The following is a 101,884-nucleotide window of genomic DNA, read 5'->3' on the forward strand; positions in this document are numbered from 1 at the left end:
GTCTGGTAGGCGTCCGACAGCAGCTGCCGGGCCCGGGCGACCAGCCCGTCGGCGACGTCGGCGGGCAGCTTCGACGACCCCAGCACGTCCCGCGCGCGCTCCCACTGCCGCACGACATCCGCGGGCAGCGACCCGGCCGTCCCGGGGGGCAGCTGCCCGGTGCTCATCCCGCCGGCGTCGGCGATCGCCCCGTCTTCGGCGAGCACCATCCCATCACCAGCGATGCCCTGCACCGCCCCATCCGGGCCGGTTCCGTCGGCCGGTGCGGACGCTTCCGCCGGCCAGCCGGCGTGGAGCGCCGCATGGGTGAACCACTCGGCCATATTCACCGACGCGCCGGCGGGCTGATCCAGCCACGCCTGCCACGCCGCACGAACGTCCTGCCGCGCACCCGGCCCCGACCGCAACGAACCGAACTGATCCTCAAACCCCGCCCCACGACCGGCCACGAACTCGTCGCGGATCCGCTCCACATCCCGCCCCGGCAACACAACGCCCGGATTCGCCGCCCGCCACTGCGCCAGCTGCCCGGCGAAATCCCGCTCGGCGGCGTTCAGCGCTCCCGCCAGACCCTCGTGATAGGTGAGCTGGACCGGTTCGGCGTTCGGCCGGGCCGGGGGGCGGGTTTCCGGCCGGCCCTCGGCGATGCCGGTTCCGGTGTCGCGGCCGGCGGGCGGAGCGTTCGGCGACGCCGCGCCGAGATCGACGACCGGGTGCCCGGAATTCGGCTGCAACGGCGCCACCAAATCCCGCAACCGCTGTTCCGCGATGGCCAACGCCGGAGCGTCCTCCTCGGCCAACGCATCAGCGTACTTGATCACCACCTGCTGCACATCCGGGTGCCGCGACAGCTGGTAGATCTCGTCCTTCGGCGACGAGTAGTACACGACCTCGCCACCACCGCCGCTGCGGCCGGCCCGGTTCTCGGCCTGCACATCGATGTCCGCGGAGATCTCCGAGTGCGCGGTGACCCGCACCATCAGGTCGCCCCGCGCCTTCGCCTCCGGGCTGGTGGTGATGTCGACCCCGCGCGCACCCTGCATGTTGATCACCAGGACCTTGCCCGGTGCCCCGGCCGCGTCGATGATCGCCTTGAACGCCTCGTCGAGGTTCTTGCCCTGCTCCAGCTGCCACTTCGCGTCGATCGCCTCGTGCGCGACGCCCAGGTCGGACAGCAGGCCCGAGACCGCGGCCACCTGGTCGTTGCGGGTGGCGAGGATCAGCTGCGGTTGCCGGGTGCCTTCGGGCGACTGCATGGCCTGCACGTCGCGGGCCAGCTGCGCCAGCTTGGCGGCTTCATCCGCGGCGACGACGTCGGCGGACTTGTTTAGCCGCGATTCGTAGTAGCGCGGCATGTCCTCCACAACAGCGGACATGCCCTTGCCGGCGAACTGGTCGCCGTGGCCGTTGGCCGTGCCCGACGCCCCGGTCTTCTGCCCGTACTCCTCTTTGGACAGCAGCTCGTGGGCGGTGACGCTCTTGCTACTGGCCGAATCACTGCGGATCTCCAGACCGTGCTTGAACTCCACCGCCTGCGCGAGACCACCGTTCCACCGGCTCTCCGAACTCGTCTCCGGATTGAACAGCACGTTGTGAGTGGTCTGATCAATAATGTAGATCTTGCCTTCGTGCTGCACGTAGTGCACGTTCTCGCGGTATTCCCACTGCGCGGCCGCGGCCATGTCGATCCGCGAAACCTCTTCCCCGGTCAGGGGCCGGCCCAGCAGCAGCTCCACCTTTTCCCGGCCCGGCGGGATCAGCCGGGCCGGGCCGCCCGCCTGGCCTTCCCGGCGGCCGAAGTCCGCCTCGTCCAGCCAGCCGCTGTCCATGCCGTCGCGCACCAGGTCGTGCGCCCACTCCGCCTGCCCGCGGACCTCCGGCGAAGCCTCGCCCTGCACCCCTTCGCTCAGGATGTACGACGAGTTGGAGTAGACCAGCGCCTCGTCGATCTCGTCGATGCTGACCGTCAGCACCGTCGGATCGCCGGCGTTCTTCTGCCCCGGCAGGGTCTCGTGCCGCAGGTAGGTGAACCCCACGTCTTCGGCCGTGCCCAGGTACACCGTCGGGCGCCCGTCGCGCGGTCCCGGCGGCGGCTTGTCGGGATCCAGGCGGTGCACGTCGATCCCGAGCACCGACATCAGTTCCTGGTAGTGCGGCAGTTCCCGGTCGGCCAGGTTCCCCCGCGTGGTGGTGACCTGCACGCCGTCGACGTCCGGGCGCGCGGCGTTCACGGCCGCGTGGGCGAAGAACAGCCACGACTTCCCTTCGCCGGCGGCCATGTTCACCACCTGGCCCTTGCCGAAGGCGTGCACCGCCGACACCTGCGTCCACCGCAGGGCGATCCCCTTGGAGCGCCGGATCAGCTCGAACACCGCCGCGAACGCGTCCGCTTCCGAGCCCCGCGAGTACAGCCGCGCCAGTTCCGCGTCGCTGATGTTCGTCAGCTTCCGGTTCTCCGGGACCTCCGGGCCGGAGCGCGCCGCGATGTCCCACAGCGTCCGCGCCGCGTCGTGCGCCTGGTTCGCGCCCGCCAGCCACCCCTCATACGCCACCGCGCCGGTGCCGTGCTCGGTCCACCCGCCGCCTTCGCCCGGCACGAACACCCGTGGTTGCGGCAGCCACTTCCCGGCGTCGTCCTTGAGCTGCCGGTAAGCCACGACCTTCTCCGCGTCGCCGTGGCGGTCGGCCACCTTTTCGCTCTCCGGCGGCAGTTCCACCAGCAGCGACCCGTCCGGGCGGTACAGCGGCTCGGCCGCGTCGGTCTTGCGCGCCCGGACCTCCCCGGACTGCGTCCGCGGCGGCGACCAGCCGCCGTCGAGGCCGCGCTCGAAGCTGACCCCGTCCCCCAGCACCACGTGCCGCACGTCGCCGCCCGCGTCGAACACAGCCAGCGCGCCCTCGGGCACCACCGTCCGCTCACCGCCGCGCTCGAGCACCCCCGGCGCCTCGGCGCGGTACCACCCGTCGGCCCCGCGCGTCCACGCAGTCCCCAGCCCCGGCAGGCGCTTCGGCCACACCACGCCACCCGACGGGTCCGCGACCACGGTGGGCCGCTGCGGCGCCGGCGGCACCGGGTGGACCTCGGCGCGGGTGTCGCGGATCGCGGCGTCGATCGCCGCGAGGTCCGGGGCCCCCAGCCGTCCGCTCCCGTCTGCCCCGACGAGCGACAGCAGCTTGCCCACCGCAGCGTCGAGGTCGTCCGGGCGCCAGGTCAGCTGCCCGTCCCGCGCCGCTTCGTCCACCTCGACCGGCACCCGCCGGGAGCCGTCGTGCGCCCAGCCCGGCCGCGGTGGCCCGTTCGGGGTCGCGGCGTCGACGACGACGTGCAGACGAGCCCCGTCCCCGAACCGGTGGCGCCCGTTGACCCGCTCGTGCAGCAGCCGCTGCACGCCCTCGGCGAGCGCCCGGCGCGCCCCGGCGTCGACGCGACCCGAGGAGGAGACGAGGTCCACGGGCACGGACAGCTCACGCACCCACTGGTTCGGCGCGACCTGCCCCCGGCGCACGTCGAAGCGGAGCGGGGAGACGGCGGTGCCGCCGGAGGCGACCCGCTCACCCCGGTGCCGGGTCGCCGGAACGGAATCCCGCACGGCGGACCAGTCGGCGGCCGCGGGCGGAGCGGCGGGAGCGCGCCCGCCACCGTCGTGCCCCGGCTGGTCGGGACGGCTGGTGGCGAGCTGAGCGGCGACGACGGCGGCTTGGGCGTCGGCTGGATCGAAAAGGCTGTCGCGGCGGGGCTCAACTTCGTGCGCGGCGGGCGCCGACTGGCTCTCACCGGGACGGTGAGCCGCGTCGCTCCGGACGGAGCCGTCCCCGCGCGGGATCTGCTGGGCCGGGGGCCCCGCCTGCCGCCCGCCGGCGTCGTGGCCGCCGGGCCGTTCCGGCTGCGGCGCCGGCTGCCCGGAGCCGGGCCTGGCCGGGTCACCGGTGACCGGCCGGGCACCGTCGCCCCCACCGGGTCGGGCCGGGTCGCCGGCGGCCGTCCGCTCGGGCTGCGCGGGAGTACTACCCGGCCTGGCGCCCTCGCTGCCGGCCGGATGCCCGGTGTTCGGCCGCGGCCCGTCGCCACCCGGCTGCCCGGAGGTGGCCGGAGCCGGCTGCGCCGGGGTGGAACCCGGCCGAACGCCCTCACTACCGCCCGGGCGCGCGGTGTCGCCGCCGCTCGGCCGCGGACCGTCGCCCGACGCACCGGCCGTGACCGGTTGCGGCGGGGTGGTGTACCCGGGAGCCCGCCGGGCTGGCGGCTCCGCCGGTGCGCGGTTCGGCTGCGGGTCGGCTGCCGGGGCGGGGCGAGCGTCTCCACCCAACTGCCCCGGGCCGCCGCCCGGCGGCACCGGGCGCGCGACCGGCTGCGGCCCGGCACCACCGGCGGCCGGGCGCTCCGCCGGTGCCTGGCCGGCCGTGCTCGTGGCCGGACGGCCGTCCCCGCCACCAGCCGGAGCGGAGCCCGGGCGTTCCGCCGGCGAACCGGTGGCCGGCGCGGGCGAAGCCGGACGTCCTCCCGGCTCCGCCGTCGGCTGGCCCACCGCCGGTCCCGGCTGCCCGGAGGTGTTCGCACCCGTGCCCGCGGGATTCGTGCCCGGACGGGCCTCCACACTCGGGCTCCCTGCGGGCGCGGACGGCTGCCCCACCGCACCCGTGCCCGGGCGGGCATCCCCGCCCGACGAAGCCGGACGTCCCACCGCATCCCCCGACGGCTGGCCCACCGCCGGTCCCGGCTGCCCGGAGGTGTTCGTGGCCGGGTGGCCGTCTTGGCCCGGCGAACCGGCCCCGGCCGCGGACGGCTGGCCCGCCACCGAACCCGGCTGGGCGTTGGTCGACGGACGCGCATCCCCAGCTGGCGAAACCGACCCCGGACGCCCCACCCCGTCCACCGACGGCTGACCCGCCGCAGGACCGGGCTGCGCACTCGTGGCCGGACGACCATCCCCGCCCGCTGAAACCGGTCCGGACGGCTGACCCGTCGTGCTCGTGACCGGACGCGCCGCCGAGTCTGCCGACGGCTGGCCCGTCGCGCCCGGCTGCGTGCTCGTCGACGGACGCGCGTCTCCGGCCGCGCCCGGGGCGGCCTCCGTGGCCGGCTGCGCCGTCCCGGGGGTGAACAGCTGACCCAGCTGCGTTCCCCCGCTGGTGACTGGCTGCTGCGTGACCACGGGCTGCTCGCCCGTTCCGATCTGCGTCGCCGGAGACTGCGTTCCGGCGGTTCCGGTGGGCGGAGCCTGCCCGGTCCCGGAGGTCTCGGCACCTGAAGTCCCGCCGGCCGGAGCCCGGCCGGTCGTGTCCATCACCGGGGCCTGGTCGGCCGTCGTGGTCGGGGCGTGGCCGTTCAACGCCCCAGCCGCCGGAGTCCGGCTGCCCGAGGTGTCCGGGCTCTGGCCGCTCACCGTCGCCGGGGTCTGCGCAGCCGGAGCCGTCACCTGGTCCCCGCCCGGCGTTCCCTGGGTGTCACCGTCCGCCGGGATCACCAGCTTCGGCGGGTTCCCGTGCTCGCCCGCACCCGGCGACGCCGGCTTCTCCGCCCCGGGCGGCAGTGTCAGGTCGAGGTTGGGGACGTCGATCTTCATCCCGCCTTCGCCGCCGGAGCGGTCCGGCAGGTGGGGGCGGCCGAAGCTCGACAGCCCGCCCAGGACGCCGCCCCAGAACGCGTCCGGATTGTGGAGCACCTTGTTGATGATCGGGTTGCTCCACGCGACCGAAGCCGCCTGGCCCGCCGCGTACCCGACTTGCCCCAGCACGACCAGCCCGGGCGGAATCTTCTTCCCGAACTGCGCCGCCGCCGACTTCGCCGCGTACACCACGCCCCGGGCGCCGCTGGTCATGAGGCCCGAGGCCGCGCCGCCGATCGCGCCGCCCACCGCGGCCTGCCACACCGACCTCCCGTCGATGTGATCGCGCTGGTGGTTGTTGTGCTGCCCCAGCTGGGTGAAGTAGTCCGCCGCCGCCATCACGCCGGCGCCGACGCCCGCGGAGACGCCGAGGTCGATCACCGTCGACTGGACCCACGGCGCGATGCGGAGCAGCAGCTGCTTGACCGCTTCCATGGACAGCTTTTCCAGCGACAGCGACGCCAGCTTCGAGATCAGCTGCTGCATGATCATGCGCAGCGTCACCTGCGCCGCGGCCTCCACTGCCGGCGCCATCCACGCGAAGATCAACGACGCCAGCAGGATGATCACCTGGGTCAGCGCGAACGTCGCGGCCACGATGATGAGGATCTGCGCCTTCTCCACGTCGGCCGCGGAGTTGCGCAACGCGGCCGACAGCTGCTCGGCGTACCCCTCGACCTGGTCCAGCGCCGAAGCCACCGACCCGTTCAGCCACTGGGCCATCGCCTCGGCGTACTCGCCGTCCATCGCCCGGTCCAGGTCGCCGGCCCGTGCCCGCACGTTCTCCGCGAAGTCCGCCGCCACCGGACCGATGTCCGCCCACGCCTGTGACATCGCCCGCATGCTGCGGACGTTGCCCTCCGGCCACGCCATCCCCAGCGTGACCTTGAGGAACTTCTGCAGGTCAGCGGGCGGGTGTACCGGCCCGTCACCCGACTCGAACACCGCCCACCTCCCTTCCGAATAACGGCGGAAAAACCGTTACTTGTTTTCTTTGTCGTCCATGGATTCGGCGATCTGGTGGTCGTACTGCTTCGCGTTGTCCTCGTCGAGGCCCTGGAATTCGCCGACCGTGAAAGTGATGCCCTCGGTCAGCTTGTCCACGCTTCCGGGCACGTCGCGCAGGCCGTCACGGACTTGGCGCGCGTTTTCCACGTAGCCTTCCGCGAACTTCTTGCCCGCTTTGTCGTCGCCCCAGCAGCCGTCGTACCGGTCGAGGGTGCGTTCGAGCTCCGCCACCGCTTCCGAGAATCCGGAGCTCGCCGTGCCCAGCTTCGTCACCATGTCCTGCACGGCGGCGGGATCGAGGCGGAACCGGTCAGCCATTGCGCTGCCCCCGGTCGTCGAGCCGCACGCCGACGCTGCCGAGCATCGGCGAGATCAACGACTCCAGCAGCTCCTGCGGAGCCGCTTTCCCCGAAGCCACCGCGCCGTAGTCCAAACCGGACGCGCTGTTCGTCCCCATCACTTCCGCCGCCTTCGCCAGGGATTCCGCCTTGCCCCGCTGCAGCGTCTCCATGACCACGCTCGCCAGCTGCGCCGGCGCCAGGGAGCGGTACCTGCTTTCGTTGAACGCCTGCTCGACCAGCTCGCCGCGGCCGTCGAAGGTCATCGACAGCGACTGGTCCTTGGTGCGGACCGTCGTCCGGCCCTCCCGCCACAATGCGCTGAGCTTGCCCAGCTTTTCGCGCTCGCGCTGCAGCGCGGCCATCGCCTCGTCCACACCGGCGCCGTCGTCGAACAAACCGTCCGGGAACATCACTCACCAAGCCCTTCCGCTGAGTGCTTTCGCCACGCTTTCAAATCCCCGCCCGCCGCCTCAAGCGATGCGGGCAAGGAACGGCTGTTCGTCGAAGGTTCCTGCCCGGGTGCACCAGAGATTTCGGCGACGCGCGCGGGCTCGCCTTCTGATCCCTCGGTTCAGGCCGGCTGCGCCAGTTCCCGGACCGCGTCGGCGAAGAGCCGCATCGCCGCAGCCGAGCCCGGGTTCAGCAGGACGTCCACGCCGTGCGGGGGCAGGGCGGCGGCGAGTTGCTCGACCGTGACGTCCAGCCAGCGGACGGCGTCCCCGACGTGGGCGCGGTGGCCGTGGGAGGTGGCCACCTGGACCGACGGCACGCTGTCGGGAGCCGGCCGCACCAACGCGGTGCCGTCCTCAGCCGTGGCGATGCCGAGGACGGTGTCCCGCAGCACCACCGGCAGCCGGTCCGCGACGTCCTCGCCGGCGGCGAGGGCGCGCAGCACCGCGTCCACCGGGTCGAGCGGGGAGTCCGGCGAGCTGGGCCGGTAGTGCGGGTTGGGGTGGAAGCGGCTGGGCGTCCCCGCTTCGTCGACGAACCACGCGCCCAGCACGACGTGCTCCGGCACCGTTTCCTGCCCGTCCAGGGTAAATGCCGGGTCGAACAGCAGCAGCAGCTCGCCGGCCGGACCGGTCACGCTCACGCCTCCCCGTCCGGCGCGCCGTCGACGCCCGGCACCCGGACGAACCGATGCGCCTGCGCCGCCGGCAGCGGGGCCGAAGCCCTTGTCCCGCGGTCGGTGAACCCGCGCAGCGCAGCGCGGACGAGGTCGTCGCGGTCAGTGGCCGTCCCGGCTTCGGCGGGCGCCAGCTCGCGCAGCAGGATCCGGCCGCGCTCCGCTCCGTCCGGCTCGACGGCTTCGAGAACCTTGAAGCCGGTTCCGGGCGGGAACACGACGCGGTCGGCGACGCCGCCGGCTTCGGGCTCGAGTGACACCGTCAGGCGTCCGGTAAGCGACCAGACCACCAGGTCGGTCGAGCCGCCGCCGACCGGACCGAGGGCCGTGCGCGCGTGGAAGAACCCCCACTCTCTCAGCACGGTGCCCGCTTCGAGCAGCTGCCACACGCGCGGGCCCCGGTCGAGCACCGTCGCGGTCGCCTTGCGGTGCCCGGGGAGCTTTTGCAGGCCCGCGGCCACACACCGGCCGAAGTCGAGGTGCGGCCCGGCGGTTCCGGCCCGCAGCCCGGCGTCGACGTCTGGGTCGGCGGAGGCCAGGTAAAGCCCGGTGGCGACAGCCGCGGTCAGGGCGCTTTCGGACACCGGGCGATCGGGCGAGAACCGGCGCATGACGGCGCCGACGCGGTCCGACAACGCGTCGAAAGCGGCTTCGCGGCCGGTGCGGACCACGGCGCGGTCCGCGCGGAACGCCTCCGGCAGCGGCCAAGCGCGCAGCTCCGGCGCCGACGGCACGGCCACCGTCTCGGCGTGCGCGGGCCGCGGCGCGGGCAGGGACGCGACGGCGGGGTGGCGGATTTTCGTGGTGACGGCCACAGCGTCGTCCCCCGGGTGGAGGCGCGCGCTGACCGCGGACCTGCGCTCCGGCGCACCGGCCACGGACCCCGCGGTCTGCCGCTGCAGCAGCCGCGACAGCCGGGGCAGCGGCCGGGTCAGGTCGGCGCCGAAGGGCACTGGTGGCGAGCCGACCGGGGTGGTGACCGGCACCAGCCGGACCGCGCGCCGGTCGGCCGCGACGGCCGCCGCCAGGGTTTTCCAGTGCTCCAGCAGCGCATCGACGGGGAAGTCGACGACGACCAGTGTCCGGCCGGCTTCGGCGGCCAGGGCCGACGCCAGCCGGCCGGCCTGCGCCGTCATGCCCGCCGGGCCGTGGACGACCAGCGCCTCGCCGACCCGCCGGGTGGACACACCGGCCTTGCGCCGTCCGAGGCGCGGCACCTTGAGAAGCGACATCGGTTTCGCCTTCCTCTTCCGCCGCTCGCCTGCGGCTGACCACGTGGACCGGCCGCAGAGCGCGGCCCGGCGGGACACCGTCCACTGTGACCTGGCCGGTGGGCTTCCGGTGGGCCGGACACCCGCGGCGGACGTTCCTGCCGGGGATCCCTCACGAACTCCCGCCGGGCCAAGGGTTCCGGCGGGGTGTCAAGCTCTGATGGCGTCGGGGTGGCGGCCCAGCCCCGAGGTCGCCAAGCCGTAGCGGGTCCGGCACCCCGCCTTGGTGAAGAGGCGGGAAAGGTGCTCTCCACCGTTTTTTCGCTCATCCGGATGGTGCGGGCGATCTGCCGGTTGGTCTGGCCGGTGCGGATCAGCTGCAGGATTTCCCGCTCCGTCACCGACAACGCCGCGGCCCGGCCGGTCGCGGTCGTGGGCTCGGGTTCGCGGGTCGTGCGGGCGGCGCCGCCGGCGCGAGTGTTCTTGTAGGCCTCGCGCAGCCAGCCGGGGGGGCGCCGGACGGCCGGCTCGCTCAGCAGCACCAGCTCGTGGTCGCCGCGCCGCCGCACCAGCCGCTCGGCCGTGCGGATCTCCGTCTCGTCGCCGGCGGCCAAGCCGCGGACCGCGGCCAGCACGCCGAACGAGCGCGCGGAGTTGCGGTTCTCGTGGTAGTTCTCGGTCACGTCGACGACCGCGCGGCCGGGTCCCGCGTCCTCGACGCGGCCGGCGAGCCAGGGCAGGCGCAGCAGCCGGGACGCTCCGAGTTCGTCGCGGGTGAAGGGTGCGCCCGGAACGCGCGCCGCCCCACTGCTGTAGGTCTGGTAGTGACTGGTGTCGATGCCACCGAACGTCGTCCACGGGTGCAGCACCGCCCGCCGCTGCGGGTCGTACTGCCCGAAGTCGTCGTCCAGTGCGGTGTTCCAGCCGCCTTCATTCCCGTTGTCCCAGAACAGGATCGACGGGTGGTTGACGTCGCGCTCCACCATCGCCTTGACCAGCGGAGCCCCGGCGCCCTCGTCGAGTGGTGCTGCCAGCCGATCAGCTCGTCCAGGACGTAGAGCCCGAAGTCGCCGGGGCAGTCTCCAGAGCTGGCGACCACGAACGCGCCCGCACGCTCCTTCACCACGCCGAAGCGATCACCCGCTCCATCACCCGACCCCGTCCCGCAGGCATGGGCACTCGTTTCGCTGGCTGTGGCGGTGACCGGCGCGGGCGACCACGAACACGCCGAGGCAGTCGCCCGCTCCATCACCCAACCCGACCACCAGGCACAGGCGCTGACGTTCCTCGCCTGGGCAGCAGTCGGACGCAGAGACCACGAACGCTCCAAAAAGATCGCTTACTTTATCACCCAGCCCGAGGCGCCAGCGTTGTTGGCCAGGATTGCAGCGGGAGCCGGTGACCACGAGCGCGCCGACAATCGCCTACTCCATCACCCAACTCGACAAACAAGCCGAGGCGCTGGCGTTGCTGGCCGGGAGCGTGGCCAGGGCCGGCGATCAGGAGCACGCGCGCAGTCTGCTCAGTCACGCCGAGGCAATCATCACTTCCGTAATTCATCCTGATCGGCAGGCATCGGCGCTCGTGCGCCTAGCCGAGACAACCGCCGACCTTGGCGACCATGCGCATGCCGAGACGATCGCCCGCTCCATCACCCCATCGGACGAGCAGGCACAGCCGCTGGCGTCGCTGGCCGGCATGGTGGCCAGGGCCGGCGACTACGAGCACGCCGAGGCGATTATCCGCTCCATCACTCACCCCGATCAGCAGGCGTGGGCGTTGGTGTCGCTGGTCAGAACGGTGGCCGAGGCAGGCGACCAGGAGCGCGCCGAGGCGCTCACCAGCTCCATTACCCACCTTCAACGACGAGCAGAAGCGCTGCTGTTAGTGGCCAAGTACTGTACTCGCCAACGCGGCCTCCGCGCCGTTGCGGAGGTTTTGACGACTTCCAGCTGGCACTTCCCAGTCAGTGGAGCGTTGCGGCTCGAGCCGGACGTCGTCCCGGCGATCATGGCAGAGCTCGTGATTGCATGGAGACTTGAGCCTTCTGACACTACGACTCGGCCTGCCGAGCTGTGAAGCCGTCCCCCACTCCGGGAAAAATCCCACTGGCCGACGCGCAATAAGAGCGGCGCCGTAGTCGCCGCCGACGGCTTCGCAGTGAGCGGTCGAGAGCACTGGTTCGGCTATAGCCACTCAAGTTGGCCAGTGTCCGCAAAGCTCACTATCAATACGACTGACACAGGGTCAGGCCCAGCAGGCGGTTAACTACTGAAGACTAATTGCTGACTCGGCCCGTCGACGACTGACGTCGTCGACGTGAGCTGCGAATTATATGTGACTAACGTGGTGTCGATCCTCACCAAGTCACCTTCGATCGTGAACGACATCTCCTCGCTGCCATCGGCCGATTTAAGGAACTGTTGTCCCGAATCGGGCGGCGGAGCGTTCAAGCCCTGGCCGCGGTCGCCAACCACACTCGGATGCCGGCGATCCTCAGGCCAACTCCTTGATTGGCGGAGTTTTTGATTACCGTGGCATTGACACCCATCCGCAACTGACGATTCCCGGCTTGAAATGTGGGGCGGCCCGATTTGCGGGCAGCGCTGCAGTGTTGTGCGCGTGATACTTGGCGCACGTGTTGCAGCTTTGAGGATCCACTGGCCGAGAAAGTCCGCGGCCTGAGACATTATAACTTCTCTCGTCCGAGATGGCTCTCAACATCGTGCACCGCCTACGGACCGCTAAAGCTGTAGCGTTTGCGGCGTCAGCATTGTTACATGATCACAGTTCTTGCTTGCGCATTCTTGATCACTACGAATCTCCCTACAGTCCTCGTACGTTCTCGATGTACTCACGAGGGAAGACGGTGCCTGGTGACCACTTCTTCTCGAACAGTGCGATCAATTCAGATGGCGCGTCGCCGCTGGGCGTCACGCCCTTGTGGTTGATGTCGTCGAGCAAGGCAGCGACGAGAATGGCCAGCATAATCGGCCCGGCACCGCTGTATCCCCAGATCAGGCCGGCGGAGGTGTCGTGCGACGCCGGATAGAGCCTGCCGTCCTCGGTCTGGATCCAGACCGGGCCTTCGAGGATGACCTCGAGCAGGGGCGAGGTCGTCGGGAGGCGATCGAGCGCAAGGGCCGTGACGCGTTCGTAGTCGGCCGGCACGGCGACCGGAATGTCGGCGAGCGGGTCGATCATGGTCTTTCCGGTGCGGTCGGGGTCCAGCAGGACGTACTGCGCGACCCGTTTCGCCGGTTTGAGACGGAACAGGAACTCCTGCCCGCAGATGGTGTTGCGGGGGATCTCGATGACGTGGGCGTGGGCGAGGTCTTCCCGCCGTCCCACATGGCCAGGACTCGCATGCACTGTTCGGCCAGCAGGTCGTCGCGAGCCTGCACTTCACGCCAGCCGATCCGGCGGGTGGTCTCGTCGAGATCGTTCGCTGTGACGATCTCGTCGCGCGGTGCGCCGTCGGCGGCCAGGGCGATCTGGTCGGCGGTGATCGCTCCGGCGGCGAACTGCTCGGCCAGGATCGACAAATCGACCGATTCGTCGTCGCGGGAGGTGATGACCTGCGCGAAATGGATCATCGCGCGGTGAGCCGGATGTCCGGCGGGGTAGCGGATGGCCATCCGCAGCAGCGGGACGACATCGACCGCGGGGATGCCGGGATGATGGACGGTGTCCGCACCGGGGAACCAGGCGGTGATCAGAGCGGGGTCGCGGTAGAGGCTCGGCCAGTACGGCGCCGACTGTCCCAGCACCCGGGCCAGATGCCTCCACAACAGGCTTTGCGGGCGGGGCTGGGCCGCGTCACGGCCCGGGATTGTCTCCAGCGCGGGTCCGCGGGGGTCCCAGTCGTGCTCGACCCGGACATAGGCGGCCGCGCCCGGTAGCCACTTGACGATCTGCTCGAACCCGGTCCAATAGTCACCCAGCTGCCACACGGCGACGATCAGCCCGTGCGGCGTGGACCAGCGCTGCAGCACCGCGGCCGGCTGCTCGTCACGCGGATCGCTACGGACCGGCTCGGCACCGACGTATGTGGCCAGCTCGACGGCGTCCGGCCACCACTCTAGCGTCAGCTCGCCCGGATCCCGGTACCGGTGGTATAGATCCAGTCCCGTATCGCGGGGATCGGCCAATGGGTGCCGTCGGCGTCGTGCGCGGGTGCTGGGAAGCCGTCTCTGTGGCGCAGCCGTTGCAGGCGGCGCTCGCTGACCTGTAGTAATTCTCGGAGCTCGGACTCGTAGGTCTTGTGGACGTATCTGGTCGCGCCCATCGGCGAATCGGTCCCCTTCCGCGCCGCGGCCCACCCTCCGGTATACCGGCAACCGGCCACGGCCCCGAGGGGTGAACCGCGAATGCAGCCCAACGGAGCAGAGGCCGAACACCGGCGCGCGCGGGCAGAGTCGACAGTCCCGACCTCACGCAGGACGGATGTCCCAAAGATCAGGGCGATTGCCCCAAACGCACTGGGCGGTTCTTGCGGAGGCGGTCGGCGGGGCGCGACCGGGCTGTTAGCCGACTCCCATGGCGTCTCGCGCGGTGGCCATCTTCATGACCAGTCGGTTGAGTGTCAGCTTCACCGGCGTGAAGCCGTATTTGCGGTAGAAGGCCGCAGCGCCGTCGTCGATCGCGTCCACGACGATCAGGCGGCCGGCACTGACCTCCGCGGCGCCGACCAGGCGGCCGATCGCATCGACGAGCAGCTCGGTACCCAGTCCCTGTCCGCGCAGTGACTTGTCCAGCGCCAGCCGACCCAGCAGGAAGCCAGGAATCATGCCGGACTGACCCCCTGCCTGCCCGGAGCTCAGCTCGCCACGGATGAGGGCAGTGGGCGCGAACGCGAAGTAAGCCCGCACCTCCACCTCATCCGGACCGTCGGTCCAGACGTGAGTCCGCGCGGTGTAGGCCTTCTCGGCCTTGCGTGCCTCGTTGCGCAACCACGAGTTGAGGCTCTCGACCTCGCAGTCGAAAGCCTCAACGTCGTGCTCATCCTTCAACCTGGTCGAGTGGTAGGTCACCCGCGCTTGAACCGCCTCGGCGCAGCGAACGCCTTCGCCAGCTCCGGCGCCTCATCGGCGATGTCGAGCGAGGCGAACAGCGCGTCAAACTGCTCAGCCGGCATGAGCGTGACCTCAGCGCGAGCCAGGACGTGCTGGGCGCGATCGAGCGCGGCGTTGCGAGTGAAGTCGGTGACGCTTTCGTCTATGCGTTTGGCTGCGTCCTCGATGAGCGCTCGGTCAGTCTTGCTGAGGCGCATCTCCAGACGCTCGTCCTTCGTGGCCATGAGCGGTCAGTCCCCTGAGTGATGCATAAGTGGCGTGAGCAGGCGGCAGTGAGGCGGGTACGTGCAGCACCCGGCATGGTTCGACCCTCCGGCGAGAGGTGATCTGTCGAAGTCTGCTTCAGTCTGCACCGGTCTGCACACCACTGTACGGGCAATGTCCGTACAGTGGCCAGGCCAATGCCGCGATCGTCACATCTACGCAGGCCAGGAGACTCTCCCTGCAATCAGCGTCCCTCAGCACTACCCGCGCTGTCCAGCAGGTTGGGACCCGGCAGGTAGCTCATCGCAAGCCCTCGTCACTGGGATGGGACAGACACCGCAGCGGTCCACGAACTGGCATCACCTTCTCACCATCGACTTACCTCGCCGAGGTGATCCGCAGACGTTTCCGAAGGTCACTGCGGTGTTCGTTCCGCGAGATGCAGTGATCGTGCAGCTACCAACCAGCCCCAGGCTCGCCGAGGGCCCTGAAGACCTTGGCGCCGCCCACGACGCCAGCACAACCTTTATGGCTCAACTCTCAACCGCGTCAGCCTCTGAGGCACGATGTCGTGACAGCGCTGGGTCTGTCCCACAGCGCTGGCCGGGACGTAGCCGAGGGGATCTGGGATGGGGTTCGCGAAGTGGGGTCGCAGCCAGGCGAGGCGGCTCGTCGCGCATCGCAGCTCCATCGTCGCGTGTGTCGTGGTCGGGTCTGCCCAGACTTCGGTTGACACCGGAGCTGACTATTTCTCAGGCCGCTGACGCGGTCGTGTAGATGGTCTCAAACTCGACCGGGGTGAGCTTGCCCAGGGCGCGTTGGCGACGCTTGCGGTGGTACTTCGTCTCGATCCAGGACACGATCGCCAACCTCAGCTCCTCCCGAGTGCGCCACCGCCGGGTATCGAGAACGTTCTTCTGCAGCAACGAAAAGAACGATTCCATCGCGGCGTTGTCACCACACGCACCGACCCGCCCCATCGACCCGGCCAGCCCATGGCCGCGCAACAAGCGCTGGTAGGCCGCCGACCGGAACTGAGCGCCGCGATCGGAGTGGACCACGACATCGCTCGGGTCGCGCAACGCGATCGCGTTCCGCAGCGCCGAGACGGCGAGCGAGGCCCGCATGTGCGAGGCGATGGAGTATCCGACGATCCTGTTGGAGTAGCAGTCCTTGACCGCACACAGATACAGCTTGCCCTCACCAGTGGGATGCTCGGTGATATCGGTCAGCCACTTGGTGTTCGGCGCGTCGGCGGTGAAATCCCGGCGCACGAGATCGTCGTGCACCGGCGGCCCCGCCTTCTTGTACCGTCCTTTCTTCTTGGCGTGCAGCGAGAAGATCTGCTGCATCGAGCAGATCCGCCACACCCGGTTCTCCGAGGCGGTGAAACCCCGGCGGGCGAGTTCGTCGGCGATGAACCGGTACCCGTCGGCCGGGTCGTCGGCGTGGATCTCCAGTGCGGCGTTGATCAGATGCGCGTCGTCCCAGTCCCGCTGGCAGACCGGGGCTGCGCACCACTGGTAGTAGGCCTGCCGGGAGATGCCCAGCACCCTGCACGTCACCGCGGCCGGCACCCGCACGGGGGCGCCGGCCGCGGCCAGTTCACGGACGAGCGGGCAGGCTATTTTCCCGGCAGGTTGCCCTGCGCCAGGTAAGCCGCGGCTTTGCGCAGGACCTCGTTCTCCTGCTCCAGCAACCGGTTGCGCTTACGCAACTCGCGTAGCTCGGCGGACTCCTCCCGGGTCACGCCGGCCCGGGTGCCGTCCTCGACCTCGGCGGTGCGCAGCCAGTTGGCCAGGCACGATTCGGAGATCCCGAAATCTTTGGCGACCTGCTTGAGCGGTGTCTCGCCGCGGCGGGCGACGGCGACGACGTCGTCACGGAACTCGCGGGGGTAGGGCTTGGGCACGGTGACATCCTTCCAGGCGAGGCCGAAGCCTCACACGTGAGGTGTCAACCAAACCCTAGGCAGACCCGTCGTCCTCTTCGCGCTAGTGTCGGCCGCCTGGCTCGACGATAAGGACGCGTGGGGCGGCCTCGGGCAGCGGGCCGGTGCGTTCGGCGCGGCGCTCGCCGTGACCGTTGCCTTACGGATTTCGCAGCGCGAGGCAGAGCACGAAGTCGAGCAGCGGCACATCGAGAAGGCCGACCGTGAGCTCGAGCAGGCACGACTGGTGGTCGCCGTGATCGAGTACCCGAACATCCCGGAAAAGATTGAGATGAGGGGGTACGAACTGCCGGACACCGTGCGGATCACCAACTTCAGCGCCACGCACATATTTCATCCTCGTGTCGAGGGATTCTTGCACCAGAACGGCCGTACTGTCACCTGAGATGTCGAGTCCGAGCCGCCGGGGGCGTACTACACAGCGCCGGCGCTGCTGGGCGCGAACGTTGCTGACCTGGTTCCCGTTTACGTGAGGTTTGATCCGCCAATCACACCCGACATGTACCTGTTGCGCACGAAGGTCATCTTCGGTTTCACCGACGCCGACGAGCGACGCTGGCGAGGCCGCAACGCAGCGCGTGTCCGGCGACGACACCTTCAACACCAGCGATCCAGACTGGTACCGCGCCAACCAGTGATGCCACCGATCGCCGGACGCTGGAACAGATCTTCGCCGATCGGCTCAGAGCTGCGGGGGTCCGGGGTGAAGATCGACCGCTGTCACCGGCAAGGATTCGAGTCCGCGCACGGTGTTGTTCAAGTGTCGCGTAGGCGTTCCGATGTGGAACCGGTGGATTCGCTTGGCGAGAGCACCGATGATCGACTGAGCCTCCATCTTGGCGAGCGCCTGGCCAGCGCAGGCATGGGTGCCGTAGCCGAAGCTCAGGTGGTCCGCAGGGTTGCGACCCACGTCGAAGCGGTCGGGGTCGGGGTAGTGCCGCTCGTCGCGATTGCCAGAGCCGTAGAGCACGAGCACCTGGGCGCCCTCTTCAATGGTGACTCCGTCCCCGATCTCGACGTCCCGTGTGGCTCGTCGGCCGAAGACCTGGACCGGGGCGTCGTAGCGCAGCACCTCGTTGAGGGCGCTTGGGATTAAGCCAGGGTCGGAGCAGACACGGTCCCATTCGTCCGGGTGGGTGGCGAAGAGGTGAACGGCGTTGGCGATTGCGGTGATGGTGGTGTCGACCCCGGCCGCGGCGTAGGCAGCCAGCAAGGGGACGCACGACTCGGGGCGGATACGACCTTCATCGGCTGCGTCGAAGACAGCTCGGCCCATGCTGCCGTCCTTGAGATCGGTGGGACCGAGTGTGGCAAGCCACTGGAACATCTCTGCGATCGAGCCCATGCCCTCCGCGGCACGGGCGTTCATCGGGCCCATCACGGTGAAAGTGGCGTCGGCCCAGCGCAGAATGTTCGGCCGGGCCTCATCGGGCAGACCGATCATGTCGAAGACGACGGAGAAGGGGAAGACCGTCGCGAGGTCGGCGACGGCGTCGAAACCTCCTTTGTCGATGACCTCGTCGACGAGGTGGTCGGCGCGCTGGCTGATCTCTTTCGCAAGGCGGCGGACAGACCGGGGGCCGAGCCGTTCGGAGAGCACGGAGCGCAGCACGGTGTGCGCGGGCGGGTCGGTGGTCAGCACGGTTCCGACCACCATTTCGGCGACGGTCTCGTTCAGAACGACTCCGCTCGCGGAGAAGGTTTCCCAGTCGCCGAGTGCGCGTCGTGCCGACTCGTAGCGGGGAAGCGCCCAGGCTTCGAGGGCATCGAGCCGGACCGCTGCGCCTTGGTCGCGCAGGGCGCGGTAGGCCGGATATGGATCGCGGAGAGCCTCGTCTGAGAAGAGGTCGATGTCGGAGTGCGGAATGGGGGTGGTGAACGTCATTTCTGTTCCCTCCGTCTAGATGGTGGCCGGTGCCGGCCGGGTGAGTGCGCACAGCTTCGTGATCGGGATCCTCCGGTTGACCGCTGCGGCGGTGCCGGAGGCGCCGTTCCAACGCAGCAGCAGCCCGCCTTCCTCGATCACCCCGTTCCGCACCATTCCTTCGAGAACGGTCGGCTTATCGAGCGGCGGCATCGCGCCGCACATGCGGATCGTCATGCCGAACTGTTCGGTCCAGAAGTACGGGGACGGGGTGAGGGGGGGCGCGGAGTCTCCGTCCAGGAGCGTGGTGGCCGCGGTACGTGCCTGTTCGAAAGCGGCGGTCCACAGTGGAGTCCGCCGGGGCCCGTCCGTCGAGGGGAAGGCGGCGACGTCGCCGGCAGCGACGATGTCCGGGGTGACTCTGCACCGGGTGTCGATGTGGAGCCCGCCAGGGCCGGCGAGGCCCGATGTCCGCAGCCAGTCCACCTCGGGCAGGCAACCCACGGCGCTCAGGACGAGGTCGCCTTCAAGCCTCCGTCCGTCGGCAAGTTCGACGATCGGAGTACCGGATGTGCGGCCGCGGAGTCGGAGACCGTCGGGGGCGTGGACGAAGTGGACACCCCGTCGCTCGGCTGCCTTGACGACAAGTTCGGCGAGGAAGGGGCCGACCTGGGCGTGCAGCGGCGGTTGGCGGTCGATGACGGTGACCGAGGCGCCTCGATCGACGCAGGCGGACGCGAGTTCCATGCCGAGAATGCCCGCACCGACGATAACGGTCCGTGGACGGGCGGCGAGCAGCCAGGACAGTCGTTGCGCGTCGTCGAGGTCGCGGAAGGTGATCTCCTGCACGCCGGTGTCTGCTGCGTCGAGGTCCGCGAGACGACGCGCTCGTGCACCTGTCGTGATGGCGAGCTTGTCGTAGCGAATCCGCTCACCGTCGGCGAGTACGACCTCGCGCCGTTGTGTGTCCAGCGCGACGGCCGCGATCCCGATCAGCTGGTCGACCTCGCACGACAAGGGCGGCAACGCGATCTCGTCGAAACCGTCGTAGCCGGCGAGGACACCTTTCGACAGCGCAGGACGGTTGTAGGCGGAGCGGGGTTCCGCGCCGATCAGCGTCAGCGAACCGGTGAAGCCACGCCTGCGTAGCGTGTCGGCGACGGTCGAACCGGCCAGCGACGCACCGACCACGACGATGTGATCGTGTTGCCCCATTACTGCACCTTGAGCGCAGCGACAGGGCACACCCGCACCGCGGACTCCGCATCGACCGACGACTCGGGCGACACGTCATCTCGGTCGAGAACCAGTTCGCCGTCGTCGTCCAGGTGCATCAGATCCGGTGCCGCCTCGGCGCAGAGCCCGTAACCCTCGCAGCGGTCTCGATTCACAGTCAACTTCACGGCAGCTCCTCTGTGGGCGCCGGTCGGGGATCCGGGTGTCGCGCAGCCCAGCCCGGCGGCGTCCTCATCTACCGGACCGTGTTGCCGGTCCGCCTCAGTCCTTTGTCGTCGATGGCGCGCGGCCTCGCGCCCGTTCAGGCGTGGCCGCCGTCGGAGCCCGGCTGCCCGGTGGCAGGCATGGCGTCGGGCAGTAGGCCGCTGAGCAGCATCTGCGTTGTGAACGCGATGTGGTCGCGCAGCAGTTCTGCACCACGGTCGGCATCACGGTTGGTGACAGCCTCGGCCAGCGCCTTGTGTTCGGCGGCCGGGTCGCGCTCGTTCTCCTCGAGCAGCGGCGCGGCCCATCGGCGGTAGAGCTCCGTCTCCGCTCGTAGCTCCTGGGCCATCTCGGTCAGGCGACGGTTGCCGCATCCGACCAGCAGTACGGCGTGAAATGCCTCGTGGGCAGCGAACCAGGGATCACCGCGGGCGCCGGTTTCCGCTACCTCGCGTTCGCGGAGCCCCAGCAGGTGCTGCGCCGCAACGACATCGGACTCCCACTGCTCGTCACCGGCGAGGATCGCCCGCCGGAAGGCCAAGGACTCCAGTTCGACCCGAGCGGTGGTCAGATCCGTCAACTCATCCGCAGATAACGGCGCGACCATGAATCCAAGGTGCGCCTGCAACGTCACAAGCCGCTCGCCGGTGAGGCGTGTCAACGCCTCACGTACCGGGCCGACACTCGTGCCGTACGTGGCACATAACTCCGAGAACTTCAGACGACGCCCCGGCTCGAGACGCGCCATGAAGATGTCAGACCGCAGCCGCTCATAGAGCTCGTCGGTGCGCGTCCCGGAGCCAGCGCTTCTCTTCACCATGGTCGAAACTCTAACCATGAGAAGCATACCGACACAACTTTTGAAAGTTGCCTTGACATGAGAAAGTTACTCGGCGCAGACTCGGTAGCGTGACGAAGCTGCGCGATAACACCGTCCGAGGCGGGGCGTGCCCCTGCAACGCCGGAGATCCGGGGAATTTCCACGCCCGCGCGACCCGACTGCGGCGGGTCAGCGCTTCGGCATCGTGCTCCGGCGCGAACTCGGTGTCCTGTCGGCTCGACGATGGGCGCTGACGTGGATACGACGCTGCACTCGCTGTTGCGCGACGCGCTCGACCGCTTCGGGGATCGGCCGGCCATCCGTGTCGACGACCGGCAGATGTCCTACGCCGACCTCGTGGCGGCGGCGAATCATCTCGCCCGCACACTGGTCGATCTCGGTGTCAAACCGGGGGAACCGGTGGCCCTGATGATGTCCAACCGGCTGGAGTGGCTGATTGCCGACCAGGCCATCATCCGTGCCGGTGCGGCGAAGGTGCCGATCAACGTGATGCTCTCCGAGCCCGAGATGTCCTTCATCTTGCGTGACTGCGGCGCGCGGATCGCTCTCGCCGACGAACCCATGGCCTCGACCGCGCGCGCCACGTGCCTTGAGGCGGTACTCGTCCCGGGCCAACCCGGTTGGGATACCGATCCGACCATCGCTGCCCACGCCGGCCCACCCGATGTCACTGTGTCCGGAACGGACACGGCGCTGATTCTTTACACGGGCGGGACAACCGGCCGGCAGAAGGGCGTGGTCCACAACCAGGCCGGACTCGCGCTCAATCTACTCGCGCACGTCGTCGAGGTCGGGTTCCAAGACGACGAATGCCTGCTCCTGAACACCCCTCTGCCTCACTCGGCCGGGTTCCTCGCCCAGGCGGGGCTGCTCAAGGGCGCCCGGGTCGGCATCGCGACACGCTTCGACGCCGAACAGACCCTGAGACTGATCGAGCGTGACGCCGTCACCTTCCTGTTCCTGGTGCCGACGATGATCTACCGGCTACTCGACGCCGGTGAGGACGTGGACGTCGACGTCTCATCGCTGCGCACCATCCTGTACGGCGCCGCTCCGATCACCCCGGAACGCCTCGCTGCCGGCCTGAAACGGTTCGGCCCGGTCTTCATGCAGCTCTACGGGCAATCCGAGGCCCCGAACTTCCTGACCCGTCTCACTCGCGAGGATCACGACCCTGACCGCCCCGACCGGTTGCAAAGCTGCGGCCGGGCTGCCGCGATGGTCCACCTGCGGATCCTGGACGACGACGGTTCCCCTCTTCCCGCAGGAGCGGCGGGTGAGGTTTGCGCCCGCGCGCCGTATGTCATGGCCGGCTACCACGGACTGCCCGAGAAGACCGCCGCCACCGTCCGGGACGGATGGCTGCACACTGGCGACATCGGCGCGCTCGACGATTACGGCTACTTGCGCCTGCTCGACCGCAAGAACGACATGATCATCAGCGGCGGAATGAACGTCTACACCACTGAGGTGGAAAACGTTCTGGGCACGTGTACCGGCGTCGAGCAGGTCGCCGTCGTCGGCGTGCCGCACCCCGATTGGGGCGAAGCCGTCGTCGCTTTCGTGGTTCCCGGTGATGACTTCGATGCCGACAGCGCGGCCCTCCGCTGTCGGTCGGAGCTGGCGTCCTACAAGCGCCCGAAGGCCTACGAACAGGTTGCCGCAATTCCGACGACCCCGATCGGCAAGATCGACAAAAAGGCCCTCCGCGCGGGTTGGACGCGCTGGTGAGCGACCTCCGAAGTGCGCCGCTACGTGAGGTCGAGAACGATCTGATCCGTCTCGGATCAGTACCTGTACGAGAACGGAGTCACCCATGCGGGTAGCGACCATCCGAACCGATGCCGGGCTTCGAGGCGCACGTCTCGACGGAGACGAGCTGGTCCTCCTGCCGTTCACCGACGTCGGGCAGCTCCTCGCCTCCGGCGACGACTGGACAGAGCGGGCTGCCGCCGAGAGCGGTCAGCGCGTCGCAGCGGCTGACGCAGACTTCGCGCCGCTGACACCCGCGCCCGAGAAGGTGTTCTGCGTCGGCCTCAACTACGCCTCCCACGCGGCGGAGGCCGACCTGCCGCTGCCGCAGTACCCGACATTGTTCGCCAAGTTCGCTCGCAGCCTGATCGGTGCGAACGACGAGCTCCCGATCCCCGCCAACTCCGACAAGGTCGACTGGGAGATCGAGCTGGGCGTCGTGATCGGCAAGCCGGCCCGGCATGTAAGCGAGTCCGAGGCACTGGACCACGTAGCCGGCTACACCGTGGTCAACGACGTCTCGATGCGGGACTGGCAGCTACGGACCTCGCAGTTCCTGTCCGGCAAGACTTTCGAGCAGTCCACCCCGGTCGGCCCGTACCTCGTGACGCCAGACGAGGTCGACCACGCCCGGTCCCTGCAGATGGAGCTGTCGGTCGACGGAGAGGTCAAACAGTCCTCCAAGACCGACGACCTGGTCTTCACCGTCGCACAGATCGTCTCCTACATCAGCACGATCATCACCCTCGCGCCCGGCGACCTGATCGCCACCGGCACGCCCGCCGGAGTAGGCCACGTCGCCGATCCGCCCACTTATCTCACCCCTGGGAGCACCATGTCATGCACCATCGACGGACTCGGGATGCAGACCACACGATGCGTCGCCGCCCGCAACTCCCGTAAGACCGCCTGATGCTCGCCCCCGTCATCAGCGAGATCGGCCATGTCGCGATCCGCGTCCGAGACCTTGCCGCAGCCGAAGAATTCGCCATGGAGACGCTCGGCCTGCACCCCAGCGAGCGAGCGGACGGCCAGGTGTGGTTCACGCTCGGCACCGCGCACCACAGCCTCCAATACATCGAGTCGGACGAAGACGCACTCGACCACGTCGGACTGCTCGCAGCAGACGCGGAATCCCTCGCCGAGGCGCGCAAACGGGTCGAAGCCGCAGGGCTGCAGATCCTGGACGACGCCGCCCTGGGTGTCGGGCTGGAGGACGGCTTCAGCTTCGTCGACGAGTTCGGATTCGTGTTCCAGATCTACAGCCGGATGACGCAGGTCCCGGCGCCCGCCCCGACCGCAGTCCTGCGGCCGACCCGGTTGGGCCACTTCAACTTCTTCGTGCCCGAGCCGCGCCGGATGGAGCGGATGCTCGTCGAGCTGTTCGACTTCCGAGTGTCCGACCGTGCCGGCGAGGGCGTCTTTCTGCGTTGCAACGTCGACCACCACGGCATCGGCGTGTTCCCGGGCCCGGGGCAGATTCACCACGTCGCCTGGGAATACCCGACGATCGTCGAGATCGCCGCGATTGCCGACCTCGTCGACGCCCGTGGCGAGTCGGTGCTGTGGGGCCCCCTCCGACACGGCATGGGTCGCAACATCGCCACCTACGTGCTGGAGCCGAGTGGGCTCGTGCAGGAGTTCTACTGCGACATGGAACGGATCTACGACGACGCCCGGCACACGCCAGGAGAGTGGAGCCTCGATGGCCACAAGTGGGTGAGCCTGTGGGGGCCGCACCTCACGCCGGAAGGCTTCCCTGAGCTCGGGCTGCCGCCGGCCCCTCGAAAGGCCTGACGTGGGCAGCATGACCGCGGGCTCACGGCTGCTCGCCGACGACCTCGTCTGGGCCGAGTCGCCACGCTGGCGGGATGGCCGGCTGTGGGTGTCGGACACCCAGGGTTCGCGCCTGGTGATCCTGGGCGGTGAGGACGGCAGGCGCGACCACCACCTGGACCTCGCGGTCAACGGAACGGGTTTCCTGCCCTCAGGTGAGCTCGTCGGAGCCCGGATGACCGGGGCACGGCTCGACCGTTTCGACGGCCGGGACTGGTCGTTGCACGCGGAGTTCACCGACTGGGTTCAGGGCACTCTCGGTGACCTGATCGTGCTGCCGGACGGAACGGTCCTCGTGGACGAGGTCCGCGGTCCGGAAAAGCCGGGCCAGCTGCTCCGGGTTCCGCCGCCCGGCAGCGACGAGCCCGTGACCGCCGCTGCCGAGGATCTGTTGTTCCCCAACGGCTTGGTGACCGTGGACGGGGGCGCCACCCTCGTCGTGGCGGAGACGTTCGCCGGCCGGCTCACCGCCTTCACCATCGACCCCGCGGGGAAGCTCACCGACCGCCGCACCTGGTTCGACCTGCGGGCAGAGCTGGGCGAGACCTTCCTGCCCGATGGCGCATGCGCCGGCGCGGACGGATCGGTGTGGGTGGCCACCACCACTGGCGAGGCCTTCGTCCGTATCGCCGACGGGGTGCTCGTCGACCGCATCGACGTCGACGGGTTCGCCATCGCGTGCTGCTGCGGGCCGTCCGGCGAACTCGTGCTGACTACGGCGGTCAGCCTCGACCCCGAGCTGTCGATATTCGAGGCCGCGCACCGGCAGCGCACCCGCGCCAGCGTGACCTGCATCCACCCCTCGATCAACGACGATCACGAGTAGAGGTAGAACGACATGAGCGGACGCACCGGCGAACACGTCGACGTCGTCGTCATCGGCTGCGGGACCACCGGTCTTGCCCTTGCCCGGCTCCTCGAGCACGAGGGCCTGAGCGTGGCGGTGGTCGACCGCGGGCGGATGCCGATGGCCCGCCGCGCAACTCATCTCGACGACGAGACCATGCGCGCCTTCCAGACGCTCGGCCTCCACGAACTGGAGAAGACCTTCTCGCTCACCGGTACCTACCGTCATTACGACGCGCAGTGGCGCATGGTCATGGCGATGGACATGAACCGCGGGTTGACCGAGCAGGGCTGGCAGTCGGACTACATGTTCCACCAGCCGGACTTCGAGTCCGTCCTGCGCGGCCACGCCCACAACTACGCACGGGCGAGCACGTGGTTCGGCTGGGAGGTCACCGAGCTGGACGCGACCGACGACGAAGTCGTGCTGAGCATGCGCGAGATCGCCACCGACCTGCCCTCCCAGGTGACCGCGTCCTACGTGGTAGGCGCTGACGGGGCGAACTCTTGGGTCCGGCGCGCCATGGGGTTCACACAGACCGACCACCACGCGACCCACCGTTCGTTGATCATCGACATCATGCCGCTTGTGGAGGACGAGCGGCTGGCGGGGCGGGACTCGTGGATCCAGGCGGCCATCCGCAACCCGCTGACCATGATCCCGATCGCAGCCCCTCGGATGCGGTACGAGCTGATGCTGCGGCCTGACGACGACTCCGTCGAGTTCGAGCGCACGGAGAAGGCCTACGAGGTGGTCGCGCCCTGGTTCGCCCCGCACGAGTACCGGCTTCTGCGCTGCGACGTCTACGAATGGCGCTCGCTGACCGCCGACCAGTGGCGGGCCGGCCGGGTCCTGATCGCCGGGGATGCCGCACACACCATGCCGCCGCACCTGGGCCAGGGGATGTGCTCGGGCATCCGGGACGCCACGAACCTGGCCTGGAAGCTCGGGCGGGTCGTGCGCGGCGATTCGCCAGCCTCCCTTCTCGACACTTACCAGAGCGAGCGCCGACCGCACGTCCTGGCCTACACCACGTTGGCCGCTGAGCTGGCGAACCATATCGAGACTCTTGAAGCCCCGGAGGAGGAGCCTGTCGTGTTCCAGGCCCAGGCGCTGCGGCCGCCCCTTGGGCCCGGTGTCCGGGACGAGCAGGGTGAGCTGGCGGGCACCCTGAGCGCGCAACCGCGCACCCCGTCCGACGAACTGCTCGACGATGTCGTGGGCTATCGCTTCGCCCTCGTCGCCACGCCAGAGGCCCTGGCTGGCGCAGACCCGACCACGACGGAGTGGCTGGAGGCGTTGGACGTCCGGACCGTGCAGGCGGCGCCGGGCGAAGTCGCGAAGTGGCTCTCCGGTCTTCGTGTCGTGGCCGCTCTCGTGCGGCCGGATCGCTACCTGTTCGGTGCGGCCAGCGAGCCCGGCGAGCTGGATGCTCTCGTCGCGCGACTCGGCGCCGCCCTCGCTCCGGCTCCGGTCGCGGCTGCGGAGCCGGTCCGATGAAGCTGGTCACGTTCGCTGTCGCGCAGCCGGCCGGGCCGGTGCTGCGTGCCGGGGTGTTGAACGGTGGGAACGTTGTGGACATCGACCAAGCCCTGGCTGCCGCGGGGCGGCCGCTTCGCGGAGCGCGCGAACTGGACGGATCGTCGGAGCTCATCCGCGTCATCGCCGGGGGCGACCCGGCGATCGATGAGGTGCGGGAAGTTTGTGACGCGGCCACGCAGGCCGGACACGAGGCGCCGGTGGTACGCGCCGCGGCCAAGGTGCAGCTCGTCGCCCCGCTCCCGCGACCGAACAGCTTGCGGGACTACATGGTCGTCGAGGAGCACATGCGAGGGTGCGTGGCCGCCGGGGTGATCGGCGACGTGCCCGACGAGTGGTACCGGATCCCGGCGCACTACAAGGGCAACGTCGATGAGATCTACGGTCCCGAGGACACGGTCCCGTGGCCTGCCTACACGGACAAACTCGACTACGAGCTGGAAGTCTGTGCCGTGATCGGCAGCCGGGGTCGACGGATCTCGGCCGCGGACGCGGACCGGCACATCGTCGGCTACACGCTCTACAACGACTGGAGCGCCCGGGACATCCAGGAGCGAGAAATGAGCATCGGCATCGGGCCGGCCCTCGCCAAGGACTTCGGTAGCTCGGTCGGGCCCTGCATTGCCACCCCCGACGAGTTCGACCCGCTGACCGCACCCCTCAAGGCCAGCGTCGACGGCGAACTGTGGTCCACGGGCACACTTGGCGCGATGCACTTCTCCTTCGAGGAGATCATCGAATGGACCAGCCAGGAACAGACGCTGCAGCCCGGTGACCTGCTAGGCAGCGGCACCGTTGGAAAGGGCTGCGGCGTCGAACTCGATCGCTGGATCGGCCAGGGCAGCGTGGTCGAGCTCGAGGCCGAGGGGATCGGGGTCTTGCGCAATCGAGTGGGTCGCAAGGGCGAAGGACCGAGGCGCGCGGTCGACATTCCCCGAAGCTATCGATGACGGGCACCAGCGCCGGAGTCGAAGGTCTCGCCATCAGCCCGCAACGCAGACCGACGGCGCACGTTGCGACTGCCCAAGGCGACCCGCCGCCGCGACCGCTATTTGCGGTTCACTGACATCAGTAGTTGGCGCCTTCGGGGTCTTCGATCGCGCAGCCTGTCCGGGTGCCGCACGGCCATCGACTGCGCGATCATGCCGCCGCGGGTCTCGCCGACGACGTGTGCGCTCGGCCAACCCAGCGCGTCCAGCACCGCGACCGCGTCGTCAGCCAGATCGGTCAACTGATATTGGACCGCACGGCTGGGGCGTAGCAGCAAGGCCAGCTTGCTCGGCCGCCCAGCGTGGTGCAGGTGGGTGGAAAGCCCGGTGTCACGGTTGTCGAACCGGGCCACCTGGAAGCCACGCTCCACCAGCGCCGCGCAGAAGTCGTCGTGCCAGACGAGCATCTGCGAGATTCCGGAGACCAGCAGCAGCGGCTCGCCGCTGGGCGGTCTCATTGTCTCGTAGGCGAGTTCGATGTCTCCGTGCCGGGCCATCTTGACCGTCATGACTACCTCCTGGTTGACGAGCTATCTGCGTGTCGCGGTCGACGTCAGGCGTTCACCAGATGGATCACGGGAGCGGCATAGGGTTCGCAGGCCGCGATGGCGACCTGGTACCTGGCCCGCTGCAGCCGGACTCCGAGGCCGGTGAACGGTGCGACCTCCCTCTGGAGTCGAACGCAGCTATCAAAACCGTGCTCATGGTTTCCCCCGTGTTGCCAGATCGAAGATCGTGACTATTTCCTCGCAGTAGCCAGGCACGTCGAAGCCGGCGTCCCAGGATGAGTGAAGGACGGCACCGTCGATGGCCTGCCGTACCGCGATCACAATGGGCTGCACGGGAAACGTGCGGAACTCGCCCGTTCGCTGCCCGAGCTCGAGAATCGCCGCTGGGTCCAGGGTCGCGAGGTCCCCGTGGGGCGGCTGGTTCGCGGTCCCCCGTTCCGGTGACCGCGGCGAATACGGCGACCTGCTCCCCATCCGGCCCACCACCGGCATCCCCGCCCAGTGCCTGCGCGGAGACTACCTGGCCCACTACGGCATGATCCGCACCTTCAGCCACCGCTACCAGCTGCACGGAACCCTGCGCGAAACCTGCCGGCGCGTCGAAGCCTGCCACCCGAACAAGCGGCGCCTCTCCGAATGGGCCCACAGTCACTACGGAGCAGCTGGTGCGCGCCGCGGCGAACCGCGAGATCCGCGGCATGGTCGCCCGGCCCGGACTGATCCGGGGCCCGGGCGACCACGGGCACTTGTCGATGATCTACCGGTCGGTGGCCGGCACCGGCGCCGCCTGCTACGTCGGCGAAGGGTTCAACACCTACAGCCACGTGCACGTCGACTACGTGATCCGGCTCTTCGACCTCGTCCTGGACCGGCCGACCCGCAGCCTGTCCCCGGAAGAGCGGCCACGGTGTGGGGCGAGTTCGGCGCGCTCATCATGAGCGCCTCCAGCCGCATTCGCGCACCACGCACCCGCGAGGAACTGGGCTGGGTGCCCCGCGTCCGCGACCTGCTCACGATGGGTCGGGGGAGTCTCGTCTCCGCGAACTCGCCCGGGGGTGACGCCGGTGATCACCCCGCGGCGGCCGGAGCAGCCATCTCGACATGCCGGCGGCGACCGCTGAGCGCGAGAACGAGGTTCGCGCCCAACGCCGCGCCGACGATCGCGACAGCCGGGAGTACCAAACCGGTTCCGGCCAGCGCCGCGAGCCAAGCCCCCACCAACGCACCGGCGACCGTCGCCGCGGCACCGCCGAATCGGGATCCCGAGCGCGTCGTCGATCGGGCGAGGTACGCACCGAGGCCGATCAGCAGCCCGGCGCCGGGCACCACCACGGTGGGACCGGCGATGAACCAGCCGGGTGCCAGCGTCCAGGCGAACAGGACCCCGAGGAACCAGCCGGCCAGGCCCAGCGGTATCACGATCAGGGCCCGGATCCACCGGCTCGCCCGGCGGCCCGGCGCGCCGCGCCGCAGGCGCTTGCGGACGAGCAGGCCGAGCACGAGCAGGCCGAGCAGCGCTCCTCCGGTCGTGACGCCGACGAGCAGGCCGGCGATCGTGGGCATGCTGAGCGGCACCGCGTCGAAGTCGACCGGACGGCGGTCGAACTGCGAGCTGTCGACCCGGCCGGTGTCGAAGAAGGTGGTCAGCAGGTGCTCGCCGGCCTCGGGCCGGTGCTCCCAGAAGTCGTTGGTGTGGCCCAGTCCGGGCAGGATCACCTGCTGGCCGCGGGACAGCGCGGGCAGCAGTTCCTTCGTGGCGTTCACCGGCGGCGTGGAAAAGTCGAGTTCGCCGCCGACGAGCAGGGTCTCGACCGAACTCGGTCGGACCGTGCGGTATTCGGCGTTGTCCGGGCTGTCCGGCCACGCGGTGGAGAAGCCTGCCGGGCCGCCCCAGAGGAAGTCGGTCGAGGCGTTGCCGAGGATCGAGCCGGGATCGCCACCCTGGGCGTAGTACTGCTGCGTGGCGGGGGCGTCGATCATGGAGAAGGAGGCGAACTCGCCCCAGACGGTGGAGGTGGGCAGGGCGAGGTCGGCGAGGACGGACATCGCCCACATCGCGCCCGGCCCGCCGTCGAGGTAGGCATCGATCGCCGTGGGGGCGTTGCTCGGCGCCGACCCGCCGCCGTTGTAGTGCATCGCGTACTGGCTCAGGATCCGCACGTTGGTGTTCTTGATGGCCAGCGGCCCCCAGCTGGGCGGCATCGTGGCGACGGCGTCGCGGATGGCCGCCGCGAGGTCGGGCGTCTTCGCGGCACAGGCGGCGTCTGCCCGGCACAGCTCGGCGTACTGCGCGAACTGGGAGTCGGTGGTGCGCGGGTCCCAGAACAGGTGGCCGGGTGGGTTGACCGAAATCATCGCCGAGCGCAGCAGCGCCTCGGGGTGGCGCCACCCGTAGACCATCGCGGTCCGGGTTCCCGCGCTGGAGCTGACCAGGTCGATCCGCGGGTAGCCCAGGGCTTTGCGCGCCGATTCCATGTCCTCGACGCGCTGGACGACCGAATAGCCGGTCAGGTCCACACCGGAGCGTCGCAGCCGGTTCGCGCACTGGCCGAACGCCCGGCTGGTCACGGGCAGGGCGTCCGGGCCGGTCATGCCCTCGGACGACTGCAGGGCCGAGGTCACCTCGGGACAGTCCAGCCGTCGTGAGCCGTCGACTCCCCGGTAACCGACGAGGACCACGTCGTGGTGGTCGGTGAGCCGGGCGGCCTCGGGGAAGTCCATGTTCGACAGACCCGGTCCACCGCCGAGCCGGAAGATCGGTTCGCCCGTGGGTTGTGCGGTGGCACGGATCCGGATGACGGGCAGGGCGATCAGGTTCGACGCCGGGTTCGCGCGGTTTTCCGCGACCACGAGCGTTCCGCAGTCGGCGGGCCGGGCTCCGGCTTCCGTGTCGAAGGTGCAGGGCCGGACGGTCAGTGAGTCCGGCGTGGCGCCGGGCGGGACGCGGGGCGTGCCGTCCGGCCAGAAGATGACGGTGCTCAGCACGAGCAGGACAGCTGCGACGCCGGCGAAAGCGCCGGCTCGGCGGGAGAGGGACAAGCGCATGGCGGCACGTTATGAGCCGGGCCCACCGGCGGGCGTCATACCGCGCTGTGATCGTTTGTCCCTCTCGGGAGTGACTTCCGGCCGGTTCGCGCCAGGCAGAATGACCGGATGTTCAGCAGCACGCACGAGGGGGAACGCCCGCCGATCCGCCAGTGGCTCGCCCGCGCCGGCGTGCACGGGGCGGAGCGGTCGCTGGCGCGCCAGTCGGTCCTGGTGGGGGTCGTGTGCCTGGTCATCGATGTGGTGAGTTTCCTGGCGCGGGGGCCGGCGCCGGGACCGTGGAACGTGGTGCTGCTGGCCGGAATCGTCGTCGCGGACGCCGCTCTCGTGTCGTCGCCGAAGTTCTCCGGCTGGGTCGCGGTCGGGCACGCTTTGCTGGTTCCCGCGCTCGCCTTGGTGCTTCCCGGCCGGAGCGCGAGCACCGCCGGCCAGCTGGTCGGCGCGTACCGGGCCGGTGCCTGGCTGCGGGGCCTGCCGGCCAGTGCGGCGCTGGTCGCGCTGTGCGGCGGTGTTCTGTGCTCGTTACTGGTCAGCGGGCTGACCGCGCCAGCTTCCCTGGTGACTCTCGTGTCCGCCAACGCCCTGCTGCCGTGGCTGGTCGGGCGGTACACCACCGCGCGCAAGGCGCACGTGGACGAACTGCGCCACCAGCGGGAAGCGGCGCTGCGCGACGCGCGGGCGGAGGTGGCGGCGGCGGTGGTCAAGGAGCGCGAAACGATCGCCATCGATCTGCACGACGTCATCTCCCACCACGTCAGCGCGATCGGCGTCCACGCCACAGCGGCCCGGCTGAACCTCGCGGCCGTGCCGGTCGCGGACGGCGGCTCGGTGCGCACCTCGCTCACCGCCGTGGAGACATCCAGCCAGGCGGCGATGGTCGACCTGCGACGGCTGCTTTCCCTGCTGCACGAAGGTGACGATTCGCCGGAGCAGCCGGGAGCCGCGATGCTGCCGGACCTGTTCGAGGGCGTCCGGTCGTCCGGCCTGCAGGTGACGTACGTCGTCTACAACACCCCGCACCCGCTGCCGCGGGCCGTCGACACCACCCTGTACCGGGTCGCGCAGGAGATGATGACGAACGCCCTGCGCCACGGCGACGGGAAGGCGGCCCGGGTGGAACTCGACTACGGCGGCGACCACGTGGGTCTCACCACCCGCAACCGGATCGCGGCCTCGGGAGACTCCCCGGGTCTCGGGGTGGGTCTCGAAGGGATGCGCACACGCGCGGACGCACTTGGTGGGGCGGCGTCCTTCGGCACGGTCGGAGACGGGCACTATTGGGAGTCGAGCGTGACCATGCCCCTGGGAAGTGGATCGTGACCTTGCGGATCGTGATCGCCGACGACCACGCGATGTTCCGGTCCGGTTTCCGCGCGGTCCTCGACGCGCAGCCGGACATGGAATGCGTCGCCGACGTCGGTGACGGCTACAGCGCCATCGAGGCCATCAGTGCCCTGGACCCGGACCTGGCCGTCCTGGACGTGCGCATGCCCAAGCTCGACGGTCTCGCGGCTGCCCGCCAGCTGATGTCGTCGGGGCGGCGGGCGCTGAAGGTCGTCCTGCTGACCACGTTCGGCACCGACGACTACCTGCGCTCGGCGCTGGCCTCGGGGGTGAGCGCGTTCGTCCTGAAGAGCTTGCCACCCGAAGAACTCGTGACGGCGATCCGCGTCGCCGCCCGGGGTGACACCTACCTCGACCCGTCGATCACCCACCGGCTCGCTCCGCGCCTGGTCGACGCGCTGGCCCCGGCCATTCCGGACCGGGAGCGGGCGCCCGGCCTGGAGCGACTGACCGCGCGCGAGCGCGAAGTGTTCCTGTTGATGGCCACTGGCTTCTCGAACGCCGAAATCGGCGAGCAGCTGTACGTCGGCGAACAGACCGTCAAAACCCACGTCTCGCGTGTTCTGGCCAAGCTCGGCCTCCGAGATCGGGTGCACGCCGTGCGCTTCGCCCACCACCACGGCTTGATCGAGCCCCACGACACATCCGGCCTGTGAACGCGCCGCACTGCTCTGCGCGTGAGTGACATACCCGCGGCAGCGGCCATGTGCTCGTCACCATCGCCGAAACCGCGACCGGCCGGGTGCCGCACCAGGCCCGGCCGCGTCGCGGGTTCGGGGTGGTTGCTCCGGTGGACCCCGGGCACGGCGAACGGGCGGTGGAGATGCCACATGCGACCGCACCGGCCGGTGCTCGTGAGCTCGAGGTCGAGCGGCGATCCGGCGGCATTGTCCGCGCAGGCGATGGAGAATGCCGCCGAGGTGCGGGGTCGCCGCGATCCGGTCGGGCCCCACGATGCCGCGCACGTACGGGCCTGTCACCGTGACCGCGAGTTCGCGCAGCCGGGGCCCGCGGTTCAGCCGGCTGGCTTACCGATCGCTTCGGCCCGCGGAACGCCATGCTGGTCGTGCTGGTCGCGCTTGCCGTCTCCTTCGTTCCGCTATTCCCGGTCATCCACGCCGGCAACGTCGGGCTCATCGGGCTCTGCACCACTGGGGTCGTCGGGTCGGTGATCATCGCTCTCTCGGCACAGTCCTCTTTCTACGCCGACGCGTTCCCCGTGCGCATGCGGTACTCCGGGTCGTCGATCGCGTACACCGGAACCAACTCGGTCTTCGGCGGCACGGCCGCCGTGGTCGCCACGGCCCTGCTCAAACTGTCCGGGAGCTTCCTCGCCGTGACAGTCTACGGCGCCGTTGTCATCGCGGTTTCCATCGTGGCGGTCCTGTCGCGCCCGGCGCACCCGGCACCGGCTCCCGAGGCGGACCTGCCGTGACCGGCCCGGCGCCGGCCTCGCGCCGCAAGCAGCTCATGGAGAACGAGGTGCTCGAGCACGCCACTCGCCTGTTCGCGGAACGGGGATTCGCGGGCACCAGCCTGCAGGACGTCGCCGGGTCCATGGGATTGAAGCGTCCCGCGCTGTACTACTACTTCAAGAGCAAGGACGAGGTCCTCGACCGCCTGATCGTCGAGGAGACCAACGGCCCCGCGGAGGATCTCAAGGCCATCGGCGAGCGCGCCGACCCGGACGCGGCGGAGCGGCTGCACACCATGGCCCACTGGCTCGTCCACTGGATCGTGTCCCACCGCGAACGCATCCTCCTCCTGGTCAAGTCCGAGTCCGACCTTTCCCCAGACAGCACCGAAAAGTTCCGCAACGGCCGCCGGACCACGTTCGAAGCCGTCCGGCCAGTCATCGCGGACGGCATCGCGTCCGGCGAGTTCCAGCCCGTCGAGCCGCACATCGCGACTTTCGGTGTCCTGGGGATCTGCAACTGGGCAGCCTCGTGGCAGTCGAGGCCGGCCAGGCAGATTCATAGAAAGGGACTTAGGCGAGGGCGGCCGACACTCAGTGACCTCTCGCAGACAGCGCGCTTCCCGCACGTCATCGCGGGAAGCGCGCTTGCCTAGTTAACATAAGGATTCTTCGAGCATCCGCCGCACGTCGTGCGCGACGTTCCAGCGCGCAGAGAAACTGCGCGAGCAGAGCTATGTCAGCCAGGGTTAGTTCCGCCTGCCGCAACATCGTTCATGTGTTCAAGTATTTGTCGCAGCTGATCACCTACCCGAAATATCACGCCACGTCCAGTGTCCATACCCAGTCGCTGATTACGCCCGAGGCCGGTCCGCGCCGCAAGCTGCGGGCGACTGCTATGCCCTGCTGCCGCCACCACAGTCCTGACCTGCTCAGCCGATGCCGAGGACGGACTTGGCGGTGGTCCAGTCGGTGAGCATCGCATTCTGGGCGTTGGCGAGGGTGGCCTGGTCGGCGCAGACGGCTTTCTTGACGGCGTTCTCGACGGAGTCCTTGCTGGAGGAGTTCTCCGAGCCGGCGTGGGGTTCGGGCCACAGGTTGGTGGGGTCTTTCGGGGCGCCGCCGAGCTCGAGGGGCAGCATGTTGAGTCGGCCCGCAGCGCGGTGTCGGCGTTGCCGCCGGTCCGTTTCTGCGAGCCGCTCGCCGAACCGGACGTGCCTGTTGCCAGGCATCCGGCTCTCCACAAGTCCCTTCGCAGCGACAAATGTTTCTCACGCTGCGGTCGACCACGGAGTGGGGATCACGGTTCCTCGGTAGCGGTACCGGGTGGTCCGAACAGCTCCGGGGTTGAAGAGCACCACTCCTTGGTCAGCGGGCCACCATCCGCCGCCGCAGTAGCGGCGGCGGATATCCTTCCACCTGGTGTGCTGGTGTTTCTTCCGGAGCCATCCGCCGACCTGCTGCCAGGTAAAGGCACGCAGATATTGAAAGGCCCGGCTCGACACCCCTGGTCGGAAGTAGGCGGTCCAGCCTCGCAACAGGCTGTTGAGCCTGTGCAGCACAACCGATAGCGGCAGGTTCGTATTTGCCCGGCAGATCGCTTTGATCTTCGTCTTCACCGACTGCACCGACTTGGCGGCAGGGTACGTGTAGACGAAGTGCGTGCTGGCGGTTCCTCGCTTGCGGTGACGTTGGATGCGCCACCCCAGGAAGTCGAGGCCCTCGTCGATGTGGACCACCCTGGTCTTGTCCCACGCGAGCCGGAGCCCAAGCGTGGACAGCACCGTTGAGAGGTCGTCAAGCAACGCGTCAGCGTGCGATCTGCTGCCAGACACCATGATCGCAAAGTCGTCCGCGTACCGGATAATCCGGTAATTGGCCAGACCCTGACGACGCCGCTTCGCCCTGTCACCCTTGGTGGCTCGTGAACCGCCCGGAAGCTCGGCGACGTAGTCGTCGAGCGCGGACAGTGCCACGTTCGCGAGCAACGGTGACAGGATGCCTCCTTGCGGGGTTCCACTGGAGGTGTCTTTGAACCCGGTTTCTCCCATGATTCCGGCTTTCAAGAACGCCTTCACCAGCGTGAGCACGCGCTTGTCTCCGATGCGACGTCGAACCCGGTCCATCACGGCCGGGTGAGCGATCTCGTCGAAGCAGGCCGCGATGTCGGCTTCCAGCACCCATTCGTAGCTATGGGACGCCAGGAGCCGCATTTCGGCGATGGCGTCGTGCGCGCGCCGGTTCGGCCGGAAACCGTACGAGCACGGAAGAAAATCCGACTCGAAGATCGGTTCCAGCACCAGCTTCAGGGATGCCTGGACCACCCGATCCGACACCGTGGGGATGCCCGGTCGGCGAAGCTTCCCGCTCGCCTTTGGGACCATCCGCTCGCGCACCGGCAGCGGGCAGAAACTACGCTCCTTCAAGGAAGTTCGCAGCTGGTCGAGGTATGCCTCGACCCCACGCACGGTCTCTACGTAGTAGGCGGTCTCGCCGTCCACTCCAGCCGTGCGGGCACCCTTATTTCCCCGCACCCGCGCCCATGCAACCAACAGGAACGCGGGATCGGCAACGAGGTTGTACAGATCATCGAACCTGCGATGAGGGTCGCTCATCGCTCGTTGGTGCAGCTTGGCCTGGATCTCCAGTACCCGGCGCTCAGCCTTGATTAAGGCCCAGTCCAGCGCGTCGGTGTTCACCAACGTCCTCCCGGCATTCCCTTGCGTCCGCTGCTGACTTGCTGGCCCCTTCGCCATGTGGACGGCTTTCCCGCCCGCGGACTACTACGGGGCCTCCGTCCCACTTCCGGCCAACAGCCGACGGCGGGGCCTGTCCCTCGCTGGCCTGGTGGGCCGGGTGAGGGACGACCGAAGGTGGTTCCCACGTTCACTGCTTACCGATCGATGAGGGAAGCGCCCAGCTTTGCCCCGACAGCATCGCCACGGCTACGCCGCAGGCTTTCACCGTGACCTCCTCGCCGGCGACCATTCGCGGCTTCGGAGTTGAGCACCCGCAAGGGTGCCCACGCGCTGCAAACCAGCCCATATCCGCCAGATTTGAGCTAGTGCTGCATCAAGCAACGTTGGGTAGGTAATCCGGGCGGCGGATCTTGGAGTTGACGGCGAAGTGGCGTTTCGGGTGGCAGTGGCGGTTGCGCCAGCGGAGGTACCCGGCGATGGCGGCTTCCTGAGCGGCGTGGCTGGGGTAGTCGCTGCCGTCGAGGGTGAAGTAGCGGACCGCGGTGAACTCGCACTCGTCGGGTAGCGGGGACGCGTTGCCGCGTCCCCGCCCCCTCAGAACCGGCCATGCCCGATTTCCAGGCAACCGGCTCAAGCAAGCCCTGTAGGCTCACTGGCAGTCAGAAGTGCTGTGCCCGTGGTCATTGCCGGTGTGTCGGCGCTGGCAGTGGGCGTGTATGAGACGGTCTGCGACGCGTTCGTCCGGCGTGCCAGCACCCCACGCGGTGACCGTTTTTGCGGATCGCCTTGCGGGTCGCCGTGAGCCATTGTTCCCACTCCTGTGGGCTTTGTGGCTCATGGTCGGCGTGCAGCAGCGGCCCCTGACAGAGCGGGCAGCGACCGCGCTGGACCCGGAGGAGTCGTAGCGTGCTCGTGCCCATCGGGGGCGGGTTGCGGCGACGTCGGTGTGCCCAGTAGCCGGTCAGGGACGGATCGTCCGGGGACGCCGTTCCTGCGACCATCCGGTGCCGAACGATCGGTGTCCAGGCGAACTTTCGTAGGTAGAAACCGGTCTTCTGGCTTCCGAGTATCCACTTGTCTCGCCTGGCGGGGTTGAACATGCCGAAGTACCGGGCAATCACCCAGCGCGTCGACTTGTTCGGATGGGAGAACCTGGCCCACTTGTAGACCAATCTCCACATGTGCGCGTCCAAAGCGCCGAAGACTCGTTTGGACACCCCGATCCGGTAGTAGGCGGCCCATCCGGCGATGATCGGGTTGAACTTGCCGATCACCGCCTCAACGTTGGCCCCACGTAGAGCTTTCGCTTCGGAGGACAACCGTTTCCGGATCCGTCGCAACGCGTCGTTGCTCGGCTTGGTCAGCAGCTTTCCGTTGGGGTAACGGCGAATGGTGAACCCCAGGAAGTCCACCCCCCGATCAAGGTGCGTGATCTGGGTCTTGTCCTCGTTGAAGACCAACCCCCTTGGGGGCCAACCATTCCGCGAGCCGCGCCTTGACCTGCTCGGCCTGCTCACGGGAGTGACACAAGGCGATCAGGTCGTCGGCGTAGCGGATCACCGCCGGGCAGTTCGTCATCGTCTTGCCGGCACGAGTGCCGGTGACGTAGTAGCGAACCCCGGCGGCGGCCTCCATACCGTGCAGAGCAACGTTGAGCAGCAACGGACTGATCACCCCGCCCTGAGGAACCCCGTCCCCGGTCGGGCTGAACCGGCCATCCTCGTTTACACCGGCTTTCAGCCACCCGGACACCAAGCCCCGTGCGGGGAACGTGCCCAGCGACTCGTAGATGTGATCATGGTTGAGCCGGTCGAATGCCGCCTCCAGATCGGCGTCGAGTACCCACAGACGCTTCGCGTCAGGGCGACTCGACGTCGTGTGGATAGCCACGATCGCGTCGTGGCAACCACGACCCGGCCTGAACCCATAGGATTTCGGCTCGAACCGGGCCTCCCACTCAGGCTCCAACGCGTTCACCGCCAGGGCTTGAAGGCACCTGTCGGCGATCACAGGAATCCCGAGTTGACGGCAGCGCCCGTTGCTTTTCGGCACATACACCCGCTTGACCGGAAGAGGTGACCACGGTTCGGCCTGGTGCTGCACCCAGTCGGCCAGTTCGGCCTTCTGTTCCGGTGCCACCACGACTTTGCCGTCGACCCCGGCCGTCTTGCGGCCAGCGTTGACCTCCGTCACCCGTCGCACGCTCAGCAACACGTTGCTGCGGGAGCGAAGCATCAGCTTCTGGAGATTGCGGACCTTCTTCAGGTCCCCTGCCTGTGACGCCGCGAAGATCCGTTGCCGCAGCCGCCGTACCCCGTCCTCGACCGTCCGCCATTCCACAGCGTCCCAGTCGAAGGGAAGGTCCTCGGGTCCGTTCATCATGCCGTCGCTGTTGGCGACCACGGTCGTCTCCAGCATGGTCATGGCGTCCAACTTGCCCCTTCGGTTCCAGCGTTGTCGAGCACCTGAGTCGTCGCAGGCTCACCCGACCCGCGTCAGCACCCTTTCAGGTCAGAGCATCAGCCCCTATCCGGCCAGTTATGCAGGCACCGCCAGCGAAGGAGCCAGCTCGTGGTGCCCGGTTTCCTGCTGCCTTGCGGCTACCGGCATTCGCTTCTCGGGTCGTCCTGCGCCCACTGGGGAGTTCAGCCTTCCTCACGGTCGGCCTACCAAGCAGTGTTTCGCTTGGACCCCAACGGGGTTGTCACGTTCCGCATGAGATAGATACGACCGGGTTGGGCGCCCTCTGTACCCCGGGGACGGTGGTGCGCTCCCGCCCGGCCAAATCCCCCCGGGCGGCACCCGCCGTCTCGCAACGGCCGGCCCCTATCTCTCACTCCAACATCCCATCGGCGAGAGTGCTAATGACGAGGCGTCAACGAGGATTCACGCAATTCACCCGTCCTGTCTTCCCCAGCCTGTAGCCACCGGATGGAACAGCAGCCCTTGGGCCTTGAACCTCGGGCTCCGCACCCCGCGGTCACCCGCGACGCACGCCGAGGCGGGGACGGTCCTTGCGCACGGGACCGAGAACTACACCATCGACATCAGTCGACCCTCCTTCGATGAGTTCCACTCATCTCATGCGACCTCGTGTCGCACGATCCAGTTCAGCCATGACGCATTGGTGGGCGTGTAGACCAGCTCGATGTCGTGATCGGCACACCAGGCTCTGACCTCGGCCTTGCCATGCGGTCCGTAGTTGTCACAGACCAGGTAGAGCTTCCCGACCGGGAAGCGACGGCGCAGCTGCTTGCAGAAGTCCAGGAACTGCGGCCAGCGTTTGCGGTCACGGAACCGGTAGAACATCTGCCCGGACGTGAGGTCGAGCGCGGCGAGCATGTGCCGAATGCCTTTGGTGCGAGTGTAGGTGGCGCGCTGCCGGGCCGGGTGGCCGCGGCGGAACCAGCCGCGACCAGGTCGGGGTTGCAGGTTCAGCGGCCCGAACTCATCGACGCAGATCACGAGGACGCCGTGCGCGAGCACCGCGGAAAGTCGTCGACGAACGTGCGCAGCGCCCTGCGGTCACTGTTTCGCAGCCTGAAGCGCGAGCGGTGCATTTTCACCGACCCCGCCCAAGCCGTCACTGCACGCCAGCCACAACGACTCCCGCGGCCGCTGCCACTCAACCAGCTGCGTGGCGTACTCGACCGGCTCACCGACCCGCGCGCCCGGCTGATCACTGCGCTCGTCGCAGTGCACGCACTGGGTATCGAGGATCTGCGCGCGCTGAAACTGAGCCACTACGACGCCGCGTGCGGCACGTTCGCCGTCGAACGCGGCGGCCTGCCGTTCACGTTCGTTCTGGACGCACTTGTCGCCCGGTTAACGGCTGAGTGGCTACGAACTCGACGCGAGCGCTGGCCCCCTCAGTCTGAATGCGCACCTGCTCATCACCCGCCTCACCGCGCATGAGCAGGCCCCGATGAGCCGGTACGGCCTCGGCGCTCCGTTCCGGCAGCTCGGGGTCACCGCGCGGCAGTTGCGCACCGACCGCATCCTCGACGAGGCCCACCACACCGCCGACCCTGTCCAGCTCATCCGTGTATTCGGGCTCGGCGTCACCACCGCCGTGAGCTACGTCCGCGCAGCCCACCCCGACCGCTTCGCCACAGACCCCACCAGCGCATGACACGGCGCCGCCGACTCACGAACACGAAGAGAACACGTTCCAGATCCACGGTGCGGAACCGATCATGGCGACGAAGACTTAACGTCCGCCACTGCCGATGAGCGGGCGTCTGGCGCGACTGCGCGGCACCGTGGCTCGGGTCAGCACTCCACGGCTACGACGTCCTTGCCGCTCTCCCCAGTACACGGCCGGCGAGGCCGCGATAGCCGTGGAATTCGGCGATTCGCAGGGCCGCACCGAAGTAGTGGTCGGCCTCTGCCCGGGTACCGGCGGCGCGGTGGATGTGGGCTAACTGCAGGAGTGCCTCACACTCCTCGAAGCGGGTACCGAGCCGACGGGTGAGGTGGAGCGCGTGATGGGCGTTGAGCAGCGCGAGCCGGTACTGACTGCCCGCGAGGTGGCCTGCCGCCAAGGCGGCATACCCGGCTGCTTCGGCGGCGGGGTCGGCGGCGGACTCGATCGCGGTTTCAGCGAGTTGCACCGCACCTGCGTGGTTGCCGACGCCGGCATGGACCGTACTGAGCACCGCGAGTGCGCCCGCCTCGATGCTGCGGTCGTTGATGCGCCGGGCCTGTTCGGCAGCTTCTTCGGCGGCGTGACGCGCTGCGACGTAGTCACCGACACGGACGCCGACCCGGGCGAGCAAGACGAGGGCGCAAGGTTGGGGGTCATCAGCCACCTGCTGCGTGTAAATGGCCGCGGCCTTCGTCAGGTCTCCACGGTGTTCATGCAGGAGGCCGAGGTTGAGCTGACGCCATGGATGGGGCGCGGCCTCGAGCGCGATCGCCTCCGCGAAGGCGGTGGTCGCACGATCCAGGTCTCCGATGGTCAGGTGCAGCCCGGCGAGGTTGTTCAACACAGCGGTCATGCCGCGGCGGGACCGCAGTGCTCGGTAGAGGTGCAAGGCGGCTTCGAAGTGCCTGATGGCGGGCGGGACATCGCAGCGGAGTGCGTAGGATGCCGCGAGGTGGTTGTGCGCCACCGCGCACAGATCGGGCCGGCCGGTAGCGTTAGCCGATTCCAGCCCGATCCGGGCGAGTTCTGGCCCTTCGACAGACCAGTTGGTCATGCAGTACCCACGCAGGGCGTCGACGAGCCGGCACACCAACACGGGGTTATTGCGCGTGTGGGCGTGACGGATCGCAGCGACCAGATTGGGGAATCCAGTCCCAAGCCATGCCCGCGCGGCATCCCGGTCAGCGAACGCATCCGGATGCGAGCGTGGCCCGGGCAGGCGCAGCATGGGCGAGTACAAGAGATCTGCCGCCGCGTCGGCATAGGCGAGATAGTGCCCGAAAAGCGCTCCCGTCGCTGCCTCGCTGTCGTCCTCGGTCTGGGCGCGTTCGGCAGCGTACTGACGGAGCAAGTCGTGCAGCCGGTAGCGGTTCGGTGCGTGCTCTCGAACCAGGTGCGCGAAAGCCAGGCGCTCCAGCTGGCGGGTGATCACTGCGGTCGGCGCACCGGTCAGTGCACCGGCCGCATCCGGTGTGAAGTCGCCCCCGGGCACTAGGCCGAGCAGGCGAAACGTACGGCGGGTAGCGCCGTCGAGAGCCTGGTACGACAGATCGTAGGCAGCGCGGACCGCACTGGTGTCGCCGTCGACGGTCAGGCTGTTCAGCACGCCCTGGCTGCGCATGTCGGCGAGGTGGTCGGCCACCCGGCGCCCGGCGCGGTGCCGAATCTGTGCGCCGGCGATGCGCAGCGCGAGCGGCAGCCGCGCACACGTCTCGGCGAGTTCGGCGGTGGCCGTCGATTCTTCTGTCGGCCGTTCTGCGCCGATAGCAGCGGTGAGCACAGCGACAGCGTCGGCCGGCGGCAAGACGTCCAAGCTGATGCGGTGGGCACCCTCGAGGGCGACCAGTCCGTCCAGGCGGTTACGGCTGGTGACCACGACCGCGCAGCTCGAAGCCGCCGGCAGTAGCGGCCGTACCTCGGCGGCGTCGGTGACGTTGTCCACGAGGCAGAGCACGCTTTTCGCGGCCAGCACCGACCGGTACAGCGTTGCGGCCTCGATCACGTCGCGCGGAATCTGCTGAGCCGGGACACCGAGCGCCCGGAGGAACCGCGCAAGGACCGAGGCTGGACCGCACGTGTCGTGGAGGTCTGCGTAGAGCTGGCCGTCGGGGAACTTCTCGCGGACTCGGTGCGCCCACTGTGTCGCCAGCTCGGACTTGCCAGCTCCTGCAGTCCCGGCGATGACCACGAGGCGTGGACCGTCGCCGGAGAGCAAGAGCCGGTCGAGTGCGAGGAGTTCGGCGTGGCGCCCACGGAACCCGGTGGCAGCCCGGGGCAGCTGCGCGGGCGTCACGGGCAATGTGGCGGGAACGCCGCGTTGCTGCAGGACCGCCAAGTGAGCGTCGCGCAAGTCGGGTCCTGGCTCGGCGCCCAGCTCGCCGGCCAGCCGGTCGCGGATGACGCAGTAAGCGTCCAGCGCGGCCGCCTGCTGCCCAGCGCCGGCCAGCGCAAGCATCAGCAGTGACCACAGCCGTTCGTGGAGCGGGTGATCGGCGACCAGCCGGCGCAGCTCACCGGCAACGTCGGCGCACGCCCCGAGGTTCATCCGAGCCCGGCAGTCGTCCTCGACAACAGCCCACCGGGCCTCGAGCAGGCGCTGGGCCTCACCGTCGATCGCCGGGGTCGGGGGCAGACCGGACAGCGGTTGCCCTCGCCACAGACTCAACGCCTGCCCAAGCAGCTGTGCGGCCAATGCGTCGTCTCCAGCCACGAACGCACGATGCCCGTGACCGGCGATGCGGTGGAACCGTTCGACGTCGACCTCGTCCGGCCGGGTTTCGATCAGGTACCCGCCCGCCCGGGCCTGAATCCGCTGCCCGCTGTCCAACGCGGCGAGCTGCTGTCGCAGCCGCGAAACGTGCGTCCGCAGGTTCGCCATCGCCGACGCCGGCGCAGCTTCCCCCCAGACGACTTCCACCAACCGCTGCAGCGGCACCACCACGTTGGGTGTCATCAGCAAGGCCGCAAGGACAGCGCGTTGCCGCTGGGAGGTCAGCCGCAGATGCTCGGCGCCAGATCGCGCGTCGACCGACCCCAGGAGCAGGAACTCCACGAGACCCCCTCCGCTCGATCCCTCGTTATCCCTCAATGTTCGCCGGATGTGCTGATCGTGTACAGCCCGGGTGCAATCGTGAAACCGCGGATCGCTCGCAGCCGGCACACAGGGAGACGAGGGGGCTCGCCGTTCGACCCGCTGCGGGCGACCCGCGAAAGTAGCAATGACGATCCGGACCACCCGCCCTCCCCAGCGCGATCCGTGTCCGCCTCCGTCTTAGCAGTCCGACCAGGCCGATGCAGAAAACCGGCAAGCGGTTCACACGGATGGCCGTGCACTCTAGTGCTTTGGTGACCCGACGGGGCTAATTTTCGGGACCAGTTGGCGGGCGGAACGCTCGTGGCGTCCAAATGAAATGTTTCACTAGGGAGAAAAATGATGAAATTACTAGCATTTGTCCTTACCATGTGCATCGGAATGGTCGGACCAGTCGGCATAGCCAGAACTCATCCGAGTAATCACAGTGCGGCGCCGTCGGCACAGGCGAAAACCGCGGTCACGTCGGTGGCCCACACGACTGTCGCCGCTTCGGGAATTCCCGCTCCGGCGACCTGGGATGCCGAGACCGGCGCCGCACTCGCCCGTGGGACTGCAGCCTCGGCAATGTCTGCTTCTGGAACGGCTTCGGCGGTACCGGTGGGCGATGCATGTGGAGCGTCGCCGACCCGGACTGGACATCGGGTGCCATTCGGTGTTCCTGGGCAACCAACGCCGAAGTGAAGTCGGTCTACAACCGCGGCACCTCGTCCGGTTTCACCGGCGTCAGGTACTACCGGAACACCGGCTACAACAACTCGGTCGGATGCACGAGGCAGGGTCAGAAAGGTGACCTCGCCGGCACTTATCAGGTCCGTTCGCACCAGTGGGTGACTGGCAGCTGCGGCTGACCGGAACGGCAGGGCGCGCCCTGCCAGGGAATTCGTCCGTTGCGCGGCACGGTGGCGGACACAACCATCGCCACCGTGCCGTTGTTCTGAGACGGCGCAACATCCAAACGCTGATGGTGACCGCCACCCCCTTCGCGAGGTGGGCCAGCTCGGTGGGCGAGGCGAACTCTGTCGAACATCCGCTCATCAGCGTAAGGCGTTCTGTGTCAAGCAGATGGTCGGTGCCTCGTCCGTCGTCGGTCCCTGCATAGCGGTCATGGGGGTGATCCCAGCAGCGTGTAATCGGGTTGATTCGACGACGGACGGGGCTGCCCATGATGAGCGTCGAGATCACGAGGTGTCTCAATGCCGCGTGGGGCTCGCCCCGACCGTCTGCTCGGTGACCACCTCGTTCAGGCGGCGATGGCCGATGGTGGCGTGGTTCGGGTGCCGTGTGTTGCGGTCTGGGGATCCCACCGGCGGCCGGTGGTGATCACGGCGTGCAGGTGGCGCAGGATGCTCGCGGCGATCGCGGCTTGCGCCTGGGGCGGGGTGAGCTTGTTCTCGGCGCGGCTGGTCAGGTGCCGGTAGCGGGCGGCGTAGACGGGATTGGCGCGCTGGGCGCCCCAGACCGCGCGCCACGCGGCCAACCGCAGACCAGGCCGGCCCTGGCCGGTGAGTTTGGTCCGTCCGGTGAAGGTGCCGGAGAGCTTCTCGCGGGGTGCGAGGCCGGCGTGTTTGACCACCGCGCGAGCCGAGGTGAAGCGGGTGAGGTCACCGGTCTCGGCCAGGATCGCCGCGGCTCCGATCGCGGAGAGACCGACGATGGAGGTGACCAAATCGGTCAGCTGCAACTCGTCGAGAAACAAGGAGCATGCGGGTCTCGGTATCAGCCAATCGACGCTGGTCCTCGGCCCAGTCGGCCAGCAGCAGGTGTACCCGTTCCAGCGCGCCGACGCGGTGGGCGATCACCCCGCGCGGGTCCTCGAGCGCAGTGAACAGGTTGCGCACGATCCGCAGCGAAGGTTTCTGGCCACCTCGGCGGGTGATCTCGCGACGGACGACCTGCTCGAACCGGGCCGGGCCCAGGCGACGGGTTCGTGCCAGCTCGCCGTGATCGCGGTCGCAGATCACGCTGAGGGCTGCGGTCCAGGTGCGGGATCGGAAGGGTTGGCGGGCGGTGTCGAGGGCGGCGGGCCAGACGCATTCGAGCAGGGCACGGATCTGCTGGATCTGGCTGACCATGTCGACGATCAGCTGCTCGCGGCGGGCACCGAGGTGGCGCAGTCTGCCCCAGACTTCGTCGACGGGTTCGGGGATGTAGCAGCGAAGTTGCGCGGTCAGCCGAGCGATCAGCACGGCGTCCTTCTCGTCGGTCTTGTCGTGGATGAGGTCTTCGGCGCGCCGGGACCAGGAGGTCATCGCTGGTTGGACGCAGACGAACGGCATGCCCCGGTCGGCGGCGAGCTGGCCCAGCACCCGCCAGCGGTGCCCGGTCGGTTCGCAGGCCACCGTGATTGCGGTGTGGCCGGCCGTGCTCGCTCGCTGGGCTGCCCAGTCCAAGGCGGTCCCGAGATCCCAGGCACGGCAGCGGAACGTTCTACGTGCCAGTACTTTCGAGTCGTGGTCGGTGACGACGACCATCTGCTTGGTGTCGGCGAGGTCGATGCCCACGATCGCGTTCCGGGTAGGGACCAGGGCGCGGAGCCGGGTCAGTCGGGTGTTGCGGTTGCGGTCGCCTCTGGAGATCCCGCTACTGTTGGCCATGAACGTCCTCCTTGTGCGATGGGACACCAAGCCCAGCAAGCGCATCAGGGGACGTTCCTTCGTCGAGCACCGACACGCAGAACATCTGTCTATGCCGCGAGGCGCTTGGCCCTGCGCCTGGCCAGCAGACTTCGCTGCGACCGGGAAGAGCTGGCGCAGCGTGGTCTTCGTTCTTGCCGAGCGCTGGCGCGCACAGAACGTCTCGATTCTGCGATGGACTTGATGATCTCGCTCGTCAGGCAGGCGAACTTGCGTGCCGGTGCCAGAGTCCTTCGGTCATTGCGATCAGGTTCCGGAGGATTGCCCTCCAGGAATTCGTGAACCTACGAGGTTTCGTCCAGCTTGTACTCGTACGCCCACTCCTGCCCGGACGGCAGCCGGCCGCCGTCGGGTGTCGCGAGCATCGGCTCGACCCAGGCCGGCACCCCGCCGGCCGGGTCGCGTCGTGTCGCCATGACCACCTCCGTCCCGGCCACCGGCTCCCGACGATTGACAGGGTGTGCGTCTTCGCAGGTCATCACGGTAACCCGGATAGACCAGCCGCACCCTCGACTGCCGTAACCGGTTGCGCGACTTCGTCACCCAAGCGCCCTTCAGTTCACCTGCGGAAACTGGCGCCGGGCAGCGCTTGGCGCGGTGATCGAGCATCCCCCGACCGGGTGTTCATGATCTGCAATCTCGTCACCGACCACTCCGGTCCGGGTTTCACCGGCGTGCGCGGCTGTCGGGGCCGCGCACGGGGACCGGTGTCCTCGACGGCTGGGGAGCCGCCGGACGCCACCAGGGGAAACGGTGTGCCGGGCTCCCGTAGGGGGCGAGCCCGACACACCCGCCTAGCCTGCCGCCGGCGCCGCGGTCGCGGCGGCAATCCTGGTCCGGACCACGTGCTCGGGTCTCTCGGCGGCGCGTCGAGTACGTAACAGCGAGGAACGGCGGGTCGACATGGGCACTGCGGCACCAGCCACGGGCCCGAGACCGGCGGCAGCTTTCCTCCCCCAAACTGCTTCCGCCCCCGGCCCATTCACAGTCCCGCCACGACTGCACGGCACGCCTCGCGTCGCACGACGCCGCGTCTCCCCGAGCAGCCGGACGTTGAGCCCACAGCATCCGGTTCCCCTCCGCCCGCGGTACTGCCGCGCGCGCCCCATGCCACATCCGAAGGAGAAACCGTTGTCGATGACGCTCGAAGCGCGATGATCCCGTCGAAGACGAGCCGGAGGTGGGGCGAGTGAAGAGCGAACGGCGAGTGCGGCTGATCGCCGCCAGCCGCGAAGTCCGTGTCTCCGCCGAGTCAGGCAGCGAAGTGCTGCGATACCCCGGGATCAGCGTCGTGCGTGTCGGCGACGGGCAGCCGACGGAGGAGACCTGGGTGCCGCTCGGCGCCTCGCCCAGCTTCGCCGACGACGAGACCGTGATCGCGGCCTTGCGCGCGGCCGTGCAGTGGCGCCTGGCCTGCGCTTAAGTATCCCGGCTCCACACGGCGGCGCCAGAGGAACTGGATACCGACCTTCGCAATTCCCGATATAGGCCAGAAAAGCCCGACCACGCGACGACCTACACTCCGACGAACTGACTCCAAGACCACGACCTGACACCGGCAAGCAACGGGGGACGCGTGAACAACTTTCCCGACACGGCAGCTCCCGACGCGTTGAAGGCCGCTGTTCAGCGATGGCGGGAACGCGGCGAACCGCCGCAGCCGCCCTCAAGCTGGTCGCGTCCATCGTGGCTCCGGTCCTTCCCGCAGCATCACGCGTTCCTCAGCGCTCTGCCCGAGCCGATCGATCGCGCCGAAGCGGCCCGCCACGCGGCGCACGCCAGGACCCGCCGAGGGCGCTGAGCAGGCGTTCCTGGTCGCGATGATCTGGGGCTACGGACCGGTCGGGTACGGCCCCTGGCGAACAGCCCGCGTGCTGACCGACAACACCCGCGCCGCCGAACGACTGGCCGAGGTGGCACGCATCGCCCAAGATCACGGCGGGGCCGCGGCGTTCCGCGACCTCGCCGACCAGCGGCTGCGGTACCTGGGCGTGGCCTGCGGCACCAAGTACCTGCGGTTCGTCACCGCCGCCGAATCCTCCCAGCACGCCACTCCGATCCTCGACGCCGTCGTCCGCCGCTGGCTGATCACCCACGCACGTACGCGCCTGAACATCGACGACTGGCGGCCATCCACCTACGACCGGTACCTCGCGCTGCTGACGTCATGGGCGACGGAACTCGACCTGACCGCGGACGCAGTTGAGGAGCTGATCTTCCGCTCGGCCATCAGCCAGGCCGGATCCGCCTTGTGGGGCGAGGAATGGTTGAGAGCTGCCGAGCCCGCGCCGCCACAACAGGCCGCCAGCCAGGCGCACGCCACGCTCCTCGAACTCGACCGGCTCTTCGAGACCGCCGACCCTCAGGCCGCCGCCGACGCCCGAGCGCACCTGGACGAACTGGCCACCATCATCCGCGGCCGCTGGGACGCACCGACCACCCCGCACGGCACCGCGCAGCCATCTGTCGATCACGTGGGGTGGAGGGCACGGAACGGTGGTGACAGCCGACGCCGGACAGCACGACAGTGCAGGCACAGGAGTGGACGATGCGGGCGCAGGGCGGTGGCCGAGGCCACGCAAGCAGTGCACCGCCGACCTCGACGACACCGGAGCCCTGCTCCCCCGGCGGTCGCGGGCACCGTGCTGACCGACCAGGCGCCGGGCACCGACGTCGCCGTGCTGCCCGTCGACGACCAGGCGGACGAGGAGGTGGCACCAGCGTAGGCGCGGCCGCTGGTCGATGAGACCGCGACCTGGCTGCTCACCGGTTACACCAGCAAATCCTCCCGCCCCACCGCGGCGAACGCGCTCGGCGTCCCTCGCGCTGACCAGCGCTGGCGCGGCGCACCGACGCGCAACGCCCCCGCCGCACCGAACACGCTGACCTTCTTCCCGTGGTGCCAGCGGGCCGGGATCGACCCGCTGACCGAGATGAGCCGCGAACGGCTGTGAGACTGGCTCGGCACCCAGCGGCAAAGCGACCGCTGCCTCGGCGCCGCTAGTGCCGCATCAAGGAACGTTGACGTTGTAACCGTGTCGCGTGGACATCCGGGCCGGTGATCGCGAGGCTGGCCGTGGAGGTGAGGCCGATGGCGCGTCAGCCGGAGGTGTTCGCGCGGTCGTTGGAGCCGGAGGAAGCGCAGCGACTGGTCAAGATCACCAGGTCGGCCCGGGATCGGGTGCGGCTGCGGCGGTCCGGGATTGTGCTGGCCTCGGTGCAGGGCCGGTCCGCGGGGGAGATCGCGGCGATGTTCGCCGCGACCGAAGGCTATGTGCGGGAGGTGATCCACGCGTTCAACACCTCCGGGTTCGCGGCACTGTCCCCAAAATGGAGGGGCGGCCGACCTCGTAAGTTCGGGCCGGCCGCCCGGGATCAGATCTGCCGCATCGCCGCCTGCAAGCCCGCCGAGCTGGGGTTGCCGTTGACGACCTGGAGCCTGAGCAAGCTGGTCGATTACCTCGCCCTGCACGCGCGGCTGGTGGTGAGCACCGAGACCGTCCGGCAGATCCTGCGTAAGGAGGGCGTGTCCTGGCAGGCGACGAAGACCTGGAAAGCCAGCAAGGACCCGGACTTCGTGGCTAAGAAGACCCGCATCCTCGACCTCTACGACCACCCGCCCGCCGACGGTCGAGTGATCTGCGTCGACGAGTTCGGGCCACTGAACCTGCAACCCCGACCCGGCCGCGGCTGGTTTCCCCGCGCCCGGCCGGCCCGGCTACGCGCGACCTACACCCGCACCGCCGGGGTCCGGCAGATGTTCGCCGCGCTCGACCTCGCCACCGGTCAGATGTTCTACCGGTTCCGTGACCGCAAACGCTGGCCGCAGTTTCTGGACTTCTGCAAGCAACTACGCCGCCGCTTCCCGACCGGGAAGCTCTACCTGGTCTGTGACAACTACGGACCGCATGGCAAGGCCGAGGTCAGAGCCTGGTGTGCCGAGCACGGCATCGAGGTGGTCTACACGCCCACCAACGCGTCGTGGTTGAACTGGATCGAGTGCGAGTTCACCGCGGTCCGCTACTTCACCCTTGATGGCAGCGACTACCCGAGCCACGCTGCTCAGGAGGCCGCCATCGCCGGGTACCTCCGCTGGCGCAACCGCCACTGCCACCCGAAACGCCACTTCGCCGTCAACTCCAAGATCCGCCGCCCCGATTACCTACCCAACGTTGCTTGATACGGCACTAGTGACCCAGTCAACCTGGGCATTCCCATCATCATCGATCCCCGTTGAGGTGTGTCTGTGGTGGTCCGCGATAAGCTCCGCGGCGGCCTGGGAGGATCGATCCTTGGGGCGCCTATGACTTCTGTCTGGTCGTTGACGAAGCTGGAAGCCGTTCTCCGGCAATGTTGGGACGAACGAACCTGCGATCCAGCCGTCTCATGGGATGCCGGCAACCCAGCGGCCGGGCACTGCGGCGTCACGTCGATGGCGGTGGCAGAACTCCTCGGCGGCGTCCTGCTCTGGTCGGAGGTCTTTCGACGCGACGGCCAGCGCGACGGTTTGCACTACTGGAATCGCCTACCCAGCGGCATCGAGCTCGACCTGACCCGAGGTCAGTTCCGTGCTGGTGAGCAGTTTGGCCCAGCATCGGTGCAAGAGCCGATCCGACTCCCGACTGCACGGATGGCCACGCGCTACGACCTCTTCGCCTCCCGCGTGCGCGCCCGTCTGGGTGGGCCATTACCGGAGGGAATCCCGTCCCAGACTGCGGCACCGGATCTGGCAAGCGGGTAAAGGTAGGTTGGAGGGGTGGGGTGGAATCTGGGCGAGCTCATCGCGAAGTACGACGTGCCGGGCGCACAGGTCGCCGTACTGACTGACGGGAAGATTCACGACGAGGCCGCCGGCGTGTTGAGCCTGCACACCCGAGTCGAGACCACGACCGACTCAGTGTTCAAGATCGGCTCAATCGCCAAGATCTGGACAGCCACGCTGATCCAACAACTGGTGACCGACGGCGTCCTGGACCTCGACCGTCCCGTTCGCGACTACCTACCTGGCTTCCGGCTGAGCGACCCTGTTGCAACCGGGGCCCTGACCGCGCGGCACCTACTCACCCACACCGGCGGCATCGACGGCAACCACTTCACCGACACCGGCCGCAACGACGACGCGATCGAAAAGTTCGTCGCCACCCTCGCCGACGCCGATCACCTTCTCCCGCCGGGCACCCTCTTCTCCTACTCCAACAGCGGATACGTAGTGCTCGGCAGAATCGTGGAGGTGCTGCGCGGTAAGCCTTTCCACGACGTGCTCCGCGAGCGCATCGCGACACCCCTGGCCCTGCCCACCGTCGCCAGCACCACCTACGAGGCGATCCTGCACCGCGCCGCGGTCGGCCACGTCGAGACCGACGGAGAGCTCGAACCCACCAAGAGCTGGGCGGTCCGCTATTTCTCCACACCCAGCGGGTCCCACCTCGCAATGAGCGCACGCGACCTGCTGACGTTCGTACGCCTGCACCTCACCGACCCCGCGCTTGCGGCACTACGCGAACCCCAGCTTGAATCCATCCCAGACTTCGGCGGCGGCATCCTCGGCTGGGGACTCGGCTGGATGCTCTACCGGGACGGCGTCATCGGCCACACCGGTGTCTCCAAGGGACAGAAGGCCTTCTTACGCGCCGCCCCGGCAGCCGGCGTAGCGGTGGCCGTGTTGACCAACAGCTCGGGTGCCGAGCCGCTGGCCTACGAGATCTTCGGCACCGTGCTCAGGCAGCTCGCCGGCGTGCAGACGTCGCCACTGCCGATGCCGCCCGCGAATCCAACACCCATCGACGTTAACCGCATGTGCGGCACTTACCGCACCACCCTGTACGACTACACGCTCACCGTCGAGAGCGATCGCGCGTTCCTCATCCGCCGACCCCGCAACGAGCCCGCAAAGTCATTGCCTCGCAGGCCCGAGGAACGCATCGAGGTAGTCGGCCTCAACGAAAGCTCAATCATCACCGCCAAACCGAAGTTCGACGGCCACCAAGTCCTGTCCCTGATCGGCTCCGACGAGCACGGTCGCGCCCACTTCCTCCACAACGGCGCCGCCGCCTACAGGATTGTCTGATGGCCGCCACCGATATGCGCCCCACGGCGGATGCAAGCGATGGCTTCACTCGGGAGCCAGCGCGTCCTCAGCAGACGCATGCCAACCAACTATGATCACTGGCCAACGCGCCACGACTTGATGCCCACCCTCCGCCGCCCTCAGGATCGAGCTGACGGTCAGCTCGGTTTGCGGGCCAGCAGGTAAGCCTGTGGCGTCTTCTCTAGCGGTGACTGAGGTTCTCGAACCAACCGAGCTTCCACCTTCAGTCCTGCGGCACTGCACATATCGGCTACGAGATCCGGCTGCAGCCGATAGGCGTCCAAGGAGATCTCGTGGCCGTAGCCCTGGGAGATGCAGCCATGCTCGTCACCGACTTGAAACGCCGTCAACAACCGTCCCCCCGGGGCCAGCACCCGCGCCAGCTCCGACACCGTCGACGGCAGGAGCTCCGGCGGTGTGTGGATCAGCGAGTACCACGCCAGCGCGCCGGCAAGGCAACCGTCGTCCAGCGCTAATGCCCCGAGTGAGCCGACTTCGAAGCGCAGCTGGGGATGCGCCCGGCGGGCCGCGTCGACCATGCCGGGGGAGAGATCGACTCCGAAGACGTCTAGTCCGAGTGAGGCCAGGAATCCCGTCAACCGCCCCGGCCCGCATCCCAGGTCAGCAACAGGGCCGCTTGCGCCGACCAGCTCAGCGAACGTGCCCAACATCGCTCTGTCCCACGGACTGGCGTCCAGCGCGTCCTTCAGCATCTCAGCGTATGAGTCTGCAACGGTGTCGTAGGCAGTCCGTGTCTTGGTCACGTAGACGGGTTCGCTCACGAGCCGTGACACTATCGCGGTCACGAGCGGCACTGGTTGTTCTTCGCCTGGCGCACAATCGTGTCGTTCAGTCAGTGCTGTTGGCCTGTTTCGTCGGCATTGCGGGAACGGCGCGGCGCCGGAGACTGCTGCGTCGGGTTCTCGGCCATGCCGGGTTCACCAACGTTTCGCCGCCCGCCTCTGGCGTCGGCAGGAGCGGTCGAATCCGCAGCGAGTCGGCGGCTCGAAGTGGGATCCGCTGTCGAGCCTGTACAGGTCGGGTCGGGCTGGATGGCGGCGCACCATCACGCGCTCGGGTCTGTCTCCCAGATCGACACGTGTTTAGTGCTTTCAGCGGTGAGCTCCGAGCGGTCCCAGTCCGCCCAGCGGTACTTCAGGCTCATCCCGGCGATGCGCGCCATGAGGTCCATCTCAGCGGGCCAGGCGTACCGGAAGGGAATTCGACGGAACCGCCCCGTCCCGTCCGCTGACACGGTGACGTGGTTCGACGTCAACTGCTGCGTGACGACGTCATACTGGTCAAATCCGACATAGCCGCCGCCGTCGACGGTGGGCGCCACCGTGAACGGGACGGTGTCCTGCCCGGGCGGTAGGCGACGCAGGTTCGGCAGGCCCACCTCGACGAGGAACAGCCCGCCCGGCCGCAGGTGTGCGGCCGCATTGCGGAAGACGTTGACCTGGCCATCCTGTGTGGTCACGTTGTTAATGGTGTTGAACACCAGATAGACCATCGAAAACTGACCGACCACCCGCGTCGTCGTCATATCGCCGATCGTGACCTCGACGGCGTCGCCGCCCGGCTTGCCCGCGATCCGCGCCGCCATCGCCCGGCTCAGCTCGATGCCGTTCACCGGCACACCGCGAGCGGCCAGAGGCGCGGCAATCCGCCCGGTCCCGACGGCGAACTCAAGTACGGGGCCGTCGGCCAGATCTTCGAGGACGTCCACTGCGGGCGTCACCACCCCAGGCGCGTTTGCACCGCCCGGGGAGTCGTAGCCCGCAGCCACGCTCGCGGGGAACCAGCCGTCCGCCGGGTCATCTCCCGCATTCGCCTCACCGATCACGGTCGCCGACGCTACGCCCACGACCGGGCGCCCCACACCCCATTTTCGACGCCCAGTAAGGCCACGACACCCGGTCGCTCGTTATCGCCCCGATGACGAGGTCGACTCCAGCCGCCAGCCAACAGCAACATCCAGACCACCGAGCAGGCGATCGAACCAGCCCCACACGTGAGCACGTTCATCCGTCTACGGCTGCGCCTTGATCAGTACACCGAACAGATGGCTCTACACGTGACTTGACAGGGAACGTCATCGAGACCGGCACCGAGTCCTACCGGCCGCACCACCAAACGCCGCCGCCGCAGCAGCCGGCCCAGCGAGCCCGCCGGTTGTCTTGCCAGGCTGGCATCATGACGGGCATGAACGTTGGCGACAAGGTTCGTGTTCCTCGACGACGAACCCTCGCTCGACCGGCCCGAGGGCACGCCGGCGACAGTGACCGCCTGCTACGAACCCGACTACATCGAGTTCGAGGTCGCTGACGGCCGCGTTTTCACCACACTCGAGTCGTCGCTCGCCCTCGCGCCAGCCGCCTGACAACACCGCCAGCCCCAGGCCAGCTGAACCCGATCAGAACGGCGAGTCCCACCAGTTCACCTCCACCCGCCGCCCAGGCTGGCGCTCGACACCACGTTCGGTGACTGGCTACCCAGTAGTCGTACGTGAGGGAGACCGGGCGCTGGCTAAGGTCGGGATCCATGGACCAGAAGTCGCTCGAGTCATCCTCCCGACGCTGGATGCAAGCAGCCTTCGAAGCGTTCGGCCGGGGCGAGTCGCTCGACTTCGCCGTCCACCATGCCGGCGTCGGACTGGAGCACCTACTGAAGGCATACCTGAGCTCGCTGCACCCTGCCCTGGTCATCGAAGCAACGCACTGGGCGTCGCTTCTGCACGCGGTCGGGCACGGCGACCGCTCGAGCGTCCCGGCAAGCCGCACCAAATCCATCGGGCTGAAGCTGGCATTTGATCGCGCTCGAACGCTGCTCAAGCCCAAGATCACGGTCACCGACGCGGCCTTTGAGCTGGTCTTCGCAGCTCGGAACGGTGTTGCACATGTTGGTATGCACGACGCCGAAGTCGCGCGGGCCGTCCTCGGCACCTGCATCAAAATCGCCACACCAGTGTTGACCGAGCTCGACCTAGAGCCGGGGCCCTACTGGGGCCACTACGCCAATCTTGTCGCGCAACTGGCCGACGAACGAGCCACCGAACTACGTGTCACCTTCGAGGCCAAGATCGCGCGAGCGAAGCGCGCGTTTCAGCAGCGATTCGGCCACCTCCAGCCGCACGAACGGGACGGCATCGTCGCCGCGCTCGGCGCGACCCGGTCCATCTACTCCGAATACGACATGGCGATCGGCTGTCCCGCTTGCGAGAGCAGCGGATGGTTGCACGGTGGCACTGAGATCGACTGGAGCAGCGTCACCGATGCTACGACCGGAGAGCCGCTTCCCGCAGTGGTGTTCTACCCGACGTCGTTCAGCTGCTCCGTCTGCGGCCTGGGACTCGATGCCGACGAGCTTGACCTCGCCAGCATCGAGAAGGAGCACCACCTCGAGGTCGACAACATCAACGACTACTTCCCGGTTGACGAAGACCTCGCTTACGACAGCTGGCGCGACGACCGACTAACTGAGTCATAACGGACATTTCTTAGTCCGGAAAAGCTCGCTCAGGTGCGCGCGGCTGACCGCGGCCGTGTGCCCGACCTACGCCACGGCCGGCTCGCCGACCGCGATCTACGCCGTCCCCCGCCACGACCGTGTCGACCTGGTCGGCTGCGACCTCGCCAACGACGACGAATACGACATCGCCGGTCTCACCCCTGCCGCCGAGGTCGCCGTATGCCCTCGGTGAACGACACGGCGCAAGGCCTGGCCGCCGGCTCCGGACCCCACGCCGCCATCCTCGCGCCGTCGAAGCCAACAACGAAGACATTTCGGTGCCGGGACTGCCTCAGCGACCTGGTGCACGAGCCTGAGCTGGAGGACCAGCTCGTCTGCACCAACCGCCAGTGCGGCGCGGTCGGTCTGCCGGTGGCGCTGTGGCGGGCGCAGCGTGCCCGGGTACGCCGCGGCGAGGACGTCCCCGCCCCCGCCGCCGGCTGGCCACGCCACCTCCTCGACGGCCTCCCGCACCCCTGGGTGACGCCGGTATCGAACGGGACACCCTGGTGGCGGCTGCTGGACGGCGCCCGGCAGGCCCGTGCCCAGCACGCCTGGCTCTGCCAGGTCTGCGGCGAGCCGCTCCCCACAGCCGCCCTCGTCCTGCTGAAGGACGACAAAGTCGTCTCCGACACCGCGCTGCACCGACGCTGCCTCAACACCGCCGAGGTGATGTGCCCGCACCTGGCCCACTCCAGGCCCGGCTACGTGGTCGCCGAGGTCACCCGGCTCGACCTGCTCGCCGACGGCCGGCCGTTGCGCCCGGCACGCCCAGCCGCCGCCGAGGACGACGACGTCCTCTGGGTGCCGGCTTGGACCGTGCACGCCACGGCTGTCCCGAGCGGCGTGCGGCGCCTCGGCTCGCCGCCGAGCTGAGACGGCTTCTAGTTGGTTTTGGTGTTGGGCAGTTAGTTGGCCCTTTTCGCAGTCCAGTCAGCTCAGCACAAGAGAGCCAACTGACGCCGGAGTGCACCGCGATCAGAGACAGCGAAGGCCGCCGTTGACAAGGCGCGCGACAAGGACATCGCCGCCAGGCCTGTTTCGTCAGACTGGGACGTGAACCCGAGCGGCGAGATCACGGATTCCTGGAACGGCTGCTCGATTCTGTGCCAGCAGCGCATCGACGATGGTGCGGACTGCCGCGCGAGTGTGCACCTCGCCGGGTGCGCGGCGTTCGGCGGCCAGCAACGTGCTGTACGCCGGCCCGGGTTGACCGAGCTGTAGCTGAACCGCGGCGAGGTCGACCAAGTAGCGTCCCTCCCGCTCGACGTCAGGGAACCTCACCCCTCGGGCCATGCGAGCGTGCTGCAACGCAGCCGCCGGCTCACCGAGCAGCTGCTCCACCGAGACGCGATGGCTCAGCAGGTTCGCCTGGGCCCGCGCAGCCCCGGCGCCGTCGAGCCGGTTCGCGGTCGCGGCTGCCTCCGTCAGCAGGTCTCGGGCTCGGGCGCCGTCGCTGGCCCGGGCAGCGGAGTACCCGCCGGTGCACAGCAGGCTGGCGTGCAGTAGGAGGTGGCGCGGGTCCCGGCCGTCGAGCGCTAGCCGGTCGGCTGCCTGTACGACGAGGGTGCCGGCCCGGTCGTGGTCACCGGCGCGGCGGCATACTCCAGACAGCATGCGCTCCGCCTCGGCGAGAATGAGCGGCTGACCTGCTGCTTCCGCGGCCCGTACGGCGCGATCGGCGCTGATCCACTCCAGCCCTGCGGGGCGGAGCTTGATCAGCGCGCGGGTGACCAGTGTGTAGGCCTGGGCCGTGGCTCCGGTGTCCTGAACGGCCTCTGCGGCTCGGACCAGCGCCGGCAGCTGGTCGGCGAGCGCCAGGAAGTCGGACTTGCCGAACGACTCGCGCGCTGCCGCGAGGGCGCGGGTCAGCCCGGTGGTCGGCAGCGCCGGACCGGTGGTGGCCCGGCCGCCGATGAGGACGTCGGACAGCTGGGTGGTGAGCACGACGGCCGGGTCCGGTAGTGCCGCGGACGTGGACGTCGCGGCCTCCGCGGCCGGGGCGCCGGTGGCAGCGGCGCCGATGGCCAGGCCACCGGCCTTCAAGAAGCTGCGTCGGCGCACGTCGTCCTCCTCCGGGGCGGGCTTGCTGCCCACCCTAGAAGGGGTCGGGTCGATGCACCCGGTCGCCACGCCCTCGTAGCCCTCCAGCCCGAACGCCGACGCCGGCAGCTGCAGGGCCTCAGCCAGCCGCCGCAACGTCACCACGTTCTCCATCCGGCGGCGGCCCGCCTCCATCTTCGAGATCACGCTCGGGTGAAACCCCAGGCGCTGGGCAAGTTCGGTCTGGCTCCATCCGACTCGGTCCCGGGCATGCCGCAGGACGGCGGGGTAGTCGCCGCGCTCGATCGCATCAAGCAAAGGCGAGGACATGATCGGGAGCATCAGGCGCCCTCCACCGCCGGAAACGAAGACTAACCCAGGGTAGCGGTTCGGTGACCCTCTCAAGGGCGCTGTGCCCGTTCGGCACAACCGTGCCGAGCTGGCACAGAACCCACCTCGACTTTCCCCGGCTTCCTAGCGTCGAACTGTCGCCATGACGCGCCGATCTGGGAAGGAACGGGGATGGAATCACGAATCGAGTCGCTACCGATCTCCGGAGCGTGGAAGGTCACTCCCACGGCCTTCACCGACGACCGCGGATGCCTTCACGAGCCGTTCCACAGCGGGCACTTCGCGGCGGCCACCGGCATCGACCTGACCGTACGGCAAGCGACCTGCTCGATCGCGCAGAACAGCGCGCTACGGGGCATCCGAGTGACGACGGGAACCGAGCCGGCGAAGTACGCGACCTCCACCGCCGGCGCGGTGTTCGACGTCGTTGTCGACGTGCGGATCGGATCTGCCAAATTCGGCCGCTGGCACGTCGAGCGCCTCGACGACGAGAACCGAACAGCGCTGCTGCACCTGCTGCCCCGGCCACACCAAGACGAGTACGAACGCACCGTCAACCCGCTCGACCCCGACCTCGCGACCACGTGGCGCGCGGGTTTGCACGTGGCCGTGCGAGCGCGACTGCGTAGCCGCCTTCCGCAGCTCATGATCGTTTTGCAGCCGAGGTCACCTGGTGATCGCATCGGCTGTGTGAAGTTGTGTCGTGGGCATCGCGATCGCGATGCTCTTGTCGTCGTGACGTTTGGCACGCGGCAGGTCCACCCCTGCAGGGTCGTCCTGAGCTTCCCATTTCTCGCATCGGCGCAGGACCTGTTCGAGGACCTCAGGTTCAGCGGATGCCAGCTGCGGCCAGTCGTCCAGGTGAAGGTGCTGCATAGGCTTGTAGGCGCCGTCGGTGGCCAAGCCGACCCACGGGACTTCGGTGGTTCGGAAGCGGCGGACGAGGGCGTTCGCCGCTGCGGCAGGCTCCGCCTCAGCGATCCAGTATCCCCCCGGCCGGTTGCGACGAGCGGCCTGCTGCGTCTGCAGCTCGCGCAGGATGGCTCGGTGAGCCGCGTCGAACCCGGAGCCACCGGCGAGGCGCCGCCGGTACCGCCTGCTTGGCTCCAGATCGAGCCGGCTGAGTCGCGTGTCCGTAATGATCACCTGGGGCAGCACGACGAGATTGTCGCCCAACAGCAACAGATCGAGCCAGCCGTCGTGCTCACGCACGATCGTGACCGTACTCGAGGGCGACTCGCCCGGGCGAAGATCCAAGCGTGCAGCGATGTCGCGAATTGCCTCCGCGAGCACCTCGACAAGGTCTCCGCCGGGCGCGCGAGCGAGGTGGTCGTTGAGTTGTGCGCCGAGCTTCGCGGCATAGACCGCAGGAGGAACTGGCACAGGCACGAACGCCGAGGCCCCGTCGAGCATGATCACACCGTTGGCCATGGTGATGATCTTGTCATCGCTGGCGTGGATTGCCGGAAGCTGAGCGGATGCTGTCTCCACGCGGCTCACCACATGAAGGGGCCGGCGAGGAGTTCGCTGGCAGTGACGTGCCGCTCATCGACGAAGCAACGAATCACCATCGAGCAGGACGCGTCGCCGGTCATGGTGAACAGCGCCGCGAGATTGTTGGCCAGGAAATGAGCGGCGCCGAGGGAGCCGATCGTGTGAATTCCAGCGATGTGCACGACCACCCGCCCGTTCCGGATTTGTCGTGCAAGATAGGCAATGTCGCCAGATTGTGGCGTGGGTTCATCCGCCGGAGAGCCGTGCCGAACACCGGTGCCGATCTCCTCGACCCACCAGCGAGATCCGGACTGGACCATGCGCAGTGCTGGGTCGGCTTCGAGCAGATGCGCGCCAACCGGTGCAGATTTCGGTCCACAGACGACAACGGCGTCGCCGTCAGGGAGCGCTGCCTGCTCGGGTTCGATCTGACGGCGGGTGACGACGAAGGACAAGGAGTGGAGCAGCTCGGCCAGCTGGTCAGCAGCCTCGGCGTCTTCGGCTGCGATCAGAGGGCGTTCCCGATCGGTGGTTTGATAGCGGAACGGCACGCTGATGCTGACAGGACCATGGCCATAGAAGAGGCGTTCGGCGGCCGGCGCGGTCTTCATCAGCTGGGAGAGCCGACTCTTGGTCAGCCCCACCTCCGGGGCGATGTCCTTGTCTTTCATGGCGAGGTCGGTTCGAGCGCACTCGATCGCGTGGCGGCGGATGCGAGCGAGCTCAGCGGCCAGCTGGTTGTAGTAGGTCAGCAATTCGGTCGCCCGCCGCCCGCGACGCAGCGGATCGGGGTCGAGGCGCAGCTCGTCGAACTCGCGATCGATACTCACCCTCCCGAGTTTAGACCTCTTGACTGGCTCGCTCGCGGCACCCTAGCATCTAGTTAATACCACTAAACTAGGCAATCGAATCTCGATCAGACACACAGTTGAGGGGTATCAACCACGACATCAGGGCCGGACGGAAGACGCGATCGACGCCTACGCGGACAAGCCGACGACGGAGACCTGCGGAGCACGGACCAGAGCAACGGAGTCGTGGGAGAGCCGGTCTGCACACCGCAAGACTGCCGGCATACCGCCGCATCACCTGCGACCGCCGACCGATTCTCATCTCCCCAACCTGATCGAGTCCGATCGTGAAGGAGCCCATCTGATGACCGCACTCCTGACGACGGCTAGGCCCTCCCTGTCCGAACTCATCACCCGCATGAGGCGAGGGACTCGCCGCGTCGATCGCCATGCCGATGTGATCGCCGAGCTGCAGCGCTCGCGGCTGATTCCGGCATGCTTCGTGCCAGGCATCGAGCACCAAGCCGCGGCTGCGATCGTTCGCGCCGGCCTGCCCACTGTCGAGCACCGGCGCCGCACCCTGCAGCGGCGCATCGACGAGCACCACCGCCCGGGCGGCCGTGCGGGTCTTGGCCTGCTGGGACGACCGCACACACCGCGTCCGGATGCACGTCGCCGAAGTCGGCGAGCCAGGCCTGTGGGACCGCATCGTCGTCCACTTCACCCAATGGGAGATGACCGGACGACCGGTCCCACCCATGGCTGGGCCGAGCGGGTGGGCCTCGTGACTCTCGTGACCGCGGTCCCCATGACGACCTCGGCGGGAAGCACACCCTCGCCGCCGCTCGCGGCCGCGGTGGTTCGCGCCTTCGCCACCGCCCCGCCCGGCGGCTACCAGCACCCCGGTTCTGGCCGCGGCCTCCGCCCTGGCCGCCGAACATCGGGATGCGCGCGCAGGTCCACCGAGTTTCTCGTGATCCCGACGCCGACGCGCACGCCATGACCGCCGAGATCCGCGCCGAGCAGCGGGGAAACGCCGCGTGCGCGGTGCTGATCGACCGGTTCGGCCGGTGGGCCGCGGTCGGGCTGCCCGAGTGGGATTGGCGTGAACCGCGATGAAGGGTGCGAACATCCGGCCGATGGCCGGGTTGATGGTCGCGGCGGACAGTCCGGCCGGACGTGCTGCCGAGGCGATCAACGATCTGACCCGGCACCTGCCCCAGCCCGGCGCACCGGCGGTCTGCCCGACGTGCGCGGCCCGGTTCTGGCCGTGCACCTACTTCTACGACGCAGCGCACCGGATGCACAATGCGCGCCTGCGGGTCGGCGACGTCGTCCCATTGGAACTGCATCCGCGCCTGTGGCCTCCGCCCGCGGCGTCGGCTACGCCGCGCGATTCGCGAGCGTGGCCGCCCGAGGCCGGCACCTTCGGCGAGGAACACGACGATGGATGAAGTGCTGAGCTCCGCCCTCCGCGATGCGGTGTTCGGACGGCTGGATTACCTCGATCGCCTCGCCGAGGAGGGCGACCAGCACAGCAAAGCCGCCCTCGCGGACTCCGAGATCGTGCGGCTGACCGGCGCGTTCCGTGCGCTGCTGGCCGACCATGAGCCAGACGAGCACGGCCGCTGCCGCTCCTGTGCGGCGACGCCGTGGCGGCGCCGGGCGCGGTGCACGGTATGGAAAGCCGCCTACCGCGATCTCGTCGGCGACACCGTCCAGCGCACCGCTGCACCCGGGCGACACAGCCTTCGCCCGCCCCGCCCGGCGGTCACCTGATCCTCCCGGCGCGTGCACCCGCAGCCGGGGAACATCTACTGGAAGAGTGATCGAGTGAACACCTTACGAGATGACGGGACCGCCACCGAGCAGGATGCCGCCGCGCTGCGCGCAGCGTTGGTCGACCAGCTGCGCGCCCACGACGAACTGCGCACCGCCCCGGTGATCCAGGCATTCGCCACGGTGCCGCGCGAGGCGTTCGCCCCCGGTGCGCCGCTGGCGCAGGTCTACAACCGCGACGACGTCGTCATCACCAAGCGGGACGAGAACGGGCTCGCGACGAGCTCGGTGTCCGCGCCGCGGATTCAGGCGATGATGCTGGAACAGGCCGACATCCAGCCCGGAATGCGGGTACTGGAAATCGGGTCCGGTGGCTACAACGCCGCGCTTATTGCCGAACTGGTCGGCACAGGCGGGCACGTCACCACCGTCGACATCGACCCGTTCGTGACCAACCGCGCCACCGAGTTCCTCGCCCAGACCGGGTATACCCAGATCCGGGTCCTGCGCGCGGATGCCGAGGGGGGCGTACCCGCGCACGCCCCGTTCGATCGGATCATCGTCACCGCGGGAGCGTGGGACATTCCGCCGGCCTGGGCCGAGCAACTGGCCGAGGGCGGTCTCTTGGTCGTTCCGCTGCGTATGCGCGGGCTCACCCGCTCGGTCGCGCTGGTCCGCGAGCAGGGCCGCCTGGTCAGCCGCGGCTACGTGCTGTGCGGATTCGTTCCGATCCTGGGCGCGGGCGCCAACGCCGAGCGGCTAGTCCTGCTGTCCGGTGAGGACGTCGCGCTGCGCGTGGACGGCGACCAGGTCGTGGATGCCGATGCCCTGAGCGACGCACTGAGCCTGCCGCGGGTCGTGCGTGAATCGGGGGTGGAGGTGGGCGGGTTCGAGTCGTTCGACGAGCTGGACCTCTTCCTGGCCACCGCGTTGGACGACTTCGGGCTGCTCGTGGCCACGCCCGATGCGATCGAGTCCGGACTGGTGCAGCGCTCGGCCCGGATGGGCGCGAAAACGGCGCTGGCCGGGGGCAGCTTCGCCTATCGAGCCTCGCAGGCGACCTCGGACGACCGCACGCCCTTCGAGTTCGTCGTTTACGGTCACGGCCGCGACGGCGAGGCCGTCGCCGAGGAGTATGTCGCGCTGATCCGCGAGTGGGACCGCCTGCACCGGCACGGTCCCGGCGCGCGGATCGAGGTGTTCCCGGCTGGCACTCCCGACGCCGAGATCGGCGAGGGCCGCCTGATCGAGAAGAACCACACGCGCGTCCTGATTTCCTGGCCGTCCCCGTCCTGACCAAGGGGACCGGGCAGGTAGTCCCATCCGCATGATTCACCGAACGCTGTAGAGGAGATTTCGGCATGACGTTGCAGCACACCCCGGCTCCGGCCGCAGGACCGGATACCGAGTTCGACCTCGACCTCGACCTGACCATCGTCGCGTCCGGGCCGGTGGTGGCCGACCTGATGCGCAACACCGACGACAACTGCGGCTCGACCTGCCAGAGCGCCTGCTCGAACAGCACCTGCTGATCCGCGGTGCGCTGACCGGTGAACGGCTTGGTGGGCGAGGTGTCCGACACACACCGCCCACCAAGCCGTCGTCTTCATGAAGGGGTTGTTGACGTTGTACACCGCCATCGACGCAGCCATGCTCCGGATCGCCGCTCAACCATCCAGTGTGGACACTCAGGGCTGGCCGGATCTGACCGCCGGGACAGTGCTGCATTGGCGCGACTGGCTCAGCAGTGTCTGGTCGGACACGGCGTTCGCGCAGGCGGTGACCGCGTCCAGCCCGGGTCTCGCGCGGCGGGTCAGGTCGGTGTGCGGCGGACACGAGCAGCGGCCGCGTCGAGTCCGCAGCGCCGTGGAGTCGGTGCTGCGGTATCGGCTGCGGGCATCGAGTCGAGCCACCCCCTTCGGCCGATTCGCCGGGGTGGCACCCGCCGCGTACGGCGCGACCGCCAGGGTGCGGATCGGTCAGGACCACCGCCTGACTACCCGCGTCGAGGCAACGTGGCTATCCGGTGTGATCACCGAAATGGAGCAATGCCCGGGACTGGCCGAACGGCTGTCGGTCGTGCTGAACAACACGGCGATCCTGCGGGACGACCGCCTCGTGATCGGCCTGCGCCAAGCGCCGGGCCCGGCCGAAGCCCGCCTCGACCCAGCCGAGGTGTCGATCCGCCTCACGGCGGCCATCGAGCTCACCACCCACACGGCACAGACTCCCATCCAGCTGGCTGACCTCGCCGATCGGCTCGCCGCCACATATCCCGGCACCGCCACGCCGGTGATCACGGCAATGCTGCGCCAACTGGTCGAGCAGCGTGTCCTGATCAGCAGCCTGCGCCCGCCCGTGACCGTCACCGACCCGCTCGCCCACGTCCGCACAGTCCTGACCGACATCCGCGCCGAGGACATCCCGGCCTCGGCCAGCACGCTCGCCGCGCTGCGTGAACACGTCGGCCCCCACGATTCCGGCCCGGTCGATTTGCGTATGGACGCCGAGGTTGTCCTGCCCAAAGCGGTCGTCACCGAGGCCGCTCGGGCCGCGGGTGTGCTGGCGCGGCTGACGCCGCACCCGTTCGGTAATCCGATCTGGGTGGACTACCACGCCCGCTTCTTGGAGCGTTACGGCATCGGCGCGGCCGTGCCGCTGCTGGAGTTGGTCAACCCCGACATCGGCCTGGGTTTCCCGGCCGGATACCGAGATTCCCTGTTGGAGCGCCCGGCGCCGCGTGTGACCGACCGTGATGCCGCCGTGACACGGCTGGTCCAGCTCGCGGCCCTAGATCGTCGCGTCGCGGTTGCTCTCGACGACGCGGCGATCGCCGAACTGGAAGCCGCAGACGTGGCTCGGGCACAGTTCCCTCCACACACCGAACTCGCGGTCCGAGTCCACGCTCCAAGCCGGGCGGCGCTGGACGCCGGCGAGTTCGAGCTGGTCGTGTCGGGTGCGTTTCGGGCCGCCGGCACGACCACCGGCCGCTTCCTCGACCTGCTCGACACCGCCGAGCGGAGCCGCTTCATCCGGGCCTACGCCGAACTGCCCACGGTCAACGCCGCAGCACTACGGGTCCAAGCGTCCTGCCCGCCGCTCTATACCGACACCGAGAACGTCGCCCGCAGCCCGCAGATCCTGCCGGATCTGCTCTCGATCGGCGAGCACCGGCCCGAGATCGACGGTGTGCTGACGCCGTCGGACCTGCTGGTCGTCGGCGATGCGCACCGGTTGTATCTGTGGTCCCGTTCCCGGGCACGGCCAGTCGAGCCGGAAGTGTTCAGCGCGGTCGAGTTCACCAACTTCGCGCATCCGCTGCTGCGGTTCGTCTGCGAGCTCACGACCGCGCGGACCGCCGTGTGCCGGCCGTTCTCCTGGGGAAGCGCTGGCCAGCTGCCGTTCCTGCCCCGGCTGACCTACCGCCGTACAGTTCTATCGCCCGCCCGCTGGACGCTCACCAGCACGGACCTCCCGGACACGGCCGCGTCCTGGCCGGAGTGGACAACGGGGGTGCGCGGATGGCGGGAGCGGATGATGGTGCCAGCTGCGGTCTACCTCGGCGGCAACGACCAACGCGTTCTCCTCAACCTCGACGAGCCTGCGCACCTCTTCCTGCTGCGAGCCCAGCTCGACCGCCACGGCCGGGCCACCGTGCACGAAGGTCCTGCTGCCGAGGACTTCGGCTGGATCGACGGACATGCCCATGAGATCGTCGTCCCGCTGGCCACCACCCGCGCCCGGACATGGCCGGCGATCGCGGCGCGCATCACACCGATCATCGCCACCACCGCCGAGGACGACCACCTCCCCGGCGCCGGAAAGTGGCTCTTCTGCAAGCTCTACGGCCACCCTGATCGGCACACCGCCTTGCTCACCGCCCACCTGCGGGAACTGCTGTGGACGTTCGGCGGGCCGGTGCAATGGTGGTTCCTGCCCTATCGTGACCCTGACGATCACCTGCGTCTGCGCATTCGCCTGACCGGCCCCCGAGGCTTCGGCGAGGTGGCGACCCGGGTCGGCGGATGGGCTGCGGAGCTGCGTCGGAATGGGCTGATCGCGACGATGCAGCTCGACACGTACCGCCCGGAAACCGGCCGCTTCGGGCACGGTCCGGCGATGATCGCCGCGGAAGCGGTATTCGCCGCGGACTCCGCTGCCGCGCTCGCGCAACGCACCCACGTGAGCGGCCCGCAGTTCGCGGACGTCCGGGCGCTGACCGCTGCGAGCCTGGTGGACCTCGCTGCCGGGTTCACTGGCGACACGACGGCGGGTGCCGCGTGGCTGATCGAGCACATCGCCACCGACCCGATCGCCGCGCCCGCCCGCGCTGTCTTCGATCAGGCATTGCACCTGGCCAACCCGTACACCGACGCGGTACGCGGCCTGCCCGACGGCGAGCACATCATGGCGGCGTGGGAACGGCGGCGAGCAGCGCTGACCACCTACCGCGACACGCTCACCACCACCTCCGGCGCGCCCACTCCAGACGGCGTGCTGGCATCACTGCTGCACCTGCACTGCATCCGCACTTCCGGGATCGCCCCGGACCTCGAGCGGATCTGCCACCGCCTCGCCCGCACCGCCGCCCTGAGCCAGACCACCCGCCCGAAGGCTCGCTCATGAACTACCCCGACCCGTCGATGCTGGCCCTGGCCGACGACATCGCCGCAGCTCTCGCAGACCCACACACCGCCTTCGCCGCACACAACAGCATCGACCGCCCGCAACCGCAATCACTGGCCGGCGGCAGCGCCGGAATCGCGCTCCTGCACACCGAACGCGCCTTCGCCCACTCCAGCCGGTGGAGCACCGCACACGCGTGGCTGTCGGGCGCCGCAGCCGGCGACCTCAACGGCGGCTCCGGCTCGTGCCTGTTCTTCGGCGTACCCGCTCTGGCGTTCGTCACCCGGGCCGCGGCCGAGGGCACAGGTCGCTATCGGCGCGGCCTGGCCCAACTCGACACCGCAACTCATCAGCTGACCCGCGTCCGGCTCTCGGCCGCGCATAAGCGCATCGACCGCGGCGAACGTCCTGCGCTGGCCGAGTTCGATCTGATCCGCGGCCTCACCGGACTCGGCGCCTACCACCTGCTGCACTCGCCCGAGCACGCGACGACCACCGCGGTGCTGGCCTACCTGGTCCGGCTCACCGATCCCCTGCCCGACGCCGACGGGCTGCCGGGCTGGTGGACCGAGCACGGCCCGACCGGGCAGTCACCGGCCGACTATCCGGGCGGGCACGGCAACTTCGGCATGGCCCACGGCATCACCGGCCCGCTCGCCCTGCTCGCGCTCGCGCTGCGCCGCGGCATCCTCGTCGACCGGCACCGCGAGGCAATCGCCCGCATCTGCACCTGGCTGGACTGCTGGCAGCAACCCCATACCCACGGCCCGTGGTGGCCACGCACGATCACCGTCGCCGAAGCCCGCGACGGGCGGTGCGACCAGCCCGGCCCGCTGCAGCCGTCCTGGTGCTACGGAACACCCGGCATCGCGCGCGCCCAGCAACTCGCCGCGCTTGCCACCGGCGACACCGCCCGCCAGCAGACAGCCGAGACCGCCCTGCTCGGCTGCCTGACTGACCCTGCCCAGCTGTCGCGGATCATCGACCCCAGCCTCTGCCACGGCGCCGCCGGCCTGCTGCACACCACCTGGCGTGCCGCCAGCGACGCCGCCACCCCCGGGCTCGCCGGGCAGCTGCCGCCCCTGACCGCGCTTCTGCAGGCCCGGGTGCAGGCTGGGCCGCACAACGTCGAACTCCTGGAAGGACGTACCGGCGCGGCACTCGCCCTGCTCACCGCCGCCACCGGCACCGGCCCGCGATCACGCTGGGACTCCAGCCTGCTGCTCGCGTGAAACCGACCGGAGGACCAGCATGAACACCGCCGACGGCCCACCGCTCCAACCGGAAACACACTGGCAGCAGGTCACCGTCGAGTTCACCGACTACACCGCCGCCGAGAAGATCACCGCCGACCGGCTCCGACCAGTCATGAACACCGTCGCGAAGGCGTGGTGGTTCATCCGCAAGGCGCCGTGCTGGCGGCTGCGCTACCTGCCCGACCAACCCGACGCCGACGCTGAGGCTCGCCGCGTCGTCGCCCGTACGCTGGAGAACCTGCACGACAACGGCGGCGGGATCGCCAACTGGGTCGAGGCGATCTACGAACCCGAAATCCATGCCTTCGGCGGCAGCAGCGGCATGAGCGTGGCGCACATGCTGTTCCACAACGACAGCCAGCACATCCTCGACCACATGGCCCATCCTCGTGACCATCGGCGCGAACACACCGTCCTGCTGTGCAGCGTGATGCTGCGCGCGGCCGGACAGGACTGGTACGAGCAAGGCGACGTCTGGGCTCGCGTCGCCGAAAACCGGCCCCTGCCGCCCGACATCGCTCCGGAGCACCTCCGTCGCGTACAGGCGGGTCTTCTGCGGCTGATGACCGTCGATGCGAACCCGGACAGCCCGCTGGCCGGACCGCACGGTCAGCTCGCCGGGATCGGTGTATGGCTGAGCGCGTTCCACAACGCCGGCACCGAGGTCGGCACACTAGCCCGGGCCGGGAAACTCGAACGCGGCCTCCGGGCCGTCCTCGCCCACCACGTGATCTTTCACTGGAACCGAATCGGCCTGTCCTACGCCGAACAAGGCGTCCTTACCCACGGGGCGAAAGCGGTGGTCTTCGGACACTAACTCTCTGCAGGATTGTCCGCGCCCAGCAACCGGGCCAGCTGCGCCGGTTCGAGCAGATCTTCTACCGCAGCCCGGTATCGTGCAGCGCCTCTACCATCAGCGCCCAACCAGGGTGTCGTGAATATGGTCATCGAGTTCAGTCAAGAAATCTTCGGATCGCCATGGCCGGAGGTCGCGTCGAGCCAGCCGGATACGTTGAGCGGCGACTCGGCCACCCGTTGTGGCGGCAATGTCGACGGCTTTGTGCAGCAGGTCGACGCAAGCAGCTGGGTCACCGAGGCGCAGTCGCGCAAGCGCCAAGTCGGTGCTGACGATGCCGCGCTGGACAGCATCGCGCGACAACCGCAGTGCGGCAACCGACCGGCTGAGGCTGTCGTGCGCCTGGCCCGCGTCGCCTGCGTGGAGGGCGCACAGACCATCGAACCCCCTCAAGCGGTCGGCGTTGAACCCGCCGTGCGGATCATCGACGGCCAACTGCTCGACGGTCTTCCACGCTCGGTCCAAAGCAACAACTGCCTCGCGGGTCTGGCCAGCCCGAGCGCTGATTTCTGCGTGTACCGCGTGGGCGCGGGCCCGGACCGCGTAGCTGGGGCCCCGGTGCGCATCGACGGTCGCGGCGCGAGCAATCGTCCGAGCTGCGGCCAGGTCGTCGGTTGCATGCAAGGTCACCATGGTGTGGCTCGTCTGGATCGCGGCTCGATGGCTTCGGTCCGCGAGGTATCCAGCTGCTCGGGTCGCTTCGGTGTACAGAGCCATGGCTGCTTCGTCGTCTCGGGTCTCGAAGGCCAGGCGGCCGGCGAGCGAGTACGCAGCAGCGGCGAGCAGGTGCAACTCGCGGCGCGGCCCCACCTGGTCAAGCTCCAGGAACCGTCGGCAGGCCTCGACGATGGGCGCGAGCTGGAGTTGGAGGCGAACGAACGGCGCTCCGCCGATCTGGCCGTTGATCGCCGCGACCGACCCGTGCAGTCGGCTGACCACCTCATGGTCGAGCGTCGAGGGGTCGCGCTGGACCGCCCCGACAGTCGGCAGTGTCGCAGGGGCGAGCGCAACCAGCAGGTCGCCGCCATGATTCTGACCGCTCTGCGCGACGAGATCAACGAGATGCTGAATTCGCTGCGACGGGGTCCCGAAGTGACGAAGCGCGTCGAGCAGGGTCGCGAAGTCGGATCCAGGTCCGATCGCCAGGTCTCCGGCCGGGGTTCGAGCGTAGAGCTGCGCCAAGAGTAGCTGGTAGCGGTCGCCGGGGCTGGTTCGGTCGGAGACGCTTTCCCACCGGGCGACGGTGCGCTGGATGCTGGCGAGATGTCGGTTCATCAAGGAGGTGACCGTGAGCTGCTGCGCGGTATCCCGCAGTGCTCGAGCCAGGTCGGTCCAGGACCAGCCGCGCCTCTCACGCAAATGGCGCAGCAGGAGCGCTCCGGACTGCCGATCAGTCGTGGTCACAATGGTCAGTACACCATCCGGTCGGTATTAGACGGGCGCAATTAGCCGGGGCTTGCCCTGTTCGGCTGCGTAGTTAATTGTGTACCAGGTTCCGCTGGACGGGTCAGTGCCCCGCGGGAATCCGATGACGAAGCCGCTGCGGTCCACCATCCACCGGTTACGAGCGTGGTAGGCCACAGCGCTCAATCGGTCTGCACCCAGTTCCACAACCTCGACCAAGCGGCCGTCCTCCTGCCATCGGCGGATCGAGGCAGCTGCCACCGCGGGCTGGTCGGCTACCATGCAGGGCACAACGACGCTCAGCGACGCTTGGGTGAAGTCGGCCAGCCAGTCCAACGCGGCGGTGTCAATGCCCGCTGCGCCCCCCACATAGAAGTGAGCGTGCGGGTCGGCGAACGGCCGGAGATAGCTGTCGAAGATCCTGGATAGCTCAGTCTCGACAGAGAGCGAACGAGTACCAGTGATCGTTACGTGTCGGACCACGCGCGCCATCCTTCTCGCCGAATGTCACCAAATGTCATCTGCCTCGGACGCACTTGATCATGGTTTTCTGGACGCAGCTGCTACAGCGAAGATCATTCCTCGCTCGCTGCGGCCAACTGATCCTCCCCGCGACGAGCATGGTGATCACAGTGAGTCTGGCATTCCCAGATGGTCAACGGGCGTTCAGTCGTCGACGTCGACGACACGTGCGTCGTTTCTGTGGTGGCGGCTGCCTCGGTCCCGCTGGAACGGGCAGGTCGCGTTGCAAGCGACGTCGTGGCCGTCAGTCAGGAAGTTTTGATCAGCCCCATCCGGTCAGCCATTCCGCGCACCTCACGGGCCACGTTCTCCCGGCGGGCGCGGGCAAGCATCGTGGAGATGATCTCCCGCACAAACGGGTTCGTCCGCGTCCGAATTCGGCCGAGCTTCTCGGCGCGGACCAGGAGTGCCAGCACCTCCTCGTCGGGGCGGCGGATGCCGTACAGCGCGCGGGCGTGCTCGATCAGGAACGTGGTGCGGCGCGAGTCGATCGTCAGATCGGCCGGATCGAGCGTCGCAGCAAGGCTCGCGGCTTCAGCGTGATCGCCTCGCTCAAGCGCGGAGGAGATGCGCCACAGAACGACGTTGGCCGGGCCGAACAGCAGGAAGTTCCGGTTGCCGAACTCGACGTGCTCGGCCAGGCCGGCGGCCTCGTCGAGCGCCGCTGCCGCGTCCCCGCCCAATACGGACTCGGTGTATCCCGCGGTCAGCGTGAGCGCTCCTCGTACGTCGTAGGCGTCGGCGGGCACGTAGGCCAGCGCGCGTTCGGCGAGCTTGCCTGCTCGCTTGTGCGCGCCGAGACCGGACAGGGCCTGGGTGCGCGCGAACTCAGCGAGCGCTATCCAGCCGGGCTCACCGAGCCGGGTCGCGGCGTCATGGCCACGGTCCGCAGCGATCCACGCCAACTCGAAGGCACCCAGCCCTTTGGTCAGCAAAGCCGTGGTGTGCGTCGCCGTGACCAGCGACCGGAGAGCTTCCGGCTGGCCGACATGCGTGTGCAGGGCGCGCAGCAGTTCCGGGAGTCGGGCGCCGACCTCGGCATCCTGGTTAGCCTGCCGCAATGCGGCGAGCAGCTGCGTCTCCGACAGCAACTGATCGAGATCCCCGGTGGGTGGTTCGGCGCCGTCGAGGTCGGTGCTCAGCAGCGCGTCACGAATGGCGGGGATGGCGGTGTCGGCCTGCGGGTCGCGGATTTCCAAGCCGTCACCGGTGATGTCGGACAGGCTGACCCGCAACGCGTCGGCGATCGCGACAAGCGTCGACCGCTTATCGATCGCCTTGAGTTCATTCTCGATCTTGGACAGGTAGCCCTTCGACAACCCGGACAGGCCGGCGAGCTGGTCCAGGGACAGGCCGCGCCAGCGGCGGAGGCGACGGATCGTGGTGCCGATCGAGTCCATGGGTCCAGCGTACTCAGCCAGGTTTCCCAGCGGGAAACCTTTGTGACCTGCACCTTCGTACCGTCTCTCACTATGTGTAACCCGGCGTCTACCTGCTGGACCGTTGAGGGTGTCGATCCGCATGGTCGTTCGGCCGTTGTCGAGGTAGAGGTGCGCGACGACGGCCAGATCGCGCTCACCAGCTCGATGACATCGGCAGAACCGGTCCTTTTCAGTGCCAACGGAGCTGCCGAGCTGCGGAAGCATTTGGGCGCTGCCCTGACGATCTCCCTGCGTGAGGCGCGCACCACCGGCCGGGAGTCAGCGTCATGACGGGTGATGCTGGTCGTGACGTGGCGATGTTCGGGCGCGGTGCTGGGCGTCGCACCACGGACAGTCAAGTGCTCGGCGACGTGCTCCTCCGTCGCGCGGCGACCCGTGCTCCGCGGCGGTGGCCATCATGATCTGGCTTCTGGAGCGTCAACGCGAGCGGCGACGACTCGCTGTTATCCAGGCTCGGCACGCGATCGTCTCAATGCCGAACGTCCGCTGGTATGACCAGTACTCCGAGCAGCACGCCCACGCACAACTGCAGGACATCACCGCGACCGTTGACAGAGCACGGCGGCGCCTCCACGGCTCCTCGAATCAAACGCGTGCGTTGAAGTACGCCCACGCGCGGCTCATCGGGTTCCTGCAGGGGTGGGACGACGCTGAGCTGATCGCTCCGATCGAACTCCCCGCGATGTATCAAAGCCTCGCCGTCGCCCTGCACACGCTCGCCCTTCGGCTGGCCGACGAGGAGAACGGGCATCGGCACGCGCACCCGACGAAACCGTCCTCGATTGTGACGCCGCCTTCCAGCCCGGCCCGGACAGCCGATGCGCACACCTCCCTCCTGTCCGGTCCGCGCGCCTCGACCGCCAGTAGGCATCGCACCCGCGGCGGTCGAGGCGCTCCAGTCACCCCGATAACCGACCAACCAGGTGATCATGAACAACCCGTCAGTCTCGCCACGTATCGCAGGTCGCGCAGTGCCGATAGCTTCCGCGGTGGAACCCGCTGAGATCGCCTCGCCGGTCATGGGCTGGGTGCCCGGTGTCGTCGGCGCACGGCTGCGGCGCGGCGTCGAACTACCGAATAGACGGATCGTCGGCGAAACGGACCGCGTCGTCCACCTGATCCCGGTACCCGCCACTGAAACGATGCCTGAACACCTCACGGCCCTCTGCGACCTGGAGATCCGCCCCGGCGACGCCGAACACGTTGATGCCGGAACCGGTATGCCGTGCATCCCCTGCCTCAACGCCGTCCCCCGGCCAGACACCACCGGGGTCTCCGAAGCGGCGGACCCGCGATGATCGGGGTCGGTGTGACGGCGAGCCGGTCAACATCGCCGGACGTTGGAAGAACCCACGCCATCCGGTCCGACCGAGCCCGACGAGGAACGCGACGGACGGCCGCCGCCGCAGTCGGGGGACGCCGATGACGTCCAGCCCCGAGGACCGCCACGCCGACAGCCGGGACGCGCCCGAGCCGTCCGAATCGGAGCCAGCGGAGCTGGACTCCTTCGTCGGCCGCAGCGAGCTGCTCGACCGCGCCCGAGACCTGCTCTCCCGTCCCCGCACCCGGTTGGTGACGTTGACCGGCTTCGGCGGATTCGGCAAGACCAGGCTGCTGTACCGCATTGCCCACGACTTGACCTCATCGCGCAGCTACCGTGATGGCGTCGTCGTGGTCAGCCTCGTCGAACTGCGCGAAGGCGGCGACCGGCTGTATGGCGCGATCGCGGACGCGCTGGCGATCCAGGACAGCGCATCGCAACCAGGGCTGGACAGGCTCTGCGACTACCTCCGCGACCGGCAACTGCTGCTGATGTTGGACAACTGCGAACACCTGCTCGGCGAGGCGCCCGGTACCGGGCCGGTACCGACGCTGCTGAATACGCTGTTGTGCAAGGCCCGCGGCCTGCAGGTGCTGGCGACCAGCCGGGAGCGGATCGGCGTGCGTGGCGAGCGCCTGGTGCCGGTCCCCCCGCTGTGCGTCGGCGACAAGGACAGCTGCGACTGCGATGCCTGCGACGACGGTGTGCACGAGGCGCTGCAGTTGCTGATCGACAGGGCAGCGGAGCTGAATGTCACAATCCGTCAGAGCGACTATCCCGCCGCCGCGCAGCTATGCCGCCGGCTTGACGGCATCCCGCTCGCCCTCGAACTCGCCGCGGCAACGCTGCCCGGCAACGCCATGACCGTCCGCGCCCTCAACGAGCACCCCGACCTGCTGTCACTGCTGAACCACGGGACAGCCGGTCAGCACAGCCACCGCTCATTGGAGGCGATGGTGCGCTGGTCCTACACCCTGCTGCTCGAACCCCAGCAGAAGCTGTGGGTGGCGGTCAGCGTCTTCGAAGGTGCGTTCGACCTCGACGCCGTCAACGCGCTCGCGCACCACGTGGGCCTCGACCACACCACGGTGGAGTCACTCCTCGTTACGCTGGTCGGCAAGTACATCCTCAAGGCGGTGGAGCGTCGGGGCCGCCCGCATTACCGCATGTTGGAGACGATCCGCCAGTACGGCCGGCTGGTGTCGGGTCCCGACGATGACGACCAGCTGCGGCAGGCCCACACCTCCTACTTCGAGGCGCTGGCCGCGCAGGCAAGCCGCGAATGGCTCGGAACACAGCAAATCGAATGGATGATCCGACTCAACGAGTTCCGGCCGGACCTGATCGCAGTCCAACTGCGGCTCCTGTCCACGCCACAGACCCCCGAGCAGGGGCTGGAGCTGGCGATCCACGTGAGCCGGACCTGCGCGTTCATCTTCGGCGGCCGGCTCAACGAGAATGTCCGCATGCTCACCGCGGGACTGTCCCGCCACCGCGGCGATCCGAGCGTGAACCAGGTGGCGGCGCTGTCACTGGCAGCGTGGATCGCTCAGATTCAGGGCAACCAGGCCAGCGCCGACCCTTTGCTTGCCCAAGCCGAGGCCGCCGTAACCGCCCTCGAACTTGACGGCGCCTTCGGCCCGCTCGACACCGCACGGGCCACCCGGCTGTGGCTGGTCGAGCAGGACCCCGAACGCGCCCGCGAGTCGCTGGAGTTGTTCCGCCGCGCGGCGCACGCGTACGCGGCCGCCGGGGCCGTGGCGGACGAGTGGATGGCTCGTCTGCTCCTCACGATGTCGGCGGCGTCGTTGCACTGCCTGGACACCGCCAGGGTTGAGAGCGAGACCCTGCTGGCGGACGCCAGGGCTGCGCAAGCACCTTGGAGCATCTCCTGGGCTTTGTGGTCGCGGGCGCTGGTTGAGCTGCTGGAAGGAAAACCGCGCCACGCCGCCAACTCGGCGCAGAAGGCGTTTCGTATCCAGCGAGACGTCGGCGACGCGTGGGGACCGGCCTTGAGCCTGTGGCTGATCGCACTGATCGCCGCGCAGCTGGGCGACTACGCGACAGCCGCGAAGGTCCTGGGCGGCGCCCGGGCGCGCCAGCAGTCGGCCCAGGCCAGCGTGCTCGGGCTGCCATCGTTCCTGCGCCTGCAGCGGCTGGCCGAGACCGCGGGGCGGCAGGCGCTGGGTAAGGACTCGCGCGGCAACGACCTGTGGGACCGCTACGTCGCGGCCGGGCGGGACCTGTGCCCACCGGAGATGAACGCCCTGGCCCTCGCGCCGCTGGCAGCAGTACCCAAGCCCGGCGCGCTTCCCGATGGAATCACCCCCCGCGAATTCCAAGTCGCCGAGGCGATAGCCCAGGGGCAGACGAACGAGGCGATAGCTGCCCAGCTGTCGATGTCCCCCCGGACTGTCAGCACACACATCTCGAACCTCAACCGCAAGCTGGGCACGACGAGCCGGACCGGAATCGCCACGTGGTACCTCACCACGGTTGCCGGGAGCACGAAACCCGAACCGCCATGATGTCGCACGCGTCACCGACTGCTCGCTCAGCCCAGAATCACCGGCATATCGCCCCAGCTGTGGGGGATCAACACCGGTTGCCGGCGCCGCAGCTGATCCCGGTCGACAGCCAAACGAGCGTTTGGGAACCGTCGGGTCATGTCACCGATGGCGACCTCGGTCTCCATACTGCCCAGCTGCGCGCCGAGGCAGTAGTGAATGCCGTGACCGAACGCCAGGTTCGGCTCAGTGCGGTCGAAGACAAGTTCATCGGCACGGTCGAAATGCCTGCTGTCCCGGTTGACGCTCAGCAAGTTGATGACCACGATCGCGCCCTTGGGGATCGTTATCCCGCCGATGGTGACAGGTTCCTTCGTGAACCGTTGCGTCGTGGTGCCGACGCCGGGGTCGAATCGCGCGAACTCCTTCACTGCGGCGGGCAGCAGGTACGGCCGCTGCCCCAGCTCGCGCCACAGGTTGCCGTCGTCGTCCAGCAGACAGCCGATGGCGTTACCGATGAGCGCGGTAGTCGTCTCGTGCCCGGCGACGAACAACACGAACAGGGTGCCCACCAGCTCCTCCAGGCTGAGGCGATCCTCGTCGGTCTCCTGTACCAGCGCCGAGAGCAGGTCCTCGCCCGGGTTGGCTCGCGCTGTCTCGATCAACTCGAGCAGGTACGCATGCATATTCCGGGAAGCCGCTTTAGCCCGGTCGGGGTTGTCCTCCATCAGGGCGTAGGTCCACGCACGCAACACCCCCTGCTTCAGCTTCGGCACGCCGATCAGCTCGCAGATCACGTTGAGCGGCAACGAGAAAGCCACGTCAGTGATGAGGTCGACCTCCCGCCCCAGCGGAAGGTCGTCTAGCAGCTCGGCGGTCATCTGCTCGATCCGCGGCCTCATACGCTCGACCCGGGATCGGGTGAAATGCTTCACAAGCACACGGTGTAGACGAGCGTGTTCCGGAGGATCCTTGAAGACCACGTGCGGGAGCCTGAACATGGCGCTGAGGTCGGGTTTCTTTCCGTCCACAGTGAGGTGGTCCTCCAGGATGGCGACCAGTCCCCCGCCATCTTTAGACAACCCAGGATGAGTGAAGGCCTCCCGCGCCTCGGCGTAACGCGCGATAACCCAGACCGGGATTTCCTGTGCTCCCCATGGAACGGTCGCTTGATGAACAGGGCCTCGTTCCCGCAGCAGAGCCGCCCACTTGTGCGGGTCAGCCCACCAGCCCGCTCCGTAAAACGCGATGTCCGTCGTCATCGAGGTTCCTTTCCCATACGTCGATTCCGCGCTCGCGCGATCTGCGGCCACCCATGAGCACACCTTCGGCGCCCAACACAGATCACAGCGGATCCACCGCCAATGAGACGCCCGGTTCTTATGCTCGCGCGCCGGCGCGCCTCACTGAGAATCCGCGATCTTCACCCTGCACGCAATGCGGAAAACCACGCAGTCGTGGCAGTTCAGGCCGCGTACTTGGCTCCTCGCCAGCGCGTAGCCTTCGGCCTGAAGCACGTAGTGTCGGCCAGCGAGTCCAGTGCCGCAGGACAAGAAGCGCCGTCGCTTACTCCGGAAGCGCCGGGCCGACCAAACCCGCGTCGTAGACCGAGAGAATGCAACTACGCGGCATCCACGCATACGTCTACGCGGTGCCCGACTGCGCACTACGTAGACCCGCGTAGCCTATTCGTAGGAGCCGACAAATAACGGTACAGAAATGCGTTCTTCGCGTTGACAAGCTCACATTCTGCACTATTGTCGTCTGAGTTGATGATCCTGCGAATGGAACGCAGGCAGAGGTCGCCGCGCTCCACTCAGGACGACGGTTCTCCGGCGCAGAATCCGAGTACGACCTGGGCCGGACCACCGTGGTACCGACCGCTGTCGGCGACGCCTGACCGCCCGGCAGAAGCAGTACTCCGCACCGCCGTGCCTACCGAGCCCGTGTCCGTTGTTGCCTAGCGTCACGAGATACCGCGACCTGGCCGACGTCGGACTGATCTATCGACGAAGGACGTCATGACATCCGCCACCGACCCCGCGCAGTCCGTGAGGGCAGCCGGCGCGGCACCGTCCGCGTGGTCGCGGCGCGGGTCACCAGCCTGGTCTACCGCGCCCGCTGCCCGCGGTGACCGGTGGCGAGCATGGCGCCGTCCGGTGTCGACGCGCGGGTTCGTGGGCCGGGCGGCACGGAATCTGCGTTCGCGCGACCAGTGGATGCGGCCACCTCCTCCTGGCGCGGCGTCCACAGTGTCCGGCTTCTCCTCCAGCCGGACTCGAGGTGGGGTGGCGCCCCCTCCCCAGCCCGCGGCTAACCCCGCGCGGCTGTGCCACCCCACCTCCCCTTCGCACGCACCTCGGCAGCGATCGAGCGGCGCCGGCCCGCGGCAACGAGGAAAAACCGTCACACGGGACCGCGCCGAGGTCGTCACGCCCACCGCAGGTTCCCAACCAGAACAGTCGGGACTAGATCATCCATGACCCACGACACCCCCACGCGGCTCCTCAGTGCCTTGGCCACCGCGGGCGATGTGCTGGCCAACGCCGCACGACGCGCCGAAACCAATTGGGAACGGCGCCGCGGCGCCGACCAGGGCCGTGACGAGCTGCTGCGCGAACTCGAGCAACTGGCCCACGACCGCGAGACGGCGCTGAACACCATCGTCGGCCTGCTCGACGCCGTGAACCGCGGCGTAGAGCCCCCTCCCGTGCCCGCGGCGACCGGCAACGACGTCGCGGACGCTGCGGCGGCGGCCGTGAGGATGCTCGTCGAGCAGTTGCGGGACCGTGAGGCCGGCCTCGTCAGCGCGTTCGTGTCGCTGGCGCAGCGCTGGCAGACCACCGCCAACAAGATGGAGCACCTCGCCAATCAGGTCCTGCAACGGTATCCCGACGACCCGGACACACTGCGCGACTACTGCAGCCTCGGCCACGCCGCGGCCACGCAAGCACGGGCATCGCAAACGCTGACCGTGCTGGCCGGCAGATTCCCGGGCCGGCAGTGGCCGCAGCCGCAGCCTTTGGCGAAGGTCGTCCAGCACGCCTGCGCCCGGATCGTCGACTACCCCCGGGTCCAGGTGACGGGCAACCCGGACGTCGCGGTGATCAACACCCTGGCCGAGCAGTTGATCCACGTGCTCGCCGAGCTGCTGGACAACGCCACCCGCTATTCACCACCCGCAACGACCGTCACCGTCACCTTCGACGCGGTGGACGCCGGCTGGGCGATCACGGTCCACGACGACGGGCACGGCCTGGACGCCGAGCGGCTGCCGTGGGCCCAAGACCGCGTGTCCGGCCGCGTCCCCGTGGGCCTGCACGAACTGGGCGAACCGCCCCAGACCGGGCTCGCGGTCGTGGGAGCGCTGGCCCGCCGGCACGAGTTCCTGGTGCGTCTCGACAGCACCGCCAACGGCGGCGTCCGCGCAGTGACGACGGTCCCCCAGCACATGCTCGTGGCGGTCGCCGCCGGTACGGACGTCCCAGTGACACCGGCGCCGCGGCAGCCGGACCCCACTCAGCCGCCCGCACCGGCCACCTCAAGTAAGCACCGCGAGGGCTTGGAGAACCGGCTCGCTCCCGCTGCGTCCAGCGGCGGGCAAACGACCGGCGGGCTGCCGATCCGAGTCCCGCAGCGGCAGCCAGCAGGCGCCCCGACGAGCACACCTGCCTCGCAGGCTGCACCTCCACCGGACCCGGTCGCCGAAGGCAAGTTCATGGCCGAGTTCGTGCACCAGGGCACGCTCTCCGAACCCACCACCCATACGGCCGGCGAGGCGTCCACCGAGACCGACAGCGAGGGCACACGATGACGTCCACGAAGGACCCTTGGATGCTGGCGCAACTGCGCGAGATCCCCGGTGTCCGCTTCTGCCTGGTGATCACCAGCGACGGTCTCGTCGAGACCCACACCGACGGGATCGACAAGGACAGAGCCGACTCGATCGCCGCGGTCTGCTCAGCTCTGGTGGCCAGCGCAGCCGCAGCGGAGGACTTCGCCGGTTTCGCGGGCCCGTTTCAGCAGAACTTCTCCCAGTGGGCCGACGGCTTCCTATTCGTCCGCCGTGCCGGCGACCGGACGTGCCTGGCCGTGGCGACCGCCGCCGACATCAACCCCGGCCTCATCGCCCACGCCATGGCCGAGCGGATCAAGCAGGTCGGCGAATCCACGTTGAGCACCCCCGCCCGCGCCTGATGTCCCACTCCGACGACGAGTATTGGCCGGGCCCGGTCCCGGCCTACGTGCTCACCGGCGGCCGCACTCACCCCAAAGCCAGGCTGCGGCCGGAGACCCTGCTGTCCGCGTTGCTCCACCGGCCTGTCCCCGACCGGACGAACCCGCAGAAGCGTGACCTGCTCGGGCTGTGCCGGGGGCAACTGAGCCTGGTCGAGACCGCCACCCACCTCGGGCTGCCGGTGAGCGTGGTGCGGGTTCTGGCATCCGACCTGATCGACGAAGGACTGCTCTCTATCCGGGATGCCGGGCCGAAACGCGAACTGATGGAGATGGTCCTTGCCGGACTCCGCAAGCTGTGACACCGACAGCATCAGCTACGTGCCCGACACCGTGGCCGGATCCGCGAAGTTGCTGGTGGTGGGCGCCTTCGCCGTGGGCAAGACGACCCTGATCGGCTCGGTCAGCGAAATCCCGCCGCTACGCACCGAGGAACCGATCACCGTCGCCAGCGTCGGAGTCGACTCCCTCCACGGCGTCGAGAACAAGACGACCACGACGGTCGCGTTGGACTTCGGCCGGGTCACCCTCGGCGATACCGGCGACACCGTGCTGTATCTGTTCGGCACCCCCGGCCAGCAGCGGTTCTGGTCCCTGTGGGACGGCCTGGCCGAGGGGGCAATCGGAGCGTTGGTCCTGGTCGACCTGCGCCGCATCGACGAGAGCTTCGCTGTCCTGGACCAGCTCGAGGCCACCGGGCAGCCCTACGTCGTGGCCATCAACGACTTCCCCGACGCCCCCCGTCACGCCGACGACGAGGTGCGCCAGGCGCTCGCCCTGCCCGAGGCGGTGCTGCTGCACTGCAACGCCCTCGACCGCCGTTCGTCGGTCAACGCCCTGATCACCCTGGTCAGCCATGCCCTGACCTGTCACGACGCCGCGGAGGCCCGAACCCGATGACCACACCTTCGACCGACTGTCGCCTCGACGGACTGACCGGCCTGACCCCGCTGTCGGCGACCACGGCATGCCCCCGTCCCGAAGCCGCTTACCGGCAGTTGCGCGAGCGCTGGGGGCAGGTCGCGCCGGTCGAGCTGGAGTCCGGAATCCCAGCATGGCTGGTCATGGGCTACCAGGAAATCCGAATCGTGGTCCGGGACGAGCTGCGCTTCTCCCGCGACTCCCGACACTGGCGCCTGCTGCGAGAGGGCCGCATCGGCCCGGGCTCCGGGCTCCTGCCGATCATGGCTCCCCGAGACAACGCGTATTTCTCCGACGGCGCCAAACACCGCCGGCTGCGGGCCCCGCTCTACGACGGCCTGGCCGCGCTCGGCGAGCAGCGCACGGCCCGCCTCATCCGCGCGACCTGTGACCGGCTGATCGACCGGATCCCCGCGGACGGGTCGATCGACCTGGTCGCCTCCTACGCCGCGCAGGTGCCGATGCTCACCGTCGCCGCGCTGTTCGGCATCACCCCGAACCTCGGCGAGCGGCTGCAGGCCTGCGTGATCGCGCTGTTCGGCTCCGGCGCGGACGCCCAGGCCCTGTTCGGCGAGATGGAAACCATCCTCACCGGCGTCATCAGCGCGCACCGCGCGGCACCGGCCGACGACCTCACCACCGCCTTCCTCGATCACCCCGGCCATCACAACGACGCCGAGGTTCTGGCCTCGATGCTGCTGACGCTGGGAGCAGGGTGGGAAACCACCCAGGTGTGGATCGCGCAGACGCTGCGGACCATGCTCACCGATCCCCGCTTCGACGCCCAAGTCCGCGGCGGACACCTGGGCATCGACGACGCCCTGGATCACGTGTTATGGACCGATCCGCCGATGGCCAACCAGCCGACCCGCTGGGCCACCAGCGACACCGTCCTCGCCGGCCGGCGCATCGCCCGCGGCGACGCGCTGATCCTCGGGCTGGCCGCTGCCAACACCGACCCGCGGGCCGGTGGACAGGACCGCCTCGACAGCGCTAACCGCGCGCACCTGGCGTTCGGTGTCGGACTGCACGCCTGCCCCGCGCAGCGGATCAGCCGCCTGATCGTCCGCACGGCCGTCGAGACCATGCTGCACCGCCTACCCGACATGCGCCTGGCCGTCCTCGCCGCTGCGGTTCCGCTGCACCCCTCGCCCTGGACCCGCGGCCCCGCCCACCTGCCCGTCACCGCGACCCGCACCCGCAGCTAGCAACGTCCGTGTCCATCCCTGTACGTCACCGAGGCGCGACCGCACCCATGACCCACCCCCGCACCGCACACCCCGCTCCAGCCCACCTCCGCGCGGACGACACGCCGTGGTGGCGACCGTGCGGCGTCGATCGCTACCGCGTCAACGTGGCCTACCTCTACGACGCCTTCCGTGAAGCCAAAAACAGCGACGGCCACTTCAAGCCCTGCGTCAAGTTCGCTCACGACCGGGAACGCGAGGCCGCCCGCAAGCTCGTAGCGTCGGTGCCGGGCGCGGGATTCGTGCTCCGGTCCGAACGGGATTTCCTCGACCGCGCGGCCCCCTACCTCGCCGCCCGCCACGGCGTCACGAGCATCGTGGTCGCCGGCGCGGGCCTGCCCAACATCGCCGGTGACGACGACCTGCATTCGATCGTCCGCCGCCGTGAAGCGGCCACCCGCAACCGCGAACAGTCCACCACACGCGCAAACGTCATCTACGTCGACCGCGACCCAGTGACCCTCGCTCACTTGCGCACCCTCGGCCACGCCGATAGCGGCGTCTACGCCGTCGACGCCGATCCCTGGGACCCGACCGCGATGTGGGACACCCTCTACAACACCGGCAGCGACAACCCGGGCCTGGTCTCACCCGAGAACGACCGCATCGCACTGCTGCTGGGCGGGGTGATGTCTTTCCACGGCGGCAGCCGCGCCGACGTCGCCGAGGTGGTGCAAGCCCACCTAGCCCGGCTGCCTGCCGGCGCATTTCTGGCGATGACGCACCTGTTCCTGCCCGAGCATCCCGACCTCGCCGCCCAGGCCCGCGAATTCGAAGCTGCGCTGCAGCGCCATGGACCCGGAACCGGAAGCCTGGCCACCCGGGCCCAGATCGAGGCGATGATCCACGGCACGATCGTGCTGCCGCCCGGGATCGGCCCGGCGTTCGCGTGGTACCCCGAGGGACCGCCGACGGATCCACCGGTGTGCGGGAACTTCGCCGCCGCGGTTCTTACCCAGAAACCAGGACCGGACGAGGACCTTCCCGAGCCGCCCTGGCTGAAACTGCCAGCTCCCTGACCGCCCGTATCCCGACCTCGCGGGCAGACAGGGATCCGGAACCGGTGCCGCCGCACTTGGGTTACCTGCACGGCGGCACCGGGCCCGGACTCGACCGGTCACCGGGGGGGTGGCCAGTCATTTCTCGTGCACCCACACGGTTGAGAACTCAGCCTCTGTGGTGTGCGAGATCCCGTGGATGCCCGGCCGCGCACAGCCATCCTCGTGCGCGGCCAGGCACACCACACCGAATCGGGCGCGTCGCATTCACTCGACCGCGCCGAACTCATCACCCCGAAAGGACGTTCCTGCTCGTGCGTTTCAGAAAGACAGTCGCAGCAGCCATCGCCGTGCTGTCGATGCCGGCCGGCGTCTGCGCCGCAGCCGCCGCACCCCCACCGCCGACCGACACCGTCGCACCGCAGATCGTCGGCGGCGAACCGGCGCCCGTGGCCTACGCCGGCGCCGGCTCGATGCAGCTGCTCGACCACGGCGACCCGAACTGGCACTCCTGCGGTCTCACCTTCGTCGCCCAGGGCTACGACGAAAACGGCGCCCCGGCCTCGGTTGCGCTCAGCCAGGGCCACTGCCTTTCCAATGAGCCGAGGCCGTCCGAGCAGGCGCGGATGCCGAAGGAGGTCAAAGCCCGGTTCGAGACCCTCCGCGCCGCCGCAGGCGACGAGGACATCGACCGCAGCGACCCGACGATCTACCACGCTCGGTTCGGCTCCACCAACCGCCTGCAGGGCGGCCTCGTCCGCACCGGCACCAAGATCGTCCTCCCGCCGGACTGGCAGTGGGGCTACCCCGACGCCCAGGGCCGGATCTGGGACATCGCCCTGATCCGCCTCGCCGGCCACCTCGACGGCATCCGACCCGCCCGCATCGCTCCCGCCTCGCCCGGCCAGCCGGCGCTGTCGATCGGCTGGGGCACCCGCAACGTCGACCCCGACACCTGGACCGGTCCCGCCCCGACCGACCTGTCCCAGATCGCCATCCCGCTGCTGCCCGCCAAGAACTGCGCCGCGGGCGGCATCGGCACCGGCGAGCTCTGCGGCGGTGTCCCGCCCACCGGCGGCGGCACCTGCACTGGCGACTCGGGCTCCGGGCTGCTGCAACACCACGGATCGAGCTGGTACCTGGTCGGGTCCGTCTCCCGCGGCACCACCGAATACTGCGGCAGCTCACCGACGATCTACACCAACATCTCAACCTTCGGGCCATGGATCGCCCAGCACGTCCACCAACTGCTCCCCGGCAGGCCCGCGGCTACCACACACCGCGCGGCGGCCAGCTGATTTCGCAGTAATCCACGGTACCGGTGTGGCCGCCCAGATCTCTGCACGCGGCGGCCACACCGGGCCGCGGCGCTCGCCGGCCGGCTATGCCTCGGCGACACGGGTACTTGCTCGATTCGCGAACCTCCGCGCTGCACCAGAGACCGGCCGGCGGCCGCACCCCGACGCGGGTCCCTATTTCCCTGAACTTCAATCCCTGCGACACAAGGACAACGCTCATGCTCCCCCGATCACTGCAAGACACCCTGCAGAAAATGACGCTGGCCGGGCCCCGGCTGGCGTACCGGCAGGCACTGGCGGCGCTCGACACTCCGCCCCACGTCGCGGAGACCCCGATCGACGCCCGGTGGGTCGCCGCCATCCATTACGACGGTGGCGACCGGCGCGGCTACTTCGCCGGCGTCGGCGTCGTCATCGCGCCCAGCTGGGTCCTCACCTGCGCGCATCTGTTTTGCCCGGCCTACGACCGACCGGAAACCGGAGAACCCGCAACCGCCGAGAAAACCTTCCACGTCCTCCTCGGCGATCCTCACCTGGGCGCCGGCGCCCGCCACGAGATCCTCGACCGGGTCGAGAACGACTACCAGCCGATGTTCGCCGGCCCTCTCTCCCGCGCCGACCGCCGCAAGCCCTATGCCGATCTCGCGCTGCTCCAGCTCGCCGAACCGACCATGGTCGCCCCCGCCCGGCTGCTCGCCGGCCGAGTCCCCGAGGGCACTGCCGTGAGCTGCCTGGGCTGGCCGGACGGCCACCGCGGTCCGGGGGATGCTCACCCAGGTCGACACCTACACCGTGACCCGCCACGCCGGGCTCGGCGGCGGGATCAGGCCCGACGAGTTCTGCGCCGCCAACGCCGACAAACCGGCCGACTTGGGCCAGGGCTACTCCGGGGCGCCCGCGGTGGCCGTGCCCGCGCCCGACACTCAGACGCAGCCGCTGATCCGGGGTCTCATCAGCCGCGGCGCCGCCATCGGCGACGACACGGTCCCCAGCCCGGCCATCGTCGTCGACCTCGCCGCCCACCGGGACTTCATCGAGACGACTGCGGGCATAACGTTCGCCGCCGCAGAGCACCACGCGGATCGATGACGCTGCGCGCAGGCCCAGCACCCCGCGATGAACTCCAGTGACCAAGATTAGGAGAACTCTCAGCGTGACCAGTACGACCCAGCGCCCGCAAGTCTCCGCACGAAAAGCGGACTCGCTCATCCCGCGCGACGACCTGTTCGGCAACCCCGAGCGCGCAACGCCCTCGATCTCCCCCGATGGCCGGTGGCTGGCCTGGCTCGCCCCCGACGACGGCGTGCTTAACCTGTGGGTACGCCCTCTCAACACTGACACCGACACCGACGATGGCGCCCGGCCTGTTACCACCGACCGCGACCGCGGCATCCAGCAGTACGAGTGGGCGCCCGACAGCGACCACCTCCTCTACCTCCGTGACGAGGACGGTGACGAAAACACGCACCTCTACGCGGTATCGGTGCACACCGGCGACGTCCGGGACTTGACGCCGTTCGACGGCGTCATGGCTCTGCTGGTCGGCCAGGATGCGCAGATCACCGACCGGGTGCTGATCGCGCTCAACAAGAACCGCCCCGAACTGTTCGACGTCTACGAGCTTGACGTGGCGACCGGTGAGTTGAATCAGGTCCTGGAGAACCCCGGGTTCGTCGGTTTCGTGGCCGACAGCGAGCTGCACGTGCGGGGCGCCCTCGCCCCCAAACCCGAAGGCGGCCTGACGATCCTGGTGCTCAGGGGCGAACAATGGTGCCACTTGCTGACGGTCGACCAGCCCGACGTGCTGAGCACGGAGCCGGTGGGGTTCGACCGCGACAGTCGCCGGCTGCTCGTCAAGACCTCGGCCGGCGCCAACGCCGCCCGTCTGCTGTGGATCGACCTCGACACCGGCGAGCAGGACATCATCGCCGAGGACCCGGTCTACGACGTCCACTCCGTCTGGACCGACCCGACGACGAAACAGCCGCTGACGGTGTCGATCCAGCGGGAACGCCTGGACACCCACGCCATGTCCCCGGAGATCCGGTACGACCTCGACCGCCTGGCCGCGATCGATGACGGCGACCTGCAGGTCGTCTCCGCCAACCGGGCCAACAGCACGTGGATTGTGTCCTACATCCACGCCGACGACCCCACTGCCACCTACATCTACGACCGGGCCACCGGAGAGGCGACGTTCCTGTTCCACAACCGCCCGCGTCTCGCCGGCAGGCTCTCGCCCGTCGAACCGTTCTCCTTCCCCGCCCGCGACGGCCTCGACATCCACGGGTATCTGACATTTCCGAAGGGCCGCACCGAAAACCTGCCGACCGTGCTCCTCGTGCACGGCGGACCGCCGATGCGGGATACCTGGGAGCTGGACCCGCAAGCGCAATGGCTGGCCGACCGCGGCTACCTCTGCATCCAGGTCAACTTCCGTGGCTCCACCGGCTACGGCAAGAGTTTCACCGCCGCGGGCAACCGCGAGTGGGGCGGCAAGATGCAGGACGACCTCGTCGACGCGGTGGAATGGGCCGTGCAGGCCGGGCACGCCGACCCGGACAAGGTCGCCATCTACGGCGGCTCCTACGGCGGTTACGCGGCCCTGGCCGGCGCGGCATTCACCCCCGACCTGTTCCGCTGCGCCATCGCCCTGTGCGCGCCCAGCAACCTCCAAACGCTCCTGGCATCGATGCCGCCCCACTGGGGCCCGATGGCCGCCGAGTTCTACGCCTCGGTGGGCCACCCGAGCGAAACCGAATTCCTGCGGTCGCGCTCACCGCTATTCCACGCGCCAACATGAAGATCCCGCTGTTGATTGCCCAGGGCGCCAACGACCCCCGGGTCCCCCAGTCCGAAAGCGACCAAATCGTCGCTGCCCTGCGGAACAACGGCGTGCCCCCCGAATACCTGCTGTACGCCGACGAAGGTCACGGGCTGGTGAAACCGGCGAACCAGCTGAGGTTCACCGCGGCCGCGGAGCGGTTCCTGGCCGACAACCTCGGCGGCCAGTACGAACCGGAAGCCGGTTAACCCGGCGGGCGCGCATCCAAGGCCCTGCTCGACACAGCACTGGGTGCGCTGCCCGCCACACAGCCGCCGTCGACGTCGCCTGTCTCACCGCAGTCGCGATTGGCCTGACCGCTCGTCGGCCAACGCCGGTCACCGCGCCGAATCCCCGTCTCGTAGGAAGTTCCCGCCCATGCCTTACCGCCCGCCGCCCGCTGGTTCCCCAGCCGCTTCGGACGATCATCCGTCGCCCGGCCACGGCATTTCGTCGACGGCTGCTCCGCCGCGGTCGGACGCAGGGTCACAGTGCGTCGATCCGGCAGCTCGCCGACCGCGCAGGCCACAACGGCACCTGGACACCGAACCCGCCGCGGCACAGCGGGTCCCGCTGCGGCGTCGAGGTATCGGGGGCGACGGCACCGCGGCAGAGGTGGTGGTCGGGTCGGCCGACGGAGGACTCCGGTCCGAGCCTGCCACCACGGCTGTGGAGCCAGCGACATTGTCGGCCTCCCGCCGTCGGCGGGAGGCCGGGGCCGCGCTGCGGTGCGGCGTCGCGCCCCGGCCGCCGCGTCCGCGGACCTACCGCAGGTGGCTGTTGCTCTGCCCCGCGCCCACTCCCTCCGCTGCCGCCGGATCCGGCGACGACCAGGAGCAGGCTCGTGACTGCTGACGTCTCCTGTCCCTGCAGCGCCGCGATCACCAGCGTCGTCGCCGACGGGACCGGCGCCGATGAGGCGCTCGCCGCGTACGAATACGCCGCGTTCCAGGCGATCGTCTCCGGAGCGCGGTTCTACGTGCGCTGGCACGACACCGGTCACACCCCGTCCGAGGCGGCCGAGGAACTCACCAGGATCCTCCGACGCCTGCGGATCACTCTGGCGCTGCTGGAAAAGCGGGTCGCGGACCACCCGCCGGACGAGCAGATGCCGGGCACATTGGCCGGAGAAGTGCGGTCCTGGGCCCACGCGTACGGACGGATCACTGCCCGTCTCTACCGGGAAGCAGCGCGCTTGGACGCGGCCACCTTGGGCGAGCACCAGCCCACCAGGTCCACCGCAGTGTCGGGCGGCGCTCTGTGGTGACCGACGAGAAGGGGTATTCCACGTCTCCACGACGCCCCCGCGACCCGGTGAGAACCGTCCTGCGCGTGCTGGCTGGGCTTGGCGGCTGCGGTCTGCTCTGGGTACTGGTCCTCACGGCGGTCTTCGCCGGCAACCCGGACCGCCCACCCGGGACGTTCGACACCACCACGCCCGTTCACGCCTCGCCCGCCACCAGCGAGTCGAGGCGGCCCCCCTCGCACGGTCCGCTCATGCCCTCAACACCGCCGGGGACTGGCACATGACCCGCACCGCAACCTCGCGATCGACCGCCCACGCCGCACCATCGCCGAGCAGCACGCGGCACGCGAAGACCCGGCTCGGCGCCGCCACGGCCGCTGTCCTGGCCTGTGCGGCGTGCGCATCACCGGTAGCTGTCCCGCACACCGCCCTGACCGCCGATCCGGCTGCCCCCGCGACGTCGTCCGTACCGTTCGGCGGCGCGCCGGTCGTCCTCCATCCCCTTCCCCCGACCGTGCTCGAGGGCGACCCCTGCACCGAAGCGCTCACCCCCGATCAGGTCGAGACGGCCATCGGCGTTCGTGTCCCCGGTGAACGCGAAGACCTGCCCGAGGTCGGCCCGGCATGCGCCTGGACCAACCACAGCACCTTCGGCGCCGTCGGCGTCTCCTACGACCTCACCACCCACACCGGCCTCAGTAGCGTCTACGCCAACACACAGCCGAAGTCGACGATCTGGCGGCCCCTGCCGCCGGTGCAGGGGTTCCCCGCCGTCGCACACGCCGGCGTCATCGGCGATACGCCTCCGCGGGGTTTCTGTCAGGCCAGCATCGGGCTCGCCGATACCTACGCCGTCGACATCAGCCTGCACCTAGGCGACAGCAAACGCGGCAACACCGACCCCTGCGGCGAACCACTCCAGCAGATCTGCGACCTCGTGATCACCACCCTGCGCGCGAAGGGCCGCCCGTGACCGCGCCCGACGGCCCCTCCTCCCCCGAGACCATCCGGACACCCGATGCCTGGCGGGTGGGCGTCGACCTCGAGTGCCCTCGCCGGGACGCGGTCGGCGACCACCTGCTCGGCGGCAGCCTCAACTCCGCCATCGACCATCTCTTCGCCGCCGACCTTGTCACTGCCCACCTGTACCTGTCGCAGCTTGCGGTTGCGGCAGCGGCTTGGGACCGCGACGCAGCCCAGATGATGCTGGACCGGCACATCAGGCATTTTCTGATCTTGGGCACCAGCGGGTTCCCGCTCTGGTCGAGCCACTGCACCCTGGCGAGCCTTCACGACGCGCAAGCACGGATCGTGGTGATCGAGCACGACCCGGTCACCCAGCACCTCCACGGTCTCGTCGACGGTGGTGCTGCCGCTGACCGGGCCCTCGTCCTGCACGTGCCCGCCCGGCGGCACCACGCCCTGCGGCAGCTACGCGAGGTGGCGGCTCTGCTGGCCTGCGGCGCGCCGGTCGGCATCCTCGCCACCGGGCTGCTGCGGCCCGACGGCCTCCCCCTCGCGATGATCCTGTCCCTGCTCACCGCCGCCCCGCCCGGGAGCATCCTGGCCCTCACCTCGCTCACGACCACCGATCAGCATCCTGGCCACGTCGCGCCGATCGCCGCGCGCTTCGCCGACGCCGGCATCCCGATCGTGGTTGACGATCCTGCCGCTGTCGACGCCGCCCTCGGACCATTCCGGCGTCTCACGCCCGATGCGGGTGAGGATGGCGCGGCGTGGGCATCAGCACTGCCGACCGGTCCGACCTTGCGGACGGCCGTACTGACTGGCTGCGCGACGACCACGTACCGGACGAGCCGATGACCGGAGACGACCAGCCGGGTGCCCGGCTGGCGCTGCACCTGACGCTGCTGTTCTGCCTCGGCTGCTGCGCTTACGGCGTCTCAGCGCTCGCGTTGCTTGTGTTCGACGGGCGCTGCGTCACTCGTGGTCCGAACATCCACGGCTGCTGGGCGGTACGGCTGCATCTGGACCAGTTCCTACCCGTCTACGGCACCGCGATCGCGCTGCTCATCGGCCTCACCGCCGGTCCCGCACAGATATACCGGCGCCGACCCGTCGTCCCCGTCATCCGACTCGCCTGGCAAATCTTCGGGTTCGCGTTCGCCTTGAGCCTGGTCCTCCGATGACCCCTACAGCGCGTCAGCTCTCGCTCGACCTCGTTCCTTCAGCATCACAGGGAAGCCGCCATGACCGTCACGCCACACTCAGACTCCACCGGGACCCCTCCGGTGCACGACACGCTCAAGCGGAGCGTCGTGGCCGCCGGCTGGGGGCTCTGCTGCGCCGGTCGGTGTCGGCCTGCTGATCTGGAGCGGCGCGCTCTACATGGGGTTCCCTCGCTACTTCGGGGGTCGTCCTCGCCGCGGTGGTGGTGGCGCCTGGCTGGGGTGGCTACTGAGGCCCGGTGGGTGCTCCCGGCAGGGAATGGCCGCGCACCCTCCTACTCACCGGCACACCGCTGCCGCTGGCGCTCTGGCTGGCCACCATCGGCCGCGGTCAGGCCGACGCAACTCGTTCCCGACTACCTCGCCTCCCTCGACAGCTACCGGGGCGTCTGCCTGGTCGGAACCGGCTACGATCGCACCGAGGTCCGGTTGGTGTCCCTCCACGCCGACACCATCACCGTCGTTTCCCGCCACGGATCCGATTTGCGGTTCACGCACATCGGCTACTCCGGGCCCTCTCCGGCGCGCGCCGAGCTCGGAAGCAGCGGCGTCATCCCCGCCGAGCAGCCAGCCCGCGCCTCCTGGCCGCCCTCGGCTGCCAGTGACCGCAACACAATCTGCCACCCGCCTTCACGAGATGACTCTGCTCATGATTCTTCCGCTCAGCCTGTTGCTCGGTCCCTCCTCCACCGTGGGTGGCTGCGTCGGACGCTGCCATCGCCGCGGACCAGACGCCCGTACCGAGCACCGGACCGCCTCGCGCATCTGCGCGACGCTGATCAGTCTCACGGCCGTCGTGTCCGCGGCTGCCTGTTCGGGCCCGGCCGGCGCGCCCGCACCCGGCACCACATCGGCACCGGTCCCGATCACTGCGCAGCCGCTCGACCTCACCCACTACCTCCCGGCCCCGTGCTCGGTCGTCCCGACTGCGCTGACCGAGAACCTCGGGCCGACTCGACGCGAGGAACGACACGAGAACGTTCTGATCGGCGCCGGAGCCCAAGCCCAGTGCCGTATCTCGGCCACATCGCCGCTCACCGGCGTGGTCGAGATCCGTCTGTATCCGGCATCCCGACCCCTGCCCCTCCTCGCCGAGATTACCGCCACCCTCACCCCGACGTTCGTGGCCGGCTATCCCGCCGGGCAGTGGATCCTCAGCACGGGCGGCGACGGCAGCTTTACCTCCTGCCACAGCATCGTCGACCTCGCCCCGCACCAGGGTCTCGGCGTCTTGGTCAACGGCCCCACCACAGAATCTATCCAGAAATCGTGCGCTGAAGCCAAAAACCTTGTCGAACGCATCCTCGCCGGGCTGCTCACATGAACTCCTTCCTACCCTCAGCAACCACCGAACATCGCGCCAACCTCTTGCCAGGCAGGAAGTTCGCTACCATGCCGTCCCCTCCTCAGTCCGCCAATTCCTCCCCTGCCCCGGAGCCCGTGCTGACGTCCGGCGTCAACACGTCGTCCACGATTCGTCCGTCGATCTCGGACACAGCGTTGAAAATCGCGGCGCACCAGTGGAAGCCATCGCCACTGGACCTGCTGAACCCGAATCCGGCCCGGATCACGGACTTCTACCTGGAAGGCGATCAGTCCTTCGCGCTCGAGCGGAACTGGTGCACCAACGCGACACGCCTCGTGCCGTGCCTGCAGCGGGTCTACCGCGACGAGCGCGACTTCCTGCGCCGGGCGATCCGCTTCGCCAAACAACGGCGGGGCATTCACGAATTCCTAGTCATCGGCGCCGGGTTACCCTTCGCCCGGCCGGTACACGACGATGTCCTCCCGCTTCCCCACGGCATGGTGGTGTACGCCGAACCCGACGAATACGTCGCAGCGCACTTGAACCTGTTCGTGCCGGATCTGCCTCAGATCGACGCCGTCCAAGGGGACTTTCTGGAGCCGGGGACGATCCTCTTCGCCGGCGCCGTCCGCGCTTTGCTCCGCACCGGCAGCCCGATCGGCTTGGTACTGACCGGCGTACTGGAAACGATCGCCGACACCCGCGACGCGACCGCAGCGTTGAAGTGCTTCACCGAGCGGCTGCCGCCGGGCAGCCTGGTGATCGCCACCCACGCCACCGTTGACGGCCTCGACACCGGCGACGCCGCGGACACGACCCTGGCCGAGCGACGGCGGCTGCTCTGCCACACCTACGGCAGCACCGCACACCGGCCGCCGTGTCACCTGCGCACTACCGGGCAGTTACGGGACATTCTCGCCGGCCTCAGACTCGTCCAACCCGGCATCACCCACACCTCGGCCTGGCACAACCCCCATCTCGCGCGCGGGGTCCGTCCCGTTGAATCGCTGTGCCTGGCTGCCGTGGCAGGAGTGCGCAAACCCCGACCGCCACGCCCGACCTCGGCCAGCGTCCGAGTCGTGGGCGAGGAGGCGCGATGAGCGACGCAGGTAGGCCCGACGACGCAACCTCGGCTCCCGAGCCGGCCCGAACCGACCGCGACGCTAGCCAGGGCCACCCCGGCGAGCGCCATGACCACAGCACGCCGTCGGCTGCACCGCACCCTCGAGGGCGAGCGACGAATCCGCGGACAATCGGCCCTCGCCAGCTGCCGCCCGTCGCCACGCATTTCATCAGCCGCGTCGACCAGCTCGCCGGCTTGAACGAACTGGTGAAGCCCACTACACGCGAGGCAGGTCAGGGGCGAGCGTGGCGGTGGTGATCGGCCCCGGCGGAGTCGGGAAGACGGCGCTGGCGGTGAAGTGGGCCAACGCGCACGCCGACCGCTTCCCCGACGGCCAGCTCTACGTCGACCTGCGCGGATTCTCCCCCGACACCACCGTCACATCGGCTGACGCACTCGGCCGGTTCCTGCGCGCCCTGCGCGTCCCGCCGGAGCAGGTGCCGGCCACCCTGGCCGAACGGGTGAGCATGTACCGGACGATCACCGCGGGACGGCAACTGCTGTTGGTGGTGTTGCTGGACAACGCCGCCTCCGCCGAGCAGGTCCGGCCGTTGATCCCCACTTCGACCGGCAGCGTGGTGGTCGTGACCAGCCGGCTACGACTGCCCGGGTTGTTCGTCGACGGCGCACAGCTGGTGGAAGTCCCACCGCTGGAGCAGGCCGACGCGGTGAAACTGCTGGCTGAGCTCGTCGACGAGCGCCGAGTTCGGGACGAGCCGGCCGCAGTGGCCGAGCTGGCGCGGCTGTGCGGGCGGTTCCCGATCGCATTGCGGGTAGCGGCGGCCCGGCTGGCCACCCGAACACGGTGGTCGGTGTCCCAGGTGGTCGTCCAGCTGCGGAACGCAGCGGTCACGGCTGGCCGCGCTGTCGCACTCCGGCAGCCCGGAGGAGTCCATGACGGCACTGTTCGACTGGTCCAGCCTCGCCGCGGTCGCTCCTGCTGGAGAATCCCCGGTGGGCGAGGTAAACCCGGCGAGTCCCCGTCCGGGACCTGCGGCCGCGAACTGCACGAGGAGCTCGGCCTGCGCCTGACGCCGGGCGACCTGATGGTCGCCACGTTCACCGTGCCGCTCAGTCCCGAGCAGGAAGGCCGCGGTCGCGTCAACTTCTTGTTCGACTGCGGCGTCCACCGCGCCGCTGAGCTGTCCATCAAGATGCAGCGCGCAGAAGTCGTTGCCACCGCATGGATTCCTCAAGCCGAGGCGATGAGGCTGCTGCACCCGGGCGACCAGCAGATGGTCGGTCTCGCCGGCGAGGGGCTGCACTACGGAGAGTACCTCGGTACCTCCAGCGCAGGCACCGGTCCCGGCCCCGCTCGGTCACCGGCTACCCGAAAGGGAGGCGATTTCGTTGATTCGTGAGCCGTCGTCCGGGGCGTTCCGTTTCCCGCTGGCCGCGCCTCGGGTCTGGGTGGATCGCCACGACGTCCTCGCCGCCTTGCGGGCGCACGCCCGTGCATCGGGGCCGACGCGGGTGCTGCTTCATGGTTTGCCGGGAATCGGCAAGACCGCGCTCGCCGCAACGTGGCTGGCCAGCCTCGACGCGCCGGCAGGCAGCGTGCCGCTGATCGCGACGCTGCAGACGGGGTCCGGTCCTGCGGTCACCGCTCACGAGGTTCTGGCGGAGTGGTTGCGCACACTCGGCGTCGACCCTGAGCTCGTCCCGCCGAGCCTCGCCCAACGCACCGCAGCTTTCCGCCAGCACACACTGGACACACCGGTCGTGGCGCTAATCGACAACGTCACCAGCGTCGCGGACGTCCGCGCCCTGCTACCGAGCGGGGACTCCAGCATCGTCGTGGCCACCAGCCCGCTACGGCTCGGCGAACTGATCGTGGACGGCTTCGAGCTCTATCCGCTGGCCGAACTACCCACCGACGACGCCATGGCGTTGCTCACCGCCTACCAGCACCAAACCCCACCACCCGACCCTCAGTCCTGCTGGCGAGACCTCGCTACGCACTGCCGGGGACATCCGCTGATGTTGTGCCTGGCCGCCGCCTTCCTCGCGATGCGCCGACACACCACCGCGGCCGACCTCGTCACGCTGCTTGCCCACCGTTCCGCCGACACCCTGACCGTCGGCGACCGATCCCTAGGAGACCTGCTGACCGTGGTCTACGACGACCTGACCCCACTCGCCCAACAGCTCTACCGGCTGCTGCCAGACCACCCCGGCCCCGACGTCACCGTCCCCGTGCTCGTCGACGCGCTTGACCACCCGCACCACCACGCGGTTGAAGACGCGATGCACGAACTGTTCCGCGCGCACCTGGTGTGCGACACCGGCGCCGGACGCTACGCGCTGGGATACAGCGTCCGTGAGCACGCCGAGCGCCGACGCCTCGAGGTCGACGGCACCGCGCTCCGCGACGAACAGGTGCGTCGAATGATCGCCTGGTACCTCGAGGGTGCCGCGGGAGCCGCCGACACTATCAAGCCCTCGGCCCGCCGCTACACCCGCGTGTTCAGCGACCGCCGAGCCGATCGCCGGCGGCATTCGTCGGCGGGTCAGGCGCAGGGGTGGTTCGACGGCGAGCGCCTCAACATCATGGCCGCGCTCGCCACCGCCGCCCAACTCGGCCTCGATGAGCTGCTCGCCGAGGCCGCCGAGGCGGTATGGGACCCGCTGCGCACGAGCTACCGCCTCGATGACATCGCCACAACCCAGATCCGCGCCAACCAGGCCGCCCGAACCGTCAGCATCGCCTTCGCCGCGGTCGTGACCGCACGCGCTGCCTTCGCCCTGACCTCGCTCGGCGACATCCACGAGGCGCTCGCCACCGCCGAGGAGGCAGTACAGCTCGCCCAGAGCACCGACGATTCGTGGGCGGTAGCCATGACGCTGTCGACCCGGGCCCGAGCGCTCACCGCGGCCGGACGGATCCAGGAGGCGATCACCGACCTCGGGAATGCGCTCGTGCTGGACCGCCAGCGCGGTGATCAGCGCAGCATCGCGCTCCGCCTTCGCCGGCTGGGACAGGCCCGCCTGGACCTGGGTCAGCCCTGCTTCGCTGTCTCGCTGCTGCGGGAGTCAGTCGCAAAGATGGAGACCGTCGGCGACTGGGCCGGACACGCGCGCTCGCTGACCTACCTCGCCAAGGGACTCCTCGCCGCCGGCGACTGTAAGGGCGCGCAGGACGCCGGTTACCGCGCGATCGTCTACTTCGAGCAGACCGGAGCAATCCGTCATCGGGTCGAGGCAAACCTCGTCATCGCCCGGGTCTACCAGCACTATGGCGACTTCCAGGCCGCTGACGCGGTGTGCGGTGAGTTGCTGATCGCCTTGCGTGGAGAGTCCGGCGCGCCGGCAGAGGCCTGCCGGACCGAGATCAGGACACTCAAGGACCAGCTGGGATGAGCAGCCCGTCCCGTGTCGTCGACCGCCTGGTCATCGGCGTTGCGCACCTGCGCTACCGGGTTGTCGCGGTGCCGGTACCGCGCAATCTGCCGGTCGGGAACCGGCGGGCGTTTGGCAGGTTGATGGTCGCGGCGTTGCTGGCAGCTTGCGCAGCTGCATGCTCGGACGGCCACACCATCTCGGTCGCCGACGCTCGGGAGTCCGCGACGGGCCAGCTCCGCGCCGCCGCCGCGGCCATGTTTCCGCCCGGGTTCACGCTCGAGCCGTTACCACCGCAACCGCTCAACTGCACCACCTGGACCGGCAGCTCCACAGGGCAAGTCATGCACGGAGTGATCTTCTGGGTCAACGGCGTCGACTCCGCCATGAACAACTCCTACTTCGACTCCCTGAAGGCCTGGTGGCAAAGCGATCGCTGGACGCTTCAGAACGACAGCCGTCCCGCCGATCCGTTCATGAACGCCATCCACCCCGACGGCTACCTGATGAGCATCCGGGCGAACGTCGACAAGCGCGTGGCCATCGGCAACACCACCCCTTGCGTTCGCCCCGACGAGCTATCGGATGCGAGGGGCGCTGTGAGGGATCCGATTCGGGACTAACCGCCAGCATCGACGGCCTCAAGCCCACCGCAGCCGGCTTGATCAGCAAGCCGGCTGCCCTCGGCCGCCGACGCCGAGGGGTCTTTTGCTGGACCAGAGTGCGGGCCGCGTGATCCAGCTCGGTACGCTAGGGCGGCGGGCCGCTAGCTCAGTTGGTAGAGCAGAGGACTTTTAATCCTTGGGTCCAGGGTTCGAGCCCCTGGCGGCCCACAAGTTTCCCCAGGTCAGATGGCTTGTGCTCGTGAGTTGATTACGCGCCGTCGGTGCCGGACAGGCGCGAAGTTGACGAACGTTAGGCAGTGACCCGACTCCGAGCCTGCAGGTCGGAGTCGGGCAGTCACCCACCGGCCAGCCGCGCCGCGAACGGTACGTCGCAAGATCTGCGCTCTCGGTCACGTTGCTCGCCTGTCTTGGCGGCTTGCGCTTCAGCTTCGAAGGCCGCAACGTCCGGTCAGTCATCTGCGCCTCGGTGGCGTCGTAAGATCGGCTCGCGGAGCTCTTCGTGCAGGAGCTGCCGCGTCTTCGGGCGCCAGAAGGTGGCATCGTCTGTACGGTCAGCCTGAGCACCTGTTAGTTCCCCGGTGATGTGGAGCGCCGAGCCCAGAGCAAACGTTGTCCACTGCACCTCCAGGAGGAGGCAGGCGTGGCAGCGGACAGCCACGCTCCCAGTTCGCCGATGTGCCTGCACTTCCGATTCACCGTATCCGACGCTCAACTGGGCCAACAAGCCCGTCGACCGCGTCGGGTTCAGCGTCTATTTCTGTCTAATCTGACCCCGTAGCGCCGAAATCCCCTCACTGCCCACACTCAGGGCATGTGGGCGAACACAGCTAGGTACTCGCGAATGACAGCCGACCGTCAGCGGGCGAATCGCGCCCTTCATCGGGCCACAACCACCGCAGTCAATGTCCACTGCTCCTGATCGAAACGTGACATGGTCGTAAAATCCGCAGGCCTCGACTCAATTCACCGGCAAAGGCGAATCTAACGCGCAGGCGTAGTCGACGAAACGATAGTAGGCGGTCAGCGGCACACATCCCGATCGCCGGAGAACCTCTGACCAATTGCCGAATGTGGCTTGAGTTTTCAACGCACCAGTCGTACGGTCCGATGGTGTCGACATGACACACACTAGCCGGATCACAAAGGAGAAACGAGAACAATTTTCTTCTTTGCAACTCCATAAGCCGCCCACGCGAATGAGAACGGGCCCTTGCGCGGTTGCCTGGCCAGATCGGCCCCGATCCACCACAGAATCCAGATGGCGACCGTCATGAGAGGCAACCGAATGAACGCACGAACGTTGTGGACTGCACTGACAGAAGGCGATCCGGGTATCATATTCGGCGTCTCGCTTGCCATGTTCGCGCTCGTCATGATAATTGTTCTTCTGATCTTATAGTTCACACCTCGACACGCCGCTCCTTTCGACCAGGATCATCCAACGGTGTTTCAGTTGCAGCGCCAGCAGCCCCGCAATAGACAAGATTGGCTGCAGCAGCGAGTTGAGGCGTATCGAAAAGAGGTCCGAATACGGGCAGCGGCCACCGCACTTCGCGACGCTCTCGAACGAACGGAGCGGGTTGCAGCGTCGGCAGCGCGTGCCACCGCTGACCACCGGCCGACACCCGACGACCTCGACGCGGCTCAATCATTTTGCGTAGACGATGTTGACTCGCAGCCTGCCGAAGTGTTCACCCGGCTGCCATTGCGCCCAGCGATTACCCCTCATCGCCGCATGGTCCCTTCCAGCGCGGTGGCATGAGCGTGACAGACTCGTGAGCTTTCCGAGTGCGGCAAGTCGGCAGCCACAGACGGAACGCCAGAGGTGGCATCAGCGCCCCTCCCTGCGGCGGACAGCGTTCCAACGGGCCAGGGCAGCCAGTACTTCGGCGACGAAACGTTCTGCGTTCGGCCGATTCAAGTACGGTTGGGGCGAACAGCGGGTCGAACCTACCCTCGACGGTCGAATCACACTGAAATACTATGCCCGTTTATTTCACAAGCCGATAGTATAGATTATGCTAACGTTGCCGTGGGATCACCCACAGCAGCACGCGGACAGCAGATCCATCACGCCTATGGCCGCTGCCAACGTCAACATCAGGGAGAAACATGGCTCAGAAGGTCCTCGTCGAAATGCTGGATGACATCGATGGCAGCGCGGCAAGCCACACCGTCCCGTTCGCGCTCGACGGCGTGAGCTACGAGATCGACCTCTCGGATGCCAACGCGGCGGCGCTGCGCGAGGAACTCGCCCGTTACATCGCGGCAGGACGACGCGTTGGTGGGCGGAAGGTTCGCGTTGCCACAGGCCAGTCGACCGCGACGACATCGACAGACCGGCAGCGTAATCAGGATATCCGCGGTTGGGCCAACGCAAACGGCTACGAGGTTTCCGAGCGCGGACGTCTTTCCGCCGAGGTGGTCGCGGCCTACGACCGGGCTCAGGCCGAGGGGGCCGAACAGCTTGCGCCGGCGCCGCGCAAACGTGCCCCGCGCAAGAAGGTCGCCGCAGCGAAGAAGTAGAAGCTGGCCGATTGCCTACGAGTCGCGAGAACCTCGACGCCCTGGGATCGGCGTACGCCACCGCATGCTCGTGTCACTTCGCCACAACCAAGCACTGCGAATGTGGTGATCAGAGTCTCTTCGGTGCGCTGATCGCCGCCACCGGCACCTTCACGTTCCGGCTGGGACATGTCAGTGACGTCCCGGGACGGTGCTGACCGGCTGCACGTGAGTGGCCAACACTGTGTCTGCCGTACTGGGCGATTCACACCCACGAGCACCTCGAGAGCACCTGATTGCGTTGCTGATCCCAGCACGGCACACGACCGACGCCTGGGCCCAAGGCAACCCCGACCTTCGACCGATACCTCGCGGTCGAGTCCGTCGATCGCCTTTCTCGATGCTCCGGCGTTTCTCTTCACCGGCGAATCCGGCGATCCACGGCCAGCCAGTTCGTTTCCCACGTCGTCCCGCCGTCAGCCGAGAAGGCCTGCTCGAACCTCGCCTCGTCCGGGGCCGGCCGGGAGATGAGGAACCGCACCTTGATCGGGTGGCCTCCGAGCTGGTCGTCGCCGTAGAACTCGCCCGCGCCGTTGCGGAACCCGCCGTACACCGCTGGGGTGAGCAAGCCGTCGCGCATGTTGACGAACGTCAGGCTCCACCGCTGGGCCTGCGGCTCGTACAGCCGCATGTTGAGGGCGTCGACGCGCCCGTTCGGCCCCGAGACCTCGAACTCGACGACGTTCGCCCGCCCGTCCAGGAGCGGCCGCACGGTGCTGGTACCCGCGAACTGGAGCCAGGTGTCCGCGGATTCCGACAGCGGCTCGGCGAGCACCCGCACGGTGCTGCGCCACGTGCCGATTTCCCACGCGAAGTCTTGTTGGCCGGCGGAGCTCGTCGGCGACGCGGGCGAGGTCGATGCGTCGCCCGACGCGGCCGTCGCGATCAGCAGGAGGGCCGAAAGGCCGGCGATCAGGGTTCTTCTGTATGGCACGGTCATGGTTCGACTATCCGAGTGGAGCACCGCCGTGGACAAGAAGGCACCTGCAGGTAACCCCGCGCGTCCCAACCCGTTGCCCGGCTGTCCGATGGCCGCGGCGTTCGCCGCGATCGGCGGGAAGTGGAAGCTGACCCTGCTCTACTGGCTCGCCCACGGCGAGTGCCACTTCGCCGGCCTCCGCCGTCGAGGCACGCCGATCACGTCCAAGGTCCTGGCCGAACAGCTGCGCGAGCTCGAAGCCGACGGACTCGTCGAACGCGTGGTGACCGGACCGGTCCCGGCTCGCGTCATCTACCGGCTCACTCCTTACGGGACAACCCTCCTGCCCGTCGTCGAAGAAGTCCGGGTCTGGGGCGAAGCCCACCTTCGGCGTGCCCGCAATGGGGCGGCCTCGGACTCGGCGATGAGCTGCACCGACGCCGTCGTCTAGCTGTATTGACCCGTGAGGTTGGGGACGCGGCTGGCGGGTGGTTTGCCAGCGAGTGCGGTGTGGCCGCGATGGTGATTGTAGGTGTGCAGCC

General features: G+C 68.6%; 95 protein-coding genes, 1 tRNA gene and 3 pseudogenes. 60 read left to right on the top strand and 39 right to left on the bottom strand.

The features are described 5' to 3' along the window. The 6 genes and pseudogenes from AB0N03_RS37265 to AB0N03_RS37290 all read right to left on the bottom strand — a co-directional run. Positions 1–6,551 (bottom strand): annotated as a pseudogene (locus tag AB0N03_RS37265) (hypothetical protein); the annotation flags it as partial. 36 nt (positions 6,552–6,587) lie between these two features. Beyond that, complete coding sequence (locus AB0N03_RS37270) at positions 6,588–6,932, bottom strand: hypothetical protein (RefSeq protein ID WP_364382185.1); 345 nt, start codon at positions 6,930–6,932, stop codon at positions 6,588–6,590. Further along, positions 6,925–7,365, bottom strand: a complete 441-nt coding sequence (locus tag AB0N03_RS37275) for a YbaB/EbfC family DNA-binding protein (RefSeq protein WP_364382188.1) — start codon at positions 7,363–7,365, stop codon at positions 6,925–6,927. Before AB0N03_RS37275 ends, AB0N03_RS37270 begins: the two co-directional genes overlap by 8 nt. Positions 7,366–7,526: 161 nt before the next feature. After that, positions 7,527–8,042, bottom strand: coding sequence for a type VII secretion system-associated protein (locus AB0N03_RS37280; protein WP_364382191.1), 516 nt, complete (start codon positions 8,040–8,042; stop codon positions 7,527–7,529). 2 nt (positions 8,043–8,044) lie between these two features. Next, positions 8,045–9,313, bottom strand: a complete 1,269-nt coding sequence (locus AB0N03_RS37285) for a hypothetical protein (RefSeq protein WP_364382193.1) — start codon at positions 9,311–9,313, stop codon at positions 8,045–8,047. After that, complete coding sequence (locus AB0N03_RS37290; protein ID WP_364382196.1) at positions 9,214–10,278, bottom strand: LuxR C-terminal-related transcriptional regulator; 1,065 nt, start codon at positions 10,276–10,278, stop codon at positions 9,214–9,216. Before AB0N03_RS37290 ends, AB0N03_RS37285 begins: the two co-directional genes overlap by 100 nt. Positions 10,279–10,690: 412 nt before the next feature. Between AB0N03_RS37290 and AB0N03_RS37295 the strand changes: the two genes are divergently transcribed. After that, positions 10,691–11,371, top strand: a complete 681-nt coding sequence (locus AB0N03_RS37295) for a hypothetical protein (protein ID WP_364382199.1) — start codon at positions 10,691–10,693, stop codon at positions 11,369–11,371. Between the two features lie 747 nt (positions 11,372–12,118). On the opposite strand, the gene AB0N03_RS37300 is transcribed toward AB0N03_RS37295, so the two are convergent. The 5 genes from AB0N03_RS37300 to AB0N03_RS37320 all read right to left on the bottom strand — a co-directional run bounded on the left by AB0N03_RS37300 (position 12,119) and on the right by AB0N03_RS37320 (position 16,483). Further along, positions 12,119–12,496, bottom strand: a complete 378-nt coding sequence (locus AB0N03_RS37300; protein ID WP_364382202.1) for a hypothetical protein — start codon at positions 12,494–12,496, stop codon at positions 12,119–12,121. After that, a complete protein-coding gene (locus AB0N03_RS37305) occupies positions 12,493–13,443 on the bottom strand; it encodes a hypothetical protein (protein ID WP_364382205.1) in 951 nt (316 codons plus the stop codon). The genes AB0N03_RS37300 and AB0N03_RS37305 overlap by 4 nt, the downstream gene beginning before the upstream one ends. 375 nt (positions 13,444–13,818) lie before the next feature. Continuing rightward, positions 13,819–14,325, bottom strand: a complete 507-nt coding sequence (locus tag AB0N03_RS37310; RefSeq protein WP_364382208.1) for a GNAT family N-acetyltransferase — start codon at positions 14,323–14,325, stop codon at positions 13,819–13,821. Next, positions 14,322–14,591: a DUF1778 domain-containing protein gene (locus AB0N03_RS37315; RefSeq protein WP_364382210.1), complete on the bottom strand. Its 270-nt coding sequence runs from the start codon at positions 14,589–14,591 to the stop codon at positions 14,322–14,324. The genes AB0N03_RS37310 and AB0N03_RS37315 overlap by 4 nt, the downstream gene beginning before the upstream one ends. A gap of 732 nt (positions 14,592–15,323) precedes the next feature. Continuing rightward, a protein-coding gene (locus AB0N03_RS37320; RefSeq protein WP_364382213.1) for an IS3 family transposase occupies positions 15,324–16,483 on the bottom strand; the annotation gives its coding sequence in 2 pieces (ribosomal slippage) (positions 15,324–16,202 and positions 16,205–16,483; 1,158 coding nt in all). 85 nt (positions 16,484–16,568) lie between these two features. Here AB0N03_RS37320 and AB0N03_RS37325 point away from each other — a divergent pair. Then, the gene (locus AB0N03_RS37325; protein ID WP_364382216.1) at positions 16,569–16,907 is read left to right on the top strand and encodes a hypothetical protein; all 339 of its coding nucleotides are present in this window, start codon (positions 16,569–16,571) and stop codon (positions 16,905–16,907) included. A 297-nt stretch (positions 16,908–17,204) separates the two neighbouring features. Here AB0N03_RS37325 and AB0N03_RS37330 read toward each other — a convergent pair whose 3' ends face one another. The 4 genes from AB0N03_RS37330 to AB0N03_RS37345 all read right to left on the bottom strand — a co-directional run bounded on the left by AB0N03_RS37330 (position 17,205) and on the right by AB0N03_RS37345 (position 20,646). Continuing rightward, positions 17,205–18,407 carry a cytochrome P450 gene (locus AB0N03_RS37330; RefSeq protein WP_364382219.1) on the bottom strand — a complete coding sequence of 401 codons (1,203 nt, stop codon included), beginning with the start codon at positions 18,405–18,407 and terminating at the stop codon, positions 17,205–17,207. 15 nt (positions 18,408–18,422) lie between these two features. Next, positions 18,423–19,601 (bottom strand): FAD-dependent oxidoreductase, encoded by a 1,179-nt coding sequence (locus AB0N03_RS37335; RefSeq protein ID WP_364382222.1) that lies wholly within the window; start codon positions 19,599–19,601, stop codon positions 18,423–18,425. After that, positions 19,601–19,789 (bottom strand): ferredoxin, encoded by a 189-nt coding sequence (locus AB0N03_RS37340; RefSeq protein WP_364382225.1) that lies wholly within the window; start codon positions 19,787–19,789, stop codon positions 19,601–19,603. Before AB0N03_RS37340 ends, AB0N03_RS37335 begins: the two co-directional genes overlap by 1 nt. 134 nt (positions 19,790–19,923) lie before the next feature. Then, on the bottom strand, positions 19,924–20,646 hold the full coding sequence (locus tag AB0N03_RS37345) for an FCD domain-containing protein (protein ID WP_364382228.1): 723 nt from the start codon (positions 20,644–20,646) through the stop codon (positions 19,924–19,926). 255 nt (positions 20,647–20,901) lie between these two features. Between AB0N03_RS37345 and AB0N03_RS37350 the strand changes: the two genes are divergently transcribed. The 6 genes from AB0N03_RS37350 to AB0N03_RS37375 all read left to right on the top strand — a co-directional run bounded on the left by AB0N03_RS37350 (position 20,902) and on the right by AB0N03_RS37375 (position 27,591). Next, positions 20,902–22,398, top strand: coding sequence for an AMP-binding protein (locus AB0N03_RS37350; RefSeq protein ID WP_364382231.1), 1,497 nt, complete (start codon positions 20,902–20,904; stop codon positions 22,396–22,398). Between the two features lie 85 nt (positions 22,399–22,483). Further along, positions 22,484–23,332, top strand: a complete 849-nt coding sequence (locus AB0N03_RS37355; RefSeq protein WP_364382234.1) for a fumarylacetoacetate hydrolase family protein — start codon at positions 22,484–22,486, stop codon at positions 23,330–23,332. After that, on the top strand, positions 23,332–24,216 hold the full coding sequence (locus AB0N03_RS37360) for a VOC family protein (protein ID WP_364382237.1): 885 nt from the start codon (positions 23,332–23,334) through the stop codon (positions 24,214–24,216). The genes AB0N03_RS37355 and AB0N03_RS37360 overlap by 1 nt, the downstream gene beginning before the upstream one ends. Before the next feature lie 10 nt (positions 24,217–24,226). Then, positions 24,227–25,081 (top strand): SMP-30/gluconolactonase/LRE family protein, encoded by an 855-nt coding sequence (locus tag AB0N03_RS37365; protein WP_364382240.1) that lies wholly within the window; start codon positions 24,227–24,229, stop codon positions 25,079–25,081. Between the two features lie 12 nt (positions 25,082–25,093). Next, entirely contained in the window at positions 25,094–26,602 is a 1,509-nt protein-coding gene (locus AB0N03_RS37370; RefSeq protein ID WP_364382243.1) for a bifunctional 3-(3-hydroxy-phenyl)propionate/3-hydroxycinnamic acid hydroxylase, read from the top strand. After that, on the top strand, positions 26,599–27,591 hold the full coding sequence (locus tag AB0N03_RS37375) for a fumarylacetoacetate hydrolase family protein (RefSeq protein WP_364382246.1): 993 nt from the start codon (positions 26,599–26,601) through the stop codon (positions 27,589–27,591). Before AB0N03_RS37370 ends, AB0N03_RS37375 begins: the two co-directional genes overlap by 4 nt. 98 nt (positions 27,592–27,689) lie before the next feature. On the opposite strand, the gene AB0N03_RS37380 is transcribed toward AB0N03_RS37375, so the two are convergent. Beyond that, positions 27,690–28,139 carry an alpha/beta fold hydrolase gene (locus tag AB0N03_RS37380; protein ID WP_364382249.1) on the bottom strand — a complete coding sequence of 150 codons (450 nt, stop codon included), beginning with the start codon at positions 28,137–28,139 and terminating at the stop codon, positions 27,690–27,692. Between the two features lie 665 nt (positions 28,140–28,804). On the opposite strand from AB0N03_RS37380, the gene AB0N03_RS37385 reads away from it, so the two are divergent. Then, positions 28,805–29,077, top strand: coding sequence for a hypothetical protein (locus AB0N03_RS37385; protein WP_364382252.1), 273 nt, complete (start codon positions 28,805–28,807; stop codon positions 29,075–29,077). 130 nt (positions 29,078–29,207) lie between these two features. Here AB0N03_RS37385 and AB0N03_RS37390 read toward each other — a convergent pair whose 3' ends face one another. Then, on the bottom strand, positions 29,208–31,184 hold the full coding sequence (locus tag AB0N03_RS37390; protein ID WP_364382255.1) for an alpha/beta hydrolase: 1,977 nt from the start codon (positions 31,182–31,184) through the stop codon (positions 29,208–29,210). A 108-nt stretch (positions 31,185–31,292) separates the two neighbouring features. On the opposite strand from AB0N03_RS37390, the gene AB0N03_RS37395 reads away from it, so the two are divergent. The 4 genes from AB0N03_RS37395 to AB0N03_RS37410 all read left to right on the top strand — a co-directional run bounded on the left by AB0N03_RS37395 (position 31,293) and on the right by AB0N03_RS37410 (position 34,598). Then, the gene (locus AB0N03_RS37395) at positions 31,293–32,504 is read left to right on the top strand and encodes a histidine kinase (protein WP_364382258.1); all 1,212 of its coding nucleotides are present in this window, start codon (positions 31,293–31,295) and stop codon (positions 32,502–32,504) included. Next, positions 32,501–33,184, top strand: coding sequence for a response regulator transcription factor (locus AB0N03_RS37400; protein WP_364382261.1), 684 nt, complete (start codon positions 32,501–32,503; stop codon positions 33,182–33,184). The genes AB0N03_RS37395 and AB0N03_RS37400 overlap by 4 nt, the downstream gene beginning before the upstream one ends. A 401-nt stretch (positions 33,185–33,585) precedes the next feature. Next, positions 33,586–33,963 carry a hypothetical protein gene (locus tag AB0N03_RS37405; RefSeq protein WP_364382263.1) on the top strand — a complete coding sequence of 126 codons (378 nt, stop codon included), beginning with the start codon at positions 33,586–33,588 and terminating at the stop codon, positions 33,961–33,963. After that, positions 33,960–34,598, top strand: a complete 639-nt coding sequence (locus AB0N03_RS37410; protein WP_364382266.1) for a TetR/AcrR family transcriptional regulator — start codon at positions 33,960–33,962, stop codon at positions 34,596–34,598. The genes AB0N03_RS37405 and AB0N03_RS37410 overlap by 4 nt, the downstream gene beginning before the upstream one ends. A gap of 276 nt (positions 34,599–34,874) precedes the next feature. On the opposite strand, the gene AB0N03_RS37415 is transcribed toward AB0N03_RS37410, so the two are convergent. From AB0N03_RS37415 to AB0N03_RS37440, 6 genes are all read right to left on the bottom strand, one after another. Beyond that, positions 34,875–35,174 (bottom strand): hypothetical protein, encoded by a 300-nt coding sequence (locus AB0N03_RS37415; RefSeq protein WP_364382268.1) that lies wholly within the window; start codon positions 35,172–35,174, stop codon positions 34,875–34,877. Positions 35,175–35,213: 39 nt separating this feature from the next. Then, positions 35,214–36,641, bottom strand: coding sequence for a group II intron reverse transcriptase/maturase (gene ltrA / locus AB0N03_RS37420; protein ID WP_364382271.1), 1,428 nt, complete (start codon positions 36,639–36,641; stop codon positions 35,214–35,216). 373 nt (positions 36,642–37,014) lie between these two features. Beyond that, positions 37,015–37,275: a hypothetical protein gene (locus tag AB0N03_RS37425; RefSeq protein WP_364382274.1), complete on the bottom strand. Its 261-nt coding sequence runs from the start codon at positions 37,273–37,275 to the stop codon at positions 37,015–37,017. 46 nt (positions 37,276–37,321) lie between these two features. Beyond that, positions 37,322–38,101 carry a group II intron maturase-specific domain-containing protein gene (locus tag AB0N03_RS37430; RefSeq protein ID WP_364382277.1) on the bottom strand — a complete coding sequence of 260 codons (780 nt, stop codon included), beginning with the start codon at positions 38,099–38,101 and terminating at the stop codon, positions 37,322–37,324. After that, positions 38,061–39,065, bottom strand: a complete 1,005-nt coding sequence (locus AB0N03_RS37435) for a reverse transcriptase domain-containing protein (protein ID WP_364382280.1) — start codon at positions 39,063–39,065, stop codon at positions 38,061–38,063. Before AB0N03_RS37435 ends, AB0N03_RS37430 begins: the two co-directional genes overlap by 41 nt. 657 nt (positions 39,066–39,722) lie before the next feature. After that, positions 39,723–40,127: a transposase gene (locus AB0N03_RS37440; protein ID WP_364382283.1), complete on the bottom strand. Its 405-nt coding sequence runs from the start codon at positions 40,125–40,127 to the stop codon at positions 39,723–39,725. Here AB0N03_RS37440 and AB0N03_RS37445 point away from each other — a divergent pair. After that, positions 40,116–40,556, top strand: a complete 441-nt coding sequence (locus tag AB0N03_RS37445; RefSeq protein WP_364382286.1) for a hypothetical protein — start codon at positions 40,116–40,118, stop codon at positions 40,554–40,556. The two genes, AB0N03_RS37440 and AB0N03_RS37445, sit on opposite strands and share 12 nt — an antisense overlap. Before the next feature lie 10 nt (positions 40,557–40,566). Beyond that, positions 40,567–40,773 carry a hypothetical protein gene (locus tag AB0N03_RS37450; RefSeq protein ID WP_364382289.1) on the top strand — a complete coding sequence of 69 codons (207 nt, stop codon included), beginning with the start codon at positions 40,567–40,569 and terminating at the stop codon, positions 40,771–40,773. A 154-nt stretch (positions 40,774–40,927) separates the two neighbouring features. Here the strand turns inward: AB0N03_RS37450 and AB0N03_RS37455 are convergent, their stop codons facing one another. Then, positions 40,928–43,840: a BTAD domain-containing putative transcriptional regulator gene (locus AB0N03_RS37455; RefSeq protein WP_364382292.1), complete on the bottom strand. Its 2,913-nt coding sequence runs from the start codon at positions 43,838–43,840 to the stop codon at positions 40,928–40,930. A 554-nt stretch (positions 43,841–44,394) separates the two neighbouring features. On the opposite strand from AB0N03_RS37455, the gene AB0N03_RS37460 reads away from it, so the two are divergent. Continuing rightward, positions 44,395–44,730 (top strand): peptidase inhibitor family I36 protein, encoded by a 336-nt coding sequence (locus AB0N03_RS37460; RefSeq protein ID WP_364382449.1) that lies wholly within the window; start codon positions 44,395–44,397, stop codon positions 44,728–44,730. Positions 44,731–45,122: 392 nt separating this feature from the next. Here AB0N03_RS37460 and AB0N03_RS37465 read toward each other — a convergent pair whose 3' ends face one another. From AB0N03_RS37465 to AB0N03_RS37475, 3 genes are all read right to left on the bottom strand, one after another. Then, the gene (locus tag AB0N03_RS37465; RefSeq protein WP_364382295.1) at positions 45,123–45,548 is read right to left on the bottom strand and encodes an IS110 family transposase; all 426 of its coding nucleotides are present in this window, start codon (positions 45,546–45,548) and stop codon (positions 45,123–45,125) included. Then, the gene (locus tag AB0N03_RS37470) at positions 45,484–46,383 is read right to left on the bottom strand and encodes a transposase (RefSeq protein ID WP_364382298.1); all 900 of its coding nucleotides are present in this window, start codon (positions 46,381–46,383) and stop codon (positions 45,484–45,486) included. The genes AB0N03_RS37465 and AB0N03_RS37470 overlap by 65 nt, the downstream gene beginning before the upstream one ends. A gap of 416 nt (positions 46,384–46,799) precedes the next feature. Then, positions 46,800–46,931 (bottom strand): hypothetical protein, encoded by a 132-nt coding sequence (locus AB0N03_RS37475; protein ID WP_364382301.1) that lies wholly within the window; start codon positions 46,929–46,931, stop codon positions 46,800–46,802. Positions 46,932–47,704: 773 nt separating this feature from the next. Between AB0N03_RS37475 and AB0N03_RS37480 the strand changes: the two genes are divergently transcribed. After that, positions 47,705–47,938: a hypothetical protein gene (locus AB0N03_RS37480; RefSeq protein ID WP_364382304.1), complete on the top strand. Its 234-nt coding sequence runs from the start codon at positions 47,705–47,707 to the stop codon at positions 47,936–47,938. Positions 47,939–48,260: 322 nt separating this feature from the next. Next, entirely contained in the window at positions 48,261–49,241 is a 981-nt protein-coding gene (locus tag AB0N03_RS37485) for a hypothetical protein (protein ID WP_364382452.1), read from the top strand. A gap of 44 nt (positions 49,242–49,285) precedes the next feature. On the opposite strand, the gene AB0N03_RS37490 is transcribed toward AB0N03_RS37485, so the two are convergent. Then, positions 49,286–49,483, bottom strand: a complete 198-nt coding sequence (locus tag AB0N03_RS37490; RefSeq protein WP_364382307.1) for a hypothetical protein — start codon at positions 49,481–49,483, stop codon at positions 49,286–49,288. Between the two features lie 123 nt (positions 49,484–49,606). On the opposite strand from AB0N03_RS37490, the gene AB0N03_RS37495 reads away from it, so the two are divergent. The 3 genes from AB0N03_RS37495 to AB0N03_RS37505 all read left to right on the top strand — a co-directional run bounded on the left by AB0N03_RS37495 (position 49,607) and on the right by AB0N03_RS37505 (position 52,582). After that, positions 49,607–50,695 carry an IS630 family transposase gene (locus AB0N03_RS37495; protein ID WP_364382310.1) on the top strand — a complete coding sequence of 363 codons (1,089 nt, stop codon included), beginning with the start codon at positions 49,607–49,609 and terminating at the stop codon, positions 50,693–50,695. Positions 50,696–50,836: 141 nt separating this feature from the next. Then, a complete protein-coding gene (locus AB0N03_RS37500) occupies positions 50,837–51,256 on the top strand; it encodes a hypothetical protein (RefSeq protein WP_364382313.1) in 420 nt (139 codons plus the stop codon). A 15-nt stretch (positions 51,257–51,271) separates the two neighbouring features. Next, positions 51,272–52,582: a serine hydrolase domain-containing protein gene (locus AB0N03_RS37505; protein ID WP_364382316.1), complete on the top strand. Its 1,311-nt coding sequence runs from the start codon at positions 51,272–51,274 to the stop codon at positions 52,580–52,582. Positions 52,583–52,740: 158 nt separating this feature from the next. On the opposite strand, the gene AB0N03_RS37510 is transcribed toward AB0N03_RS37505, so the two are convergent. Both AB0N03_RS37510 and AB0N03_RS37515 read right to left on the bottom strand, forming a co-directional pair. Beyond that, positions 52,741–53,385, bottom strand: coding sequence for a class I SAM-dependent methyltransferase (locus AB0N03_RS37510; RefSeq protein ID WP_364382319.1), 645 nt, complete (start codon positions 53,383–53,385; stop codon positions 52,741–52,743). Between the two features lie 284 nt (positions 53,386–53,669). Beyond that, the gene (locus tag AB0N03_RS37515) at positions 53,670–54,449 is read right to left on the bottom strand and encodes a class I SAM-dependent methyltransferase (RefSeq protein WP_364382322.1); all 780 of its coding nucleotides are present in this window, start codon (positions 54,447–54,449) and stop codon (positions 53,670–53,672) included. 381 nt (positions 54,450–54,830) lie between these two features. Between AB0N03_RS37515 and AB0N03_RS37520 the strand changes: the two genes are divergently transcribed. The 4 genes from AB0N03_RS37520 (at position 54,831) to AB0N03_RS37535 (ending at position 56,989) form a co-directional block, all read left to right on the top strand. Beyond that, positions 54,831–54,986, top strand: coding sequence for a hypothetical protein (locus AB0N03_RS37520; RefSeq protein ID WP_364382325.1), 156 nt, complete (start codon positions 54,831–54,833; stop codon positions 54,984–54,986). 161 nt (positions 54,987–55,147) lie between these two features. Continuing rightward, positions 55,148–56,092: a hypothetical protein gene (locus AB0N03_RS37525; RefSeq protein ID WP_364382328.1), complete on the top strand. Its 945-nt coding sequence runs from the start codon at positions 55,148–55,150 to the stop codon at positions 56,090–56,092. Positions 56,093–56,147: 55 nt separating this feature from the next. Next, a complete protein-coding gene (locus AB0N03_RS37530) occupies positions 56,148–56,306 on the top strand; it encodes a hypothetical protein (protein WP_364382331.1) in 159 nt (52 codons plus the stop codon). Then, positions 56,294–56,989 (top strand): hypothetical protein, encoded by a 696-nt coding sequence (locus AB0N03_RS37535; protein WP_364382334.1) that lies wholly within the window; start codon positions 56,294–56,296, stop codon positions 56,987–56,989. The genes AB0N03_RS37530 and AB0N03_RS37535 overlap by 13 nt, the downstream gene beginning before the upstream one ends. Positions 56,990–57,157: 168 nt before the next feature. Here the strand turns inward: AB0N03_RS37535 and AB0N03_RS37540 are convergent, their stop codons facing one another. Further along, the gene (locus tag AB0N03_RS37540; protein ID WP_364382337.1) at positions 57,158–58,498 is read right to left on the bottom strand and encodes a helix-turn-helix transcriptional regulator; all 1,341 of its coding nucleotides are present in this window, start codon (positions 58,496–58,498) and stop codon (positions 57,158–57,160) included. Between the two features lie 180 nt (positions 58,499–58,678). Between AB0N03_RS37540 and AB0N03_RS37545 the strand changes: the two are divergent. Then, a pseudogene (locus AB0N03_RS37545) lies at positions 58,679–58,954 on the top strand (dTDP-4-dehydrorhamnose 3,5-epimerase family protein); the annotation flags it as partial. A 219-nt stretch (positions 58,955–59,173) separates the two neighbouring features. Here AB0N03_RS37545 and AB0N03_RS37550 read toward each other — a convergent pair. Beyond that, on the bottom strand, positions 59,174–59,998 hold the full coding sequence (locus AB0N03_RS37550) for a hypothetical protein (RefSeq protein WP_364382340.1): 825 nt from the start codon (positions 59,996–59,998) through the stop codon (positions 59,174–59,176). 5 nt (positions 59,999–60,003) lie between these two features. After that, positions 60,004–60,831, bottom strand: a complete 828-nt coding sequence (locus AB0N03_RS37555) for a hypothetical protein (protein WP_364382343.1) — start codon at positions 60,829–60,831, stop codon at positions 60,004–60,006. Positions 60,832–61,737: 906 nt separating this feature from the next. Here AB0N03_RS37555 and AB0N03_RS37560 point away from each other — a divergent pair. The 8 genes from AB0N03_RS37560 (at position 61,738) to AB0N03_RS37595 (ending at position 69,270) form a co-directional block, all read left to right on the top strand. Further along, positions 61,738–61,911 carry a hypothetical protein gene (locus AB0N03_RS37560; protein WP_364382346.1) on the top strand — a complete coding sequence of 58 codons (174 nt, stop codon included), beginning with the start codon at positions 61,738–61,740 and terminating at the stop codon, positions 61,909–61,911. 20 nt (positions 61,912–61,931) lie between these two features. Then, positions 61,932–62,246, top strand: coding sequence for a hypothetical protein (locus AB0N03_RS37565; RefSeq protein ID WP_364382349.1), 315 nt, complete (start codon positions 61,932–61,934; stop codon positions 62,244–62,246). Next, positions 62,239–62,571 carry a hypothetical protein gene (locus AB0N03_RS37570; RefSeq protein ID WP_364382352.1) on the top strand — a complete coding sequence of 111 codons (333 nt, stop codon included), beginning with the start codon at positions 62,239–62,241 and terminating at the stop codon, positions 62,569–62,571. The genes AB0N03_RS37565 and AB0N03_RS37570 overlap by 8 nt, the downstream gene beginning before the upstream one ends. Before the next feature lie 12 nt (positions 62,572–62,583). After that, on the top strand, positions 62,584–63,867 hold the full coding sequence (gene fxlM, locus AB0N03_RS37575; RefSeq protein WP_364382355.1) for a methyltransferase, FxLD system: 1,284 nt from the start codon (positions 62,584–62,586) through the stop codon (positions 63,865–63,867). 65 nt (positions 63,868–63,932) lie between these two features. Next, positions 63,933–64,103, top strand: a complete 171-nt coding sequence (locus tag AB0N03_RS37580; protein WP_364382358.1) for an FxLD family lanthipeptide — start codon at positions 63,933–63,935, stop codon at positions 64,101–64,103. Between the two features lie 118 nt (positions 64,104–64,221). After that, positions 64,222–67,197 (top strand): lantibiotic dehydratase, encoded by a 2,976-nt coding sequence (locus AB0N03_RS37585; protein WP_364382455.1) that lies wholly within the window; start codon positions 64,222–64,224, stop codon positions 67,195–67,197. Continuing rightward, positions 67,194–68,429: a lanthionine synthetase C family protein gene (locus AB0N03_RS37590; protein WP_364382361.1), complete on the top strand. Its 1,236-nt coding sequence runs from the start codon at positions 67,194–67,196 to the stop codon at positions 68,427–68,429. Before AB0N03_RS37585 ends, AB0N03_RS37590 begins: the two co-directional genes overlap by 4 nt. Before the next feature lie 19 nt (positions 68,430–68,448). Beyond that, positions 68,449–69,270, top strand: a complete 822-nt coding sequence (locus AB0N03_RS37595) for a thiopeptide-type bacteriocin biosynthesis protein (protein ID WP_364382364.1) — start codon at positions 68,449–68,451, stop codon at positions 69,268–69,270. 96 nt (positions 69,271–69,366) lie between these two features. Here the strand turns inward: AB0N03_RS37595 and AB0N03_RS37600 are convergent, their stop codons facing one another. The 3 genes from AB0N03_RS37600 to AB0N03_RS37610 form a co-directional block, all read right to left on the bottom strand. After that, positions 69,367–70,713 carry a hypothetical protein gene (locus AB0N03_RS37600; protein WP_364382367.1) on the bottom strand — a complete coding sequence of 449 codons (1,347 nt, stop codon included), beginning with the start codon at positions 70,711–70,713 and terminating at the stop codon, positions 69,367–69,369. Positions 70,714–70,740: 27 nt separating this feature from the next. Continuing rightward, positions 70,741–71,196, bottom strand: a complete 456-nt coding sequence (locus tag AB0N03_RS37605; protein WP_364382370.1) for a hypothetical protein — start codon at positions 71,194–71,196, stop codon at positions 70,741–70,743. A gap of 287 nt (positions 71,197–71,483) precedes the next feature. Then, entirely contained in the window at positions 71,484–72,635 is a 1,152-nt protein-coding gene (locus AB0N03_RS37610) for a helix-turn-helix transcriptional regulator (RefSeq protein WP_364382373.1), read from the bottom strand. Positions 72,636–73,074: 439 nt separating this feature from the next. Between AB0N03_RS37610 and AB0N03_RS37615 the strand changes: the two genes are divergently transcribed. The 3 genes from AB0N03_RS37615 to AB0N03_RS37625 all read left to right on the top strand — a co-directional run bounded on the left by AB0N03_RS37615 (position 73,075) and on the right by AB0N03_RS37625 (position 76,526). Beyond that, the gene (locus AB0N03_RS37615) at positions 73,075–73,680 is read left to right on the top strand and encodes a hypothetical protein (RefSeq protein ID WP_364382376.1); all 606 of its coding nucleotides are present in this window, start codon (positions 73,075–73,077) and stop codon (positions 73,678–73,680) included. Next, complete coding sequence (locus AB0N03_RS37620; RefSeq protein WP_364382379.1) at positions 73,667–73,975, top strand: hypothetical protein; 309 nt, start codon at positions 73,667–73,669, stop codon at positions 73,973–73,975. Before AB0N03_RS37615 ends, AB0N03_RS37620 begins: the two co-directional genes overlap by 14 nt. A gap of 124 nt (positions 73,976–74,099) precedes the next feature. Next, positions 74,100–76,526 carry a LuxR C-terminal-related transcriptional regulator gene (locus AB0N03_RS37625; protein WP_364382382.1) on the top strand — a complete coding sequence of 809 codons (2,427 nt, stop codon included), beginning with the start codon at positions 74,100–74,102 and terminating at the stop codon, positions 76,524–76,526. Positions 76,527–76,552: 26 nt separating this feature from the next. Here AB0N03_RS37625 and AB0N03_RS37630 read toward each other — a convergent pair whose 3' ends face one another. Next, the gene (locus tag AB0N03_RS37630; protein ID WP_364382385.1) at positions 76,553–77,767 is read right to left on the bottom strand and encodes a cytochrome P450; all 1,215 of its coding nucleotides are present in this window, start codon (positions 77,765–77,767) and stop codon (positions 76,553–76,555) included. Between the two features lie 1,217 nt (positions 77,768–78,984). Here AB0N03_RS37630 and AB0N03_RS37635 point away from each other — a divergent pair. The 21 genes and pseudogenes from AB0N03_RS37635 (at position 78,985) to AB0N03_RS37735 (ending at position 98,065) form a co-directional block, all read left to right on the top strand. Beyond that, the gene (locus AB0N03_RS37635) at positions 78,985–80,319 is read left to right on the top strand and encodes an ATP-binding protein (RefSeq protein WP_364382388.1); all 1,335 of its coding nucleotides are present in this window, start codon (positions 78,985–78,987) and stop codon (positions 80,317–80,319) included. 20 nt (positions 80,320–80,339) lie between these two features. Continuing rightward, positions 80,340–80,702: a roadblock/LC7 domain-containing protein gene (locus tag AB0N03_RS37640; protein WP_364382391.1), complete on the top strand. Its 363-nt coding sequence runs from the start codon at positions 80,340–80,342 to the stop codon at positions 80,700–80,702. Then, complete coding sequence (locus AB0N03_RS37645) at positions 80,702–81,043, top strand: DUF742 domain-containing protein (protein WP_364382394.1); 342 nt, start codon at positions 80,702–80,704, stop codon at positions 81,041–81,043. Before AB0N03_RS37640 ends, AB0N03_RS37645 begins: the two co-directional genes overlap by 1 nt. 10 nt (positions 81,044–81,053) lie before the next feature. Then, on the top strand, positions 81,054–81,641 hold the full coding sequence (locus AB0N03_RS37650) for an ATP/GTP-binding protein (protein ID WP_364382457.1): 588 nt from the start codon (positions 81,054–81,056) through the stop codon (positions 81,639–81,641). Beyond that, a complete protein-coding gene (locus tag AB0N03_RS37655; protein ID WP_364382397.1) occupies positions 81,638–82,870 on the top strand; it encodes a cytochrome P450 in 1,233 nt (410 codons plus the stop codon). The genes AB0N03_RS37650 and AB0N03_RS37655 overlap by 4 nt, the downstream gene beginning before the upstream one ends. Positions 82,871–83,016: 146 nt before the next feature. After that, on the top strand, positions 83,017–83,928 hold the full coding sequence (locus AB0N03_RS37660; protein WP_364382400.1) for an SAM-dependent methyltransferase: 912 nt from the start codon (positions 83,017–83,019) through the stop codon (positions 83,926–83,928). A gap of 293 nt (positions 83,929–84,221) precedes the next feature. Continuing rightward, positions 84,222–85,205, top strand: coding sequence for a trypsin-like serine protease (locus AB0N03_RS37665; RefSeq protein WP_364382403.1), 984 nt, complete (start codon positions 84,222–84,224; stop codon positions 85,203–85,205). A gap of 254 nt (positions 85,206–85,459) precedes the next feature. Next, a pseudogene (locus AB0N03_RS37670) lies at positions 85,460–85,894 on the top strand (hypothetical protein); the annotation flags it as partial. 76 nt (positions 85,895–85,970) lie between these two features. Further along, positions 85,971–86,294 (top strand): hypothetical protein, encoded by a 324-nt coding sequence (locus tag AB0N03_RS37675; protein ID WP_364382460.1) that lies wholly within the window; start codon positions 85,971–85,973, stop codon positions 86,292–86,294. 64 nt (positions 86,295–86,358) lie between these two features. Beyond that, positions 86,359–88,008 (top strand): alpha/beta fold hydrolase, encoded by a 1,650-nt coding sequence (locus tag AB0N03_RS37680; protein ID WP_364382406.1) that lies wholly within the window; start codon positions 86,359–86,361, stop codon positions 88,006–88,008. Then, complete coding sequence (locus tag AB0N03_RS37685) at positions 88,005–88,238, top strand: prolyl oligopeptidase family serine peptidase (RefSeq protein WP_364382409.1); 234 nt, start codon at positions 88,005–88,007, stop codon at positions 88,236–88,238. Before AB0N03_RS37680 ends, AB0N03_RS37685 begins: the two co-directional genes overlap by 4 nt. A 635-nt stretch (positions 88,239–88,873) precedes the next feature. Next, positions 88,874–89,296: a hypothetical protein gene (locus AB0N03_RS37690; protein WP_364382412.1), complete on the top strand. Its 423-nt coding sequence runs from the start codon at positions 88,874–88,876 to the stop codon at positions 89,294–89,296. 259 nt (positions 89,297–89,555) lie between these two features. After that, positions 89,556–90,248 carry a DUF3558 domain-containing protein gene (locus tag AB0N03_RS37695; RefSeq protein WP_364382414.1) on the top strand — a complete coding sequence of 231 codons (693 nt, stop codon included), beginning with the start codon at positions 89,556–89,558 and terminating at the stop codon, positions 90,246–90,248. Continuing rightward, positions 90,245–91,099, top strand: coding sequence for an SAM-dependent methyltransferase (locus AB0N03_RS37700; protein ID WP_364382417.1), 855 nt, complete (start codon positions 90,245–90,247; stop codon positions 91,097–91,099). The genes AB0N03_RS37695 and AB0N03_RS37700 overlap by 4 nt, the downstream gene beginning before the upstream one ends. Beyond that, entirely contained in the window at positions 91,096–91,425 is a 330-nt protein-coding gene (locus tag AB0N03_RS37705; protein WP_364382420.1) for a hypothetical protein, read from the top strand. The genes AB0N03_RS37700 and AB0N03_RS37705 overlap by 4 nt, the downstream gene beginning before the upstream one ends. A gap of 676 nt (positions 91,426–92,101) precedes the next feature. Beyond that, on the top strand, positions 92,102–92,788 hold the full coding sequence (locus AB0N03_RS37710; protein ID WP_364382423.1) for a DUF3558 family protein: 687 nt from the start codon (positions 92,102–92,104) through the stop codon (positions 92,786–92,788). Positions 92,789–92,904: 116 nt separating this feature from the next. Further along, positions 92,905–93,870 (top strand): SAM-dependent methyltransferase, encoded by a 966-nt coding sequence (locus AB0N03_RS37715; protein WP_364382426.1) that lies wholly within the window; start codon positions 92,905–92,907, stop codon positions 93,868–93,870. Positions 93,871–94,138: 268 nt separating this feature from the next. Then, complete coding sequence (locus AB0N03_RS37720; RefSeq protein WP_364382429.1) at positions 94,139–95,254, top strand: NUDIX domain-containing protein; 1,116 nt, start codon at positions 94,139–94,141, stop codon at positions 95,252–95,254. Then, complete coding sequence (locus AB0N03_RS37725; protein ID WP_364382432.1) at positions 95,244–97,253, top strand: hypothetical protein; 2,010 nt, start codon at positions 95,244–95,246, stop codon at positions 97,251–97,253. The genes AB0N03_RS37720 and AB0N03_RS37725 overlap by 11 nt, the downstream gene beginning before the upstream one ends. Continuing rightward, positions 97,250–97,855, top strand: coding sequence for a hypothetical protein (locus tag AB0N03_RS37730; protein WP_364382435.1), 606 nt, complete (start codon positions 97,250–97,252; stop codon positions 97,853–97,855). Before AB0N03_RS37725 ends, AB0N03_RS37730 begins: the two co-directional genes overlap by 4 nt. Before the next feature lie 137 nt (positions 97,856–97,992). After that, a tRNA-Lys gene (locus tag AB0N03_RS37735) sits at positions 97,993–98,065 on the top strand. 930 nt (positions 98,066–98,995) lie between these two features. Here the strand turns inward: AB0N03_RS37735 and AB0N03_RS37740 are convergent. Further along, a complete protein-coding gene (locus AB0N03_RS37740; protein WP_364382438.1) occupies positions 98,996–99,262 on the bottom strand; it encodes a hypothetical protein in 267 nt (88 codons plus the stop codon). Positions 99,263–99,970: 708 nt separating this feature from the next. Here AB0N03_RS37740 and AB0N03_RS37745 point away from each other — a divergent pair. Next, positions 99,971–100,384 carry an Lsr2 family protein gene (locus tag AB0N03_RS37745; protein ID WP_364382440.1) on the top strand — a complete coding sequence of 138 codons (414 nt, stop codon included), beginning with the start codon at positions 99,971–99,973 and terminating at the stop codon, positions 100,382–100,384. A 397-nt stretch (positions 100,385–100,781) separates the two neighbouring features. Here AB0N03_RS37745 and AB0N03_RS37750 read toward each other — a convergent pair whose 3' ends face one another. Then, a complete protein-coding gene (locus AB0N03_RS37750) occupies positions 100,782–101,363 on the bottom strand; it encodes a hypothetical protein (protein ID WP_364382443.1) in 582 nt (193 codons plus the stop codon). Here AB0N03_RS37750 and AB0N03_RS37755 point away from each other — a divergent pair. Then, entirely contained in the window at positions 101,362–101,793 is a 432-nt protein-coding gene (locus AB0N03_RS37755) for a helix-turn-helix domain-containing protein (protein ID WP_364382446.1), read from the top strand. The genes AB0N03_RS37750 and AB0N03_RS37755 overlap by 2 nt on opposite strands. Positions 101,794–101,884 lie beyond the last annotated feature (91 nt).

Origin of the sequence: Amycolatopsis sp. NPDC051061, assembly GCF_040682935.1 — a bacterium.
Lineage (GTDB): Bacteria > Actinomycetota > Actinomycetes > Mycobacteriales > Pseudonocardiaceae > Amycolatopsis.

Coding starts and splice junctions, on each gene's coding strand:
- AB0N03_RS37330 (WP_364382219.1), bottom strand. CDS start 18,407: ATGACGTTCACCACCCCCATTCCGCACTCCGACATCGACCTCTTCTCA.
- AB0N03_RS37300 (WP_364382202.1), bottom strand. CDS start 12,496: ATGATCGACCCGCTCGCCGACATTCCGGTCGCCGTGCCGGCCGACTAC.
- AB0N03_RS37730 (WP_364382435.1), top strand. CDS start 97,250: ATGAGCAGCCCGTCCCGTGTCGTCGACCGCCTGGTCATCGGCGTTGCG.
- AB0N03_RS37290 (WP_364382196.1), bottom strand. CDS start 10,278: ATGGTGGAGCGCGACGTCAACCACCCGTCGATCCTGTTCTGGGACAAC.
- AB0N03_RS37695 (WP_364382414.1), top strand. CDS start 89,556: ATGACCCGCACCGCAACCTCGCGATCGACCGCCCACGCCGCACCATCG.
- AB0N03_RS37360 (WP_364382237.1), top strand. CDS start 23,332: ATGCTCGCCCCCGTCATCAGCGAGATCGGCCATGTCGCGATCCGCGTC.
- AB0N03_RS37450 (WP_364382289.1), top strand. CDS start 40,567: ATGAGCCGGTACGGCCTCGGCGCTCCGTTCCGGCAGCTCGGGGTCACC.
- AB0N03_RS37415 (WP_364382268.1), bottom strand. CDS start 35,174: ATGCCTGGCAACAGGCACGTCCGGTTCGGCGAGCGGCTCGCAGAAACG.
- AB0N03_RS37655 (WP_364382397.1), top strand. CDS start 81,638: ATGACCACACCTTCGACCGACTGTCGCCTCGACGGACTGACCGGCCTG.
- AB0N03_RS37645 (WP_364382394.1), top strand. CDS start 80,702: ATGTCCCACTCCGACGACGAGTATTGGCCGGGCCCGGTCCCGGCCTAC.
- AB0N03_RS37405 (WP_364382263.1), top strand. CDS start 33,586: ATGCTGGTCGTGCTGGTCGCGCTTGCCGTCTCCTTCGTTCCGCTATTC.
- AB0N03_RS37745 (WP_364382440.1), top strand. CDS start 99,971: ATGGCTCAGAAGGTCCTCGTCGAAATGCTGGATGACATCGATGGCAGC.
- AB0N03_RS37610 (WP_364382373.1), bottom strand. CDS start 72,635: ATGGACTCGATCGGCACCACGATCCGTCGCCTCCGCCGCTGGCGCGGC.
- AB0N03_RS37390 (WP_364382255.1), bottom strand. CDS start 31,184: ATGCGCTTGTCCCTCTCCCGCCGAGCCGGCGCTTTCGCCGGCGTCGCA.
- AB0N03_RS37345 (WP_364382228.1), bottom strand. CDS start 20,646: ATGGTGAAGAGAAGCGCTGGCTCCGGGACGCGCACCGACGAGCTCTAT.
- AB0N03_RS37370 (WP_364382243.1), top strand. CDS start 25,094: ATGAGCGGACGCACCGGCGAACACGTCGACGTCGTCGTCATCGGCTGC.
- AB0N03_RS37380 (WP_364382249.1), bottom strand. CDS start 28,139: ATGACGGTCAAGATGGCCCGGCACGGAGACATCGAACTCGCCTACGAG.
- AB0N03_RS37570 (WP_364382352.1), top strand. CDS start 62,239: ATGGATGAAGTGCTGAGCTCCGCCCTCCGCGATGCGGTGTTCGGACGG.
- AB0N03_RS37375 (WP_364382246.1), top strand. CDS start 26,599: ATGAAGCTGGTCACGTTCGCTGTCGCGCAGCCGGCCGGGCCGGTGCTG.
- AB0N03_RS37710 (WP_364382423.1), top strand. CDS start 92,102: ATGACTCTGCTCATGATTCTTCCGCTCAGCCTGTTGCTCGGTCCCTCC.
- AB0N03_RS37685 (WP_364382409.1), top strand. CDS start 88,005: ATGAAGATCCCGCTGTTGATTGCCCAGGGCGCCAACGACCCCCGGGTC.
- AB0N03_RS37285 (WP_364382193.1), bottom strand. CDS start 9,313: ATGTCGCTTCTCAAGGTGCCGCGCCTCGGACGGCGCAAGGCCGGTGTG.
- AB0N03_RS37630 (WP_364382385.1), bottom strand. CDS start 77,767: ATGACGACGGACATCGCGTTTTACGGAGCGGGCTGGTGGGCTGACCCG.
- AB0N03_RS37535 (WP_364382334.1), top strand. CDS start 56,294: ATGCCCTCGGTGAACGACACGGCGCAAGGCCTGGCCGCCGGCTCCGGA.
- AB0N03_RS37585 (WP_364382455.1), top strand. CDS start 64,222: ATGCTCCGGATCGCCGCTCAACCATCCAGTGTGGACACTCAGGGCTGG.
- AB0N03_RS37365 (WP_364382240.1), top strand. CDS start 24,227: ATGACCGCGGGCTCACGGCTGCTCGCCGACGACCTCGTCTGGGCCGAG.
- AB0N03_RS37705 (WP_364382420.1), top strand. CDS start 91,096: ATGACCGGAGACGACCAGCCGGGTGCCCGGCTGGCGCTGCACCTGACG.
- AB0N03_RS37335 (WP_364382222.1), bottom strand. CDS start 19,601: ATGGGGCAACACGATCACATCGTCGTGGTCGGTGCGTCGCTGGCCGGT.
- AB0N03_RS37355 (WP_364382234.1), top strand. CDS start 22,484: ATGCGGGTAGCGACCATCCGAACCGATGCCGGGCTTCGAGGCGCACGT.
- AB0N03_RS37475 (WP_364382301.1), bottom strand. CDS start 46,931: ATGGCGACACGACGCGACCCGGCCGGCGGGGTGCCGGCCTGGGTCGAG.
- AB0N03_RS37675 (WP_364382460.1), top strand. CDS start 85,971: ATGCTCACCCAGGTCGACACCTACACCGTGACCCGCCACGCCGGGCTC.
- AB0N03_RS37560 (WP_364382346.1), top strand. CDS start 61,738: ATGCGCGCGCAGGTCCACCGAGTTTCTCGTGATCCCGACGCCGACGCG.
- AB0N03_RS37635 (WP_364382388.1), top strand. CDS start 78,985: ATGACCCACGACACCCCCACGCGGCTCCTCAGTGCCTTGGCCACCGCG.
- AB0N03_RS37595 (WP_364382364.1), top strand. CDS start 68,449: ATGAACACCGCCGACGGCCCACCGCTCCAACCGGAAACACACTGGCAG.
- AB0N03_RS37590 (WP_364382361.1), top strand. CDS start 67,194: ATGAACTACCCCGACCCGTCGATGCTGGCCCTGGCCGACGACATCGCC.
- AB0N03_RS37580 (WP_364382358.1), top strand. CDS start 63,933: ATGACGTTGCAGCACACCCCGGCTCCGGCCGCAGGACCGGATACCGAG.
- AB0N03_RS37565 (WP_364382349.1), top strand. CDS start 61,932: ATGGCCGGGTTGATGGTCGCGGCGGACAGTCCGGCCGGACGTGCTGCC.
- AB0N03_RS37395 (WP_364382258.1), top strand. CDS start 31,293: ATGTTCAGCAGCACGCACGAGGGGGAACGCCCGCCGATCCGCCAGTGG.
- AB0N03_RS37750 (WP_364382443.1), bottom strand. CDS start 101,363: ATGACCGTGCCATACAGAAGAACCCTGATCGCCGGCCTTTCGGCCCTC.
- AB0N03_RS37615 (WP_364382376.1), top strand. CDS start 73,075: ATGATCTGGCTTCTGGAGCGTCAACGCGAGCGGCGACGACTCGCTGTT.
- AB0N03_RS37625 (WP_364382382.1), top strand. CDS start 74,100: ATGACGTCCAGCCCCGAGGACCGCCACGCCGACAGCCGGGACGCGCCC.
- AB0N03_RS37525 (WP_364382328.1), top strand. CDS start 55,148: ATGGACCAGAAGTCGCTCGAGTCATCCTCCCGACGCTGGATGCAAGCA.
- AB0N03_RS37640 (WP_364382391.1), top strand. CDS start 80,340: ATGCTGGCGCAACTGCGCGAGATCCCCGGTGTCCGCTTCTGCCTGGTG.
- AB0N03_RS37435 (WP_364382280.1), bottom strand. CDS start 39,065: ATGACCATGCTGGAGACGACCGTGGTCGCCAACAGCGACGGCATGATG.
- AB0N03_RS37275 (WP_364382188.1), bottom strand. CDS start 7,365: ATGTTCCCGGACGGTTTGTTCGACGACGGCGCCGGTGTGGACGAGGCG.
- AB0N03_RS37315 (WP_364382210.1), bottom strand. CDS start 14,591: ATGGCCACGAAGGACGAGCGTCTGGAGATGCGCCTCAGCAAGACTGAC.
- AB0N03_RS37270 (WP_364382185.1), bottom strand. CDS start 6,932: ATGGCTGACCGGTTCCGCCTCGATCCCGCCGCCGTGCAGGACATGGTG.
- AB0N03_RS37755 (WP_364382446.1), top strand. CDS start 101,362: ATGGTTCGACTATCCGAGTGGAGCACCGCCGTGGACAAGAAGGCACCT.
- AB0N03_RS37495 (WP_364382310.1), top strand. CDS start 49,607: ATGGCGCGTCAGCCGGAGGTGTTCGCGCGGTCGTTGGAGCCGGAGGAA.
- AB0N03_RS37540 (WP_364382337.1), bottom strand. CDS start 58,498: ATGCTCCCGATCATGTCCTCGCCTTTGCTTGATGCGATCGAGCGCGGC.